General features: G+C 70.1%; 98 protein-coding genes, 2 tRNA genes and 3 pseudogenes (1 of these 103 running past the window's edge). 62 read left to right on the top strand and 41 right to left on the bottom strand.

Translation table 11 applies throughout. The features are described from left to right. Positions 1 to 446: 446 nt before the first annotated feature. On the bottom strand, positions 447 to 3899 hold the full coding sequence (locus tag AB0M73_RS20130) for a BTAD domain-containing putative transcriptional regulator (RefSeq protein WP_363892416.1): 3453 nt from the start codon (positions 3897 to 3899) through the stop codon (positions 447 to 449). Between the two features lie 152 nt (positions 3900 to 4051). Here AB0M73_RS20130 and AB0M73_RS20135 point away from each other — a divergent pair, with 152 nt between their 5' ends. Continuing rightward, positions 4052 to 4747: a hypothetical protein gene (locus tag AB0M73_RS20135; protein WP_363892418.1), complete on the top strand. Its 696-nt coding sequence runs from the start codon at positions 4052 to 4054 to the stop codon at positions 4745 to 4747. Here AB0M73_RS20135 and AB0M73_RS20140 read toward each other — a convergent pair. Continuing rightward, entirely contained in the window at positions 4738 to 6396 is a 1659-nt protein-coding gene (locus tag AB0M73_RS20140) for a methyltransferase (protein WP_363892420.1), read from the bottom strand. The genes AB0M73_RS20135 and AB0M73_RS20140 overlap by 10 nt on opposite strands. Before the next feature lie 54 nt (positions 6397 to 6450). After that, positions 6451 to 7605, bottom strand: a complete 1155-nt coding sequence (locus AB0M73_RS20145; RefSeq protein WP_363892422.1) for a 4-hydroxybenzoate 3-monooxygenase — start codon at positions 7603 to 7605, stop codon at positions 6451 to 6453. 269 nt (positions 7606 to 7874) lie between these two features. On the opposite strand from AB0M73_RS20145, the gene AB0M73_RS20150 reads away from it, so the two are divergent. Both AB0M73_RS20150 and AB0M73_RS20155 read left to right on the top strand, forming a co-directional pair. Beyond that, entirely contained in the window at positions 7875 to 9236 is a 1362-nt protein-coding gene (locus AB0M73_RS20150) for an NAD-dependent succinate-semialdehyde dehydrogenase (protein ID WP_363892424.1), read from the top strand. Between the two features lie 96 nt (positions 9237 to 9332). Next, positions 9333 to 9881: a hemerythrin domain-containing protein gene (locus tag AB0M73_RS20155; protein ID WP_363892426.1), complete on the top strand. Its 549-nt coding sequence runs from the start codon at positions 9333 to 9335 to the stop codon at positions 9879 to 9881. 85 nt (positions 9882 to 9966) lie between these two features. Here AB0M73_RS20155 and AB0M73_RS20160 read toward each other — a convergent pair whose 3' ends face one another. Continuing rightward, positions 9967 to 10539: an HAD family acid phosphatase gene (locus AB0M73_RS20160; RefSeq protein WP_363892428.1), complete on the bottom strand. Its 573-nt coding sequence runs from the start codon at positions 10537 to 10539 to the stop codon at positions 9967 to 9969. Positions 10540 to 10683: 144 nt separating this feature from the next. After that, positions 10684 to 11316 carry an envelope integrity protein Cei gene (gene cei / locus AB0M73_RS20165; protein ID WP_363892430.1) on the bottom strand — a complete coding sequence of 211 codons (633 nt, stop codon included), beginning with the start codon at positions 11314 to 11316 and terminating at the stop codon, positions 10684 to 10686. Between the two features lie 317 nt (positions 11317 to 11633). Here cei and AB0M73_RS20170 point away from each other — a divergent pair, with 317 nt between their 5' ends. Then, positions 11634 to 12362, top strand: coding sequence for a G1 family glutamic endopeptidase (locus tag AB0M73_RS20170; protein ID WP_363892432.1), 729 nt, complete (start codon positions 11634 to 11636; stop codon positions 12360 to 12362). Between the two features lie 159 nt (positions 12363 to 12521). Next, complete coding sequence (locus AB0M73_RS20175; protein WP_363892434.1) at positions 12522 to 13574, top strand: glycosyl hydrolase family 18 protein; 1053 nt, start codon at positions 12522 to 12524, stop codon at positions 13572 to 13574. Positions 13575 to 13713: 139 nt separating this feature from the next. Here the strand turns inward: AB0M73_RS20175 and AB0M73_RS20180 are convergent, their stop codons facing one another. Continuing rightward, a complete protein-coding gene (locus AB0M73_RS20180) occupies positions 13714 to 14265 on the bottom strand; it encodes a GNAT family N-acetyltransferase (protein ID WP_363892436.1) in 552 nt (183 codons plus the stop codon). Positions 14266 to 14397: 132 nt separating this feature from the next. On the opposite strand from AB0M73_RS20180, the gene AB0M73_RS20185 reads away from it, so the two are divergent. Next, positions 14398 to 16851 carry a tetratricopeptide repeat protein gene (locus AB0M73_RS20185; RefSeq protein ID WP_363892438.1) on the top strand — a complete coding sequence of 818 codons (2454 nt, stop codon included), beginning with the start codon at positions 14398 to 14400 and terminating at the stop codon, positions 16849 to 16851. A gap of 60 nt (positions 16852 to 16911) precedes the next feature. After that, positions 16912 to 17373: a MarR family transcriptional regulator gene (locus tag AB0M73_RS20190; RefSeq protein WP_363892440.1), complete on the top strand. Its 462-nt coding sequence runs from the start codon at positions 16912 to 16914 to the stop codon at positions 17371 to 17373. 98 nt (positions 17374 to 17471) lie between these two features. Here the strand turns inward: AB0M73_RS20190 and AB0M73_RS20195 are convergent, their stop codons facing one another. After that, positions 17472 to 18113 carry a helix-turn-helix transcriptional regulator gene (locus tag AB0M73_RS20195; RefSeq protein WP_363892442.1) on the bottom strand — a complete coding sequence of 214 codons (642 nt, stop codon included), beginning with the start codon at positions 18111 to 18113 and terminating at the stop codon, positions 17472 to 17474. 142 nt (positions 18114 to 18255) lie between these two features. Between AB0M73_RS20195 and AB0M73_RS20200 the strand changes: the two genes are divergently transcribed. From AB0M73_RS20200 to AB0M73_RS20210, 3 genes are read left to right on the top strand one after another with little or no spacing between them, the layout of a single operon-like run. Then, the gene (locus AB0M73_RS20200; protein WP_363892444.1) at positions 18256 to 18666 is read left to right on the top strand and encodes a PaaI family thioesterase; all 411 of its coding nucleotides are present in this window, start codon (positions 18256 to 18258) and stop codon (positions 18664 to 18666) included. Then, a complete protein-coding gene (locus tag AB0M73_RS20205) occupies positions 18663 to 19748 on the top strand; it encodes a cytochrome P450 (RefSeq protein WP_363892446.1) in 1086 nt (361 codons plus the stop codon). Before AB0M73_RS20200 ends, AB0M73_RS20205 begins: the two co-directional genes overlap by 4 nt. Before the next feature lie 54 nt (positions 19749 to 19802). After that, on the top strand, positions 19803 to 22127 hold the full coding sequence (locus AB0M73_RS20210; RefSeq protein ID WP_363892448.1) for a BTAD domain-containing putative transcriptional regulator: 2325 nt from the start codon (positions 19803 to 19805) through the stop codon (positions 22125 to 22127). Positions 22128 to 22139: 12 nt separating this feature from the next. On the opposite strand, the gene AB0M73_RS20215 is transcribed toward AB0M73_RS20210, so the two are convergent. Then, positions 22140 to 22793, bottom strand: a complete 654-nt coding sequence (locus tag AB0M73_RS20215; protein WP_363892450.1) for a response regulator transcription factor — start codon at positions 22791 to 22793, stop codon at positions 22140 to 22142. Positions 22794 to 22943: 150 nt separating this feature from the next. Between AB0M73_RS20215 and AB0M73_RS20220 the strand changes: the two genes are divergently transcribed. Next, the gene (locus AB0M73_RS20220) at positions 22944 to 23447 is read left to right on the top strand and encodes a M15 family metallopeptidase (RefSeq protein ID WP_363892452.1); all 504 of its coding nucleotides are present in this window, start codon (positions 22944 to 22946) and stop codon (positions 23445 to 23447) included. Between the two features lie 26 nt (positions 23448 to 23473). Here the strand turns inward: AB0M73_RS20220 and AB0M73_RS20225 are convergent, their stop codons facing one another. Then, the gene (locus AB0M73_RS20225) at positions 23474 to 23755 is read right to left on the bottom strand and encodes a DUF3040 domain-containing protein (protein WP_363892454.1); all 282 of its coding nucleotides are present in this window, start codon (positions 23753 to 23755) and stop codon (positions 23474 to 23476) included. 228 nt (positions 23756 to 23983) lie between these two features. On the opposite strand from AB0M73_RS20225, the gene AB0M73_RS20230 reads away from it, so the two are divergent. Then, a complete protein-coding gene (locus AB0M73_RS20230; RefSeq protein WP_363892456.1) occupies positions 23984 to 24502 on the top strand; it encodes a lytic polysaccharide monooxygenase auxiliary activity family 9 protein in 519 nt (172 codons plus the stop codon). An 85-nt stretch (positions 24503 to 24587) separates the two neighbouring features. Here the strand turns inward: AB0M73_RS20230 and AB0M73_RS20235 are convergent, their stop codons facing one another. After that, the gene (locus AB0M73_RS20235) at positions 24588 to 25268 is read right to left on the bottom strand and encodes a TetR/AcrR family transcriptional regulator (RefSeq protein WP_363892458.1); all 681 of its coding nucleotides are present in this window, start codon (positions 25266 to 25268) and stop codon (positions 24588 to 24590) included. A 138-nt stretch (positions 25269 to 25406) separates the two neighbouring features. Between AB0M73_RS20235 and AB0M73_RS20240 the strand changes: the two genes are divergently transcribed. Together AB0M73_RS20240 and AB0M73_RS20245 are read left to right on the top strand one after the other, a co-directional pair. Further along, a complete protein-coding gene (locus AB0M73_RS20240; protein WP_363892460.1) occupies positions 25407 to 26573 on the top strand; it encodes an FAD-dependent monooxygenase in 1167 nt (388 codons plus the stop codon). Positions 26574 to 27032: 459 nt separating this feature from the next. Then, positions 27033 to 27737, top strand: coding sequence for a glycoside hydrolase family 75 protein (locus tag AB0M73_RS20245; RefSeq protein WP_363892462.1), 705 nt, complete (start codon positions 27033 to 27035; stop codon positions 27735 to 27737). A gap of 73 nt (positions 27738 to 27810) precedes the next feature. Here the strand turns inward: AB0M73_RS20245 and AB0M73_RS20250 are convergent, their stop codons facing one another. Next, complete coding sequence (locus AB0M73_RS20250) at positions 27811 to 28398, bottom strand: TetR/AcrR family transcriptional regulator (RefSeq protein WP_363892464.1); 588 nt, start codon at positions 28396 to 28398, stop codon at positions 27811 to 27813. Between the two features lie 58 nt (positions 28399 to 28456). Between AB0M73_RS20250 and AB0M73_RS20255 the strand changes: the two genes are divergently transcribed. The 3 genes from AB0M73_RS20255 (at position 28457) to ppdK (ending at position 33257) form a co-directional block, all read left to right on the top strand. After that, on the top strand, positions 28457 to 29089 hold the full coding sequence (locus tag AB0M73_RS20255) for a class I SAM-dependent methyltransferase (RefSeq protein ID WP_363892466.1): 633 nt from the start codon (positions 28457 to 28459) through the stop codon (positions 29087 to 29089). Positions 29090 to 29115: 26 nt separating this feature from the next. After that, positions 29116 to 30369: an MFS transporter gene (locus AB0M73_RS20260; RefSeq protein ID WP_363892468.1), complete on the top strand. Its 1254-nt coding sequence runs from the start codon at positions 29116 to 29118 to the stop codon at positions 30367 to 30369. Positions 30370 to 30575: 206 nt separating this feature from the next. Then, positions 30576 to 33257 (top strand): pyruvate, phosphate dikinase, encoded by a 2682-nt coding sequence (gene ppdK / locus AB0M73_RS20265; protein ID WP_363892470.1) that lies wholly within the window; start codon positions 30576 to 30578, stop codon positions 33255 to 33257. Positions 33258 to 33398: 141 nt separating this feature from the next. Here ppdK and AB0M73_RS20270 read toward each other — a convergent pair. Both AB0M73_RS20270 and AB0M73_RS20275 read right to left on the bottom strand, forming a co-directional pair. Then, a pseudogene (locus AB0M73_RS20270) lies at positions 33399 to 34412 on the bottom strand (YbfB/YjiJ family MFS transporter); the annotation flags it as partial. A gap of 65 nt (positions 34413 to 34477) precedes the next feature. Continuing rightward, a complete protein-coding gene (locus AB0M73_RS20275) occupies positions 34478 to 34774 on the bottom strand; it encodes a muconolactone Delta-isomerase family protein (RefSeq protein ID WP_363892472.1) in 297 nt (98 codons plus the stop codon). Positions 34775 to 34925: 151 nt separating this feature from the next. Here AB0M73_RS20275 and AB0M73_RS20280 point away from each other — a divergent pair, with 151 nt between their 5' ends. After that, entirely contained in the window at positions 34926 to 36470 is a 1545-nt protein-coding gene (locus tag AB0M73_RS20280; protein ID WP_363892474.1) for a recombinase family protein, read from the top strand. Positions 36471 to 36794: 324 nt separating this feature from the next. On the opposite strand, the gene AB0M73_RS20285 is transcribed toward AB0M73_RS20280, so the two are convergent. From AB0M73_RS20285 to AB0M73_RS20310, 6 genes are all read right to left on the bottom strand, one after another. Continuing rightward, positions 36795 to 37838 (bottom strand): hypothetical protein, encoded by a 1044-nt coding sequence (locus AB0M73_RS20285; RefSeq protein ID WP_363892476.1) that lies wholly within the window; start codon positions 37836 to 37838, stop codon positions 36795 to 36797. 660 nt (positions 37839 to 38498) lie between these two features. Beyond that, the gene (locus AB0M73_RS20290; protein ID WP_363892478.1) at positions 38499 to 40919 is read right to left on the bottom strand and encodes an FtsK/SpoIIIE domain-containing protein; all 2421 of its coding nucleotides are present in this window, start codon (positions 40917 to 40919) and stop codon (positions 38499 to 38501) included. Continuing rightward, positions 40916 to 41659 carry a hypothetical protein gene (locus tag AB0M73_RS20295; protein WP_363892480.1) on the bottom strand — a complete coding sequence of 248 codons (744 nt, stop codon included), beginning with the start codon at positions 41657 to 41659 and terminating at the stop codon, positions 40916 to 40918. The genes AB0M73_RS20290 and AB0M73_RS20295 overlap by 4 nt, the downstream gene beginning before the upstream one ends. Next, a complete protein-coding gene (locus AB0M73_RS20300; RefSeq protein WP_363892482.1) occupies positions 41656 to 41991 on the bottom strand; it encodes a hypothetical protein in 336 nt (111 codons plus the stop codon). The genes AB0M73_RS20295 and AB0M73_RS20300 overlap by 4 nt, the downstream gene beginning before the upstream one ends. Next, entirely contained in the window at positions 41991 to 42332 is a 342-nt protein-coding gene (locus AB0M73_RS20305) for a WhiB family transcriptional regulator (RefSeq protein WP_363892484.1), read from the bottom strand. Before AB0M73_RS20305 ends, AB0M73_RS20300 begins: the two co-directional genes overlap by 1 nt. Positions 42333 to 42780: 448 nt before the next feature. Continuing rightward, positions 42781 to 44259, bottom strand: a complete 1479-nt coding sequence (locus AB0M73_RS20310; RefSeq protein WP_363892486.1) for a helix-turn-helix transcriptional regulator — start codon at positions 44257 to 44259, stop codon at positions 42781 to 42783. Positions 44260 to 44616: 357 nt separating this feature from the next. Here AB0M73_RS20310 and AB0M73_RS20315 point away from each other — a divergent pair, with 357 nt between their 5' ends. The 5 genes and pseudogenes from AB0M73_RS20315 to AB0M73_RS20335 all read left to right on the top strand — a co-directional run bounded on the left by AB0M73_RS20315 (position 44617) and on the right by AB0M73_RS20335 (position 48453). Continuing rightward, positions 44617 to 44985 (top strand): Imm1 family immunity protein, encoded by a 369-nt coding sequence (locus AB0M73_RS20315; protein WP_363892713.1) that lies wholly within the window; start codon positions 44617 to 44619, stop codon positions 44983 to 44985. Positions 44986 to 45134: 149 nt separating this feature from the next. Next, a pseudogene (locus AB0M73_RS20320) lies at positions 45135 to 45221 on the top strand (hypothetical protein); the annotation flags it as partial. A 23-nt stretch (positions 45222 to 45244) separates the two neighbouring features. Then, the gene (locus AB0M73_RS20325) at positions 45245 to 46279 is read left to right on the top strand and encodes an SAM-dependent methyltransferase (protein WP_363892488.1); all 1035 of its coding nucleotides are present in this window, start codon (positions 45245 to 45247) and stop codon (positions 46277 to 46279) included. A 26-nt stretch (positions 46280 to 46305) separates the two neighbouring features. Continuing rightward, positions 46306 to 47376 carry a hypothetical protein gene (locus AB0M73_RS20330; RefSeq protein WP_363892490.1) on the top strand — a complete coding sequence of 357 codons (1071 nt, stop codon included), beginning with the start codon at positions 46306 to 46308 and terminating at the stop codon, positions 47374 to 47376. 138 nt (positions 47377 to 47514) lie between these two features. Next, positions 47515 to 48453, top strand: a complete 939-nt coding sequence (locus AB0M73_RS20335; RefSeq protein WP_363892492.1) for a LysR family transcriptional regulator — start codon at positions 47515 to 47517, stop codon at positions 48451 to 48453. Positions 48454 to 48519: 66 nt separating this feature from the next. Here the strand turns inward: AB0M73_RS20335 and AB0M73_RS20340 are convergent, their stop codons facing one another. After that, positions 48520 to 49188 carry a GntR family transcriptional regulator gene (locus AB0M73_RS20340; protein WP_363892494.1) on the bottom strand — a complete coding sequence of 223 codons (669 nt, stop codon included), beginning with the start codon at positions 49186 to 49188 and terminating at the stop codon, positions 48520 to 48522. A 44-nt stretch (positions 49189 to 49232) separates the two neighbouring features. On the opposite strand from AB0M73_RS20340, the gene AB0M73_RS20345 reads away from it, so the two are divergent. Beyond that, positions 49233 to 49655 carry a VOC family protein gene (locus tag AB0M73_RS20345; RefSeq protein WP_363892496.1) on the top strand — a complete coding sequence of 141 codons (423 nt, stop codon included), beginning with the start codon at positions 49233 to 49235 and terminating at the stop codon, positions 49653 to 49655. 27 nt (positions 49656 to 49682) lie between these two features. Here AB0M73_RS20345 and AB0M73_RS20350 read toward each other — a convergent pair whose 3' ends face one another. Continuing rightward, complete coding sequence (locus tag AB0M73_RS20350; RefSeq protein WP_363892498.1) at positions 49683 to 50231, bottom strand: Lrp/AsnC family transcriptional regulator; 549 nt, start codon at positions 50229 to 50231, stop codon at positions 49683 to 49685. 111 nt (positions 50232 to 50342) lie between these two features. On the opposite strand from AB0M73_RS20350, the gene AB0M73_RS20355 reads away from it, so the two are divergent. The 6 genes from AB0M73_RS20355 to AB0M73_RS20380 are packed head-to-tail and all read left to right on the top strand — an operon-like array spanning position 50343 to position 54054. After that, complete coding sequence (locus AB0M73_RS20355) at positions 50343 to 51539, top strand: PLP-dependent aminotransferase family protein (RefSeq protein ID WP_363892500.1); 1197 nt, start codon at positions 50343 to 50345, stop codon at positions 51537 to 51539. After that, positions 51536 to 51958, top strand: coding sequence for a cupin domain-containing protein (locus tag AB0M73_RS20360; RefSeq protein WP_363892502.1), 423 nt, complete (start codon positions 51536 to 51538; stop codon positions 51956 to 51958). The genes AB0M73_RS20355 and AB0M73_RS20360 overlap by 4 nt, the downstream gene beginning before the upstream one ends. Before the next feature lie 2 nt (positions 51959 to 51960). Beyond that, positions 51961 to 52734, top strand: coding sequence for an SDR family oxidoreductase (locus tag AB0M73_RS20365; protein WP_363892504.1), 774 nt, complete (start codon positions 51961 to 51963; stop codon positions 52732 to 52734). An 11-nt stretch (positions 52735 to 52745) separates the two neighbouring features. Further along, complete coding sequence (locus AB0M73_RS20370) at positions 52746 to 53090, top strand: hypothetical protein (protein ID WP_363892506.1); 345 nt, start codon at positions 52746 to 52748, stop codon at positions 53088 to 53090. Beyond that, the gene (locus AB0M73_RS20375; RefSeq protein ID WP_363892508.1) at positions 53066 to 53197 is read left to right on the top strand and encodes a hypothetical protein; all 132 of its coding nucleotides are present in this window, start codon (positions 53066 to 53068) and stop codon (positions 53195 to 53197) included. The genes AB0M73_RS20370 and AB0M73_RS20375 overlap by 25 nt, the downstream gene beginning before the upstream one ends. A 56-nt stretch (positions 53198 to 53253) precedes the next feature. After that, positions 53254 to 54054, top strand: coding sequence for an SAM-dependent methyltransferase (locus AB0M73_RS20380; protein ID WP_363892510.1), 801 nt, complete (start codon positions 53254 to 53256; stop codon positions 54052 to 54054). A 7-nt stretch (positions 54055 to 54061) separates the two neighbouring features. Here AB0M73_RS20380 and AB0M73_RS20385 read toward each other — a convergent pair whose 3' ends face one another. Further along, complete coding sequence (locus AB0M73_RS20385; protein ID WP_363892512.1) at positions 54062 to 54952, bottom strand: alpha/beta hydrolase; 891 nt, start codon at positions 54950 to 54952, stop codon at positions 54062 to 54064. A gap of 137 nt (positions 54953 to 55089) precedes the next feature. Between AB0M73_RS20385 and AB0M73_RS20390 the strand changes: the two genes are divergently transcribed. Then, positions 55090 to 56649, top strand: coding sequence for a beta-N-acetylhexosaminidase (locus tag AB0M73_RS20390; protein WP_363892514.1), 1560 nt, complete (start codon positions 55090 to 55092; stop codon positions 56647 to 56649). Positions 56650 to 56692: 43 nt separating this feature from the next. Here AB0M73_RS20390 and AB0M73_RS20395 read toward each other — a convergent pair whose 3' ends face one another. Next, the gene (locus AB0M73_RS20395; RefSeq protein WP_363892516.1) at positions 56693 to 57466 is read right to left on the bottom strand and encodes a BTAD domain-containing putative transcriptional regulator; all 774 of its coding nucleotides are present in this window, start codon (positions 57464 to 57466) and stop codon (positions 56693 to 56695) included. A gap of 164 nt (positions 57467 to 57630) precedes the next feature. On the opposite strand from AB0M73_RS20395, the gene AB0M73_RS20400 reads away from it, so the two are divergent. The 5 genes from AB0M73_RS20400 to AB0M73_RS20420 are packed head-to-tail and all read left to right on the top strand — an operon-like array spanning position 57631 to position 62212. Further along, complete coding sequence (locus tag AB0M73_RS20400) at positions 57631 to 58545, top strand: NADP-dependent oxidoreductase (RefSeq protein WP_363892518.1); 915 nt, start codon at positions 57631 to 57633, stop codon at positions 58543 to 58545. A 37-nt stretch (positions 58546 to 58582) separates the two neighbouring features. Then, positions 58583 to 59494, top strand: a complete 912-nt coding sequence (locus tag AB0M73_RS20405; RefSeq protein ID WP_363892520.1) for a LysR family transcriptional regulator — start codon at positions 58583 to 58585, stop codon at positions 59492 to 59494. A gap of 56 nt (positions 59495 to 59550) precedes the next feature. After that, entirely contained in the window at positions 59551 to 60444 is an 894-nt protein-coding gene (locus tag AB0M73_RS20410) for an alpha/beta fold hydrolase (RefSeq protein ID WP_363892522.1), read from the top strand. Then, positions 60441 to 61424, top strand: coding sequence for an NADPH:quinone reductase (locus tag AB0M73_RS20415; protein WP_363892524.1), 984 nt, complete (start codon positions 60441 to 60443; stop codon positions 61422 to 61424). Before AB0M73_RS20410 ends, AB0M73_RS20415 begins: the two co-directional genes overlap by 4 nt. 47 nt (positions 61425 to 61471) lie before the next feature. Beyond that, positions 61472 to 62212, top strand: a complete 741-nt coding sequence (locus AB0M73_RS20420; RefSeq protein WP_363892526.1) for a dienelactone hydrolase family protein — start codon at positions 61472 to 61474, stop codon at positions 62210 to 62212. Positions 62213 to 62217: 5 nt separating this feature from the next. On the opposite strand, the gene AB0M73_RS20425 is transcribed toward AB0M73_RS20420, so the two are convergent. Next, entirely contained in the window at positions 62218 to 68394 is a 6177-nt protein-coding gene (locus AB0M73_RS20425; RefSeq protein WP_363892528.1) for a type I polyketide synthase, read from the bottom strand. Between the two features lie 248 nt (positions 68395 to 68642). Here AB0M73_RS20425 and AB0M73_RS20430 point away from each other — a divergent pair, with 248 nt between their 5' ends. Further along, positions 68643 to 69047: a hypothetical protein gene (locus tag AB0M73_RS20430; RefSeq protein ID WP_363892530.1), complete on the top strand. Its 405-nt coding sequence runs from the start codon at positions 68643 to 68645 to the stop codon at positions 69045 to 69047. Here the strand turns inward: AB0M73_RS20430 and AB0M73_RS20435 are convergent. Further along, on the bottom strand, positions 69027 to 69890 hold the full coding sequence (locus AB0M73_RS20435) for a LysR family transcriptional regulator (RefSeq protein ID WP_363892532.1): 864 nt from the start codon (positions 69888 to 69890) through the stop codon (positions 69027 to 69029). The two genes, AB0M73_RS20430 and AB0M73_RS20435, sit on opposite strands and share 21 nt — an antisense overlap. Before the next feature lie 68 nt (positions 69891 to 69958). On the opposite strand from AB0M73_RS20435, the gene AB0M73_RS20440 reads away from it, so the two are divergent. Then, positions 69959 to 70831 carry an EamA family transporter gene (locus tag AB0M73_RS20440; RefSeq protein ID WP_363892534.1) on the top strand — a complete coding sequence of 291 codons (873 nt, stop codon included), beginning with the start codon at positions 69959 to 69961 and terminating at the stop codon, positions 70829 to 70831. Beyond that, a complete protein-coding gene (locus tag AB0M73_RS20445) occupies positions 70786 to 71283 on the top strand; it encodes a methylated-DNA--[protein]-cysteine S-methyltransferase (RefSeq protein WP_363892536.1) in 498 nt (165 codons plus the stop codon). Before AB0M73_RS20440 ends, AB0M73_RS20445 begins: the two co-directional genes overlap by 46 nt. Here the strand turns inward: AB0M73_RS20445 and def are convergent. Next, positions 71280 to 71822, bottom strand: a complete 543-nt coding sequence (gene def / locus AB0M73_RS20450) for a peptide deformylase (protein WP_363892538.1) — start codon at positions 71820 to 71822, stop codon at positions 71280 to 71282. The two genes, AB0M73_RS20445 and def, sit on opposite strands and share 4 nt — an antisense overlap. 56 nt (positions 71823 to 71878) lie before the next feature. Here def and AB0M73_RS20455 point away from each other — a divergent pair, with 56 nt between their 5' ends. Then, complete coding sequence (locus tag AB0M73_RS20455) at positions 71879 to 72364, top strand: helix-turn-helix domain-containing protein (protein ID WP_363892540.1); 486 nt, start codon at positions 71879 to 71881, stop codon at positions 72362 to 72364. Between the two features lie 7 nt (positions 72365 to 72371). Here AB0M73_RS20455 and AB0M73_RS20460 read toward each other — a convergent pair whose 3' ends face one another. Then, positions 72372 to 72503, bottom strand: a complete 132-nt coding sequence (locus AB0M73_RS20460; RefSeq protein WP_363892542.1) for a hypothetical protein — start codon at positions 72501 to 72503, stop codon at positions 72372 to 72374. A 269-nt stretch (positions 72504 to 72772) separates the two neighbouring features. Here AB0M73_RS20460 and AB0M73_RS20465 point away from each other — a divergent pair, with 269 nt between their 5' ends. Next, entirely contained in the window at positions 72773 to 74167 is a 1395-nt protein-coding gene (locus AB0M73_RS20465) for a chloride channel protein (RefSeq protein ID WP_363892544.1), read from the top strand. On the opposite strand, the gene AB0M73_RS20470 is transcribed toward AB0M73_RS20465, so the two are convergent. Beyond that, entirely contained in the window at positions 74164 to 74790 is a 627-nt protein-coding gene (locus AB0M73_RS20470) for a DUF4142 domain-containing protein (RefSeq protein WP_363892546.1), read from the bottom strand. The two genes, AB0M73_RS20465 and AB0M73_RS20470, sit on opposite strands and share 4 nt — an antisense overlap. Positions 74791 to 74873: 83 nt before the next feature. Next, positions 74874 to 75986 carry a chromate transporter gene (locus AB0M73_RS20475; protein ID WP_363892548.1) on the bottom strand — a complete coding sequence of 371 codons (1113 nt, stop codon included), beginning with the start codon at positions 75984 to 75986 and terminating at the stop codon, positions 74874 to 74876. A gap of 163 nt (positions 75987 to 76149) precedes the next feature. On the opposite strand from AB0M73_RS20475, the gene AB0M73_RS20480 reads away from it, so the two are divergent. Genes AB0M73_RS20480 through AB0M73_RS20490 form a run of 3 tightly spaced genes read left to right on the top strand, consistent with a single transcriptional unit; the run spans position 76150 to position 79308 of the window. Beyond that, positions 76150 to 76410: a hypothetical protein gene (locus AB0M73_RS20480; RefSeq protein WP_363892550.1), complete on the top strand. Its 261-nt coding sequence runs from the start codon at positions 76150 to 76152 to the stop codon at positions 76408 to 76410. Between the two features lie 55 nt (positions 76411 to 76465). Then, positions 76466 to 77377 (top strand): DUF3048 domain-containing protein, encoded by a 912-nt coding sequence (locus tag AB0M73_RS20485; RefSeq protein WP_363892552.1) that lies wholly within the window; start codon positions 76466 to 76468, stop codon positions 77375 to 77377. A gap of 2 nt (positions 77378 to 77379) precedes the next feature. Beyond that, entirely contained in the window at positions 77380 to 79308 is a 1929-nt protein-coding gene (locus AB0M73_RS20490; protein ID WP_363892554.1) for a HEAT repeat domain-containing protein, read from the top strand. 37 nt (positions 79309 to 79345) lie between these two features. On the opposite strand, the gene AB0M73_RS20495 is transcribed toward AB0M73_RS20490, so the two are convergent. Genes AB0M73_RS20495 through AB0M73_RS20505 form a run of 3 tightly spaced genes read right to left on the bottom strand, consistent with a single transcriptional unit; the run spans position 79346 to position 82710 of the window. Beyond that, positions 79346 to 80620: a glycosyltransferase gene (locus AB0M73_RS20495; protein ID WP_363892556.1), complete on the bottom strand. Its 1275-nt coding sequence runs from the start codon at positions 80618 to 80620 to the stop codon at positions 79346 to 79348. Positions 80621 to 80623: 3 nt separating this feature from the next. Beyond that, entirely contained in the window at positions 80624 to 81244 is a 621-nt protein-coding gene (locus AB0M73_RS20500; protein WP_363892558.1) for a TetR/AcrR family transcriptional regulator, read from the bottom strand. Positions 81245 to 81276: 32 nt separating this feature from the next. Further along, positions 81277 to 82710: an FAD-dependent monooxygenase gene (locus AB0M73_RS20505; RefSeq protein WP_363892560.1), complete on the bottom strand. Its 1434-nt coding sequence runs from the start codon at positions 82708 to 82710 to the stop codon at positions 81277 to 81279. A gap of 114 nt (positions 82711 to 82824) precedes the next feature. Here AB0M73_RS20505 and AB0M73_RS20510 point away from each other — a divergent pair, with 114 nt between their 5' ends. After that, positions 82825 to 83814 (top strand): zinc-binding alcohol dehydrogenase family protein, encoded by a 990-nt coding sequence (locus tag AB0M73_RS20510; protein WP_363892562.1) that lies wholly within the window; start codon positions 82825 to 82827, stop codon positions 83812 to 83814. Between the two features lie 120 nt (positions 83815 to 83934). After that, a complete protein-coding gene (locus AB0M73_RS20515; RefSeq protein ID WP_363892715.1) occupies positions 83935 to 84732 on the top strand; it encodes a lysozyme in 798 nt (265 codons plus the stop codon). 32 nt (positions 84733 to 84764) lie between these two features. On the opposite strand, the gene AB0M73_RS20520 is transcribed toward AB0M73_RS20515, so the two are convergent. Next, positions 84765 to 85055: a hypothetical protein gene (locus AB0M73_RS20520; RefSeq protein WP_363892564.1), complete on the bottom strand. Its 291-nt coding sequence runs from the start codon at positions 85053 to 85055 to the stop codon at positions 84765 to 84767. A 125-nt stretch (positions 85056 to 85180) separates the two neighbouring features. Here AB0M73_RS20520 and AB0M73_RS20525 point away from each other — a divergent pair, with 125 nt between their 5' ends. Next, positions 85181 to 87511: a penicillin-binding protein gene (locus tag AB0M73_RS20525; protein WP_363892566.1), complete on the top strand. Its 2331-nt coding sequence runs from the start codon at positions 85181 to 85183 to the stop codon at positions 87509 to 87511. A 67-nt stretch (positions 87512 to 87578) separates the two neighbouring features. Continuing rightward, positions 87579 to 88223 (top strand): hypothetical protein, encoded by a 645-nt coding sequence (locus AB0M73_RS20530; RefSeq protein WP_363892568.1) that lies wholly within the window; start codon positions 87579 to 87581, stop codon positions 88221 to 88223. A gap of 72 nt (positions 88224 to 88295) precedes the next feature. Here AB0M73_RS20530 and AB0M73_RS20535 read toward each other — a convergent pair whose 3' ends face one another. Beyond that, complete coding sequence (locus AB0M73_RS20535; RefSeq protein ID WP_363892570.1) at positions 88296 to 89336, bottom strand: saccharopine dehydrogenase NADP-binding domain-containing protein; 1041 nt, start codon at positions 89334 to 89336, stop codon at positions 88296 to 88298. Positions 89337 to 89422: 86 nt separating this feature from the next. Between AB0M73_RS20535 and AB0M73_RS20540 the strand changes: the two genes are divergently transcribed. From AB0M73_RS20540 to AB0M73_RS20550, 3 genes are all read left to right on the top strand, one after another. Further along, positions 89423 to 90370, top strand: a complete 948-nt coding sequence (locus tag AB0M73_RS20540; protein WP_363892572.1) for a helix-turn-helix domain-containing protein — start codon at positions 89423 to 89425, stop codon at positions 90368 to 90370. A gap of 243 nt (positions 90371 to 90613) precedes the next feature. After that, positions 90614 to 91861, top strand: coding sequence for an MFS transporter (locus AB0M73_RS20545; RefSeq protein ID WP_363892574.1), 1248 nt, complete (start codon positions 90614 to 90616; stop codon positions 91859 to 91861). A gap of 59 nt (positions 91862 to 91920) precedes the next feature. Then, positions 91921 to 92472 carry a TetR/AcrR family transcriptional regulator gene (locus AB0M73_RS20550; protein WP_363892576.1) on the top strand — a complete coding sequence of 184 codons (552 nt, stop codon included), beginning with the start codon at positions 91921 to 91923 and terminating at the stop codon, positions 92470 to 92472. Positions 92473 to 92496: 24 nt separating this feature from the next. Here AB0M73_RS20550 and AB0M73_RS20555 read toward each other — a convergent pair whose 3' ends face one another. Beyond that, complete coding sequence (locus AB0M73_RS20555; protein WP_363892578.1) at positions 92497 to 93015, bottom strand: carbohydrate-binding protein; 519 nt, start codon at positions 93013 to 93015, stop codon at positions 92497 to 92499. A gap of 210 nt (positions 93016 to 93225) precedes the next feature. On the opposite strand from AB0M73_RS20555, the gene AB0M73_RS20560 reads away from it, so the two are divergent. Further along, on the top strand, positions 93226 to 94050 hold the full coding sequence (locus tag AB0M73_RS20560; protein ID WP_363892580.1) for a GNAT family N-acetyltransferase: 825 nt from the start codon (positions 93226 to 93228) through the stop codon (positions 94048 to 94050). 49 nt (positions 94051 to 94099) lie between these two features. Here the strand turns inward: AB0M73_RS20560 and AB0M73_RS20565 are convergent, their stop codons facing one another. Then, positions 94100 to 94681 carry a hypothetical protein gene (locus AB0M73_RS20565; protein ID WP_363892582.1) on the bottom strand — a complete coding sequence of 194 codons (582 nt, stop codon included), beginning with the start codon at positions 94679 to 94681 and terminating at the stop codon, positions 94100 to 94102. A 156-nt stretch (positions 94682 to 94837) separates the two neighbouring features. On the opposite strand from AB0M73_RS20565, the gene AB0M73_RS20570 reads away from it, so the two are divergent. Continuing rightward, entirely contained in the window at positions 94838 to 97675 is a 2838-nt protein-coding gene (locus AB0M73_RS20570) for an AAA family ATPase (RefSeq protein ID WP_363892585.1), read from the top strand. On the opposite strand, the gene AB0M73_RS20575 is transcribed toward AB0M73_RS20570, so the two are convergent. Further along, positions 97672 to 98244 (bottom strand): helix-turn-helix domain-containing protein, encoded by a 573-nt coding sequence (locus tag AB0M73_RS20575; protein ID WP_363892587.1) that lies wholly within the window; start codon positions 98242 to 98244, stop codon positions 97672 to 97674. The genes AB0M73_RS20570 and AB0M73_RS20575 overlap by 4 nt on opposite strands. A 106-nt stretch (positions 98245 to 98350) precedes the next feature. Here AB0M73_RS20575 and AB0M73_RS20580 point away from each other — a divergent pair, with 106 nt between their 5' ends. From AB0M73_RS20580 to AB0M73_RS20595, 4 genes are all read left to right on the top strand, one after another. After that, positions 98351 to 99382, top strand: coding sequence for an FtsX-like permease family protein (locus AB0M73_RS20580; protein WP_363892589.1), 1032 nt, complete (start codon positions 98351 to 98353; stop codon positions 99380 to 99382). Then, a complete protein-coding gene (locus tag AB0M73_RS20585; RefSeq protein ID WP_363892591.1) occupies positions 99382 to 100041 on the top strand; it encodes an ATP-binding cassette domain-containing protein in 660 nt (219 codons plus the stop codon). Before AB0M73_RS20580 ends, AB0M73_RS20585 begins: the two co-directional genes overlap by 1 nt. A gap of 89 nt (positions 100042 to 100130) precedes the next feature. Continuing rightward, entirely contained in the window at positions 100131 to 103130 is a 3000-nt protein-coding gene (locus tag AB0M73_RS20590; protein ID WP_363892593.1) for a hypothetical protein, read from the top strand. A gap of 94 nt (positions 103131 to 103224) precedes the next feature. Next, on the top strand, positions 103225 to 104085 hold the full coding sequence (locus AB0M73_RS20595; protein ID WP_363892595.1) for an oxidoreductase: 861 nt from the start codon (positions 103225 to 103227) through the stop codon (positions 104083 to 104085). A gap of 187 nt (positions 104086 to 104272) precedes the next feature. On the opposite strand, the gene AB0M73_RS20600 is transcribed toward AB0M73_RS20595, so the two are convergent. Then, positions 104273 to 105841, bottom strand: coding sequence for a metallophosphoesterase family protein (locus tag AB0M73_RS20600; protein WP_363892597.1), 1569 nt, complete (start codon positions 105839 to 105841; stop codon positions 104273 to 104275). Between the two features lie 265 nt (positions 105842 to 106106). Here AB0M73_RS20600 and AB0M73_RS20605 point away from each other — a divergent pair. From AB0M73_RS20605 to AB0M73_RS20615, 3 genes are all read left to right on the top strand, one after another. After that, positions 106107 to 106180, top strand: a tRNA-Ser gene (locus AB0M73_RS20605). Positions 106181 to 106268: 88 nt separating this feature from the next. Beyond that, positions 106269 to 107588 carry an SDR family NAD(P)-dependent oxidoreductase gene (locus tag AB0M73_RS20610; RefSeq protein WP_363892599.1) on the top strand — a complete coding sequence of 440 codons (1320 nt, stop codon included), beginning with the start codon at positions 106269 to 106271 and terminating at the stop codon, positions 107586 to 107588. After that, positions 107585 to 108694 (top strand): ribonuclease inhibitor, encoded by a 1110-nt coding sequence (locus tag AB0M73_RS20615; protein WP_363892601.1) that lies wholly within the window; start codon positions 107585 to 107587, stop codon positions 108692 to 108694. The genes AB0M73_RS20610 and AB0M73_RS20615 overlap by 4 nt, the downstream gene beginning before the upstream one ends. On the opposite strand, the gene AB0M73_RS20620 is transcribed toward AB0M73_RS20615, so the two are convergent. Continuing rightward, the gene (locus AB0M73_RS20620) at positions 108691 to 110490 is read right to left on the bottom strand and encodes an AAA family ATPase (protein ID WP_363892603.1); all 1800 of its coding nucleotides are present in this window, start codon (positions 110488 to 110490) and stop codon (positions 108691 to 108693) included. The genes AB0M73_RS20615 and AB0M73_RS20620 overlap by 4 nt on opposite strands. After that, complete coding sequence (locus tag AB0M73_RS20625) at positions 110487 to 111872, bottom strand: hypothetical protein (RefSeq protein WP_363892605.1); 1386 nt, start codon at positions 111870 to 111872, stop codon at positions 110487 to 110489. The genes AB0M73_RS20620 and AB0M73_RS20625 overlap by 4 nt, the downstream gene beginning before the upstream one ends. A 25-nt stretch (positions 111873 to 111897) precedes the next feature. Between AB0M73_RS20625 and AB0M73_RS20630 the strand changes: the two genes are divergently transcribed. Next, positions 111898 to 111970 (top strand) — tRNA-OTHER (locus AB0M73_RS20630). 19 nt (positions 111971 to 111989) lie between these two features. Here the strand turns inward: AB0M73_RS20630 and AB0M73_RS20635 are convergent. Then, positions 111990 to 112829: a hypothetical protein gene (locus AB0M73_RS20635; protein WP_363892607.1), complete on the bottom strand. Its 840-nt coding sequence runs from the start codon at positions 112827 to 112829 to the stop codon at positions 111990 to 111992. Positions 112830 to 112914: 85 nt separating this feature from the next. On the opposite strand from AB0M73_RS20635, the pseudogene AB0M73_RS20640 reads away from it, so the two are divergent. Beyond that, a pseudogene (locus tag AB0M73_RS20640) lies at positions 112915 to 113069 on the top strand (hypothetical protein) (its annotated part continues 43 nt past the right edge of the window); the annotation flags it as partial.

Consider the following 113069-nt stretch of genomic DNA (forward strand, 5'->3'; position numbering starts at 1 on the left):
GGAGGGGGCGGGAGGGTGGGAGGAGGGAGAAGGTGGGATAGCAGAGAAATGGAGCTGGGAGCTGGGAGGTGAGAGTGAGAGGTGGTAGGTGGGAGCTGGGAGGTGAGAGTGAGAGGTGGGAGGTGGGAGGTGGGAGCTGGGAGGTGAGAGTGGGAGGTGGTAGGTGGGAGCTGAGAGGTGAGAGGTGAGAGGTGAGAGAAAAGCTTTTCCGTCAACCTTCCACCTCCAACCATCCAGAAAAGCGTGGATTTTGCGTGGAGGGGATCGATGTCATACAATTGGCTATGCGAGGGGCAGGCCTGCCTGCCCCTATTTGCCCCTCGCGTCATCGATCAGAGGCTCCACGCCAAATCCACGCGACCCAACGCAACCAAACCACGAAAAGCCACCCCAATGAACCACGAAAATCCACCCCCGCGAACCACGAAAAGCCAGCCCCCGAACCCCTAAACTCCCCGAACCGCAGCCTCAGCCCGCCGAATGTCCCACTCCGCCCCGAACCCCCGATACAGCTCCACGCTCTCCGCCAGCACCCTGGCCGCCTCGTCTCCCCGCCCGCTCCCCGCCAACAGCACCGCCCGCTCCTCCAACGTCTGGGCCAGCTCGAACACCCGCCCCACGGCCCGGTAGTGCGTCGCGACAGCCACCAAGGCGTCGGCGTCTCGCTCGATCACGGCCCGACACCGCTGCGCGGCGGCGGCGGCACGAGCGGCGGTGGTCTCCCGATGGGCCTCGGCTTCGCAGGCGGCGACGGCTTCCCGCGCGGTGGCCATGTCCCCGTTGTCGATGGCCATGCGCACGAGCTCGGGCAGCCACTGGTGCCGGAGCATCATGCCCTCGTTCTGGGGATCGAGGATCACGCCCAGCTCGGACACCGCATCATCCAACCGGCCCTCGCGCGCGGCGGCCATGGCCTTGGCGGCGATCAAAAAATCGTTGTTCTCCCGCTCCGCCTCGCTCACCACGGGCAGGTTCATCCCGATCGACAAATGCCGCTGAACCCGCTCGGCCTCATCCCGGTGCGCGGCGATCAACGCCCCGCAGCCGTGCAACAACAACACGGGACCGCCCTCACGCAGGCCGTAGCCGGTGAAGTCGGGGGAGTCGTCCAACGCGGCGGCGAGGTCGTGCTGGGCCTGGTCCCATTCCCCCAGCCAGTACCGGTGCACGGCGCCGGCGACGTGCAGCCCGGCCAGGGGAGCGCCGTGGCCGGCGATCTCGAAGGCCATACGCAGGTCCTCGCCGGCCTCCTGCAGACGGTCCAGGCACTGCAAGGTGAACATGCGGTTGTCCAACAGAACCAGCCGCAGGTCGGTGAGGCTGATCTCGGTGCCGACGATGTCCATGGCCCGGTTGAGGTATTCGACGCCACGCGCGTAGTCGCGGCGCACGGCCTCGACCTGCCACAGCACTTCAAGCGACTGCCCGACGGAGAAGGCGTCGCCGACCTCCTCGCCGACCTCGACGGCCCGCTGCGCGGTCTCGGCGGACAGGTCCAGCTCACCCGCGCCGGCCCGCTGCACCAAGGCCAGCAACGACATGAGCCGCGCGCGCCACAGCTGGGGCAGCGACGGGTCGGCGAGGGCTTCGTCCAGCATCGCCACGGCGCGCTCGGCCTGCGACGCGCGGTACGGCACGTACGCCAGCACCCAGCGCACCTCGGCCGCGAGATCGGCGTCCTTCAAGTTGGGCAACGCCTTGCGGCCCCACTGCTCGGCCTCAGCGTCACGGCCGATGCGGAACAGCACGCTGGTCAGGTGCGCCATCAGCACGGCCCGCCGCGTCTCCGCGATGTGCACGGTCTCCAGCACGCGTTGCAGCAGCTCCACCACGACCAGCGGCGCGCGATGGTGCAGCACGGGGGCGGCCTCCACCAGCCACTGCGCGGCCCACGGCCCCATGCCGGCCTCGGCGGCCAACAGCTGCTCGGCGACGTGCTCCTCGGGCACGCCGGCATCGGCCAGCGCCTGCGCGGCCTGGTAGTGCAGGGCCACCCGCAGCGCCGACGGGGTGCCCTCGTACAGGGACTGGCGGATCAGCGGGTGCCGGAACGCCAGCCGCAGACCGGCGTCGCGCAGCACGCCGGCCGCGATGGCCTCCTCGAACGGCTGCACCAGCGCCGACACCGACTTACCGACCACCACCGACAGGTCGACGACGCCGAACTCGCCGCCGAGCAGCGCCGCCCACCGCAGCACCTCGCGCGTGGCCTCGGACAGGAAACCGAGACGGCCGGTGACGGCCTGCACCAGCGACGCCGGCACGCGCTCGAACGCCTCGCGCGCGACCTCGGCGGTGTCCGTGACGTGGACGATGCGCTCACGCACCAGGGCGTCGGCCATCTCCCGCAGGTACAGGGGGTTGCCGCCGGAGCGCCGCGCGATCTCCCGCAGCCGCGGCCCCGGGGGCGCGCCGACGAGGGTGCCGACCATGCCGGCGACGGCGTCGACCGTCAGCGGCGCCAGCCGCATCACCGCGCCGCCGAGGCTCTCCGTGTCACGGCGCAGCTGGTCCACCTCAGGGCGCTGGTGCGCGGGGCGCGTGGCGCCGACGAGCAGCAGCGGCAGCTTGGCGGTGAGCAGGCACAGCCGGTGCCACACCTCCAGGCTGGACTCGTCAGCCCACTGCACGTCGTCGAGGCCTACGGCCAGCGGCCCGTCCGCGCACAGCTCCTCGACCAACGCCACCAGCCGGTCGATGGTGCTGAAGATGCTGTTGCCGCCGCCGACGATGGACTGGTTGGCCTCGCTGTCGCGCAGCGCGTGCGCCAACGCCACGCGGCGCGGGTCGGTGGACTGCGGCGTCACGTCGAGGCAGTCGAGCATCGCTCGCAGCGGGAAGCGCTGCCCCAGCGTGTCCGCCACGGCGTGGGACACGGTGCAGCCGGCCCACTCGGCGTACGCGAGACCGGCCGCGAGCAGCGCGGACTTGCCGATGCCGAGCTCGCCCTCGATCCACACGGTCTGCCCGCGCCCGGCGCTGACCTCCGTGACCGCCGCACGCAGCGTGTCCATCTCGGGGTCACGTCCCACCAACGTCGCCGTGGGCGGCGGGGTGGTGGGCGTGGGCATCCGAGGCGCGACGGCCTGCACGGGGATGGTCGGCGCGGCCTCCAGCAGCAGGGCCGGGTCGTTGGCGAGGATGCGTTCGTGCAGCTCCTGGAGCTGCGGCCCCGGCTCCACGCCCAGCTCGTCGATCAGCACCTGTCTGGCCTCGCGGAACGCCGTCAGCGCCTCCGCCTGCCGCCCGCACCGGTACAGCGCCAGCATCAGAAGCGACCGCGGCCGCTCCCGGATGGGGTACTCGTGCACTAGACCCGCGATGTCGGCCACGGCCGTGGTGTGCTGGCCGTTGGCCAGCGCGGCCTCGGACCGCAGCTCACGCGCGACCACCCGCAGCTCGCCGAGCCGGTTGCGCTGCGACTGCGCGTACGGGCCGGTCACTCCCGAGAACGCCTCTCCCTGCCACAGGGACAGCCCCTCGTCGATCGACCGCAGCGCCCCGGCGGCGTCGCCGGCCGCGAGCTGGTGCTCGGCGTGGTCACGCAGCCGGTTGAACTCGACGACGTCCAGGTCGGCCGGCGCCAGCAGCAGCCGGTAGCCCGCGCCCGCCGACACCAGCAGCCCCGACGACTCGCGCCGGCCCCGGTCCGGCTCCAACGCCTTCCGCAGCGACGAGATGTACGTGTAGAGGCTGCCTTCCACGGTCGCGGGCGGGTTCTCGCCCCACACGCCGTCGATGAGCTCCTCTCGGGAAACGACCGTGGACGTGCGCATGGCCAGCATGGCGATGACGGCCCGCGGCAGCGGCGAGCCCAGGGTGACTTCCCGGTCCCCGGCCCACAGGCGCACCGGCCCGAGCAGCTTGGCCCGCAGCCCGGGGGTCGGTTGGCTCGTCATCTGGAATCACTCCGCCGGTCGCTCGTCACGATCACCGCACAGTGTCACGTATCGGGCAGCGCCTGTGCCACAGCGGCCGCTCTGAAGACGACGTCGAGAGCGTTTGGAGATCGGCCGGCAACCCTGTGGCGGTGGGTGGATGTGGATTGTGCGTGGAGGTGGGCGGTGCGGTGGAGGGCGCGGTCGGCGGCCGGCAGGACGGGCATGCTTTTCTGACCGCCCGGACGACGCTCGGGGACGTCGTCGGCTTCTCCACCGCCTGCTTCACGCCGCCGGAATTCCCGGTGGCGGCGCTGGCGTGCCAGACGCACGGCGCCAACGCGGTGGAGATCGCCTGCGGCGAATCCACCCGTTTGGATGCCCTCGTGCACGCCCGTGACCAGCTCAGACTGCACGGGCTGCGGCCGTCGCTGCACGCCGTCGGCCAGGTGGACCGCCTCGTCGGCCTGGGCATGCCGGTGGTGGTGCCGGCCGATCTGGCCGTCGGCCCGCTGACCAGAACTGTGCTGCTGCGCAACACCGGCGACCCCGATCGGCTGGACGAGGCGATGGAGGTCAATCCCGACGCCTCCTTCGGCATGGACGCGTCGCTGGCCTTCGCGGTGGGCGGCTTCACCCAGGTCAAGTCGTTCGCCTCCCGCCACGGCGATCGGCTGGCCCAGGTCAACGTGGGCGGCGTCGAGGTCGAGGCGGACGTCGTGGAGCTGGTGCGGGCTTGTTTCGACGCGGCCGGCCGGGCCGTCCCGGTGATCGTGGAACGGCCCGGCTCGGTCTGGTCCGAGGGCCTGAGCGGCGACATCGAGCGCCTCAGGGCCCTGGCCCGCCGCTTCCTGACCCCCTACCGCTGAGCGCGGCGGGCGCGCAGCACGTAGGTGTCCAGCGGCAGGGCGATGGCCGCGGTGAGCTCGAAGCCGGCGTGGGCCAGCAGCTCGTGGTAGTGGGACTCGGTGCGCTCCCGGCCGCCCACGTTGCACAGCATGTGGATGTCCCACGCCATGGCGAGGGACTCGATGTCGGCGTCGGCCGGCAGCAGGCGCTCGATCACCAGCAGCTCGGCGTGCGGGGGCATGGCCGCGGCCAGCGTGGCGAGGATGCCGCGGCACTGGTTGTCGTCCCAGTCGTGCAGCACGCGCGAGAGCAGGTAGACGTCGCCGCCCGCCGGCACGCTCTCGGTGAAGTCGCCGGCGACCAGGCGGCACCGGTCGGCCACGCCGGCCAGCGTGACCGCCGCCGAGGCCAGGGCGTGCGGTCGCTCGACCAGCACGCCGTGCGCGGCGGGGTTGGCGGCGAGGACCCGGGACAGCAGCTCGCCGTTGCCGCCGGCGATGTCGACGACCTCCCGCACGTCGCTGAGGTCGACGACCCGGACCAGGTCGGCGAACACGGCGTTGCTGGCGGCCATCGACTCGTGGAACAGCTCGGCCAGCTCGGGATCGGCGGCCATGTGCTGGAAGTGGTGCGCGCCGAAGACCTTCGCGTACGACTCCTCGCCCGTGCGGACGGCATCGGCCAGCGCGCCGAACGACCGGTAGAACGGGCCGCCGTACATCAGGGCCAGCGGCCGCAGCGAGCCCTCGACGTCGGCCCGCAGCAGGGAGCCCATGTCGGTCAGCAGGTAGCGGTCGCCGACCTCGCGGACCAGGCCGAGGGAGGCCAGGTAGCGGAGCAGGCGGCCGAGGCTGTCCGCGTCGGCGCCGGTCGCGGCGGCCAGGCCCGGCAGGTCGGAGATGGTGACGAGGTGGTCCGGCAGCCGCAGCGTCGCCGCGGCGGCGATGGCCTGCGTCGCCCACGCCCCGGTCATCTGCCCCAGCAGACGCGTGCCGGCGGCGGATTCCCGCAGGTGGGCGGTCAGAACCCGGGGGAAACGGCCGGCGCTGACCAGCTCAAGGCGACGGTAGGACGGCACCGTGTGGTGGGCGTCGCGGAAGTAGAGGACGGTGTTGTCCTCGTGCTCGTTGTAGCCGCCGCCGTCGGGCAGCATCCGGGTGGCCACGGCCGCCCGCAGCCCGCCCAGCAGCACCGGGTCGGCGTGCGGCACAGCCAGCGCGAAGTGGTTCTCGCGGCCGTGCAGGCGCTCGTCGTCGGCGATGTGCTCGAACTCCGGCGGTGTGACCATGGCGAAGATCTCCAGCTCACAGCGGTTGCCGAGCCGGTCGGCCAGGCGGGCCCGCAGGATGCCGACGGTCAGGCTCTCCATCGGCACGCCGTACCGGATGCTCAGCCGGGCCCGCACGACCACGCTCGGGGTCATCGGGCCGACCCGCACGCCCAGGCGTGTCAGGTCCTCCCGAAGGCCCTTGAATGTCCGGGGAAAGACCAGCACCGCCGCGTGGGTGAAGCGGGTGTACCGGGCCAGGGCCGCGCGTTCGGCCGCGCCCAGCGACGGCATGGCCGCCGCGAGCACGGACTCGGTGTCGGCGGCGCCGATCAGCGCGGCCGCCGAGGTCAGGCGGTCGAGGTCCTCCGGGGCGAGCGCGGGGGCGATCGTCGCGGTCATGGCGCACTCCAAAACTGGGCAGATCGACAACGGGGCAGATCCGACTAGAGGGGTTCAGATGCCGACGTAGTTCTCGGCGAAGAAGTGCTGGTGGGCACGGGAGTCGCGGAGGCTGTCCAGCCGGGCCCGGCGCAGCACGCGCTGGAAGCCCGCGTCCGGCGCGGCGGCGGCCGGCCCGTGCAGGAGCGTGATCATCCAGTGGGAGAACTCCTGCGCGCGCCAGATACGCGGCAGGCAGGTGGGGGAGTACGCGTCCAGCCCGCGCTCGTCGCCCTTGACGGCGTCGGTCAGGGCCTTGGCCAGCACCTCCGCCTGCATGATCGCGAGATTGGCGCCCTTGGCCGCGGACGGGCTGATCAGGCTGGCGGCGTCGCCGGCCAGGAACATCCGGCCGTGCCGCAGCGGGTCGACGACGTCCGAGCGCAGCCGCACGATCCGGCGCTCCGTGATCGGGCCCTGCCGCAGCGAGCCGAACTGCTCGACCTGCATACGAAGGCCCAGCTCGGCCCAGATCCCCTCGTCGGACCAGGCCTCGGCGCTGTCGTCGGCGTCGACCTGGAGGTAGTAGCGGGTGACCTCCGGGCCGCGGGCCATGTGGCCGGCGAACCCGTTGTCGTGCATGGCATACGTGACCGCCGACATGCTCTGCGGGGCTTGGGCCAGCACGGCCAGCCAGGCGATGCCGTGGTCGCGGGTGTGACGGGCGGCCGAGGCCGGCATGGCCCGGCGGGTGACGCCGTTGCTGCCGTCGCAGCCGACCAGGAACCGGCCCTGGATCTCGCCGTCGCGGTGACGGACAGTGCCCGTCGTGGGGTCGACGTCGGTGACGGTCACGTCGAATCGCAGCCGGCCGCCGCGGTCGAGGTACTCGGCGATGAGGTCGGTGACCAGCGCCTGCTGCGGGTAGACGGTGTGCACCTCGCCGCGTCCCAGTTCGGCGTAGTTCAGCTCGAACTCCCCGTCACCGTACCGAAAAGCGCACGTGTCGTGCGAGTGTCCACATCGGAGCATGCCGGCCCCGAGGCCGTGCTCGGTGAGCACGCGGGCGCTGTTGGCGCCCAGAAACCCCGCCCTGGCCCTGGTCTGCACGTGCTCGCGGCGGCCGCGCTCCAGGATGAGCGTGTCGACGCCGTTGGCGCGCAAGAGATTGCCCAGGACCAGTCCCGCGGGCCCGGCGCCCACGATGAGCACGGTCACCTGATCGGCCATGATCGCCCTTGTCTGCGAATGCATTCCGGTCGGCACGGACCGTGTTTGCTGTGACAACTATCGGTGACCCTTGTTGATCATCCGGGGCGGAGCTAACAGGGCCCCGGGCCGGCCGGTCCAGCCGCGCCACCCGGTGGCGCGGACTTGATCACCTGACCGGGTAGGGCCTGGTGTGCCGCTGTCGTCATGGGTCGGACGTCACTGCCGAGCGACGTGCATACGGTATACAGTAGGCGGCACGGTGTGAGTGAACGGAGGCGCGCGTCCCCATGTACACAGTCACCAACCCCGCCACCGGCGAGCTGGTCGAGCAGATCCCCAACGCGACGGACGAGGAGGTCGGCGCGGCGATCACCCGGGTGCACAACGCGTTCCCGGCCTGGCGGCGGCGACCGGCGACGGACCGCGCCAAGATCGTCCTGCGGGCAGCGGAGCTGTTCGCGGAGCGGGCCGACGAGCTCGCGCGGATCATGACCCTGGAGATGGGCAAGCGGATCAACGAGGGCCGCGGCGAGGTCGGCGTGGTCGTCGAGATCTTCAACTACTACGGCCAGCACGGCCCGGACCTCGTGGCCGACCAGCCGATGAGCATCCGCGGCGGCGAGGCCGTCATCCAGAAGACGCCGCTGGGCGCGCTGCTGGGCGTGATGCCGTGGAACTTCCCCTGCTACCAGGTGGCCCGCTTCGTCGCGCCCAACCTGGTGCTGGGCAACACGATCCTGCTCAAGCACGCCTCGATCTGCCCGCGGTCGGCACTGGCCATCGAGCAGATCCTGCACGACGCCGGCGTGCCGGAGGACGTGTACGTCAACACCTTCGCCTCCAGCCGCCAGGTGCCCGGCATCCTGGCCGACCCGCGGATCCAGGGCGTGTCGCTGACCGGTTCGGAGGCGGCGGGCATCTCCGTGGCGGCCGAGGCCGGTCGGAATCTGAAGAAGGCCGTGCTGGAACTGGGCGGCTCGGATCCGTTGATCGTGCTGGACTCCGACGACATGGACGAGACGGTCGCCAGGACCGCCACCGCCCGGATGCGCAACTGCGGCCAGTCCTGCAACGCGCCGAAGCGGATGATCGTGCTCGCCGACATCTACGACGAGTTCGTCGACAAGCTCGCCGCGCGGGTGGCCGACTACTTCAAGCCCGGCGATCCCCTCGACCCCGACACCAAGCTGCCGCCGCTGGCCTCGACCGCGGCCCGTGACGAGGTGGCGGGCCAGGTCGCGCAGGCCGTGGAGCAGGGCGCGACGCTGCTGGCCGGCGGCCACGCGGTCGAGGGTCCCGGCGCGTACCTCGAGGCCACGGTGCTCGCCAACGTCACCCCGGAGATGAACGCCTACTACGAGGAGATCTTCGGGCCGGTGGTCCTGGTCTTCAGGGCCGAGACCGAGGAGCAGGCCATCGAGATCGCCAACGACTCGCCCTTCGGCCTCGGGGCCAGCGTCTGGGGCACCGATCCCGAGCGCATGCGGCGGGTCGCCGAGCAGATCGAGTCCGGCATGGTCTACCTCAACAGCGCCGGCGGCTCCCAGGCCGACCTGCCGTTCGGCGGCATCAAGCGGTCCGGCATGGGACGCGAGCTCGGGCCGGCCGGCATTGAGGAGTTCATGAATCAGAAAAGCATTCGCCTTTAGTCCGTTCGGGTAACAACCGAGGGCCCTTCGCTCCGGAGCACATCCGCTGACGGCGGTTCACGCGTGTGTCAAGACATCCGAAAGAGGGAGGGTGTCATGACCGCCGCTACTGAGCGTCGCAGCTTCGACAGTCGCCGGGTGTTCCACCTGCACGCCGTCTTCCGCCGTGAAGTCGGTCGCGGGGCCGGCTTGGTGCGCGCCGTCGCGGCCGGAGACCGTGACGGCGCGCAGCTCGTCGCCGCGCGGGTCCGGATGGTCGACAACGCCGTCTACCGGCACAACTGCGCCGAGGACGCGCTGCTGTGGCCGAAGCTGGTGGGGGACAAGCCCAGCGAGGCCGACATCATGGTCGACGTCATGCACCGCCAGCACCGGGCCCTGGACGCCATGTCCCTCGGTGTGCAGGCCGCGATCCTGGCCTGGGAGGACGAGCCGACCGAGCATCGCCGCGACATGCTCGCCGACGCCCTCGACCGCATTTCCGACGCCGTCGGCGAGCACATCTGCGCCACCGAGCTGTTCCTCGTGCCGCTGCTGGAGCGGTTCCTGTGCGCCGCCGACTGGAGCGACGTGATCCGCCTCGGCGTGGCCGACTGCGACCCGGAGACGGTGTCCGCCCTGGCCGGCCTCATCCGGGTGCCATGAGCTCGCGCCGGCTGCCTGTGCCGGCGTGATTCGCCGGCCGGTCGGGACACCACCCCCCAGCCCGACCGGCCGGCCCCTACTTCTGTCAGCTCAGTGCGCCGTCGTAGTCCGGCAGTTTGAACGTGCGCTCCGCGTGGCCGCCGTCCAGGTCCGTGGTGTTGTTGCCGATGTTGGCGACGATCGTGTAGCCCTGCGCCTCGATCGCCGCGCGGGCCTTGGTCTTGTTGACCTGCGCCGGGTCGAAGTTGAACAGCGGGCGCATGGACAGGCCGTCCACCGGAAAGCCGACGCCGGACAGGTTGTCCTGGGTGAGCGAGCGGATCAGCTCGGTGCGGTCGGTGACGAAGAAGACCGCCGCGCCGTCGGCCTTGGCCAGCTTGGCCAGCGTCAGCACCGGCGGGACCGCCGGGGTGGTCCAGACCGGGTGGTAGTAGCTCTCCAGCGAGGTGTTGTCGATGTCCAGCACGATGGCGTTGCGTCCGGGGGAGGACAGCCGCTGCTGGAGATAGGTGGTCGCCTGGCTCGTCACGGTCGTGACGTCGGCGATCCACGTCGCCTCGCTCGGCGCGGCGGCGGGGGCGGCCTGCGCCGACCCGGCGCCCAGGACCAGCAGCCCGGCCGTCAGGCCGGCGGCGGCGAATCGGAGGGTGATCGTCATGCCCGGCAGTCCAGCATCTCGCCGCGGCCGCCACGAGTGCCGATTAGGTGAATTTTCTTCATATTGTTGCCGGGCCGAGTGCGGCAACGGTCAACGAGCTCGCGGTGTGACCGGATTCGCCCGATGACCGGACCGGATTCGGGTTCAGCAGTGGCCGGGGCGGGCGGCCGTCAACAGCGGAGTGTCCAGTTTGGGCATGGCCTGGTCCTGGGTCAGCAGGCCGCCGGGCGGGATGGGGTGCTGGCGGCCCCAGATGGAGAGCTGGCCGAGCACCTTACGGGCAGCCGTGTTGACGATGAGGCCGTTGAAGTTCGTGCCGACGGCGAAGTCGACCGTCGCATCGGGGCGGTTGTCCCGCACGAGCTGGGCGCACGGCACGAGCAGGCTCAGGGTCCGAGCCCCGGCGGCGCCCTGGGCGCCGAAGCGGATCTGGCCGACACAGCTCATGTTGCCCAGCGGATGGGCCGGGTCGTCGGCGGCCTCGGCGGCCTGGGGGAAGCCCAGGTCGGCCAGCTCCAACGACATCAGGCCGGCGGCGCCGCGCTGGGAGCTGGCGTTGAACATCCGCACGGGCACCCGGCCGGGCGGGGCGGGGGCGACGCCGTCGAGGTCGTGAAAGCCGACGGCGGTGACACCCGGCGTCGGCGGGGTGCAGCCGACGGACTGGTCGATCGTGGGCACACCACGGAAAACCTGCACCCACACCACCATCGCGGTGATCAGCAACAGGCTGAGCAGGACCAGCGAACGAGTTCGCCGCCAGCGTTTCGACCGCACGTCACCACCCTCGCAACCGCGCCCGGTCAACACCGCGGATCCTAGTGACTGTTGATCACTATCTGGTGACGATCCTGTGGAGAACCCCGGAACTGCCGGCCGATCGCCGACGCTGTCACGTCAGTGCGCGTCGAAATCGACCAAACCTCGCCAACGTGACATCCCGACCTGCGGACTCTCCCAACAGGACGGGCTACCCCGGGCTCATAACCGAGAAACCCTCCGAATGCAGGGTGTTTGGTGAACGGACGTTCGGTCAGAGTCGGTGCACCGGCGGGGCCATCCGGCCCCAACCCTGCATCCGGAGGTCCACAACCATGCGAGCACGTCTCCTCGCGTTCGCCGCGGCCGGCGCCGCCACCCTGCTGGCCGGCGCCGCCCCCGCACTCGCCACCACGTCGGCCGGGTTCGCCCCGCAGCACGCGAGCCACACGCACCACGCCAACGCGGTCGGCGGCACGTTCAACCAGGACGGCGGCAACTGGTCGGGCTGGGTGTCCACCGGCAGCGGCTTCAGCTCGGTGAGCGCGAGCTGGACCGAGCCGGCGGTCACCTGCAACTCCTCCAACGACCTGTACGCGCCGTGGGTCGGCATCGACGGCTACGGCAGCCAGTCGGTGGAGCAGACCGGCGTGGCCACCGACTGCTCGTCGGGGTCGCCCAACTACCAGGCCTGGTACGAGATGTACCCGGACTCGCCGGTCTACTACGACAATCCCGTCCAGGCCGGCGACAACTTCAGCGCCAGCGTGCAGCGCAGCGGCACCAGCTACACGCTCACCATCACCGACAACACGGCGGGCTGGACCCAGCACGTCACCAAGTCCTACAACGGCCAGAACGCCTCGGCCGAGTTCATCCTGGAGTCGCCCACCGGCGCCTACCCGAACTTCGGCACGGTGACCTTCACCGACGCGAAGGTCGACGGCGCCACCTACACCGGGCAGAACGGCGTCGCGCTGGACGCCAGCAACAACTCCGGATCCGAGGACCGCACCGGCGCGCTGTCGGGCGGCTCCTTCGACGTGAGCTACGTCCAGGAGTGATCGATCCGGCGGGCGGCCCGTTTCCCGACACCCGATATCCTGACAGGGCTGTCGGGAACGGGCCGCTCGTCGGCAATTCGGACAGGAAACCGGTTCCGTAGCCGACCATTCCGTTCGGCGCATGCTGTCTGCGGGCCCGCGCCCCGTAACCCTTCTCCGGTGCGAAACCTGATCACACTCCGCCGGTTCGGCGCGATCGCGGCCGCCATCACGGTCGCGACGACCGCGCTGGCCGGCGCCGCGGCCGCGACCACCCCCTACGGCCAGCCGCAGCCGGTGCCGGCGCACGTCTTCGCGCCGTACTTCCAGGCCTACCTGCCCGGCGACCCGGCCGAGTTCGCCGGCGAGTCCGGCGCGCTGTTCCAGAACCTGGCCTTCCTGGAGACCGACAAGCCCGGCTCCTGCCAGGTCTACCCGAACGGCGTGGCCACCGGCCCCGACTACGCGGACGCCGCCGCCAAGCTGCGGGCCCGCGGCGGCCAGCTGATCCCGTCCTTCGGCGGCGCCTACGCCGGCGACAACGGCATCGAGATCGCCGACAGCTGCGCCGACGTGCACGCCATCGCCACCGCCTACGAGCAGGCCCTGGTCTCCTACGGCGCGACCCAGCTGGACATGGACATCGAGGACGCGTCCCTGACCAACGCCGAGGGCATCGACCGCCGCAACAAGGCGCTGTTGGAGACCGAGAAGTGGGCCGCCGCGCAGGGCCGCCCGCTCAAGGTCGTCTACACCATGGGCACCGGCCCGACCGCGCCCAACGGCGACGCGGTGAAGATGCTGCAGAACGCGGTGGCCAACGGCACCCGGGTCGACACCGTCAACATCATGACGTTCGACTACTACGACAACAAGCAGCACGAGATGGCCACCGACGCCAAGTCGGCCGCCGCCGCGCTGGTCACCACCCTGCACGGCCTGTGGCCGGACAAGACGCCGTCGCAGCTGTGGTCCATGGTCGGCATCACGGCCATGATCGGGCTCGACGACTACGGCTCGGGCGGCGAGACCGGCCCGGTCGAGGAGTTCACTCCCGCCGACGCCGTCGACCTCACCGTCTGGGCCTGGCAGCACGGCATCGCGCTGCTGTCGTTCTGGGGCCTGCACCGGGACAACGGCAGCTGCCCGGGCCAGCACCAGGAGGCGTGCTCCGGCGTCCAGCAGCTGCCGTGGGAGTACTCGACCATCATGGGGACCTTCACCCATCGGTGACTGTCACGATCGTTGACAGTCCTGATCGGTGACCGAAGCCGGTCGCGGGGCCCACAGGGCGGGTCCCGGGGCCGAAACGGGTCGTCCGGCGGCCGCACGTGGACGGTGGCCGCCGGGCGACCTTTCTCGTTCTCCGGGTCTAGTCACCGAGGGCGAAGGCGAAGACCACGTAGTCGCGCCCGCCCACCTCGAACGAGCCGACCTCGCGCATGCCGAGGTGTCGGTGCACGGCCAGCGACTTCTCGTTCGCCGTCTCGACGAACAGGACGGCCGCCGAATAGTCGGGGGAAAGGCTTTTCTGCACGGCGTCGATCAACAATCGCACGACGCCCCGTCCCTGGAACCGCGGATCGACCGCGACCGGGCCGTAGAGAGCGAAGTCGGTCAGGCCGGAAGTCGTTGCGGTGGCAATCGTTCTGGCCGGCGGCCCGTCGCCGCCGGCCATCGCGGCGGGATCGGACGTGAGCGCCGTGCCGGCAACTTTCCGCTCGCCGTGTTCATCAGTGTGAACGGCGACAAAAACTCCTGTTCCGCCGATGAAGTTGAGCAATATCCGGTCGGAAAGATGCCCCTGAATGAAGCCCCGCGCTGCCCGCTCCTCAGGGGCCAGTCCGTCGCCGCGGGCCTGGGCCAGCAGCGCGGCAATCGCCGGCATGTCCTCATACGTGGCCTTCCTGACCGCGAAACCCATCTGGTCCCTCCCGCTTCGGGTCTTCCGTGTCACCGTTGCTCGACAATCGGACGGACCGATGAGAATTTTGAACTCAATCGTATAGTTTGGCCCATCAAAGGATCGTGTTCACGCGGGTCGATAGGCAGGGCCGTGGAGTCGTCGTTCTGGTGGACTGTGCTGGGGCCGGTGCGCGGCCGGCGGGCGGGCCGCGAGGCCAGGCTCGGCTCGCCGCAGCGCCGGGCCCTGATGGCGCTGCTGCTGGCCAGGGCCGGTCAACCGCTCACCATGGCCGAGATCACCCGCGCCCTGTGGCGCGGCGATCCCCCCGGCCTCGCCGCCAACGTGGTGCAGGGCCACGTCGGCGCGATCCGGCGCATGCTGGAGCCCGACCTGCCGCGCCGGGCGACCGGCCGCTGGCTGCTGCCCGCCCCGGGCGGCTACCGGCTGGCCATGACCGCCGACACGCTGGACCTGTTGCGGTTCCGGGCGTTGACGTCCGGTGAACCTCCGCTGAGCGACCTCGTGGAGGCGCTGTCCCTGGCCACCGGGGAAATCGCCGAGGACGTGCCGGCCGAGGTTCGCTCACATCCGCTGTTCACCGCCCTCGCCGACGAGTACGACGCCGTGCTGCGGGCCACCGCCGAGCGCGCGCTGGCCGACGGCATGGCCGCCGTGGTGCTGCCGATGATCCGCACCGCCGCCGGCCGTCGTCCGCTCGACGAGGAGCTGCAAGCAAGTCTGATGATGCTTCTGCACGCCGACGGCCAGCAGGCCGCCGCGCTGGAGCTGTTCGGCGAGGTGCGGGACCGGCTGCGGCACGACCTTGGTGTGCATCCCGGCCGGCGGCTGCGCGAGGCGTACCGGCAGGTGTTGGCCGACCATCCGGTCGGGACGACGCGGTTCGTCGGACGGGAGGCGGAGCTGGCGGCGCTGCTGACGCGGCTGCCGGAGCCCTTCGAGCCGGCGGCGGTGGTCGCCGTGACCGGCATGGCCGGCGTCGGCAAGACCAGCCTGGCCATGCACGTCGCGGAGTTGGCCGCCGACCGGTTCCCGGACGGCGTGCTGTACGTCGACCTGCACGGCTTCGACCGCGACCGGCCGCCGCTGACCACCTGCGAGGCGGTGCGGTCGCTGCTGGGCGTGCAGGACGTGTGCGATCCGGCGTCGCTGTATCGGAGTTCGTTGTCCGGGCGGCGGATGCTGGTGGTGCTGGACAACGCCCACGACGCCGAGCAGGCCCGCGAGCTGCTGCCGGGCTCGGACGGCTGCGCGGCCATCGTCACCAGCCGTGACGACCTGACCGGGCTGGTGGCGTTCAACGACGCGTACCCGATCCGGCTGGGGCTCCGGGCTCGGGTCACCACGGCCCCGATGACCGAGGACGTGCGGGCCTCCTTCGACCGCTCCTACGAGAGCCTGTCGCCGGATGCCGAGGTCCTGTTCCACGCCCTCGCCCTGCACCCGACCAAGGAGATCGGCCCGGGGGCGGCGGCCAGCATGATCGGCGACGAGCCGCAGCACGCCCGGACGTTGCTGGACGAGCTGGCCTCCGCGCACCTGATCGACGAGTACCGGCCCGGCCGGTACAGCTGGCACGGCCTCGTGCACGACTACGGCGTCGAGATGGCGGCCTCGCGGCTGGCCGACGACGAGCGGGACCGGCTGCGCCGCCGCATGTTCGACCACTACCTGTTCAACAACCGGCAGGCCGGCGCGATCGCCCGGATGAAGCTGGCGCTGGTGCCGCCGGAGGAGCCGGTCACGCCGGCCTGCGGCGGCTACGAGGCCGAGCGCCGGATGCTGCGGTCGCTGATGACCCAGGCGCTGGTCGAGGGCTACGGCGAATACGTGTGGCGGTTCGCCGGCATCATCGGCGACCACCTGGACAAGACCGGGCTGTGGCCCGAGCTGCGGGCCGCCGGCGCCGCCGCGCTGGTGTGCGCCGAGCGGACCGGGGACCCGCGCCGCACGGCCGAGGCGCTGCGCGGTCTGGCCCGTGTGCACGCCGGGCTACGCGACTACGGCACGGCGATCGAGCTGATGGCCGCCGCGATGCCGTTGTTCGTCGAAGTGGACGATCAGCAGTCGTTGGCCCGGCAGCATCTCGGGTCGGCCTGGCTGCGGGCCACCGCCGGTCGCCCGGCCGCCGCCGCCCTGCACGCGGACCGGACGCTGTCGATCAGCCGCCGGGACGCGCGGCCGGACGACGTGGCGGCGGCGCTCAACGGCGTCGGCTGGTTCGAGGCGCGCCAGGGAAGGTTCGAGGCGGCGATCGGGCACTGCCGTGAAGCGCTGGGAATCCTGTCCGGACTGGGCATGCGGCGGGCACAGGCCGACACGTGGGACACCCTCGGTTTTGTCAACCGGCGGCTCGGCCGCTACCGCGAGGCCCTGGCCAGCTACCGGCGGGCCCTGGCCCTGCACCGGGAGTTCGGCAACCGGGCCGCCGAGGCGGCGACACTGCGCAGCATCGCGTCGGTGACGCGTTCTCACGACGTGCCCACCGCGCGCAAGGCCCTGGACGAGGCCGTGGAGATACTGCAGGAGCTGGGGCACCCAGCCGCCGGCCGAATGGTGGCCGTCGCTGACAGTCAGCGTCCTTGACCGTCACCCGTCCGACCGTTGTGCGATGATCACCCCATCGGCGGCGGGACGGGAGGCACGGTGGGCACGAGGGCGGAGCGCAACAGGACCAATCCCGACCTGGGTGTGCTCGCGGGACGGCTGCTGTTCGCGATCCAGCAGGAGCTGTTCACCACGCTGGCCGCGCAGGGCTTCGAGGACCTGCTGCCGCGGCACGGCGCCGTGCTGGCCTACCTGGACTCCGACGGGGTGCGGGCCACCGACCTGTCCCGGCTGTCGGGCCAGCACAAGCAGGTCATCGGCACCATGGTCGACGAGCTGGAGGGGCTGGGCTACGTCGAGCGCCGGCCCGACCCGGCCGACCGCCGGGCCAAGCTGGTCTGCCCCACCGAGCGCGGCCTGGCCCAGATGCGGGCGGCCGACAAGATCATGAACTCCATCCAGGACCGGCACGCCCGCCGCCTCGGCCGCGAGGCCTACACCCAGTTCAAGGCGGCCTTCCTCGACGTCACCGACCACCAACGCCGCCGCCACCTCCCCTGACACCCCCGCGAGTCACGCTCTGGGGCACACCGAAATACAGTTTCGGGCAGCTGCCCGAAACCTACATTCGGTGGTTCTGAGAGCGTGACTCGCGGGGGTCAGATGAGGTTGGACTGGAGGGCGTGGGCGACTATGTGGGCGCGGTTGCGGGCGTGGTAGCGCTGCAACAGATCCCGCACCAGGCGCTTCACGGTGTGGTGGGAGCAGTGCAGATCCCGGGCGATGGCCGCGGTGTCCGCCCCGTCCGCCAACAGGTTCAGCAGCCGTGCCTCGCGCTCGTCCAGCCCGCGCGGCCGCAGCGACCGGCGCCGTAGCTCGCCCAGCAGACGGTCCAGGTGCACGGCCGCCGGCTCGCCGCGATCGGCGGCAACGGCGTGCAGCATCGCGGCAATGCCCTGCGTCGAGGCGTCGCGGCGGGGCACCAGGCGGACCGGCCCCGAGGTCATCTCCTCGGCGAGCGGCTGGCCCAGAACCGTCTCCGTGACAACAAGAACAGCGGGCCGGCGTCGGGAATCGGCCGCGAACACGAGGTTCGAGGCGATCTCCTCGGTCAGGTCCATAGTCACCGCCAACAACGCGTCGGCCTGCTCCGGCGCGGTCGCCGCGTAACGCAGCCGTGCGCCGGCGGCGGCAATGCCTTCCGCGGCGAGAACATCGTCGCCGAACATCGAGAAACACACCGCGGGTTCGCCCTTCAGCCCGACTTCCCGCAACGCGATTTCCCTCAGGGCCGTGTCCATGGCGCCGACGCTAGCCACCGGAACTGACGATCGAGTGACCGTGGTGCGCCGGGCGGATCGGATCGCGTACCCGTTGGTCGTCGGACCTGTCCCGGTTCCCCGCCGCTGTGGCCTGATCGGCACCAGGACACGGGAGGAGCCGATGGAGGCGGTCGAACAGCCGTCCGGTCTGGACGTGCTGCGGACGACGTCGAGCCCGCCGTTGCCGGCGGGCGGCGAGCCGCGCTGGGTGTGTGTGGAGGAGGGCGACGTGGTCATCGCCACCGAGCTGCGACACGTGCCGGCGATGGCCGGGCTGTTGGAGGCGGTGCTGGGCTTCGCGGTTCGCAGCACGCTCCGTCCCGGCGGCGACTACGTGATGCTCGACCTCCGGGTCAGCTACGTGCGCCCGGTCGACCGGGCCGTCGGCGAGGTCTACGCCCGCGGCTGGGTCCGGGAGTCCCGTCACCAGGTCCAGTTCGCCGAGGCCGACGTCTGCGACGCGGCCGGCGACGTGCTGGCCACCGCGGCAACCACCTGCCTCGTGGTGTCCCCTGAGGAGAGGACCCGATGAACACAATGCCGTTGCGCCGGCCGGCGCACTGCCCGTTCGACCCACCGACCGAGTTCGCCCGGCTGCGCCGGGACGAGCCCGTCTCGCTGGTGGTGACGCCGGCCGGCGCGCCGGCCTGGCTGGTCACCCGGCACGAGGATGCCCGCCTCGTGCTCTCCGACAAGCGGTTCACCGCGCGGGGCCCGGTCGAGTCACGCGGCGTGATCGACATCGACGGCCCCGAGCACAAGCGGTTGCGCCAGCTGTTGATCCCGGAGCTGACCATCCGCCGCGCCGAGGGCTGGCGGCTGCGCGTCCGCAAGGCCGCCGAGGAACGCGTGGCGATCCTGGAGTCGCCGGCCGACCTCGTCACCGACTTCGCCCGGCCGGTGACGGGCCGCGTGCTCGGCGAGCTGGTCGGTCTGCCGGAGGGCTTCCCGGTCGGGCTGGAGGCCGCGCTGCTGCGGCCGATGCTCACCGACGTCGTCGACCAGCGCCGCCGCGAGCCCACCACCGATCTGATCTCGGGTCTGCTGCGGCAGGCGGCCGTGATGGCCGAGCCGCCGTCGACCGCGGAGATGGTCGGCCTCGCGATGACCGTGTTGCACGCCGGCTGCGAGACCTCGATCGGCATGCTCACGCTGAGCGCGCTGGTGCTGATGGAGGACCCGCGCCGGGTGGAGTCGCTGACCGAGGGCGAGGTCGCGGTGTCGGTGGCCGTCGAGGAGCTGCTGCGCTACCTGACGGTGGTCCAGCAGGGCCTGCCCCGGTACGCCACCGAGGACGTGCGGATCGGCGAGCGGGTGGTGCGCAAGGGCGAGTGCGTGGTCGTGTCGATCAGCTCGGCCAACCGCGACCCGGCCGTCTTCCACCATCCGGACGAGTTGCGCCTGGTGCGGCCGACTTCGCGAGCACACCTCGCGTTCGGCTACGGGGCGCACCAGTGCCTCGGCAGCCAGCTGGCCCGCGTGCTGGTGCAGGAGGGCCTGACCGCCCTGTTCAGCCTGCATCCGCAGCTGCGGCTGGCCAAGCCGCGCACCGAGCTGGTGTTCACGGACCGGTCGCCGGTGCACGGCCTGCGCTCGCTGCCGGTGATGTGGTGAGGACCGTCAGCGCGGCTGATGGTTCGTTCGCCTGACTGCCGTAGAATCCCGGAGGTGTTGACGTTCACGGTGCTCGGCCCGGTGACGGCCGCCCGGGACGGCCACGCGGTCGAGCTGGGCCCGCCACAGCAGCGCGCGGTGCTGGCGCTGCTGCTGGCCAAGGCGGGCAAGCCGGCCGGCCAGTCCGAGCTGATCGACCTGGTGTGGGGGGAGCGCGCCCCGACCAGCGCGGCCAACCTCGTGCACCGGTACGTAGGCGCGCTGCGGCGGGCGCTCGAACCCGGGCTGACGGCACGCAGTCAGGGTGAGCTGCTGACCCGGCAGGCCGGCGGCTACGAGCTGCACATCGAACCCGAGGCGTGTGACCTGTCCCGGTTCCGCGCACTCGTCGCGCGTGCCCACATGTCCTGCGGGCTGGGGGAGTACGCCGAGGCGCTGGGTCTGGTCCAGGGCCGTTGCGCCGCCGAGGTCAACCGGTCGCACCCGGCGTTCGCGGAAATCGACCACGAGGTCGCCGACGCCGCGCGGGCCGCCGCCGACCGCGCGCTCGCCCTGGGAACCCCCGATGCCGTGCACGATGTCGTGCGGCGGATCGCGCGCTGGCTGCCGCTGGACGAAGCACTGCACGTGCGGCTGATGAAGCTGCTGGTGGCGATGGGGCGCCCGGGCGTGGCCGAGGACGTCTACCGGGACATCGCGCTGCGCCTGGTCGAGCAGCTCGGCATCGATCCCGGCAAGGAGTTGCGAGCCGCGTTGCGGATGGCCGACGTGCGCGCCGCCGTGCTGCGGCCCGCGCAGCTGCCGGCCGACGTGCGGTCCTTCGCCGGCCGCGACCGCGAGCTGGCCGAACTCGACCGGCTGGCCGCGGAGCCGGTGCAGATCCTGTCGCTGGACGGAATGCCCGGCGCCGGCAAGTCCACACTGGCCGTCCACTGGGCCCATCGGCGCAAGCTCCGGTTCCGCGACGGGCAGCTGTACGTGAACCTGCACCACGCGGGGCCCCACACCGGTGTGCCGATGCTGCGGTCGTTCCTGCGCGCCCTCGGCCTGCCGGCGGAGGAGGTGCCGGAGACCCTCGACGAACTGGCCGCGGAGTACCGTCGGATGACCGCCGGCAAGGAGCTGCTGGTGGTCGTCGACGGGGCCTGCACCGTCGAGCAGGTCCGTGGACTCGTGCCCGCGCAGGCGGGTTCGCTGCTGTTGTTGACACTCAAGCGCCGGCTGCCCCAGCTGTCCGACGTCGGCAAAGTAGGGGTGGTATCCGTCGGAATGCTGGACCCCGGCCAATCCCGGGACCTGCTCGTGCACCGCCTCGGCGGGGACCGGGTCGACGCGGAACCCGCCGCCGCCGATCGGATCGTGCAGGCCTGTGGCGGTCTGCCGCTGGCGCTGTCGCTGGTCGCCGCGCGGCTGCTGATGAATCCCGGCTTCACCCTGGCCGCGGTGGTCGACGACCTGACCAGCGTGCTCGGCGCCGGCCCCGGCCTGCGCACGGTGTTCTCGTGGTCGTACGACCGGCTCGGGCCCACGGCGGCCCGGCTCTTCCGGCTGCTCAGCCTGCATCCCGTGGACGGCTTCTCCGCGCCCGTCACGGCTCGGCTGCTCGACGTCGACGCGCCGACGGCCGAGGCCGCACTGGCCGAACTCCTCGACTCGTGGCTGGTCGACCAGCCACGGCCGGGCCGGTACCAGGCGCATGAGCTCGTGATGGCCTATGCCCTCGACCTCAGCCAGGAGATCGACTCCGACGCGGATCGAGCCGGCGCGCGGGCCCGGATGGTCGAGCACTACGTGCAAGGCGCGCAGTGGGCGCACGACAGCCTGGCCGCGGAACGGAACGAGCGCGAGGCCGTCGGCTGGTACACCCGCGAGTACGAGGTCGTCGAGACGCTCATCCGGCAGATCGACGAGCCGTGGCGGCTCACCATTCCCATGCAGCGCTTCTACCTGCGCCGGGGGCTGTTGCAGGACTGGGAGGACAGCGTCCGCTACAGCCTGGCCAAGGCCGTCGAGCCGGCGCCGCGGGCGCGGCTGCTGATGGGCCTGGCCGGCGTCGCCCAGTGCACGGGCCGGTTCGACGAAGCCGTGACCCTGTACCGGGAATCGCTGATCGTCGGTAAGGAGGTCGACGACCCGCGGCGGGTGGTGATCACCCTGATCGGGCTGGCCGGCGTCGAGGAGTCGCGCGGCGACCGCAAGACCGCCGGCATCGTCATCGCGGAAGCGTTGCAGGTCATGGACACCCGACTCGGCGTCAGCGGCGGCCCGGTGTCCGACGACACCAAGACGCTGCTGCGCTACCTGCTCAACGCCGGCGCGGAGCTCGGCCTGTTCGAGAACGAGGTCGTCCGCGCGCGGCTGTCCGCCGTTCTCGACTAGATCCGGGCTTGGTCAGATCGCGCCGATCCGCAGCGCATAAGCGACGGCATGCGCGCGGTTCTGCAGATTGTGGCGGCTCAGCAGATCCTTCAGGATGCGCTTGATCGTGTGCTCGGAATACTTGAGCTCACGGGCGATATCCGCGTTTTCGGCGCCCTGCGCCACCAGTCTGAGCACTTCCACCTCGCGCGCGTCCAGGCCCGCGACGCCGTAACCGGTCGTCGTGATCAGCACGCGGTCGATGCGCCGCAGGTGGTCCACCAGCAGTCGGGCCACCGACGGCGGCAGCACCGACCGGCCCTCCGCCGTCGTCACCAGCGCCTTGGTGATCGTCGTCAGGTCGGTCGAGCGGCGGGGCAGGAAGCTCACCACGCCGGCGTGCAGGCTGCGCAGCAACTGCCGGCCGCCAAGGCGATCCGCCACCAGGAGCACCGGGGGAGCGGTGTCGCCGGTGATGCTGGCCAGCAGCTCGTCGGTGACCTCGGTGGCGATCGCCAGCAGCACCTCGCCCGACGCGGCGGCGTCGGTCAGGCGCAGCCGGGGGTGGCCCGCGATCGCCTGCGCCACCGCGTCCCTCGTCAGCGCGTCGTCGACGGCCAGGCGGACCGGGAAGATCTGCTCGGTGCGCGGGCCGATCGTGGAGACGGTGGCGAGTGCGGTGCTCATGGTGAAAACGGTAGGCGGCACAACTGATGATTCAGTGACCGTCGCGGTGTTGTCGGCCCGTGCGCGCAGAACTGTCACAAAAGGTGGGGAGTGTGTCTGCTACGGATTGCTGCCGTTGGTGAGTAGGGGTGCTCGTTGTCCATTCGTCCGGTGTTCGCTGCCTTGGCGGCTGTGCTGCTCGTGTCCGCGTGCGGGACCAGCGCCGCCGCCCCGCTCGGGGACGCCGACGGCGTCATTCCGGACAACAACAACATCAGCCCCTTCGACACCGCCAAGGCGGCGATCCACAACCTGGACCCGGCGCTGCTGGCCGCCGTGCAGCAGGCCGCTCGGGATGCCCAGGGGCACGACATCACCGTGCGGATCACCTCCGGCTGGCGCAGCAAGGCCTACCAGCAGCAGTTGCTCGACGACGCCGTCCGCAAGTACGGCACGCTGGCCGCGGCACGGCAGTACGTCAACACGCCGGACAAGTCCACCCACGTCACGGGCAAGGCCGTCGACATCGGGCCGACCGACGCCGACGACTGGGTGAACCGGCATGGCGCCGACTACGGGTTGTGTCAGGCCTACTCCAACGAGATGTGGCACTTCGAACTGTTGACGACGCCGGGCGGCCAGTGCCCGCCGCAGCGGCCGGACGCCGCAGGCTGATCTTTCCATCCTTTGTGGACTCCGGCTCAGCGGCGGCGCCACCACAGGTGCCACACCGCCAGCGCCGGGAAGCCGACCACCAGGAACAGGCCGATCGCGACCGTGGCCGGCGAGTCGATCCCGTTGCCGGCCACCGCGATCACGATGCCGCTGGCGTGCATGGCCAGGCAGCCGGCGATCAGCGCCGCCGCCGAGCCCGGCGTGAGCGGCCGCAGCTCCGCCATCTTGCGGGCCAGGTTGGGATCGGTCGTCGTCAACGATCGTTCGATCTCCGCGAGCGATCGCAGCTCGTCGTCACGCAGCGTCATGGCTCCCCCTGCCGGTTGACCGACTGACGCCTCATATTGTTCCAGCCCGAGGCTGCTCTGTCGAACATATTTTCGAGTCTGCTCCGTCGTATCTGTGAACGAGCGTGTCTTGACGGTGATCGGCAGCCGTCGCTATGGTCTGAACCACATTTCGTCTCTTTCGTCCCGCTCCCGCCCCCTCGTGGCGCTCGCGACGCCCGTTGTGGGGCAACCCTGCAAGGAGTCGGCATGAATCTGAACAAAAGGCTGGTCGCTGCCCTCGCGGGCGCGGTCGCGGCGCCCCTGATCGTCGTGGCCGGTCCCGCTGCCCTCGCCAGCGCGCACGGTTACGTCAACTCACCCGCCAGCCGTCAGGCCCAGTGCGCCTCGCACACGGTGTCCTGCGGCGCGATCCAGTACGAGCCCCAGAGTGTGGAGGGGCCCAAGGGTTTGCGCAGCTGCAACGGCGGCGTGGCCCGGTTCGCCGAGCTCAACGACAACTCCAAGCCGTGGCAGGCCGCGTCCGTCGGCAAGACGGTGACCTTCAACTGGACCTTCACCGCGCGCCACCGCACCACCAACTACGAGTACTACGTCGGTGGCACCAAGGTCGGCGACTTCAGTGGCAACAACCAGGTTCCGCCCGCAACCGTCTCCCACTCCGTCAATCTCGGCAGCCGCTCCGGCCGCATCACCGTGCTGGCCATCTGGAACATCGCCGACACGTCCAACGCCTTCTACAGCTGCATCGACCTGAACGTGAGGTAGCTTTAGGCCTTTCGGCGGCCCGTCCGTCCGTTGTGGATGGACGGGCCGCCTCGGCCATGGTCATCGCCCATGGTCACTGCCGGGGTCATTGCCGGCTCAAATAGAGCTCCACGCCGTCCAGGATGCGTTCCAGGCCGAACTCCAGGCCCTGGTCGCGGGATTTGTGCTGCTCCGACTCCGCCAGCGCCTTCACCACGTGCGGAAACCGTTCGGCCCGGGTCGCCAGCACCTTGGCCCAGCCCTCGGCGATGTCCTCCTCCGAGGTGTCCGCCGCCTGCTCGATGATCGCGCGGATCTGCCCCGTCAGCGCGACGACGACGTCCATCTTCTGGCCGCCGTCCATCCGGACCTCGGCCAGCGCCCCCAGCGCTTTCTCCACCCACCCCAGCTCGTTCGGGCCCGTCACCCGCCGTCCCACCGTTGCCCGCAGCGCCCACGGGTGGGCTCGCATGAGGTTGAACATCGCCATCGTCCAGGCCTTCAGCTGCGGCCGCCAGCCACCGTCGATGTGGCTCAGCTCCGGCGGTTCCCCCATGGCGGTGTCCACCATCAGCGCGATCAGCTCGTCCTTGCCCGGGACGTAGCGGTAGGTCGCCATCTTGGTCACGCCCAGCGCCTCCGCCACCCGCTGCATCGTCACCGCCCCCAGGCCCTCCCGGTCGGCCAGGTCGATCCCCGCCTTCGCCAGCTCGCCCACCGTCAGCGTCGGCCTCGGCCCCCTCCTCGGCGCGCCCCGCTCGCCCCACAGCACCTCGAACGCGTCCATCGCCACTCCCGGATCCGCCGACTCTCCGCCGCTCACTGTGCAGTGCCCAGCGGCCCGACGCCGACCGCCCCTTGCCAACCGCTGAAACTGTGTCTATCGTACACTGTGTCTTACGGACACGGTTTACGGGAGGCGATCATGCGGGTGTTGGTTTCGGGTGCGGGCGTGGCGGGGCCGGCGCTGGCGACGGCGCTGGGGCGGCACGGCATCGAGGCGACGGTGGTCGAGGCGGCGTCGAAGCTGCGGACCAGCGGGTTCGCGGTGGACTTCCGCGGCGAGACGCACATGCGGGTGCTGAAGACGCTGGGCGTGCTGGACGAGCTGAAGGCGGTCCAGACGCACGGCGGGGCGATGGAGGCGGTGAACGAGCGGGGCGAGCGCATCTTCCGCTTACCGGAGGAGTTCGCGGGCGGCGAGGTGGAGGTCCGGCGCAACGACCTGTCGAGAATCCTGTACGAGCGGAGCCTGGACCACGCGGAGTACCTGTTCGGGGACACCGTCACCGGCCTGACGGAGACGGCGGACGGGGTGCGGGTCGACTTCGCCAGGGCGGAGTCTCGGACGTTCGATCTGGTGATCGGCACGGACGGGATGCACTCGGCGGTGCGGCGGCTGGCCTTTGGGCCGGAACGGGATTACGTCAAGCATCTCGGCTACTACATCGCGGGCTGGAACCTGCCGAACGACCGCGGGTACGGCACGACGTCGACCCAGTACAACGTGCCGGGCCGGATGGCGGCGGTGAGCGCGGACTTCCGTGAGCCGAGCAAGGCCGGCGCGCTGTTCGTGTTCGCCAGCCCGCAGGTCGACGTCGACTGGCGCGACGTGGACCGCCAGAAGGCGATGATCCGGGACGCCTTCGGCGGAATGCGTTGGCACGTCCCGCATCTGCTCGACACGCTGGGCGATGTCGACGAGATGTACTTCGACTCGATCAGCCGGGTGCAGGCGACGCGGTGGACGAAGGGGCGCTTCGCGCTGCTCGGCGACGCCGCGTGGGGAGTCACACTCGGCGGCATGGGCGTCGGCACCGGCGTCGTCGGCGCCTACGTGCTGGCGGGCGAGTTGTCCCAGGCGCGGGGTGATCACCGGAAGGCCTTCGCCGCGTACGAACAGCGCATGCGCGGCTACGCCGGCCGTTGGCAGAAGGGCGCCAGCCCCGGTCAGTTCCTCGCCCCCTCCAACGCCGCCCTGCTGTGGCTGCGCAACGCCATGTTCAGCACCAAGGCCGTGCAGAAGCTGATGGTCGCCGGCACCACCAAGCTGGCCAGCGACGTTGTCCTGCCGGACTACCCGGTGTCCTGAGCCGTTGTGGCTGCGTGGGCGTCGGGCCGGCCGGCGTTGTTGTCCGGTTCGGACAGGCCCGATTGCCCTGAGCCCGTCTCGGATTCGTGTCCTTGACGGTCCCGGCGGGTGCGGCTACTCTCCCCGCATTAGGAAGGTAGGTTTCCTAACTGCCGATGTGAGGCGGCCTCGGCCGTCGAACCGGAAATCACTGCCGCCACAGGGATTTCTACTCAAGCGAAGCGACTTCGCGGAGGGAATCCTGATGGGTGCTCGGTGCACGGCGCGGTTCGCGCCACACGGGAATCCCTTGTCGCGGAACACAGTCTCCAGACCCGGCTGAACGGCCGTGACCGCCGCCGATCCCTGTCCGGCGGCGCCCCCTTGCCGCGCCGTGAACTTTTGCCACGACACCGCGCTGTCCGTTGCGCCCCTTGACTCCGCCGCGATATCCCCTGCCATTCCCTGTGGAGGAAGTTCATGATCAGAAAAGTGCTGGTCGCCGTGTTCGCGGTGGTCCTCGGCACGTCGCTCGCGGCCGCCGGCCAGGCGGCCGCGGCGCCGCAGGCGAGTCACCAGGCCGCCGCCGCGCCCCGGTCCGACGACGGCAACCCCACCGCCGCCCAGCTGCTGGCCAAGACCACCCACTGCAACCAGGTCTCCCACGGCACCTACTCGGACAAGAACGGCGGCCAGACCCCGATCTGCGGCGCCACCGGCGCCTACTTCTGGACCTCGGGCATGGCCATCGACTGCGACGGCCAGCGCACGACCCAGTGCAACGAGAACACCGACTGCTGCTTCTACGACGACACGTCGTTCCACCAGTCCGACGGCAAGCCGTTCAACGCCGCCCAGGTGCCCTACGTCGTCATCCCGCTGCCCAGTTCCCGTTGGAACTACGGCAGTGCCGGCATCAAGGGCGGTGACGTGCTCGCGGTGATCTACCACGGTCACGTCGAGTACGCGGTCTTCGGCGACGAGGGTCCGGACGACTCCATCGGCGAGGCCTCGTACGCCACGGCCAAGGCCCTCGGCATCGACCCCGACCCGTCCAACGGCGGCACCTCGGACAAGGTCACCTACATCGTGTTCAAGAACTCCAAGGTTTCGCCCATCGAGAACCACGGCAACGCGGTGACCCAGGGCCGCAAGTTCGCCCAGCAGTTCCTCAGCAGCAACTGACTCCACCCCATGCAGGGAAGGACGCCTTACCCGCGTTCAACGAGGGTAAGGCGTCCTTCCCTGCGTAAGGGGGCTACAGCGGCAGCGTCGGTAGGAAGGAATCGACCAGGGGGTCGGTGAACTCACGGGAGACGGGTTCGCCGGTGACCAGGACGCGGTAGTGGACGACGGCCATGAGGCGCTGGACGGCGAGGTCGAGGTCGAGGGTCGGGGGGAGTTCGCCACGGGCGAGGGCGCGGTCGAAGGGCAGGCGGTCGCGCAGCTGCTGGGCGGCGAGGTGGGTGTCGCGCAGGCGGGTGGCGAGGGCGGGGTCGTGCTGGGCCTGGCCGACCAGGGCGCGGTAGACGGCGCCGGCGTCGTTGGTGGTCAGGAAGTCGGCGACGGCGGCGAGGTGCTCGCGGAGGTCGGCGGCCAGTGAGCCGTGGTCGGCGGGGGTGAGGGCCTTGGCCATGTCGTCGCCGAAGGCGTCCAGCAGGATGTCCACTTTGGACGGCCACCAGCGGTAGATGGTCTGTTTGGCCACGCCGGCCCGGGCGGCGATCTTCTCGATGGTGAGTCCGGCGAAACCGTGCTCGACGAGCAGGTCGTCGGCGGCCTCGAGGACGGCCTGCCGGGCCGCCTCGCTGCGGCCGTAGCGATTGCCGTGATGATCAGCGCCCATGGGGGCACAGCCTAGTCGGCTGTAGACAAGACGCAACGTTGCGTCTACTGTACGGGTCATGACATCGACACTGCTCGAACCGAAGACGCGCGGGGTGCTGGCGACGCTGTTCGCCGAGGCGGAGAAGGACGACCGACGGGTGTACGGCGAGATTCCCGCGGACGTGCAAGGCAAGGCGGACGCGCTGGCGGACGTGTACATGCCGATCTCGCCCGAGGGCGGCCGGCTGCTGTATTCACTCGTGCGGGCGATCCGGCCGGAAGTAGTGGTGGAGTTCGGCACCTCGTACGGCATCTCCACGCTGCACCTGGCCGCCGCGGTGCACGACAACGGCATCGGTCACGTGTACGGCAGCGAGCTGAGTGCGACCAAGGTCACCGCGGCCAGGGCCAATCTGGACGCGGCCGACCTGTCCCATCATGTGACGATCCTTGCGGGCGACGCCCTCGACACGCTCGCGGACGTCCCCGGCCCGATCGGCCTGGTCCTGGTGGACGGCTGGAAGGAGCTGAGCGTGCCCGTGCTGCGACTGCTGGAGCCCCGCCTCGCGCCCGGCGCCCTGGTGGTGGCCGACGACATCACCATGCCCTCCATGCACCCGTACCTCGACCACGTCCGCGACCCGCGCAACGGCTACCTGGGCGTGGAGTTCCCGGTGGCCGACGGCATGGAGATCAGCTGCCGCGTCTGAACGACCGAACAGAGGGGAGTAACGACATGTGCGCCACCTGCGGCGTGCCGACGCACGTTCCGGCGCCGCCCCGCAAGTTCGCGGCCCTGCGCAACGCGGACTGCCGCACCTACCTGGTCGGCGCGGCGCTGGCCATGATGGCCGACAACATCGAGCACGTCATCACGTACTGGGTGCTGTGGGAGAAGTTCCACTCGCCGGCGCTGACCGGCTTCGAGGTGATCAGCCACTGGGTGCCGTTCCTGCTGGGCTCGGTGTACTTCGGCGGCCTGGCCGACCGGCACGACTGCCGCCGGGTGATCCAGGCGGCGCAGGTGCTGTTCATGGCGGTGTCGGTGGCCTGGGGCGTCCTGTTCCTCACCGGCTCGCTGGAGGTGTGGGAGGCGTGCCTCCTGCTCGTGCTGCACGGCTGCGCCGGCGCCATCTGGGGACCGGGCGAACAGCTGATGCTGCACGACTTCGTCGGCGACGCGGACCTGCCCAGCGCGGTCCGGCTCAACGCCACGTTCCGCAGCCTCGGCATCCTGTTCGGGCCGGTGGTCGGCTCGGCGCTGCTGCTGGGGCTGGGCCCGGAGGCCGGCATCTTCGTCAACGTGCTGTTCTATCTGCCGCTGACGCTGTTCCTGTTCCGCACCAAGGTGACCGGGCACAGCCGGGACGGCGGCGTGCCGCGCACCCAGCTGGGCCTGGTGGACTCGATCCGGGTGTTCAAGGAGGTGCGCTCGGACCGCACCATCGTCAGCATGATCATCCTGGGCGGCCTCGGGGCGTTTTTCGTCGGCGCGTCACTGCAGACGTCGATGCCGATCTACGCCCAGGACCTCGGCGCCGGCGCGGCCGGCACGGCCTACGGGGTGCTGCTGTTCGCCAACGGCGTCGGCGGCGTGATCGGCGGCATCCTGCTCGAAGCCACCGGCCGCATCAAACCGAGCGTGACAGCAGCTGTCGTCAGCACCGGAATCTACGGCCTGACCAGCCTGTTCTTCGCCGTCACGGGCAGCTACGCGCTGGCCGTCGTCGCTCTTGTCATCGGTGGCGTGGCCAACCTGGCCTCCATGTCCATCGGGCAGACGGTGGTGCAGCTGCGGGCCAATCCGGCCGATCGGGGCAAGGTGATCGGCGTGTACGGCGTCGCCGCCAACGGTTTGCGCGCCGGCAGCGGCTTCACGGTGGGCCTGCTCGGCTCCGCGGTCGGCGTGCACCTGTCGCTGGGCATGTCGGCGGCGGCGCTCACCCTCGGCACGGGCGTGGCCGGCTGGCACGCGCTGCGCAAGCGCTGACACGGCAATTCCGGATTTCGGTGGGCGCATTTCCGAAAGTGGGGGATATCCCGTGATGACCTCCGCTACACCCGTTCGCCCAGCTGTATCGAGAACTGAACCGATGCGGTTCGCGAACGGGTGTTAGCGCGGCCACGACCGATTGCGGGGCGTCGGATCCGGCCCAACACTGGACGATCTGTCGCCCATGCCGAGGAGGCCCTGTTATGCCCAAGTTCGTCTACGCCTTCGCCGAGGCCAACAAGGACATGAAGGACCTGCTGGGCGGCAAGGGGGCGAACCTGGGCGAGATGACCCGGCTGGGCCTGCCGGTGCCGCCCGGATTCACCATCACCACCGAGGCCTGCCTGGCCTACCTGGCCGACCGGGACTTCCCGGACGGGCTGGCCGACGAGATCTCCAAGCAGCTCGACGCGCTGGAACAATCGATGGGCAAGAAGCTCGGCGACGCGGCCGATCCGCTGCTCGTATCCGTACGCAGCGGCGCCAAGTTCTCGATGCCCGGCATGATGGAAACCGTCCTCAACGTCGGTCTGAACGACGACTCGGTGCACGGTCTCGCGCAGCAGGCCGGCGATGAGCGGTTCGCATTCGACTCCTACCGCCGCCTCATCCAGATGTTCGGCAAGACGGTGCTCGACATCGACGGCGAGCACTTCGAGGACGCGATCGAGGAGGCCAAGCACGCCAAGGGCGTCACGGGCGACCTCGATCTCGACGCCGACGACCTGCGCCAGCTGGTCGAGGTGTTCAAGAAGGTCGTGCAGGAGCACGCCGGCCGGGCGTTCCCGCAGCACCCGCGCGAGCAGATGGACCTGGCCGTGCGGGCGGTGTTCGACTCCTGGAACACGCCGCGCGCGGTGATCTACCGCCGCCAGGAGCGCATCCCGTCCGACCTGGGCACGGCGGTCAACATCGTGGCCATGGTGTTCGGCAACCTGGGCATGGACTCCGGCACGGGCGTCGCCTTCACCCGCGACCCGGCCAGCGGCGCGCAGGGCATCTACGGCGACTACCTGCAGAACGCCCAGGGCGAGGACGTCGTCGCCGGCATCCGCAACACGGTGCCGCTGCGCGACCTGGAGAAGATCGACAAGCGGGTCTACGACGAGCTGCTGCGAATCATGCAGACCCTGGAGGAGCACTACCGGGACCTGTGCGACATCGAGTTCACGGTCGAGCGCGGCAAGCTCTGGATGCTCCAGACCCGCGTCGGCAAGCGCACCGCGGCCGCGGCCTTCCGCATCGCCACCCAGCTGGTCGACCAGGGCCTGATCGACATGAACGAGGCGCTCACCCGGGTCACCGGCGCGCAGCTGGCGCAGCTGATGTTCCCGCGCTTCGACGAGAAGGCCGAGCGCCGCAAGATCGCGCAGGGCATGAACGCCTCGCCGGGCGCGGCGACCGGCAAGGTCGTGTTCGACTCGTACACGGCGGTGAAGTGGTCGCGTTCCGGCGAGAAGGTCATCCTCGTCCGCCGCGAGACCAACCCGGACGACCTGAACGGCATGATCGCGGCGTCGGGCATCCTGACCAGCCGCGGCGGCAAGACCTCCCACGCGGCCGTGGTCGCCCGCGGCATGGGCAAGACCTGCGTGTGCGGCGCGGAGGAGCTGGACGTCAACACCAAGGGCCGCGTCTTCCGTGCGCCGCACGGCGTCACCGTGCACGAGGGTGACGTGATCTCCATCGACGGCGCGACCGGCGAGGTGTTCCTCGGCGAGGTGCCGGTGGTGGATTCCCCGGTGGTGCGGTACTTCGAGGGCGAGATCGACATGGCGGAGGCCGACGACCTGGTCAAGGCCGTGCACCGCGTGATCAGTCACGCCGACGGCGTGCGGCGGATGGCCGTGCGCACCAACGCGGACACGCCGGAGGACGCGGCGCGGGCCCGGCGGTTCGGGGCCCAGGGCATCGGCCTGTGCCGCACCGAGCACATGTTCCTCGGCGAGCGACGGTCCCTTGTGGAGCGACTGATCCTGGCCGACACCGACGAGGAGCGCGAGCGTCAGCTGGGCGAGCTGCTTCCGTTGCAGCGCCAGGACTTCATCGAGCTGCTGGAGTCGATGGACGGCCTGCCGGTGACGATCCGCCTGCTCGACCCGCCGCTGCACGAGTTCCTGCCCGACATCACCGAGCTCTCGGTGCGGGTCGCCGTGGCCGAATCCCGGGGTGAGCAAAGGGAGAACGACCTGCGGCTGCTGCAGGCCGTGCACCGGCTGCACGAGCAGAACCCGATGCTGGGCCTGCGTGGCGTGCGGCTCGGCGTGGTCATTCCCGGCCTGTTCCAGATGCAGTCCCGCGCCATCCTGGAGGCCGCCGCCCAGCGGATCAAGGCCGGCGCCGTGCCGCGGGTGGAGATCATGGTGCCGCTGGTGGCCAACGTGCAGGAGTTCGAGACCGTCAAGCAGGACATCATCCAGGTGGCCCGCGAGGTGCGGGAGTCGGAGTCGACGCACCTGGAGTTCCTCATCGGCACCATGATCGAGCTGCCCCGGGCCGCGCTGACCGCCGACCAGATCGCCGAGGCCGCCGAGTTCTTCTCCTTCGGCACCAACGACCTCACCCAGACCACCTGGGGCTTCTCCCGCGACGACGTCGAGGCCGCGTTCTTCTCCGCCTACCTGGAGCGCGGCATCTTCGGCATCAGCCCGTTCGAGTCGATCGACCGGGACGGCGTCGGCGAACTGGTCCGCATCGCCTCGGAGAAGGGCCGCGCCCAGCGGTCGGGCCTGAAGCTCGGCGTCTGCGGCGAGCACGGCGGCGACCCCGACAGCGTGCACTTCTTCAACGAGGTGGGCCTGGACTACGTGTCCTGCTCGCCGTTCCGCGTGCCGGTCGCCCGCTTGGAGGCGGGCCGCGCCACGCTGGCCGGACGCGCACGCTGATCTGCCCTTCTGTGTGCACGGCTATCAGGCGCTGGAGGGCACGTTCCTCGGCGGCTGCGTCTTCACCGGGCGCACCGCCGGGCGGTCCATCACGGCCGCCCTGGGGTAGCGCCTGGCCAGCACGCCGGCGGCGGCCGCGGCGAGCACGAGCGTCGCGGCCGCCAGCAGCAGTGCGGGCCGATATCCGTTGTGCAGCAACGGCGCTGACGCCAACGGGCCGAGGATCTGGCCGACGGAGTAGCCGGCGGTGAGCAGCGCGACCGAGCGTGGGAACCGCAGCTCGGCGCCGGTGGCGAGGGTCAGCGTGGCGATACCGATGAAGGTGCCGCCGAACAGCGCGGCGGCGGTCAGCGCACTTGCCGTGTCGTCGAGAAGTGCCGGCAGGGCAACGCCTACCGCCTGCACCAGCAGCGCCACGACCAGCAGCCACGGCCGGGACCGGCGGCGACCCAGCCATGCCCACAGGGCGGCCGACGGCGTGGCGGCAAGGCCGACGATCACCCACGCGCCGCTGCCGAGCCAGCCGGGGGAGTTCTGGTCGATGGCCGCGACCAGGAACGTGCCGGCGATGATGTAGCCGACACCTTCCAGGCTGTAGCTGGTGAACAGCGCTGCAAATGCGCGGGTGCTCTTTCGTGTTGAGTCCATTGTGGACTTCTGATCGGGCTCCGGGCGCATGTTCCATGCCCCGGCGGCGATCACCGCGGCCAGTGCGGCCGAGCACCACCAGGCCGTCCGCCAGTCGCCGATCGTGCCGAGGATCAGCACCAGCACGCCGGAGATCGCGATGCCGCCGCCGATGCCGCCGAAGGCCCAGCCCGGCAGGTGTGCGGGATGTTCGCGGAGGTGGTGCAGCACGGAGCCCACAGCGGCGACAAACGTGACGGCGCTGGCGATCCCCGCGATCAGGCGCAGCGCAAGCCAGAGGATCACGTTGTGGGTCAACGGCATCGCGGCCAGCGTGAGCACGATGACCACTAGCGACGCCCGGGCCACGGCCGGCCGGCGGAATACCGGCAACGCCCCGGCCAGCGCACCAGCCAGGTAGCCGACGTAGTTGGCCGTCGCCAGCGCCGCCCCGCCCTGGGCCGTGAGGCCGGCCTGGGCGGTCATCAGCGGCAGGATCGGCGTGTAGACGAACCGTCCGATGCCCATGCTGGCCGCCAACGCCGCGGCCGACCGTCCCACGTGCCGCCAGGGCGGCCCGGATTCGGCGACGGTCACCACTGGTTCAGCACCGGGTCGTTCGGGTGCGCCTCCAGCTCGACGATCTCGGCGTGCATCCACGGCCACAGCGGCAGCGTGCCGAGCACGTTCTCGCGCAGGTCCCGCTCGTCCTCGCCGCGCCAGATGCCGATGCTCCGCTTCTCCCCGGCCGGCCGCCAGATCCGGTACAGGTGCCCGCTGGCCGCCAGCTCCTTGGCCCGCTCGTGCTCGGCCGCCCGGTGGCGGTCCACCTCCGCCGGGTCCGTGCCGTCCGGAATGGTGGTCGTGATCGTGACGACGAAGTCCTTCATGCCTCCATCCTGGGCCCCTGGCCTGCGTCGACGCCACGACCGGCCGGCTCGCCTGTGATAGGCGCAGCCTCCTAGGATCGGGCTGTGGAGCTACGCCAGCTGAAGTACTTCGTCGCCGTAGCTACGCATCTTCTAGTGCACACTCGGTGGCATGGGAGCTTCGCAGCCGCGCCGTGAGCGGGGTCGGACGCTGATCCAGCACGACCCTGACCAGCTAGTTTGGATCCTGTCGGCCCGTGAGTCGAGGGTGACGCCCGGACAGGACGCGCCGGGTGAGGGCCAGGTTGACTACCAACTGAGTGACCTTCGGAAGTTCGTCGCCGGGATCGGCGGGCGGGTCGCTCGCGAGGTTCCGGAGCCCAACGTGTCGTCGTTCAAGCGGCGGCGTGTGCTGCTGCCGGACGGCACCTACGGGTACCGCGTGGTGCGGCCGGACTGGGAAGCGATCCTGACCGGGTTGCGACGGCGTGAGGCCAACGCGCTGGCGGTGGTGGACATCGACCGCGCCACGCGTGACCCGCGCATCCTGGAAGACCTCATCGACGCTGTCGAGTTGTACGGCGTGTACGTGGTCAGCATGACCGGCAACATCGACCTGTCCACTGACGCCGGTATCTCGGCCGCCCGAAATCTGGTCAACCAGCGCAACAACGAGTCGCGTAACACGTCGCGTCGTGTTATTGACGGCAAGCGGAGGGCGGCGGGTGCCGGCAAGAACCACGGCGGCCCGAATCGGCCGTTCGGTTGGCGCAAGGACCGGACGACGCTGAACAAGCGCGAATCGGCGCACATTCGCAAGGCGTTGGAACGCATCCGGGGCGGCGTGAGTCCACTGACGCTCGCCCGGGAGTGGAACGACCGGAAGATCCCGACCGTCACGGGCGTGGAATGGCGCGCGGCGACCGTGCGAAACATGTTCACGCGGCCACGCATGTGCGGCATTGTCGTGTATCGCGGTGACGTCCTGAGGGACGAGTCCGGAACCCCTGTGCGGGGCAAGTGGGAGGCGATCCTCACGGACGACGAGTACGCGGAAGTGGTGCGTGCGTGGGGACCGGCCAAGGACAGCGAACACTCACGGATTACCGGCAAGGGCACCGGCCACCGGACCAAGCACCTGCTCTCCCCGTTCGTGCGGTGTGGCAAGTGCAACGCGCGCATGGTCGGGTCGACTCGCCGTGACACGAAGACCGGGGAACTGGTCCCCGTCTACCGGTGTCCGTCAAAGGGGCAGGGTGGGTGTGCCGGTATCAGGCGGGACGCTCGGCCGATCGACAAATACATCACAGCACTGGTCATCGCGGACCATCAGCGTATCGAATCGCTGAAAGTGGAAGACTTGCCACCGTGGCCGAAAGAGAAAGAGCTTGCCGGCCTTCAAGCGCGTATCGACGAGTCGATACGAAGGTATGAGGCGGGCGGGTACTCGGCGGAGCATCATTTCCCGAGTCTGGCCCGGATGGAAACGACACAGGCCAGCCTGCGGCGCGAACAGCGTAAGTACACCTCGCGTCAGGACGCGCGCAAGAAAGTCATTGCCAACCTGGCGGAGGAGTGGAAGAAGCCGAGTTTCAGTATGGAACAGCGGCAAGCGGCGGTCGCGCGGACGTTGACGGCCGTGGTGATCGGCGTGGCCGGCAAGGGTGTGCGGTTCCATCCTGATCAGCTCACGCCGATTTTCCGGGACAATCCGTGACGCGTTTCGTGACATCGCGCGGCAGCCTCGCCCGGTCGTCACGCACCTGTCACGAAACGAAGGGGGTGCGCCATGACGTGCGCCGGGTGCGGACCGCCCCTTCCCGCCGGTGCTGGCCGTGGTCGACCGGCCCGCTACCACAACGCGGCCTGCCGGCAGCGCGCCCGGCGGGCCCGTCCCGGCCCGCCAGCCCCGAACGTGGTGAAGGCTGACCACATTCAGGGCGGTCCAGTCGACAGTCCGATGGCGGCGCGGGCGACTCATCGGGCAACTCCAAATTGTAGATAGCTGCTGACTCGGCAACGCTGGCGCGGGTCGACTCAGTTAGGGTGTCTCTGCCTCGTTAAGCGAAACGTGATGTTGGGGAACCCAGTGGTTGACCTCGAAGTAGACATCAGCCGTGGGGGGAGGTTCAGAGCTCGCAGCTTTGGGTGTCTGCCGCAATTCGCCGTGAATTACCACTGGTTGTGTGACCTGGTCAACTCCAAGCTTAATTGTAAATTCTGCTGTTTTGCTGTCCCGAAGCTGTCCGACTGTGGCCTTTAGATCCTCGTCAAGGTCGTTGCTCAAGGTTAGCCACCCGTTGATGGATACCCGGGTGGCCTGGGTGACGATTGCGACCCCCGGATTGTGGATTATCGCGGTGGATGATCGACGGTGGTCGAAAGTTACCCCGCAGTCGAACTCCAGCTCTCCAAGCTTTATCGTGCCGGACCGGCGGTGTTCTGGGAAATTGACGGGTCCGTGTACATTGAAATACGTTTCTACGCTCAGTTCAACACTCACCTTTGGCGGAGATGGAGGTCTTTGCAGGGTATTTGACGGTATCGTCGGCTTGCGCGTGGCGCGAATTTCGTAGTTGAGTACTTCGATTTCCGGAAGACTGACGGCGGGGATGAGGATCTGCAAAAGTTCTCGCCGCTTGGCTGATCTCGTTCTAGTTGCCGCGCGCCATGGAACTTCAAAGTCTGTAGGATCCCCGCCTGCTTGCTTGATGACATACGGCGCACGGTCAGTTGTGAAGAATAGTCCAATAACGGCTTGGCCGTCAGCTACGTATACAATAATATCCCTCATTTCGGGAGTCACCTCATCGAAAAAGCCCTCGATCTTTGGCCACCATGCTTGGAGGTCGGTCGATTCCAATCCCTGCACGGTGCCGTCTTTGCCGTCGATGCCAATAATCCAGACCACTTCGTCTCCGCGTGCCGCGTTGCAAAGCGCCGCAATGCGTCTTGCGGTCTTTCTGTCAGCATCTGGAAGTTCTGACTTTAGCTCGACAAATAGGTCTTCGTCGCCTCTATTCTTTTTTCTTGATTGTTCCACTTCGAATGTGATTCTTGCTTCCATCTGCTGTTTGGTTCGCACTCGTTGATGCTAATGCGACGCCTATCCGCCTGCCTGGATGGCGCGCCGGGCCGAAGGTGCGTTTCATACCGGGCCACTTCGGCGACCGCTCAAACACGCCAGGTCGTCCGGCAGGGAGAGCAACGACGACGTGACAGCAGCATGAGGGGGCGGTCGGCACGTAACGCTGACCGCCCCTCACTGCGCTGCGGCTACTCCTCGGGAAGTTCCAGCCCATACAGTGCCGCGACTGACCGCGCCCACGCACGGGACCGTAGAGGAGCATGGGCCAATTGCTGCCGCGCCCACTGCTGTGGCGTCGGGATCGGCACGCTCAGATCGCTTGTGCCGGGTTTGGGCTCCCCAGTGGCACGGTCACCCGCCCTGCGGCGTGCTGCCGCCCGTGTGGGCGGCTGAGAGTGTCGGGCGGTGCCCGGTCGAGGCTGGGGCACTGACGCGGCGTCCGGCGGTGTTTCCGGGTCGTCGGGGCCGACGTGCCGCGCGCTGGTCGGGTTGTTCCCCGGGATGCCGTGATCGGCGTCGGCGGGTGCGGTGTGCCTGCTGTCCTCGGTCGTGTCGTGCCGGTCGCCGTTGTGGTGGTGGTAGTCATGGTCGCTGCCTTTGCGTAGGGGTGGTGTGCTCGGTTTCGGATGACGTGTGGGGTGGTCGGTCACTGGTGTGTCACCTCCCCTCGGCCGGTGGCGGGCCGTCAGAGAGGGAGTCGGGAAACTTCCCCCGCGCACCCCGATTTCGGGGGGTTTCGCTGCCTCGCGCGGTGCGGCCTCCCTGCCTCCCTGACGGGCGTTTGCGCAGGTCAGGGCAGGGAGTTTCGGCCAGGGAGTCATCAGGGAGAACTCCCTGACTCCCTGACGACTCCCCGCCCGCTTCCCTGTCCGATGCGTCCGTCTCGCGGACGGACAGCGCGGCGTCCACGTCCTCGGCGCGCACGACCATGAAGCCATCGGACTTACGCGGCACGATGCCCATCTCCGCGAGCGCGGCGGTCAAGTCACCGGCCGACCATCCCTCGTACTCGCCCGGGTTGTGTTGGGCCAGCCGCGACAGCACGACCTGTGTGCGCACCCGGCGTCCGCGCCGCATCACCTCCACGAGATCGGCGAGAAGGTCCACCTCTGCCGAGGCCGGTCCGATCGCCGGTCGCGCGCTGGACTCGATCGCGCGGCCGACTTCCTCGACCAACGCCATCGCGCGGGCGATGACCGGCGACACGTCGTCGGCCCCGTCTTCCAACGGCACGTAGAACGTGCGCACCAACTCGAAGGTCTCGTCAGTGATGCCGACCGCCACGCAGGTTCCCCGGTCGGTGTTGATGCGCAGCTCGGTCGCGCGGATGCCGGCCGCGTACTTGCCCGACCCCAACAGGCCGTCGTTGGCGACCTGATCGGCCACCGAGAACGCCACCCCACAGGACACGTTGCGGGTGACCTCACGCGGGATGCTGTCCTTGGTGGGCGATTGGGTCGCCAGCAACAACACGATGCCGTACTTGCGGCCCCGCTTGATTAACCGAACCGCCAACTCGGCCGCCTTCTTGCCGAACCGGGGGTGTTGGAACAACTCGTGACACTCATCGATCCCGCACACCAACGGATGCAGCCCGAGCGCCCGCTTGTCGGCCAACTTGCGGGACACCTTGGGCGGCCGGCCAGGCTGCTCACCCAACAACTTCCCGCGACGCTCCATCTCGGACAGCAGATCCTCAAACGCTTGGGTCGCGGCCTCGGCCACGCTGTCGTCGATTCCCATGTGGTAGCGGGCAAGACGCGGCGCGAACGGGTCGAAGTCGGGTGACTGGCCCATCACGAACACCCACAACTCGGCCGTGGGATCCAACGCCGCACCGAGCAACAGAGTCCGCAGCGCGGACGACTTGCCTTGTCCGGGCCGGCCGCCGATCAGCCAGTTGACGCCGATCAACGGAGCGTTGATGAGCAGGCCGCGTTGCGACAGGCCGAACGGGACACCCTCGAACAGGTCGACCTGCCCATCACCGACCAACGGCCATTCGCCGGCACCGCCCCGCAACACGCCCTTGTCCGCGACCCACAGGTCCAGGATTCCGTCCTCATCTCCCTTGGTGGGCCACGTTTCCAGCGACGCGCGCCCCAAATTGGCGGCCAGCTTCGAGCGCCGCGCGGCGACCATGTCCGCCGTTACACCCATCGGTAGCCTGATCTGAGCGAACGTTCCGTCACCGTCCTTGCGGGCCGCGACCGGGTAGACCAGCTCGCCACCGTCCTTATAGAACCGATCTAACGGAGTGATTCCCAAGTGCGCCAACGCCTTCGAGATCATCCGCTCATCGACCCACGAGTCAGCATCTGTCCGATCAGGACGGACAAGCCACCCGGCGCCAGGCACCTTGTCGCGGCCCTCGAACGCCGAAGCGACCACCCACACCATCGGCGCCGCGGCCGCCAAAATCGGTTCCACCAAAAGGAAAGCCGCCCACACGGCATCCATGAACGAGTACAGGCCGGCCAACCACGGCCACATCGACGAACGGTTCACAAAGGAATCCACCATCCATAGGACCACGGCCACCGGGCCGACCAACCGTGCCGCGATCACCGCGCGCCGCACCGCGATACCGACCTTCGCCCACCGCGCGGTGGCGTCCGAGCGGATCAACTCCTGAGCGTCGCGGCGCGCGGCGGAGTCCCCGGCCAACCGAGCGCGCCGCGCGTCGGCCCGAAGATCGGCGTAGGTGGCCCAACTCCAGAACTTGACCAGCCACCGCCAGTGACCCCGCACCACGAACCACACCAGCCGCGCCGCATCGGCCGGTGCCTTCCGGACCCGGTAGGCCACCACCGCCCGCACACGCCGCCCCGAAGACGATTCCCACACCCGCCGCGCCCGCGTGGCCAGAACTCGCCACACCAGACCAGCCAACCGCGTCATGGCCGCCCCGGCGTTACCCGCGCGGCCCCTCTCGGGTAGACGAGCCAACGCAGCGGCGGAGCGGGTGTCCTCGGCGAAATCCGCGTCAAACACTTTCCGTTCCACGGCGCTGCCGTGATGATCGGCGGCACCGTTCACCGCGCCGTTCACGTCGTGGTCGTCTCGATCGGAGGTCATCGGCCAGCACCCCCGTTCGGTTCGGCCATTGAGGCGGCCAGCGTTCGCGCCAGCCGGGAGGACAGACCCCGTGAACACCCCGTTGCCTCGCGCACCCACGCGGGTGTGATCACCACGTCCGGCGTCCACGCGGCCTGAGCAACAGCCAGGTACTGAGCGAACGACGTCCGCCCGCCCGACCGCGCTGAGGTGTCGACCGCCGGATCGGGCACCGCAGGTGCCGGCACGGCCGTGTCCGCCGGCACCGCCGTGTCCGCAGTGTTCATGAACGCCGCCGTGATCGCCTGGCCCAACTTGTCTCGCAGATCGGTGACCGCCTCGGCTGCGACGAACACCACCAGCGGCGGCACCGAGTGCAGCACCACCAACGCCGGGGAGCAGGCCGTGAACGCCTGCCAGGTGTTCATGACGTAGGTGGCCGCGAGCGTGAACCACTTCGCCGCCCGCACCCATCCACCGGTCCGCACCCGGTACCGGGCGGTGACCTGCTCGGCCCGCAGGATCGCCAACAACACCAGTGACACCATCGGGTCCAACAGCCACGCCGACCACCACGGCAGCGACCACACCACGGCACCGTTCGCGGCGAACTGCTGAACGTTGGCCATCGTGAACGCCAGCCCCAACAGAATCCCCGTCCAGCACAGCCGGTCCACCTCGGCGGCGACGTGTTCGACCGGTTCGGCCCCAGCAGGACGAACCGGCCGCCGAACCTGCTCCTCCGTCTCGGATGCGGTCATCGGCGACCACCGCCCCGGCGGCGCGGCATGTCGTGCGTGGTGACGGTCAACGCGCGGGTGATGGTGTAGGAGGCGAATAGCGCCGGCACCCCGAGCACGACCAGGGTCAGCCACAGTTCCGGGCTGTGGGCGAGTACGACCCATTGCACGCCGGCTACCAGGCCGGCGGTGAATGACACCCGCCCGAAAAGCGACACCAATCGCGCCGCCGACCGCGTCGCCTCGGCGGCAGCCTTCGCCCGACGCGCACCGGCCCGCCACACCCACAGCAACACCAGCAGCGCGCCGACCCCGGCCATGATGTCCACTGGGCTCAAGTTGAGCGTGGTCATCACCGACCACCCGCCCGTCCGGTGTCCCGCCGGTCCCGCCAATGCAGATAGACCGCCCGCCGGTCAGCCGGGCTCAGCGGCCCCCACACGCTGCCGATGGCGTAGCCGTGAGTCCGGAACTCCCACTCCAGGCACTCCCGTTGCACCGGGCACCCGGCGCAGATCGGCTCGGCCAGTGCACGATCGGCGTCATCGTCGCCGGTCCACTCGGGTGTCTCGCCGCTGGTGTCCACCCAGCCACACGACCCCTGATAGCGCACAGCGTGCGCCAACTCCTCCTCTGACGCCGACACGTAGTCGTCCAGTTCAGCGGCGACCGCTGCGAAGTGCTGATGGTTCACAGGGACGCACCCCCAACGGGGCCGTCCGTAAGGTGCGCCACAACACAGGCGGGAATCATCAACTGGCCACGCCGTCGGACCGCCGGCAACAGACCGATCCGGACAGCACGGCATACGCTGGCCTGGCTGCATCCAGTCAGCCATGCGACTTTACCGACAGAAATCAGATCAGAACGAGAATACTTCATGATGGTTGGTCCTTACTTGATGGTTTCGCCCCGCCGGTTTGCGGGCCGCTGCAATCAAGTAAGCCGTCAGGAGGCGGCAACCACTATGTTGAGATGGGAATACCGGAATGTCGGGTCGAGAATATCCCAGGTGGCGGACGTGTTTAAGGGCGGCAACATTCCGAAAAGGAATATTGCCGCCCATATATGCATGGCGAGAATGTTGATCTTTGCCGTACGATGAGTGCTAGCTTCATACGCAGCTCACGGCCGTTGTTGATCTAGTGTTGAGCGATAACTTCACGCAGCAGCGCACGGAAGTCCGCCCCAGCGCCCGGGCCGTAGGTTTCCAGCTCATGCGCAAGTTCGCTGCCGACCATGACCAGGGAAGGCAGGCTCTGACGGCCGCTCTGCAACGCCTCGATGCCCAGCGCGTTGGCGGCTTCGATGTCGCCTCTCCGTGCAGCAATGACGGCGAGCGTCAGTTGCGCCTCCTGACTTCTCATAGGGGAGACGACGACCCCCTCGGGGGTGATGCTACGTCGGATTACCTCTTGCGCGTTGCGCTCCGCCAGCTGATCTTCACCAACAATCCGATAGGTGTCCATCGCATAGAAGTCCCACTTATCCGGATCCACCACGAAATGGTTCTCCGGCCTTTCGGGGTAAGGAAGCATATCGAGCCGTTCGCGACCGTTCTCTAGCGCCGCGTGCACATCTTTCGGCATACCCATACGGGCGTAAGCCTTAGCCTGCTGACCAAAGAGTTGGACGGCCACAGAATGTGACGGTGCCAGCGCGATGCCAGTCTCGGCCGCCGAAATGGCCGCACGGTAGTTTCCTGCGGTCAGGTGAAACCAGGCCAGCATTTCGTAGCCCCATCCCATAATCGCTGGCTCGCCCGAGTCTCTGCCCAGTTCTAGCGCCATCCGTCGAGTCGCTTCAGCTGAACGGGCGTCGCCCACGTCATACTCAAGGCAACCGACAAGAAGGGAGAGCATGCCCGCATTGTTGAGTATTTCACGATGTTGGGCCAGTGTGAGGCGGTTGTCGAGCAATTCTGTCACCTTGCCCAGCCAATCCCGCCCCGTGTTCATTAGGTCGTAAGCATCCCTGTGTGCATAGTCGCAACACAATTGTTCAACGGTGATATTGAGGGCATCGAGCGTCGCCGGGTTAATCGAGGATGACCGCAGGCGTTGAATCAGCTCAAGCGTGTCCATGCCCGTGTTTGCAACAAGGATTTCGTCTCGATTTTGCGCAACCACAACGCCACTGTTGGCACCATTGGGATGTTGGCGTCCGACGACTTGTAGTCTACTCTGGCCTGGAAAGTCAAACCAAAGCATGTGTTGTGGGAGGTGCAGCGCCCGGGCGTAGCTGCGGAGCGTTTCAAGGTTCTGCTCAGCCTTCCCGTTTTCAAGCTTGCTTACTTGAGCCTGCGTCAGACCGAGCCATCGGCCAAGTAGCTCCTGGTTTAGAGCCTTGCCGAACAGCTGTAGGTGTCGAGGATGGTTACGGTACGCCCTGAAAATCCTGCCGATGTGCTGACTCTCGAATGCCGCACGAAATTCGTCAGTCTCGAAAAACTCGTCCCTAAGCTGTGTGGGCGGGGTGCGAAGCTGATCACGCTGTTCCCTGTGGCACCGGCCGCACAGACGTGCGGTGTTGTCGGCTGCGAGCTGCGTCCCGCAGCCCTGGCAGCCACGTCCGCCCGATGCGGCGGCCTCCTGATTCCCCTGGTGGCCGAGTGAACTCATGTGATCTCCGAGTCTCCGCGCCTACATCCCCACTGGCCAGCGTACATAGCAGCACAGGTACCCACCAGTGGGGTGAAACTTAGGGCGCCGACCGGCGCCGGGCCTGCGGTTATTCCTTCGCCGGCATAGCCCATGCGCGGATCGATATAGACCGCAAGCAGAGGCGTCGCGATTATTGAGATCGCTAATTTACTTGACGTCTAGAGAATGCCGACCCGTTGGGGACATGGAGAAAGAAGCTGAAATGAACACAACAGACGCTGAAGCGGCTGCCAATCCGTGCGCATGATAGTCACGGCATTGCTTTCAACTGGTGTGGCCCAAGTGTCCCACGGTATGACCGAGTCGCTTGCCCTCATGGACGAGATTTTAAGCATCGAGCACTCCGATTGGGAGTCCGTCCTGTCCGTAGGTGACATCGAATTTCGCACCAGCAGGGACGGTCCGTTCCCCAACCATCAGATGCGAGTCAGTGCTTCACCGTCCGCAGGCTACGCGGCATTGAACTATATGGATCACGACGATCCGGAACACCCCGTAGTTAACTCGTTCAACCCGAGACGTCCACTTCCGGACGTATTTCTAATTTTCAATGGAGCCATTGGCTCAATATTTCCACGTACAGCGGCTGTGCCCATCGCGGACGCGCGAAGGGCTTTGGCTGAGTGGCTAAAGACGCGAACTCGGCCGACTTGTATTGAGTGGCGACCTTACGACATTTACTGACCTTTGCTTTTCTTGTGCCACGAAATTGATTCCTTGTGGCTCGCTGCCTATGTCCGCACTTGGGGTTCGGTAGGGCCAAATTACCGGGGAGGTGAGACGGAATGACTGGACCTGTGGTCAGAACTTTTCGATGGTTGCCTGCCAACGGTATGCGACACGCCGTGCCCGGTGGCCCAGTGACGCCGGGCACGGAAGTCATAACGCTGATCGGCGAGCGTGTGACAGTGCCAGCGCAACGGCTCAGCTCAACGTCACCCGAGTGGACGTGGTTGACATGCCGCGGCTGTTGGGACGAAGCCAAGAAGTGCACCCACGTTTCCCTTGCAGGGCTTGGAATTTGCCAAGCAGTCGCAACTCAATCGGCACCGCCTGCATCATGCCGGAGCAAGCACAGGTCTTCGTGACGCGCCACACGATTCGGGCAATAGTTCCGCCATCACGGGAGATCAGCATGAGCACCTCTGACGATCACAATCCGCCCGAGTGGACCCGCAACGCTTCGTGGAAACCACCCGATGTGGACATGGAGAACGCAAGTGCCGCACGCATGTACGACTGGTACCTCGGCGGGTCGCACAACACCGAGGTTGACCGCATCAAGGCCGAAGAGGTCTTGCGAGCGCAGCCCGAGGCGCGCAAGGCTGCGCGACACAACCGCAGTTTCCTACGCCGTGCCGTCGAATACGGCCTCACGCGAGGGATCCAACAGTTTCTCGATCTGGGTTCCGGTCTGCCCACGGCCGGGAACGTGCACGAGATCGCCCAACGCGCCGTGCCGGACGCTCGCGTGGTCTACGTCGACAACGAACCCGTCGCCGTCGCCCACAGTCTGGACCTGCTGCGCGACAACCAGCACGCCACCTGTGTCCGTGAGGACATCAGGCGGCCCAACAGCGTCCTTCACCACCCGGAGACCAAACGACTGATCGACTTCTCGCAACCGCTGATGGTGCTGATGTGTGCCGTGCTGCACTTCGTCCCCGACGAGCACCGCCCTGAAGAGATCGTGCGTGCCTACTCGGACGCCTTGGCCTCGGGCAGCTATCTCGCTCTCTCACACGCCACAGCCTCCGACTACCCCGACCGGCTCGCCGACGTGGTGCAGATCTACCAGCAGACGCAGAACACCTTGCACCTACGGTCCCGGTCACAGATCACCGCGATGCTCGCTCCGTTCGATCACCTGGTGTTCCCCGGTGTCGTCTACACGCCGCAGTGGCGACCGGAGCACTGGGCCGACATCGGCGACCCCGCCGAGTCGCTGGCGTTCGCGGCGCTGGCCTACATGTCCTGATACGTAACGCTTGGAGCCTCTTTTCCATGCCTCCGCACCGCCTCTCTCTCGTCAACCGGGTCGCCTTGCTGCGCCGGTCCTACACCGGGGAAACCGACTCCTCTTTGTTGCCTGCTGTCGAATCCGGTCTCCGCTCGTTGACCGGACACGACCGCGTGGCGATCTTGGAGACCCTGAACGGCGGCTTCGAGACCCGTCTGCTTGGCGAGAACTCCCTTGTGCCGCTGGACAATCACATCCGGCGCGCGTTGCTGGCCGACGCAACCGAGCCCACCCAACAGCAGTTGGAAGCCGGGATCCTGTTCGCGCTAGGCAACATCGCGCCGTACCAGTGGCCCGAAACCACCGTGGAAGCGCCTATGCCGGTGTGCATGATGGTCCGTCCGGACAGCGACGGCACACAGACCGTGCTCCACCTACGTGCGTCCGCCCCACTGATGATCGCGACCCTCCTGCCCCGCGTTGTGGACGGCACGGTGCACGGACTCGCCGGGCTACGCGCACGGATGTGCCGCCGGAATGTGCTGCTCCATCTTGCCGACAGCAGTTCGCCGGGGTCCGTCTCGCTGTCGAGCACCACCTATAACCGCTGGGCCGGCATGCTCGGCTTCGCCCGCGTGGTGACCGGCCACGAGTGGCCGGTGCCGTTCGACACGCCAGTCACACAATTGGAACGCGCGGCGATCGCGGCCGGTCGCGTCCCCGGGCCGGTGCCAGTAGCCAGCGCGCTCCTGCGTCGCCTCCGGATTCTGGGCACCACCGTGTGGTTGACCATCCAACCCGACGGCTCCACCGGTCTCCGCGTGAGCTGGTCCGGAGGACGCACGGCGGCCCAGGTCGCCACCGCGCTTGTCCACCCATTGACCGGCCTGCCAGGCGACCAGTTCATCGTGACGCCCACGGGCGACGAAACCATCACGATCACGGCTCAGGGCACGGGCGGGGCGGCAACGGTGCGTGTCGTTCTTCACCGGGCACCACTGACCGCGCCGCCACCGTTCACACGGATCGACACAAAAGCCGCATGGGCGGAGTTGGACCGCGTGATGGACTCACCCCACCCGAGGCCAGCCAAACCGGCGGCGTTCGCCAGTTGAGAACCGCCTACCAGCAGAGGCTGACCGCTGATCGCATCCGGTCCACGCTGCACGGCAAGATGGGAGGGAACAGCACAGCGGCCCGCCGCATGATCGTTTCAGTCGTGTCGGTGCCCCGCCCTGGGCCTAGGAGGAGCTGTGACGGATTACAGCAGGTCAACGCTCGACCTAGAGCGCATTAGAAAATTCGTGGTTGTGGCCGAGGAGCTGCACTTCGGGCGGGCGGCCGAGCGCCTGCTGATCGCCGGGCCGTCGCTGTCGCAGCAGATCAAGGCCCTGGAGCGGGACCTCGGCGTCGTGCTGTTCGAGCGCAACCGCCGTGGCGTCGCCCTCACCCAGGCCGGTGCCACCCTGCTGCCCCACACCAAGGCCCTGTTGGACCAGGCCGCGGACCTCCAACGCCGGGCCGGACGCCTGGCCGGCACCGAGCAGGTGCGCCTCGGCTACGTCAACTGGCGACCCGCCGACCTCCGTGCGCGGGCCGCCCCCGCCGCCGAGCTGATCATCGACACCTGGGTCGTGCCCTCCCACGCCCAGGCCGCCCGCGTCGCCGAAGGCAGCCTCGACCTGGCCATCTGCTGGATCCGCAAGCCCGACCTCGAACGCCTGGCACTGGCCTCCCGGCTGCTCGGCGTCGACCGCCTCCACGCGGTGACCGTCGGCGAGGACGAGCGTCCCGTTCGTGCCTCGGACGTGCTCGTGCCCGTCGACGACGACCAGACTTCCTGGTCCTCGTGGAACGCCTACGCCGAGGAGTTCGCCCGGCACACGGGCGCGCAGATCGTGCGCATCTCCGACGGCGGCATCACCGGCGAAGCCTTCGTCGACCACGTCCGGCGTCTGCGCCGGCCGGTTTTGAACTCCCCCAAGGGGCAGGAAGTGCTGCTGCCACCGGATCTCGTGCGGCGGCCCATTGTGCAGCCGACGCCGCTGTGGACGTGGTCGCTGGTGTGGCGGCGGGAGGAGGTGCGGCGGGCGGTGTTCGACACGGTGGAGGCCGTGATGCGTGGGGCTGAGGCTTGGGGCGACGGTGAGCTGGACGGGTGGTTGCCGGTGGATGATCCGTATTTGGTGTGAGTGGGGTAGGGCTGCGCTGCGCGTCGGTGATGCCCGCGTCGCGGTCTTGCGGCTGTCCACTGTGGACTAATGGTTCTCCCCGGCCAGATGGGCCAGCAGGGCGCGACGGGCGGAATGCACGTGTTCCTCGGCTGTCCGCGCGAGAAGTTCGGGCTCCTCACCCCGGATCAGCGCGGCCAACTCCCGGTGTTCGGCCACCAGTCGTGCGAGGTAGTCCTCCGGGGCGGCGGCGATTCGCCGCAGCTGGAACAGGCACACCTGGGACCGGACGGCCTGCCAGGCCTGGACCAGCCGACTGTTGCCGCTGGCGGCGTACACGGCGTCGTGGAAAGCGATGTCGAGCGCCAACAGGTGCGGGCCGCCGCGGTCGATGTCGGCGGCCATCGCCGTGACGATGTCGTCCAGCGCGGCCAGGTCGTCGGGGGAGGCCGTGGTCAGGGCGGTCAGCGCGGCGAGGCGGTCGAGCGCGGCCCGGACCGTGTAGACCTCCTCGACGTCGCGCGGGGTCACGTCGATCACGGTCGTGCCGCGGTGCCAGGCGCTGTGCACCAGGCCCTCGCGCTCCAGCAGCGCCAGCCCCTCACGCACCGATCCGCGGCTCACGTCCAGGTCGCGGGCCAGGTCCACCTCGCGCAGCGGGGTGCCGGGCGGGAAGGTGCCGTCGAAGATCGCGTCCCGGATCCGGTCGGCCGACTCCTCGGCGAGACCGCGGCGGGCGGCCCTGGGCAGGCTCATGTCCTAATGTTGACATTCGAACATGGAGCCCGCAAGGTGGGGACATGACCTCGCGCCCCGCCTTCCACCTCGCCATTCCCGTCGACGACCTGGCCCGCGCCCGCGCCTTCTACGGCGGCGTGCTCGGCCTGTCCGAGGGCCGCTCGGCCGACCACTGGGTGGACTGGGACTTCCACGGCCACCAGGTCGTCACCCACGTCGTCGCCGGCGCCCGCGCCGAGGCCGGCCACAACCCGGTCGACGGCCACGACGTTCCCGTGCCGCACTTCGGTCTCGTGCTCACGGTCGAGGACTTCCAGGTGCTGGCCGACAAGCTGCGCGCCGTCGACACGAAGTTCGTGATCGAGCCCTACCAGCGCTTCGCCGGCGAGCCGGGGGAGCAGTGGACCATGTTCCTGCACGACCCCGCCGGGAACGCCCTGGAGTTCAAGGCGTTCCGCGACGAGGCCCAGCTGTTCGCCAAGTGACCCAACTCGCCCGAGAAGGCGGGGTTGTCAGCCCTGTTCGGTGCGGCGGATCATGTCGGCCAGCAGCTCGCTGGCGGTGTTCTTCGGCTTGTTCTCGGCCACCGACAGGGAGGTCTCGGTGCGCTGGACGCCCTCGATCTGCCACACGCCGTCGATCAGCAGCTCGCGCAGGTGCGTGTGGTCGCGCACGCGCACCCGGACCAGCATGTCCACGCCGCCGGTGACGATCATGACCTCTTCCACCTCGGGCAGCTCGGCCAGCTTGGTCATGATCGTGCCCTGCTCGAAGCCCTGGCCGGCGGTGACGGTCAGATAGGCGATGGTCGGGTAGCCGAGCGCGCTCCAGTTGAGCCGCACGCCGTAGCCCTCGATGACGCCCTGCCGGTGCAGGCGGGCGATCCGGTCGGCCACGGCCGGCGCGGACATGCCGAGCTCACGGGCGAGGCTGCGCTGCGAGATCCGCGCGTCCTGGCTGAGCAGCAGCAACAGCCGCAGGTCGATGGCGTCCAGCTGGGCCGGCTCGACGGCCGCCGCCGCGTGTTCGCCGATGCCGCCGAGCGGCTTGACCCACTCCATGGTAACTCTCCGTCACTTGATTGGTGTCTGGACGCCTTGATGGCCGATATGTAAGGTCAGTTGCGGAGCTCTCCTGGCAATCGTAAGGACATGTCAAGGCGGGGTGGTTACGTGATCGACTGGACCACACGGCTGGCGCGGCGCACCAGCACCACGCCGGACCTCATCGGCGGCATTCTCGCGCTGGCCGGCGCGCGGGACCTGATCAACTTCACCGGCGGCTTCCCGGATCCGTCGCTGTTCCCCACGGACGTGGTCGGCGACATCGCCCACAAGCTGATCGACAACGACGCCGCGGTGGCGCTGCAGTACGCGGCCAGCGAGGGCATCGCCAGCGTCCGCGCGGCGGTCGCCGACCGGGTGGCCGTGACCGACGGGCGGCGGCCGGGCGAGGCCGAGTTGATGATCACCAGCGGCGGCATCGACGCGATCTCCTTGATAGCCAAGAGCTTGCTCGACCCCGGTGACGTGGTGGTCGTCGAGGAACCCAGCTACCTCGGGGCCCTCTCCGGCTTCATGGCCTTCGATCCGACGCTTCGCGGCGTCCCGCTGGACGCGGACGGCCTCGACGTGGACGCGCTGGCCGTGCTGCTGCGCGAGCTGCCGACGCCGCCGAAGGTCGTCTACACCATTCCCGACTTCCAGAACCCCAGCGGCCGCACCATGTCCGTCGAGCGGCGGACGGCGCTGGTCGAGCTGTGCCGGCGGCACGGGGTTCTGATCATCGAGGACGTGGCCTACAGCCAGCTCGGCTTCGACGACGAGCCACGGCCCAGCCTGTGGTCGCTCGGGCCGGACGTGGTCGTGCAGATCGGCACCTTCTCCAAGGTGTTCTTCCCCGGCGTGCGGCTGGGCTGGGCGGCCGGGCCGGCGGCGATCATCGCGCAGCTGTGCGTTGCCAAGCAGAACTCGGACCAGTGCGCCGGGGCGTTGGGGCAGCGGATGGTGGAGGAGTACCTGCGCGGCGGGCACCTCGACGAGCACCTGCCGCTCGCCCGCGCGCTCTATCAGCGGCGGGCCGATGTGCTGATCGGTGCCCTGGCACAGCATTTCGACGGCCTGGGCACGTGGACCGTGCCGCAGGGCGGCTTCTTCAGCTGGCTGCGCGTGCCCGGCGTCGACACCATGGCGCTGGCCGACACGGCCCGGGAGAGCAAGGTCGCCTTCGTGCCGGGCGCGGGCTTCTTCCCCGCGGGGCGCGACAACGAGCACCTTCGGTTGTCCTACAGCAGGGTCAGCGAATCCGACATCGAGGAGGGCGTCGTCCGGCTGGCCGCCGCCGTCCGATCCATCCGGGAGAGGCCATGACCACCAGCTCAGAGCATTTCAGCACCGAGGGCGGCGGCACCCCGACCGCGCCCGGGCGGTTCGTGGACGTGAACGCCATCAAGGCGATGACCCTGGTGCCGGGCCTGGACTTCCAGCCCGTGCTCGGCGAGAGCCTGCTGCTCAACTTCGCCTCGTACGAGCCGAACACCGAGGCGCCGATGCACAGCCACGCCGAGGAGCAGATCGTCATCGTCACCGAGGGCGAGTTCGAGTTCACCATCGACGGCGACACCCGGACCATGCGGGCCGGCGATGTCGCGGTCGTGCCGCCGTGGGTGCCGCACGGCGCGAGGACGCTGGACACCACCTGCAAGGAGATCGACGTGTTCACGCCGCCGCGGTCGACCCTGGTCGACTACGCCGCCACGCAGGTCGAGGGTTCGAAGGTCGAGGACTGAGCGTGGATCTGGGTCTTTCCGGCCGCCGGGCGATCGTCACCGGCGGCTCCAAGGGCATCGGGCTGGCCGTCGCCGCCGAGCTGATCGCCGAGGGCTCCGCCGTGGCCATCTGCTCCCGCAACGCCGAGGAACTGGCCTCGGCCGCCGCCTCCTTGGGCGGCAACGTCTTCCATCAGGTCTGCGACGTCACGGACGCCGACGCCGTACAGTCCTTTGTGGATGCAGCCGCCGATTCCCTTGGCGGCGTGGACATCCTGGTGAACAACGCCGGCCGGGCCCATCCCGGCAACTTCGAGACGCTGCGTGACGAGGACTGGCGGGCCGACCTCGACGTCAAGCTCTTCTCGCAGATCCGCTGCTTCCGGGCCGCCCTGCCGCACCTGCGGGCCAACTCGTCGCCGCGCGTGATCAACGTCAACTCCGTCTACGCCAAGCAGCCCGATCCCGCGTTCTTCTCCACCACCGTCGTCCGCGCCGCCTGCGTCAACCTGAACAAGGTGCTCGCCCAGGAGTTCGGCGCCGACGGCATCCTGGTCAACAGCGTCAACATCGGCTTCGTCGACACCCCGCAGTGGGGCAACATCCACGCCCGCCGCGCCCCCGCCCAGGACCGCGCCGAGTTCCTTGACGGCCTCGCCGCCGCCGAGGTCCCCCTTGCTCGCTTCGGCCGCGTGGACGAGGTCTCCGGCCTGGTCGCCTTCCTCGCCGGCTCTCGCGCCGGTTACATCACCGGCGCCGTCATCGACGTGGCCGGCGGCATGGGCAAGTATGTGTAGGTGCCCGGCCCGTGTCCGCACTGTCGTGCGAACTCGTCTGGGCTACCACATGGCTGTCCGACGCCAATGATCTGATCGCGCCCCTGCTCGGCCTGCCGCCACTGCCGGTTGTCGAGTGGCCCGACGACGATCCTGCCGAATTCCCCGGCGTGCACTGGAAGACGCCGTTTCTCGTGGCGTACGCGGCCGGCCATCCCTTCGCCTGGGTGGACGACGAGCTTGGATCGGCCGACCGTGCCTGGGTTTCCGCACGTCATGGCGGAGACGCGCTCCTGCACAGGGTTGATCCGCGCGTCGGCCTCACTCTCGACGATTACGCGACCCTCGCCGAGTGGCGGACCCGGTTGGCGGATTGACCGGCGGCAACGGTACCAGCGCCGACGCCGTGGCCAACGGCGTGCGCGCGGCCCTGGACGGCCTGAGCCGGACGACCGTCCCGCACGACAAGTCCGCCACCAACTGAAACGGTCACCGGGGCGCGTCTGGTCGGGCGCGCCCCGGTGATCCAGAATGGTGTTCATGCCCGATTTCGACGAGTCCGTGGACGTCAGCCGCCCCAATCCGGCCCGCATGTACGACTACTACCTGGGCGGCGCCCACAACTTCGCCGTGGACCGGGAGGCCGCCGACCGCGTGCTGGCGATCCTGCCCGAGACCCGCGAGTTCGCCATCCGCAACCGCGAGTTCCTCCAGCGGGTCGTCCGCTTCCTGGCCGCCGACGCCGGCATCACCCAGTTCCTCGATCTGGGTTCGGGCATTCCCACCGTCGGCAACGTGCACGAGGTGGCCCAGGCCGTCGATCCCGGCAACCGCGTCGTCTACGTCGACCACGAGCCCGTCGCCGTCGCCCAGTCGCAGCGCCTGCTGGCCGGAAACCCTTACGCCGCCGTGATCCACGCCGACGTCCGTGACCATGACTCCATCTTGAGTCACCCGGAAACCCTGCGGCTGTTGGACTTCTCCCAGCCCCTCGCCGTGCTGATGCTCCAGGTGCTGCCTTTCATCCGCGACTCCGACGATCCCGGCCGGGTGGTCGCCTCGTACCGCGACGCTTGCGTGTCCGGCAGTTACCTTGCCCTGGCGCACAGTTTGTCCTTCGACTACTGGCCCGGAGCCGTCGCCGAGGCCGTCGACATGTACACCAGGAGCACCCATCCCCTGAACCTGCGCAGCCCCGACCAGGTCGCCGCGTTCTTCGCCGGCTACGACGTGGTCGATCCCGGCGTGGTCTTCACCGCCGTGTGGCGCCCCGAGAAGCCCGTCTCCGACGACGAGGCCGTCGGCAGCCGCGCCGTCGCGGGCCTGGGCCTACTGCACTGAGGCCAGATCACCCGACCCAGTTGTGAATCCGTGACGCCACACGATCCGGCGCCTCGATCTGCGGCAGGTGTCCCAACCCGGGCAGCACGTCGACCGTCCACTGTGGAAGCCGTCGTGCCGCCTCACGCGCGGATCCCACCGACACGAGGCGGTCCTGCTCGCCGTGGATCAACAGCACGGGGGCGACGATGTCGCCGAGGGCGGCCCACGCGGCCCGGCGGGCGTTGTTGATGTCCAGGAGGGTGCGGGCCGAGGCGAGGAAGGCGTCGTCGATGCCGGGGAGGCTTTCGCGGTGCTCGATGAGCTCGACCAAGGCGACGATGAGGCTCTCCGGCACGCGTGAAGGGTCGACGCAACAACGGTCGTAAGCCTCGCGGACCTGCTGCCGAGCGGTGCGGGTGCGGCGGCGGAGGGCGAGGATGGGGCGGCCCAGGGGCAGCGCGAGGCGGCCGAAGATCATGGCGGCGGCGACGTCCGGGCGGGAGCGCGGGACAAGGGGCAGCGCGGGGTCGACGAGGACGAGCCGGGCCACGGTCTCGGGGTGCTGGGCGGCCTGGCGGGCGGCGATCAGACCGCCCATGGAGTTGCCGACGAGCACCACGGGACGGTCGGCGAGGGTGCGGATGAAGCGGTCGATCAGGTCGGTGTTGGCGGCGATGGTGGACCTGCGGTGGTCCGGGGCCGTCAGGCCGTGACCGAGCAGATCCGGCGCCAGGACGCGAAAGCGGCCGGTCATTCTGGGCGCGAGCAGGCTGAAATCCAGGTGCGAGCCGCCCAGCCCGTGCACCATCACCATTGGCACACCGTCGGCCGGCCCGCCGAAGTCCACATAGTGGACGGGGCCGTCGATGTCCGCGTACCGGCCCGTCCCGCCCCATCTGGCCAGCGACGACGTCATGAGCCCAGGATACGGCCGGTCGCGGGGTGGTCGAGGGAGAGCGCTCCCACATTCCGTCGGTCGGCGGGTTCCGGTGAATCGATCACGCCGATAGCCTGCGACCGTTCGGCGAATCCTTGCGAGATCGGTGGTCGGAGATGACCCGAAAACTCCTGTGCCTGACGGTGTCCTGCCTGGCCGCGCTGCTGTTCGCGCCGGTGGCCACGGCAACACCGCAGGCGGCGGCGGTGCGGCTGGTGCCTGAGCCCTCCTCGGTGGTGACGCTGCCGGGCCAGGTGTTCACGCTGAAGTCGACGGCCCACATCGTGGCCCCGGCGGGCGCGGCGGCGACGGGGCAGTACCTGGCCGGCCTGCTGCGGCCGGCGACGGGATTCCGGCTGCCGGTGACGACCATCAGTTTGCCGGGAGACATCGGCCTGCCGGGCGACATCCGGCTGACTCTGGGCGGCCCGTCGAGCCTCGGCAGCGAGGGCTACCGGCTCACGGTGACGCCGGTGGGCGTCGAGGTGTCGGCCAACGCGAGCGCGGGCCTGTTCTACGGCGTGCAGACGCTGAGGCAGCTGCTGCCGGCCAAGGTGGAGGCCAAGACCGTCCAGAGTGGACCGTGGACGGTCGCCGGGGTGACGGTCAGGGACACGCCCCGGTACGCCTGGCGCGGCGCGATGCTCGACGTGGCAAGGCACTTCTTCCCGGTGCCGCAGGTCGAGCAGTACATCGACCTGATGTCCCTGTACAAGATGAACACGCTGCACCTGCACCTGAGCGACAACGACGGCTGGCGCATCGACATCAAGTCCTGGCCGCGGCTGGCCCGCTACGGCGGCAGCACGGACGCCTCGCGCGGACCGGGGGGCTTCTACACGCAGGACGACTACAGCGAGATCGTCCGCTACGCGGCCAGCCGACACGTCACCATCGTGCCGGAGATCGACACGCCGGGGCACGTGACGGCGGCGCTGGCCTCGTACGCGCCGCTGAACTGCGACGGCGTCGCGCCGCCGCTGCTCAACCCCGGCTGGAGCTCGCTGTGCGTGCCGCTGGAGATCACCTACAAGTGGCTCGACGACGTGATCGGCGAACTGGCGGCGATCACGCCCGGCGACTACATCGACATCGGCGGCGACGAGGCCGTGAACACCAGCGCGGCCGACTACAAGCACTTCGTGAACCGGCTGCAGGCGATCGTCACCGCGCACGGCAAGAAGCTGATGGGTTGGCACCAGGTCGAGGCGGGCGACCTCGCCGGATCCGCGCTCGCCGACTACTGGGGGACGGCCGGATCGACCGACGACGAGGCGCTGGCCAAGGTCGCGCAGGCGCGGGGCAACAAGCTGGTGCTCTCGCCGGCCGACAAGGTCTACCTGGACATGAAGTACGACGCCAACACGCCCATCGGCCAGGACTGGGCCGGCTACAGCAGCGTGCAGGACTCCTACGACTGGGATCCGGCGACCTTCGTGCCCGGCGTCGCCGACGACGTCGCCGGCGTGGAGGCGCCGCTGTGGACCGACGTGTTCCCGACCTGGGACGACGTGCAGTTCATGGCCTTCCCGCGGCTGCCCGGCGTGGCGGAGATCGGGTGGTCGGCCCAGCGGACGCACTCCTGGGACGCCTACCGCACCAGGCTGGCGGCGCAAGGGCCGCGGTGGGACGTCATGGGCGTCAAGTACTTCCGGTCACCCGACGTCCCCTGGTGACGTCGAGCGGTGGGGCGGCTCGGTCGCCCCACCGCCCCGGTGGTCAGGCGCTGAACGGCGCCCAGTGCTGCAGCCGGGCGTCGACCTCGGTGTGTCGTCCGATCCGGCGACCGAGGTCGGCATACTCCATGGCCACGCTCACGCGCTGGTTCGCGAGCGCCACGGCCGCCGGGTGATGGCGCAGCCGCGTGTGGAAGCCGAGCAGCGGCGTGCCGCGCCAGCAGTCGAGGCTCGCCTTGTACAGCTCGTACGCCCGCGCCAAGTCGCCCATGCCGCGGGTGGCCCGGGCGTGGGCGGCGAGGGCCTTGAACTCCAACACGTCGAGCTGGTCGCGAGCGACCGTGAGCAGGTAGCCGTCGCCCTTGCCGACTGACGACAGCCACGGCGTCTGGCCGAGCATGCGCCGCACGGCGTCGGCGTGCCCGCGCAGCAGCCGGAGGTACGAGGCCGGTGGCGCGTCACCCCACAGCGTGTGGACCACCTCGTCCCGGCCGACTTGCTGGTTGGGCTGGAGCGCCATGACCGCCAGCAGCGCCGCGGCCTTGGGCCGGAGCAGGCCCAGTTCGCGGTGGCGGCCCCGCACGGTCAGCGCGCCGAGCACGCCGATCCGCACGGTCTCGGTGGCCGGCGCCGGGGCGCCGTCCAGCACCTGTTGGATCTGCTGCCGCGACGCCATGCGCGGCGTGTCGATCTTGCCGTTCTCCCAGTAACGCAGCGCCCGCACGCTGACCCCCGCCCGCACCGCGAGCTCCCGCTGCGTCAATCCGGCCGTCTGTCGACGCCGCCGCAGCGATCTGCCGAACTGCCCATCGTCCACGATCCGCTCCCCACCTCGGTCCGACGAGGCAAGGAGTAGTCGCCGGCGGCAAGTTCGGTGTCGGCGACGACACGCTGAACGACAAACGCCGAACACTCGCGGAACAAGCCCGACACCGGCAGGGTTGGCCTGAGCAGGTCGGTTGTCGGAAGGGACGAACGTCGATGTCGAACACTTATCGGGCCGTCGAGTACCGCGAGCACGGCGATTCCTCGGTTCTCACGCTGGGGGAGCGCCCGGTTCCGGAGCCGGGCCGAGGGCAGGTTCGGCTGGCGGTGCGGGCCGCCGGGGTTAACCCGTTCGACTGGAAAGTGCGGCGGGGCCTGTTCGGGCCGTCGATGCCGGGCTCGTTCCCGGCCGTCCCGGGATCAGACGTCGCGGGCGTGGTCGAGGCGGTCGGGCCCGGGGTGACGGCGTTCGCAGTGGGCGACGAGGTGCTGGGCGCCGCGTCCGGCTCGTACGCGGAGGTGGCGCTGGCCTCGGCCGACAACCTGGTGGCCAAGCCGGCCGGGCTGTCCTGGGCCGAGGCGGCCGCGCTGAACACCGGCGTGACCACCGCCTACCGGGCGTTGGCGCTGCTCAAGCTGGAGCCGGGGGAGACGCTGTTGATCGACGGCGCGGCCGGCACCGTCGGCACCGTCGCCGCCCAGATCGCCGTGGCCCGTGGCGTGACGGTGATCGGGACCGCGAGCGAGCGCAACCACCAGTACCTGCGGTCGCTGGGCGTCAAGCCCGTGCTCTACGGGGACGGGCTGATGGACCGGGTGGACGCCCTCGGCCAGGTCGACGCCGCGCTCGACGCGTCGGGGCGGGGCGGGCTGCCGGCGCTGATCGAGCTGACCGGCGGCCCCGAGCGGGTGATCACCATCGCCGACAACAACGCCGGCGACTTCGGCGTGCACTTCACCACGGGCAGCCCGGACGAGCAGGTGCCGGGCGCGCTGGCCGAGGGCGTGGCCCTGGCCGCGGAGGGCAAGCTGAAGCTGTCGGTGGCGACGTATCCGCTGGAGGAGGCGGCCGAGGCGCAGGACGAGAGCGAAGAGGGACACGTCCGCGGCAAGCTCGTGCTGCTGGTCTGAACTGTCTGACCGAGCCGAGTGGTGAGACACTCGGCTTATGATCAGTTCGCGTCAGCTGGAGTACTTCCAGGCGGTGGCCCGGGAACTGCACTTCACCCGGGCCGCCGAGGCGCTGCGGATCGCCCAGCCGGCGCTGTCGCAGCAGATCCGCAAGCTGGAGCGGCAGCTGGGCCTGGAGCTGTTCGACCGCAACAACCACAAGGTCGCGCTGACGCCGGCCGGCGAGGCGCTGCTGGCGCACACCGAGCGCGTGCTGTCCGACCTGGTCGCAGTCGAGCAGGAGATGCTGGGCTGGGCCGGCGGCGTGCGGGGACGCATCCGCCTGGGCATGGCCCGCGGGCTGACGGCCCGGCTGGCCCGGGTGTTCGCGGCGTTCTCGGCCACGTACCCGGCGGTGGAGATCGAGCTCCAGGAGCAGAACACCAACGAGATGCTGGCCGGGCTGCACGCCGGCCGGCTGGACGTGGTGACGCTGGCGGCCCCGCCGCCGCCCGGCGACCGGACCCTGATGTCGCATCCGCTCGGCGCGGAGCCGCTGGTGTTGATCACCGGCGTGATGACGCCGCTGGCCCGGCGGCAGCGGATGAAGGTCGGCGAGCTCGACGGCGTCGACCTGATCAAGTATCCGCCGGGCTCGGCGGTCGGGGAGATCATCGCCGGCGCGCTGGCCGCGGCCGGGGCGGAGCCTCGTGTGCGGTTCGAGACCCGCGACTACACCACGGCCCGTGCCCTGGTGAACGTCGGGCTGGCGGCGGCGATCATGCCGGATTCGGTGGCCCGGACCATCGGGCCGCCGGTGCAGGTGGTGGAGCTGACCCCGGAGCCGGTGTGGACGCCGTCGCTGGCCTGGTCGGGCGCGCGCCGTCCGGCGCCGGCGCTGGCCACGTTGATCGACTTCATGGTCGGGCACCCCGACCTGACGCTCGACGGTGATATCTACGACGACTGACCATCAGCTTTTTCAGGTCTTGGACATATGACGATCAACGGACGATCGTTGCCGTCATGACCGTCACCTCGCTGGCCGACGCACGTGTGCTCGGCCTGGCCAAACGGATGTCGCTCGACACCGGCTTCCCCCGCCAGCTCGAGACCGTGACGATGGTCGACGCCCATCCGCCGGCCCAGCTGCACCGCGTTCGACTGGCCGACCACGAGTCCGTGGTGGCGCAGCGCGGCGACACCGGGCCGGCCGTCCTGCTCGTGCACGCGCTCGGCCTCGACCGGCAGATGTGGGAGCCGGTCATGGACGCCCTCGCCGTCGGCCGTCGCGTGTTCGCCTACGACGTGCGGGGACACGGCTCGGCCACGGGGTCGCCGAGTCCCTACACGATGGCCGACACCGCCCGGGATCTGATCGGCGTGCTGGACGCGATCGGCGTCGAGCGGGCCCACGTCGTCGGCCTCTCCTTCGGCGGCGGCATCGCCCAGACGGCGGCGGTGCTCGCGCCGGAGCGGTTCGCGTCGCTGGCGCTGCTGGCGACCACGGACTTCCCGTTCGACGCCTTCGAGGGGCGGGCGTCGTCCGGCGAGAACGACGGCATGGCGGCCCAGGTCGCGCCGTCGCTCACGCGGTGGTTCACCGCGGATGCCCTCGCCGTCAACGGCGAGAGCGTGCAGTACGCCCGGGAACGCGTGCTCGGCGGCAACACCACCGACTGGGCGGCCGCCTGGCGCGCGTTCAAAAGCCTTGACGTGCAAGGGAAGTTGGCGTCCCTGGGGGTGCCGACGCTCGTGCTCGCCGGCGAGGCCGACGTCTCGACGACCCCGGAGATCATGCGGGGCATCGCGGAGCGGATCCCCGGCTCGCACTTCCGGGTCCTGCCCGGCACGCCGCACATGCAGCCGCTGGAGCAGCCCGGCCTGGTCGCCGCGGCCCTCGCGGAGTTCTGGAGATGAGGGCGGCCTGGTATGACCGCGTCGGCGCCGCCGATGACGTGCTCGTCGTGGGAGAACTTCCCGATCCCGAGCCGGGGATCGGCGAGGTGCGGGTCCGGCTGCACGCCACCGGCGTCAACCCGGTCGACGTGAAGCGGAGAGCCGGGTCAGGCGGCCGGGCTATGACCAGCGCCCGGGTGATACCCGGGGACGATGGCGCCGGCGTGATCGACCGGATCGGGCCGCGGGTCCCGTATTCACGGCTCGGGGCCCGGGTCTGGCTGCACTGCGCCGGCCAGGGCCGTCCGTTCGGGACGTCGGCCGAGTACGTGGTCGTGCCGTCGGACCGGGCGGTCGCCCTGCCCGACTCGACCTCGTTCGAGGACGGGGCCTGCCTGGGCGTGCCGGCTTTGACGGCGCATCGCGCAGTCTTCGTCGACGGGCCGGTGGCGGGCAAGACCATGCTCATCACCGGCGGGGCCGGCGCGGTCGCCCACTACGCGATCGAGCTGGCAAAGCACGGCGGTGCAACGGTGTTGGCCACCGCCAGCACCCCGGAGAAGCAGAAGGCGGCGCTGGCCGCCGGCGCCGACCACGTCGTCGACTACCGGTCCGAGGACGCCGCGGCCGAGATCCTGGCCCTGTCCGGCGGGGGCGTGCAGCGGGTGGTGGATGTCGCGTTCGGGGCCAATCTCCCGTTGACGTCGGCGGTGATCGCGACGAACGGGACGATCGTCGCCTACGGATCCGACGCGGTGACCGAGCCGGCGCTCCCGTTCTACCCGTTGATGCGCCGAAACGTCACAATTCGCGCCGTGCAGGTCTTCACCATGCCCGCGCCGGCCTTGTCGGCCGCCGCCGAGCACGTGAACCGGATGCTGACCGACGCCGTGCTCACGCATCCGATCGCCGCCCGGTTCCCGCTCACCGGGATCGCCGCCGCGCACCGGTTGGTGGAAAGCGGGGAAGCGGTCGGCAAGGTCCTCCTCTGCCAGCGGTAGGTTGAACGCACAACGTTTTCGCCGATCCGCGAGTGGAGTGACAGCACATGCGCAAGGGCATGGTGGACGTGCCGACCGAGGACGGCGTCGCCGATTCCTACCTGGTGGTGCCGGACGGCGGCGGCCCCGGGGTCCTGCTGTTCATGGACGCCTTCGGGCTGCGGCCCCGGATCGAGGAGATGGCCGACGCCATCGCCGCCCGTGGATACGCCGTGCTCGCCCCCAACCTGCTGCACCGCGGCGGCCGGGCGCCCCTGTTCGACCTGTCGGACCTGGCCGACCCCGACAAGCGCGGCGCCCTGTTCGGCCAGATCATGCCGCTGATCGCCGCCCTCACGCCGGACGTGATCAGCAGCGACGCCACCAGGTACCTCGACTTCCTGGCCGCGCAGGACGGCGTCGAGGCCGGTCCCGTCGTGATCACCGGCTACTGCATGGGCGGCACCAACGCCCTGCGAGTGATCGAGGCCCTGCCCGACCGGGTCAAGGCCATCGCCTCCTTCCACGGCGGCCGCTTGGCCACCGACCAACCCGACAGCCCGCACCTGGCCGTCGGCAACATCACCGGCGAGGTCTACTTCGGACACGCCGACCACGACCACTCCATGGACGCCGACCAGATCAAGGTGCTGGAGGCCGCCCTCGACGAGGCCGGCGTCACCTACACGTCCGAGGTCTACGAGGGCGCCGAGCACGGCTTCACCATGACCGACACCGCCGCCTACAACGCGGCCGGCGAGCAGCGCCACTGGGAGAACCTGTTCGCGCTGCTGGAGCGCACCCGTTGAGCTGATCAGCGGTGGATCTCGCCGTGCAGGTGCGCGGCGAGATCCACCACGGTCGGCCGGTCGAACAGCAGGGTGGCGGGCAGGTCGAGACCGGTCAGCGCGGCCAGGCGGCCGCGGATCTCGACCACGGTGAGGGAGTCGAAGCCGAGGTCGGGAAAGGGCTTGTCGTCGGGGATCCGGTCGGGGTCGGGGTGGCCGAGGACGGCGGCGAGTTCCTGGCGTAGCAAGGCTTTGAGCTCGTCCTCGGACGGGCGTCGCGGCCAGCGAGCGGCGGTCGTGGGGCGGCGTCCGGCGAGGGCGGGAAGATCGGCGGCGCCGTCGAAGCGGACGGGGACGAGCACGGGCTCGTCGGAGCCGAGGGCGGCGTCGAAGAGGGCGAGCCCCTGTTCGGCGGTGAGCCCGGCGATGCCGGCGGCGGCGATGCGGCGGCGGGCGAGGTCGGAGATCTGGTTGCCGAGGCCGGCGTCCCAGAGGCCCCAGGCCAGGGAGATCGCGGGCAGGCCGAGGGCATGGCGGTGGTGGGCGAGCGCGTCGAGGTAGCGATTGGCGGCGGCGTAGTTGGCCTGCCCGGCCTTGCCGAAGACGCCGGCGACCGAGGAGAACAGCACGAAGGCGGAGAGCGGCAGGTGCTTGGTGGCCTCGTGTAGAACCCATGCGCCGTCCGCTTTCGGGCGCAGGACAGTGTCCATTCGGGACGGTGTCTGGGCGGCGAGGACGCCGTCGTCGAGCACGGCGGCGGAGTGGATCACGGCGGTCAGCGGGGGATCGCACTGCCGGATCAGGTCGTCGACGAAGGCACCGTCGGCGATGTCGCCGGCGACGATCTTGGCGTCGAGGTCGACGGGGCCGGGGTTTCGGCTGGTCAGCACCAGATGCTTGACGCCGTGCTCGGCCACGAGATGCCGTGCGATGAGGATGCCGATCGCGCCGGCTCCGCCGGTGATCAGGACCGTGCCGGCGGGGTCGATGGGGCGTTTCGTCGAGGGGACCGCTCGGGTGACGCGAAGGGCGTGGGGGACGCCGTCGCGCACGGACAGTTGTGGTTCGAGGCTGCCGCCGACGAGGCCGGGGACGCGGTCGAGCGGGAAGTCCGGGTCCAGGTCGACGACGATGATCCGCTCGGGGTGCTCGGCCGCGGCGGAGACTCCGACTCCGTAGGCCGCCGCGGCGGCGAGATCGGGATCGGAACCAGTGGCGTTTCTCGTGACGAGCACGAGCTTCTCGCCGGTGTGCTGCCAGTCGTGCAGCTCTGCCAACGCCTTCGTGGTAGTCGATCTCAGGTCGCCGGCAGGAATCTCGACCACCTTGGCGTCGCCGGGTGTCCGCGGCACCTCGGTCCAGTGTGGACGGTAGAGCATGGACTGAGGTGCGGGGAGCGGCCGCGTGAGCATGGACGCCACGGCCGCGATCGGCTCACCGGCTTCGTCGTGGAGCTCCGCACGGATGCTGTCGGGACCGGATCTCACCAGGCTGACCCGGGCCCGACTGCTGGTCGCATAACGGTCTATGCCGGTCCAGAGGAACGGAACCCTGGGCGCGGCCGGGCCTTCGGCGAGGGCCATCGCGTGCACGGCGGCGTCGAGCACGACGGGGAAGGCGTCGGCCTCGACCTCGGCGAAGATCTCGTCGCCGCGTCGCCAGAGTCTTGTCACCGCTTGAAAGGCCGGGCCGTAGCCGAGCAGGTCGTAGGCGATGTCGATCTCGGCGGCGCCGACGGGCGGCCATTCGTGCTGCCGGGAGGCCGGTTCCGGGCGTTTGAGGCGGCCCGAGGCGTGGCGGATCCACTCGGTGTCGGCCAGGGCGTAGATGTCGATGCGCCGTTCGTCGATGACCACCTGGAGCTGGATCTCGTCCCGCACGGGCAGCGGCCGCTCGATGGCGAGCTCCTCGACGGCTTGGCCGGCCTGGAGCGCGATCTCGACGAACATCGTGGCTGGGACGATGTTTTCGCCGCCGACGACGTGATCGGCGAGCCAGGGGTGAGTGCGCAGGCCGATCGCGCCGCCGTGCACGATTCGCGGCGAGTCCGGGGCCTTCATGGCGGGGCCGAGCAGGGCCGTGGTTGTGGCGGGCGGTCGTGGGTCCAGCCAGTAGCGGGTGCGCTGGAACGGATAGGTGGGCAGGTCCGTGAGACGCGCACCGCTGCCGCGGAAGACCGCGCGCCAGTCGACGGCGATGCCGGCGGTGTGCAGTGCGCCGAGGGCGTTGAGGAGGCCGGCACCGGAGTGGGTGGTCGAGATCGCCGGGGTGGTGGCGCGGCTGAGCACGGCGTCCGGGCCGACTTCGAGGAAGATGGAGGTATCAGGGCTCAGGGTGGCCAGGGCGTCGGCGAAACGGACGGTGTGACGGGCGTGGCGTACCCAGTGATCGGCGTCGATGATCTCCATCGCACGGCCGGTGAGAGTGGAGATCAGCCGGATCTCCGGCCGGTTGTAGGTCAGTTTCTCCGCTACAGCACGGAATTCCTCCAACATCGGTTCGATGAGTCGGGAGTGGAAGGCATGGCTGACCGGGAGCCGGGTGCTGCGCCGGCAGGTGTCGGCGACGGCCCGCACCGCCGCTTCGCCACCGGACAGCACCAACGACCTCGGGCCGTTGATCGCGGCGATGGACACCTGGCCGTCCAGCAGCGGGGCGATGTCCGCCTCGGTCGCGTCGACGGCGATCATCACGCCGCCCGGCGGCAGCGCCGCCATCAACCGGCCGCGGGCCGTCACCAACGTCATCGCGTCGTCGAGCGAGAGCACGCCCGCTATGTGAGCCGCGGCGATCTCGCCGATGGAATGACCGACGAGGAAGTCCGGGCGCACGCCCCAGGACTCCAGCAGCCGCGCCATCGCCACCTCGAACGCGAACAGCGCGGCCTGTGCGTTGTCGGTGCGGTCCAGCAGATCCCCGCTGAACGCCGCCTCGCGCACCTCGGGGGCACACGTCTCGTCGAAGGACTTCTGGAAAACCGGGAACAGCCGCGACAGTTCTCGGCCCATGCCCGCCCGTTGAGCGCCCTGGCCGCTGAACATGAAGGCAACCTTCGCCCCGGCGCGCACGGTCTGCCCGCCGGTTCGACCCGCGGCTACGGCCCTCAGCGCCGCGATGTCGGCGGCCATCGCCCGATGCGGCAACGCGGTGCGGGTGGCGAGCGTGTAGGCGGTGTCGATGTCATCGGGGGCGTCGAGAAGGCCGGCCGCGACGGCTGGCAACGCGTTCTCGTCGGCCGAGCTGAGCAGCCAGGGAGCCGGCGGGAACTCGGTGCGGGGCGGGATCTCGGCCGCCGGCGCCTCTTCGATGATCACGTGGGCGTTGGTGCCGCCGATGCCGAACGAGGACACGCCGGCCCTCCGGATCCGACGGCCGGCGGGCCACGGCTGCGGCTCGGCCAACAGGGACACCTGGCCGGCGGACCAATCGACCCGTGGGCTCGGGTCGTCGGCGAACAGCGACGGCGGAAGCTGCTGGTGGCGCAGGGCCTCCACCATCTTGATCACGCCGGCGACACCGGCCGCGGCCTGGGTGTGGCCGAGGTTGGACTTCACGGAGCCGAGCCACAGCGGGCGGTCCCGGCGCTGTCCGTAGGTGGCGATCAGTGCCTCGGCCTCGATCGGATCACCCAGCGGCGTGGCGGTGCCGTGGCCGTCCACGGCATCGATGTCCACGGTGGACAGTCCGCCGTCGGCGAGGGCCGAGTGGATCACGGCACGCTGGGCCCGGCCGCTCGGCGCCGTCAGGCCGTTCGATGCCCCGTCGGAGTTCACGGCCGAACCTCGCAGCAGCGCCAGCACCGGGTGACCGTTGCGCCGGGCGTCCGAAAGGCGTTCAAGCAGAACGATTCCGACGCCCTCGGACCATGCGGTGCCGTCGGCGCCCGCCGCATAGGAGCGGCAGCGACCATCGGGGGACAGACCACGTTGGCGGCTGAACGCCAGGAACGTGCGGGGCGTCGCCATCACCGTCGCGCCGCCGGCAACCGCGAGCGAGCACTCGCCGGAACGCAGCGCCCGGGCCGCCCAGTGCAGTGCCACCAGCGAAGACGAGCATGCGGTGTCGACGGTGACCGCCGGCCCGTGGAAGTCGAAAGTGTAGGAGATCCGACCCGAGGCGACCGCGTGCGACGAGCCGATGCCCAGCCGCGCTTCGAGTTCGTGCGACTCGAACCGGCTCGCGTAGTCCTCGTTCATCACGCCGACGAACACACCCGTGTCGCTGCCGCGCAGCTGCGTGGTGTCGATGCCGGCGCGCTCGAACAGCTCCCACGACGTCTCCAACAGCAGCCGCTGCTGGGGATCGGTGGCGAGCGCCTCGCGTGGCGAGATCCGGAACATGTCGGCGTCGAAATCGGCGGCGTCGTGGAGGAAACCGCCGCGCTGGGTGGTGGAACCGCCGATGTGGTCCGGATCCGGGTCGTAGAGGGCGGTGAGATCCCAGCCGCGGTCGGTGGGGAAGTCGCCGGTGGCGTCGACACCGTCGGCCACCAGCCGCCACAGATCCCCCGGCGACCGGACGCCGCCCGGATAGCGGCATGCCATCGCCACGATGGCGATCGGCTCGTCGTCGACCGGTTGTGTTCGGACGGGTTCCGGCGTCACCCGGCCCGCCCGGAGCCGTTCGACCTCGGCGATCACCCCGCCCGGCGTCGGAAAGTCGTACACGAGCGAATGGGGCAGCGTGACCCCGGTGATCGCGGCGACCCGGTGTCGCAATTGGACACTGGCGATCGACGTCAGCCCGAGATCGGTGAACGTCCGGTCGCGCCACCGGTCGCCGCCGTCGTGGCCGCACAGCGCCACGACCTCGGCCCGCACCGCCGCGACCAGGTCCGATGTCGTTGCGGTGGAGGAGGATCTGGCGGTGAACTTGCGGCGCAAAGGTTTGCCCGAGGCCGTGCGGGGAATCTCGTCGGCGAGCTCGAACGCTACCGGCACCTTGTGCAGCGACAGTCGACGCAGGCAGAACTGCCGCAGCTCCTCGGCGTCGAAGGCGCCGTGGGCCGGCACGATGTGCGCGACCGGAACCTGGCCGACCATGTCGTCGGCCCGGCCGACCACCAGCGCGTCCAGCACCGACGGCGACTCCAGCAGCACCGCCTCGATCTCCAGCGGGTGCACGTTCTGCCCACCGTTGATGATCACGTCGTCGATCCGGCCCTCGACCGTCAGCTTCCCGTCTTCCGACCGGCCGGCGTCGCCGGTGCGATACCAACCGTCTACAATGGAGTCCGTCGGGCGGCCGTGGTAGCCGAGCATCAGGCCGGGGCTGCGCACCTGGATCTCGCCGCCGACGATCCGGACGTCCACGCCGGGCAACGGAGACAGCGCGTCCTCGCCCGGACGCTGCACGGCGATCTTGCCGCCGGTCTCCGTGCTGCCGTAGCCGTCCAGCAGCGGCGCGCCGAACAACTCTTGTGCGGCAGCGCGTGCGGCCGGCGTGCAGGATGCCCCGGTGGTCAGGCACAGCCGCGGCGACCCGGCGCCCCGGAACTGGAGATATGTCGTGGGCACGCCGGCCAGCACGCAGCCGGGGTGGTGAGCGAGAACCTGTTCCAGGTCGCCGTCGACGATCCTGGTGTGGGCGCCGACCGTGATCGAACCGACGACGGCGAGCGAGAGCCCGTAGGCGTGATGCAGTGGCAGCGGCCAGACGATGGTGTCCTGTTCGGACAGACCGAACGTCGGGGCGTAGCAGGCCGCGGTCGACCACAACATCGCTCGCTGCGTGGTCAGCACGCCTTTGGGACGACCGGTCGTGCCGGACGTGTAGAGCAGCCACGACGGGTCGTCCAGGGCCGGCTCCTCGCGTGGCTCGCGCCAGGCCGGGCCGTCCTCGACGATCACCGTGCGCAAGTCCAGGCCCCGCACCAGATGTGCGTTCCGGGCCTCGGTGACGATCAACGTCGCCCCGGAATCCCGTGCTATGTGTGCGAGTTCGTCTTCCGTCGCGCGCACGCTCACCGGGACCGCGATCGCCGCCGCCCGCAGCGTCGCCAGCAGGTGTTCGACGAATTCGACGCGGTTCCCGATGTGGATCAGGACCCGGTCGCCGCGGTCGACATCGAGGCACCCGGTGCCACGCAGTTGGCCGTAGGTGACGGTGCGGCGGCCGTCGCTGTACGCCGGCCGATCGGCATCATGGCTGCTCAGAGACGTCAACAGCGGCCTGAGCAGGTCTTCCCGAATCTCGCTCCCCACCACACAGGTCTACCCGATGACCGCCGCCAAGTCGCGGCGTTTCAAGGGATTCCCCGCGCACTGGTGTGCTGGGGACGAACGGATTGCCCGCGTGCGCCTATCTTTTGCCGGTCCGACCAAACCCAGCACCCGTGGAGTGCTCAAGTGGAGTCCCGGTCGCGCTCCCGCGCGGCGTTCGACGATCACGCCCCTCGCGCGCATCCTCGACCAACGCGGTAGCCCAAACCTGCTCGTAGGGAGAGGCAGTCATGACCGCTCTGGCCAACACCGGTTCCGAGGCACAACTGTTCGCCGGCGACCACATCGTCGTCGGCGAGAGCGCCGACGCGTTGATCATGCGCGCCGGCTTCGCGGCCGAGGTGAACGGCATTCTGACCCGCTGCCTGCTGCGGGCCCCGATCATCCTGTCGATCGGGCGGCAGCGTGAGTGGATCTTCATCACGCAGGCGAGGACCCAGCTGCGCACGGCCACCTGGGCCGACCTGGTGCGGATCCAGGTCGGCTACCTGCCCGTCGGCACCGTGGTGCCGCTGCCCGGCGACTCGGCGGAGCGCCGATGGTTGCAGCGGCCCGTGTTCGGGGAGTGCGCGCCGCCGTGGAGCGCCGTCGTCTCCGCCGCCCGGTCGGCCTCGTCAGTGTGCGGTTCGTGGTGAGTACAGCTCCGTGAGCAGGGCGATCGCCGCGTGCGTGGCGGGATGCGGGTCGTGGCGGCGCCAGATCAGGTGCACCGGGACCGGCGGCGCGTCACGCACGCGGCGGTAGACGATCCCGTCCCGGCGGTACTGGGTGACCGTGGCCTGCGGCGTGATGCCGACGCAGCGCCCGGCCGCGATAGCCGCCAGCCAGTCGTCCACGTCGTTGGTCGGCACCAGCTTCGGCTGCTTGTCCGGCGGCCACAGGTCGGCGGTGGTGGTGCCGGTGCGGCGGTCGATCATCAGCACGCGTTCGGCGATCTCGGCCAGGGTGATCGACCGCCGCTTGGCCCACGGGTCGTCGGCGGCCATCACGCAGTAGCGGGGTTCGCTGCCGACCTGCACGTGCGAATAGCGCTGGGTGTCGATCGGCGTGCGGACGACGGCCAGGTCGCACAGGCCCTCGGCCAGGCCGCCGGTCGTCGTGTTCGTGCGGACGAACAGCAGCTCCACGCCGGGATGGCGGACCGCCCAGCGGCGTTGGAACTCGGCGGTGTGCCGGCCGATCGCCGACCAGGCGTGGCCGATGCGCAGCCGGGTGTGGCCGGTCGTGGCCTCGCGGACCAGGTTGTCGGCCTCGGCCAGCAGCTGCCGGGCGCGGGCCAGCACCTGCACGCCCGCGGTCGTCGGCGTGATGGAGCGGCTGGTGCGGTGCAGCAGGCGCGCGCCGAGCACGTGTTCCAGCGCGGACAGCGTGCGGGACACCGCCGCCTGGGACACGCCCAGCTCGATCGCGGCGTCGGTGAACGTGCCGGTGTCCACGATCGCGACCAGGCAGCGGAGCTGACGCAGTTCGAGATCCATGCGTTTATCGTATAGATGGCGTGTCAGATGCATTTTGCGTATGCGTCGGCGCGGCGCAGGCTCCAGCCATGGCGACTGAACGGGTCGGGGGCATGGCGATGATGCTGGGCGGCGCGCTGTCCAGCCAGGTCGGGGCCGCGACGGCGGCGCTGGCGTTTCCCGTGATCGGGCCGGCCGGCGTGGTCGCGGTGCGGCAGTGGGTGGCCGGTGCCGTGCTGCTGGCCGCCGGCCGTCCGCGATTACGGTCCTTCACCGCCTATGAGTGGCGGCCCGTGCTGGCGTTGGCGCTCGTGTTCGCCACGATGAACCTCTCCCTGTACACCGCGATCGACCGCATCGGCCTCGGTCTCGCGGTGACGCTGGAGTTCCTCGGTCCAGTGGCCATCGCGCTGGCCGGCTCGCGTCGTCTGGTCGACGTGGGGTGCGCCTTGGTGGCGGCCCCCGCGGCCGTGGTGCTCGCTCGCCCCCAGGCCAGCACCGACTACCTCGGCATCGGGCTGGCGTTGCTCGCCGCCGCCTGCTGGGCGTGCTACATCCTGTTGAACCGCACCGTCGGCCAGCGCCTGCCCGGCGCCCAGGGATCCGCCGCCGCGGCCCTCGTGTCGGCCATCGTGTACGTGCCCATCGGCGTGGTGGTTCTCTTTCTGCACCCGCCGACCGCCTACTCGGTGGGCGAGGCCCTGACCGCCGGCGTGCTGTCGTCGGCCATTCCCTTCCTGGTCGACCTGTTCGCCCTGCGCCGCGTGCCCACCCAGTTCTTTGGCCTGTTCATGAGCGTCAATCCCGTGCTGGCCGCCCTCGTCGGCTTCGTCGTGCTCGGGCAGCGGCTCGCGTGGCTCGACTGGACGGCCATCGCCGTCATCGCCGGGGCCATGGTCGTCGCTAGTCTGGGGCCATGGGCGTTCGGCACACGATCACGGACTCGCCCGTCGGACCTCTGACCCTCGTCGCCGACGGCGCCGCCCTCATCGGCCTCTACTTCGACGGCCACAGCCGCACTCCCCGGATCCCTTTGGGACCCTCGGACTCCAGCGGCTTCTCCGGGGCGATCACCCAGCTCCGCGAGTACTTCGCCGGCGCCCGCACCACCTTCGACCTAGAGCTCGCCCCCCGCGGCTCCGCCTTCGAACTCGCCGTCTGGGACCAGCTCGTCAAGATCCCCCACGGCGAGACCCGCACCTACGGCCAACTCGCCCTCGCCCTCGGCGACCCCGCCGGCGCCCAGGCCGTCGGCAACGCCAACGGCTGGAACCCCATCAGCATCATCGTCCCCTGCCACCGCGTCGTCGGCTCCGGCGGCCGCCTCACCGGCTACGCCGGCGGCCTGTCCCGCAAGCGATTCCTGCTCTCCCTGGAGGAACCGCCCGCCGAGGACCTCGGCCGCCTGTTCTAACGCTGCCAGAAAGCGCCGGTGTGGGGGGAGACCTTGACCTTCGGCGGGGTGTTCCAGTCGGCGGCGAGGATCTCGCGGAGGGCGGCGCGGCGGCGTCGGGGGTCCATGCGGTCGAGGAACAGGACGCCGTCGAGGTGGTCGGTCTCGTGCTGGAGGCAGCGGGCGAGGTCGCCGGCACCGACTATTTGCAAAGGGTCGCCGTGCATGGTGTAGCCCTTGGCGACGACGTTGAGGCGGCGGACGGTGTCGAAGTAGAGGCCGGGGATGGACAGGCAGCCCTCGGGGCCGTCCTGCTCCTGCTCGTCGGGGAAGGCCAGGGTGGGGTTGACGAGGTGGCCGCGCGTGTCGCCCATGTCGAAGACGAAGACCCGGCGGCCGATGCCCAGCTGGGGAGCGGCGAGGCCGGTGCCGTGCTGGGCGTCGAGGGTGTGGTGGAGGTCCCGGACGAGCTTGCGGAGCTCGGCGTCGAAGTCGGTGACGGGGGCGGCGGGCTGGGTGAGCACGGGGTCGCCGAACAGGCGTACGGGCAGCACGGTCATAGCGGCGAGAGTAGGGCGGCGGCCCTGGGTTTGCAAAGGGTGTAGTGTTTGCAAATATGGAGAACCATCCGGTGCGGGAAGCGCTGCTGGAGCTGCTGCGCGAGCGAGCGGAGCTGACGTCGACGGACGCGGCGAGGGAGCTGGGCGGCAACACCGGGCTGTACTCGTTCCATCTGCGCAAGCTGGCCGAGCAGGGGTTGGTGGAGGACGTGCCGGGGACGACGGGGCGGGCCCGGCCGTGGCGGCTGGCCACCGGCCCGAAGCCGTCGCCGGAGCTGGGGGAGCTGAATCGGCGGCTGGAGGACGAGAGCTACCAGCGCTGGCGCGACAACCGGGCCCAGGCCCCGGCGGAGTGGCGCGACGACGAGGCCTTCAGCGAGGTCGTCTACCTGACGCCGGAGGAGATGGCGGCCATGGGGGACGCCATCCGCTCGGTGATCACCCTCTTCCGCCACCGCGAGACCCAACCGGCGGCCCGGCCCTCCGACGCGGCCCCGGTGGCCGTCGTCGCCCGCCTCTTCCCGATGCTCGACCTGGACTGACCGGACCTCACCCGTCAACCGTGCGGCCGTCGCGGCGAAGCATCATGGTGAGCACGCCGTGGTTGAGCTCGGTCACGGCCCGGACGGCCGGCTCACGGGCGATGGCCGGGTCCAGCTCCACCCAGGCGAATTCGGGCATGCGTGGACGGCAGGGGGCGGCCCGTGAGCTCCGCCACCAGGAATTGACGCAATCTGTTGCACTAGGCAATGGTTACTGTATGCAACATTCGGTGGCCAGGCTCGGGGACTTCCACGTCCGACCGTGGGTGCTGGTGATCACGGGGATCGCGCTGGTGGTGGGGGCTGCGGCGGCGGGGGCGGCGTACGTGCTGCTGAAGCTGATCGGCCTGATCACCAACGCGGTGTTCTACCAACGCCTGGCCACGGACCTGGTGGCGCCGGGGGGCGGTGCATCACCCCTGGTGGCTGGTGCTGACGGCGCCGGTGGCGGGCGGCCTGGTGATCGGGCTGATGGCCCGGTACGGCTCGGAGAAGATCCGCGGCCACGGCATGCCGGAGGCGATCGAGGCGATCCTGACCGGCGGCAGCCGGGTGGCGCCGCGGGTGGCGGTGCTCAAGCCGGTGTCGGCGGCGATCAGCATCGGCACGGGCGGGCCGTTCGGCGCGGAGGGCCCGATCATCATGACCGGCGGGGCGGTGGGCTCGATCCTGGCCCAGATGCTGAAACTGTCGGCGGACGAACGAAAGACGCTGCTGGTGGCGGGCGCGGCGGGCGGCATGGCGGCGACGTTCAACGCGCCGCTGGCCTCGATCCTGCTGGCGGTGGAGCTGCTGCTGTTCGAGTGGCGGCCCCGCAGCCTGATCCCGGTCGGCGCGGCGGTGGTGGTGAGCACGATCTGCCGAGGTGTCATGCTGGGCGCGGACCCGGTGTTCGCAGTGCCTGCGCCGTCGTCTGCACCGGGACCGGCGTTCGACGCGTTGGCGCTGGTCCCGGGCCTGACCGGCGGCCTGCTGGCGATCGGCGCGACGGCGCTGGTGTACTTCGCGGAGGACCTGTTCGCCCGCCTGCCGGTGCACTGGATGTGGTGGCCGGCCCTGGGCGGCCTGGTCATCGGCCTCGGCGGCCTGGTCGAGCCGAGGGCGCTGGGCGTCGGCTACGACGTGATCGACCAGCTGCTGACCGGCCACGCCACGCAGTCGCTGATCATCGGCATCCTGGTGGTGAAGACGGCGATCTGGTCGCTGTCGCTGGGCTCGGGCACCTCGGGCGGCGTGCTCGCGCCGGTGTTCATGATCGGCGCCTCGCTCGGCGCGGCGGAAAGCGGCCTGCTGCCCCAGTTCTCGCCGGGATTCTGGGCCACGTGCGGCCTGGCGGCGGTGGTCGGCGGCGTGATGCGTTCGCCGCTGACCGGCATCGTGTTCACGCTGGAGCTGACCCACGCCTGGAGCTACCTGCTGCCGCTGGTGGTCGCGTCGGTGTCGGCCTACGCGCTGTCGGTGTTGCTGCTCAAGCGATCCGTGCTGACGGAGAAGATCGCCCGTCGCCGGCTGCACCTCACCCGTGAGTACACCACCGATCCGCTGGAGACGTTCTTCGCGCACGAGGTGATGACGCCCGAGGCGCAGCCGGACCTCACGACGCCGGACCGCGTGACCGTGCACCCGGACGAGACGCTGCGCGAGGTGGCCAACAAGCTGGCCGAGGGCTACGTGACCAGCGCCCCGGTGGTCGACCGACACGATCCGACGACCCGCCTGGGCGTGATCACGCTGGCCCAGCTGCTGCACGCTCGGCGTCGTGACCTGCACGAAGAGCACCACCGGGAGCGGCTGCTGCCCTAGGAGGCGTCGGGCACGGGCAGCTGGCCCCAGTCCACCTCGCCGGTCGTCTCCAGCACCTGCATGTGCATCTTGATGAAGTTGTTGGCCGAGTCGGCCAGCGGCCGGACCACGGAGTTGCGGGTGTCGGCACGCACCTGGGCGATGAGGATGAACGCCTCGCCGTGGGCCTGCCGCAGGGTGTTGGTGTAGTCGACGTCGAAGGTCTTGCCGTTCTCCTGCTGCATGCGGTCGATGCCGACCTGCATGTCGGGGGCGGGCCGGTCGGGCAGGGTGAGGCCGAGCTTGGCCGCGGCGGCGAGGTCCTCCTTCTGTAGTTCCACGTGCTGCGTGACGATCATCTGCGCGGACGCCCTGACCTGCTGGTTCGTCGAACGCTGCAGGGCCCACTGGGACAGCTCGATCTCACGGATGCTGGTCTCCTGGACCAGGTTCATCAGCTTCATGTCGGCCGCGCTGAGCGGCCCGTACTTGGTGTCGGTCAGCTGCGCCGCCGGCGGCTGTTGTTGCTGTTGTTGCTGCTGGGGCGCGGTTGCGGCCGTCACGCCCAGCTGCGTGCTGCCGCAGCCCGCCGTCGTCAGCACGGCCACCGCACCGCACACCCCCAGGAACGTCCGTGCCCTCATCGTCCACGCTCCACTATGGATCGTTGCATGATCACACTGTTGTGCGCTGCCACTGTTCGGTACGCGGGGGAGTGCCGAGCGGTTCACATCAGGGCGAAACCGGCCAGTGCGGCGCCGACCCCGAGCAGGCCAGCACCGAGCAGGGCGGTGACCACGCCGCGGCGCAGCAGCAGGAGCCAGATCGCGGCCAGGGCGAGCACGATCGCCTGCCACGGATGGTGCAGCGTCAGCCCGAGCGGCACGGCGGAGCCGGCGATCGCGCCGATCGCCGCCGGTCCGGCACCGTCCAGAAAGGACTGAACGGTCGCGCTGGCCCGCAGGCGGTCGAACCTGGGGCCGCCGATCACCACGAACAGAAATGACGGTGCGAACGCCAACAGCGACGCGAGCAGGCCGCCGGCCAGCCCGCCGGCGGCGTAACCGACGACGGCCACGGTCTGCACGACCGGGCCGGGCGTGATCTGGCCGAGGGCGACCGCGTTGAGGAACTGCGCGCCGGTCATCCAGTGGTAGCGGTCGACGGCGTCGGCCTGCATCAGCGGGATGATCACGAACCCGCCGCCGTAGGACAGCGCGCCGACCTTCAGCGCCACCCAGGGCAGCCCGCCGGCGATCCCGCCGATCAACGGCAGCGCGAACGACCGCACGGTGCGGCTCCGCCACGTGACCTCGACGAACCCGCAGCCGACCAGCGCGAGCACCACCCACGGCCCGAACAGCACCGTGGACGCCGCCCCGAGGAGCAAGTAGGCGATCCAACGGCCGTGGTGACGGGCCCGCCGCCAACTGGCCGGGATCAGACCGGACGCCGCGTGTGCGGCCACCGCCGCGACGGCCGAGCCGGCGCCGGCCGCCGCGCCGGTGACCCAGAGTGGCGGGTTGCCGCTCAGGAACAGCGCCGCCAGCGCCAGGATCACGACGAGCCCCGGGCAGATGAAGCCGACCGCCCCGACCAGCGCGCCCGGCACGCCCCGCAGCCGCCACGCGCAGAAGATCGCCAGCTGGGTGGAGGCGGGGCCGGGCAGCAGGGTGGTGGCGGCGATGCCGTCCTCGAACTCCTCGGCGGTCAGCCAGCCCCGCTCGGTCACGCACAGCCGCCGCAGGAGCAGGATGTGCGTGGGCGGGCCGCCGAAGCCGATGCACCCGATCCGCCCCCACTGCGCGAGGATGACGCCCAGGCCGACGCGTGTCTGCACGAGCCAACACTATGGCTTCAGTGCCGATCGAAGACAACCCGTTGGCTCAAACCTTGCTCAAGTGCGTGGAATTCGGGCCACGACAGGGAGAACACTCCGATGTCACAGGTCGCGGACCCGGGGTCAGGGGGACACCGCCGACGCGGCCGCAGGAGGTGACGTCATGGCGTTCAGCCTGCTCATCCTGGTCGGTATCACCCTGCTCATCGTCGGCATCGTCCAGTCCGCCACGTCCGGACGGCGCCGGCGCAACCTCGGCGGGGGCGACAGCTACACCGGCTCCGACGACGGCGGCAGCCAGCATCACCACCACCACGGCCCGTTCGGCGGCCACAGCGGCCACCACCACGACGGCGGCGGTTGGGGCGGCGGCCACCACGGCGGCGGCTTCGGCGACGGAGGGGGCGGCGGCCACCACGGGTGACCTGATCGTGTGATCAGCCCGGCCGCGGCGGGCTCGAATGGCGTTAGATGACGTTATGGCGCGATTCTGGCTGGTTCCCGCCGCGGCGGTGCTGCTCCTGATCCCGGCCTGCGCCGGCCAGGCGCCCGCGCCCGCGCCGACCACCACTGCGACAACGGCCGTGCCGGCCGGGTCGGCCCTCGTCGTGAAGATCGACAACGTCGCCGCGGCCCGGCCGCAGACCGGCCTGGCCGCGGCCAACGTGGTCTACGTGGAGCCGGTCGAGGGCGGCCTGACCCGCATCGCGGCGGTTTTCCTCGGCCAGCTGCCGCCGGTCATCGGGCCGGTGCGCAGCGCCCGCGAGACGGACATCGACCTGCTCGGGCAGTACGGCCGGCCGACGCTGGCCTGCTCCGGCTCGGCGCCGCAACTGGTGCCGCTGCTGCGCGACGCGGGCCTGGAGACCGGGTGCCAGAGCGCGGTTCCCGGCGCGTACTTCCGGGACAACAGCCGGGTGGCGCCGCACGATCTGTTCGTGCACCCGGACAAGCTGCCCAAGGGCACCGGCACGGTCACGCCGCAGGCCACCGGGCCCGCGCCGGCCGGCGGCACGTCGACCACCAAGCAGCACGAGCAGGTGGCGACCGTGGGCTTCGACTTCGAGTGGGCGGACCAGAAGTGGCTGGTCTCCATGGACGGCACGCCGCTGACCACCACCGACGGCGGCCGGGTCGGCGCGGCCACGGTGATCGTGCAGAAGGTCACCACCCGCGCGGGCACGGTTCCCGGTGACGTGGCGGGCAATCCGTCGCCGGTCGGGGTGACGGTCGGCAGCGGGTCGGCGACCGTGCTTCGGGACGGGAAGCTGTTCGCGGCCACGTGGTCGCGGACGAGCCGCACCGCCGCGACGATCTACGCCGACGCCGCGGGCAACGCCGTGCCGGCCGCTGACGGTCCACTATGGATCCTGCTTGCCCCGGTGTCCTGACGGTGGCGAGCGAGCAGTACACGCCCCTTGACGGGCTCGACGACATCCCGTGGGCGCAGCTGCGGCACGCCAACGGCAAGGCCTCGGACATCCCGCGCCGGCTGCGCGCGTTGGCCAGCAACTGGAACATGCGCGACCAGTTCGAGGGCATCGAGCTCGCGCTTTTCCCGCCGGACGGCGGAATCTGCTCGGCGAGCGCGCCGACCGTGCAGTATCTGGTGGAGCTTGTCGGCACGCCCAAGGTCCGGATCCGGCCCGACATCGTGGACCTGCTGGCTCGGCTGGTGATGCGGCTGAACGACCCGGGCCAGCAGTCGGATCCCCACGCCGTCGCGTGCCGTGAGACGTTGCTTTCCCTGCACGACAGGGTGATCATGCTGGTGAAGGACCGCAACGCCAACGTGCGCCGCGAGGCCGTCACGCTGCTCTGGCAGTACGCCGCGATGTCGCCTCGCGCCAAGGAGATAGAGAAGGCGTTGGTGGCGCGCGACGTCCGGGAGAAGGAGCTGGCGATCCGGGTCAAGTCCCGGCTGGAGGGCGCGGCCGCCGGTCGCAAGGCGGTGCTCCGCCTGGCCGAGGCGGCGGATGAGCGGCTGCGGCTGGCCAACCTGATGGCCCGCCGTTGCCTCGACCGGGAATCGGTGTCCGCGCAAGAACTGGTGGACGCCGCCCTCGCGCCGACGCTGCCTCGCGGGGCTTACAGCGCCTGGGGCAACGACGGGCATCACCTGATCGAAGCGCTGTGCCCGGACGAGAACGTCGTGGCACGGATGGAGATCATCCGCCTGCTGATCGCGCGCGGCACCGGCGGCGTGCTGTCGGGCGCGCTCCGGGCGGCCGGTGCCGTGATGACGAAATCCCGCTCCGCCACCCGTTCGCTGCTGCCGCTGCTCGGACAGGTCCTGTTCGACGACGACGCCCAGATCCGGACCAGGGCCGCCGATCTCCTCGCGTCCGTCGGCGAGGCCGGCACGCCCCATGCCAGCAGGCTGGCCAGCCTGCTGGCCGACGGCGACCCCGTCGTCGAGATGGCCGCGGCCTGGGCGCTGGCGCGGCAGGGCGACGAGCGCGCCGTGACGACGGTTCTCCGTGCTGTCAAGGAGAACAGCGACAAGCTCGCCTACCATCACCTGTCCGGCTTCGAGCCGGAACTCGGCGACATGGTGAAGGAGTGCGCGCCGCGCTACCCGGAGCGGGTGGTTCCGGTGCTGCATGCCGTGCTCGAAAAGTGTGGCCCCGAGCCGACTTCCGTGCAGTACCAGCTGTGGCGGGCCCTCGCCGCGTGCGGGCCGGCCGGGTACGGGGCCGAGGACGCGTTGACGCTGATGCTGGCGTCCAAGCGGCCCGAGCCCGCGCTGATGGCGTTCGAGGGCTTCGGTTCCGCCGCCGCGCACCTGGGGCCGTGGATCGAGGCGCTGGTCCGGGTGGTTCAGGATCGGTGGCTGGAACTGTGGGCCGCGCGGGTGCACTGCATTGTGACTGGTGACAAGGAGATCCTGCGCGAGGTGCTCGACAGCCTCGGCCCGCCCGAGGACTGGCGGTTCGCGCATGCCTTCGTGCGCTCGGCCGTGCTGCTCGATCCGGCCGACCGTGCGGCCGTTCTCGCGCGGGCCGAGAAGTGGGTGCGGGACAACCCGGACCGCTGGGGCATGTTCGGCGTGCCGGAGACCGTGGTGGCCTGCGGCGACACCGAGCTCGCCGTGACCGTGCTGACCCGCGCCCTGGACGCCCCCGAGTACGAGCCGGTGATCCTGGAGGCCCTGCGCGCCGTCGCGAAGGTCGGACCGCCGGCGAAGGTGTTGCGGTCGCGCGTGTTGGCGGTGTTGGAGCGGGATGACCGCCTCACCGAGCCGACCGGCCTGCGCTCGATCGTGCTCGACGACCGGATCCACGCCGCCGCCCTCGACGCGCTCAGCGCCCTCGGGTCCTGAAACTGCATTTCGGTTGCTGGAGAGCGGGACTCGCGGTTTAGGTGGTGAGGCGTTCTACGGTCTGGAGGACGGCGGCGGGGCCGTCTTCGGTGGCTAGGTGGGCGGCGACGGCCTTGGCGTTGGCGCGGAGGTCGGGGTCGGTGACCGCGGTGGTGATGGCGCCGGCCAAGGAGTCGGCGGTGAGTTTCTTCAGCGGCACCGTGCCGGCGCTGACACCGAGCTTGTCCAGGCGACGAGCCCAGAACGACTGATCACCGGCGTTCGGCAGGGCGACGGCGGGAACCCCGGCCCGCAGCCCGGCGCCGGTGGTGCCGGCGCCGCAGGCGTGCGCGACGGCGGCGACCCGGTCGAACAACCAGTCGTGCGGGATCTCGCCCACCGTCAGCACGTCGTCGGAGGAGACAGCGAGCTGGGCCCAGCCGGACTGCACGATGCCACGTACGCCCGCCTTGCGCAGGGCCTGGCCGATGAGGTCGGACACCTGGGCGGCCTTGGCCTTGGGCATCGGCAGGCTGCCGAAGCCGATGTACACCGGCGGCTGCCCGGATTCCAGGAACCGCACGACGTCGGCCGGCGGCTCCCAGCCGAGGGGACGCGGCGGCCACCAGTAGCCGACCACCTCCAGGCCACGCCGCCAGTCCCGCGGGCGCGGCACGACCGTGGACGAAAACCCATGCAGGATGGGCCATTCCGCCTCGGTGCGCCGACGCCGCAGTGCCCGTGCCGACACCTTCGGCAGGCCGAGCTGGGAGCGGAGGGCGGCGATGGGCTTGGCGCAGTACCGTTCGACCCAGCCGGCCCCGAACCGTCCGGCGGCTCGGTTGAGCATCGGCCCGGCCGACCACCCGCCGAGGATCGACGGCGGGAAGTCGGCGGTGGTGGACATGGCCTGGAGCCGGATCCCGATGCTGGGCACGCCCCGGGCCTCGGCCAGCGGATGCCCGGCCAGTTCGGCGAAAGGCGACAGCAGCAGGATGTCCGCCGGCTCGTCCCGCAGCGTCCGGAGCAGGCCCTCGCCGGTCGCCTGCATGCCCTTGGGCGACATGAAGCGCATGACCGCCTTGGCCGGGTTCTCGATGTCGCTCATCTCGGGCACCCCGGGCGCGACCATGCCGGGCGCGGCCGTGTCGAGCCCGGGCAGGCTCAGGTCGTGCGGCCGGAACCGCAGCCCGCAGCTGGTGACCAGGTCCTCGAAGATGCTCTGCGCGGACATCGTGACCTCGTGCCCCGCTTGTTGCAGCCGGGTTCCGATCGCGATCAGCGGCGCGGTGTCACCCCGCGAGCCGACGGCCGCGATCACCACCTTGGCCATGGTCTACCCCCTTCTTGTCGCCAGGTCGAACGACGTCACCAGCTCTCCGGTGTAGCCGTTCAGGTCGAAGTTCGGATTCATGGCGTAGTCCAGCAGCGGGCCGTTGCGCACGGCGCCGTTGACGGCCGTTGCCATGTGGTTCACGTCGAAGTCGCGGAACTCGCCGGATTCCTGGCCCTGGCGCAGGATCGTGGCCAGGTCGAGCTTCACGACGTCGGCCATCAGGTCCGGGTCCAGCGCGATGGCGTCCATGCGGGCGCCGTCGGCCGTGCGGTAGCTCATGCCGATGTCCAGGACCGCCGAGTACTGCGTGCGGTGCGACTGCAGGAAGTCCACGTTGGCGGCGATGTACGCGCGCAGCTTGCCGGCCGCCGTGGTCTCCCTCTCCAGCGCCGGCAGGATCGCGTCCAGCGCCGTGCGGAACGAGTGGTGCACGATCTCCCGGACCAGGTCGTCCTTGTTGCCGAAGTGGTACAGCACCACGCTCATCGCCACCCCCACCCGCTCGGCGATCTTGCGGATGGAGGCCTGGGCGTAGCCGATCTCGGCGATGACCTCGATCGCGGCCAGCGTGATCTGGGTCCGCCGGGCGGTGTCGGCGAAGGTCCGGCCGTTCGATCGCACGATCCAAGATTAGATCGATCGATCGAACAGTGTCAAGAGAGCCAGGCGCCGGGCGTCGTCAGGCGGGCGGCGACGTAGCCGTCGGGCCGGACGAGCACCGCGCCCTGAGCGCCGAGATCCCAGGGCTCGGACGACATTTCCTCCACGCGGACGGGCCAGGGAGCGGTGTGCTGCCGCCAGGCGGCCGGGTCGGGCGTGAAGACGGTGAACCACTCGCCGAGGGCATCGAGGCTGGATCGTCCGGAGGGCAGCAGCACATGGGGCAGGCGATGGCCGGGCGCGGTGCTGGGCACGTACTCGGTGCCGGGTTCCGGCGAGGAGTCGTAGGCGACGCCGAGGACGAGCCCGAGCTGGGCGAAGTACTGCTCGGACCACGGCAGGGAGACGGCATCGGCGGGAACTCCGGCCCGGATCTGGGCGCGGCGGTGGTCGACGGCTTCCTGCATGAGCCGGGTGTTGGCGACGGCCTGGCGAAGGGTGAGCTGGGCGACGGGGCGGCGTTCGGTCTCGTAGGTGGACACCAGGTCCGGCGCCGCCCAGCCCTGGAGGGCCCCGGCGAGCTTCCAGCACAGGTTGTGCACGCCGGCGAGACCGGTGTTCATGCCGAGGCCGCCGGCACCGGGCACGGTGTGGGCGGCGTCGCCGGCCAGGAACACCCGGCCGTGGCGGAAGGACGAGGCGACGAACGCGGTCACGGTCCACTGCTGAACCCGCAGCACCTTCACTGCCACATCGGCACCTATGGCCTGCGAGACCAGGGTTTCCCAGTCGGTGTCGGCGGTGGTGGGGGAGATCCAGGCCCAGCCGCCCTCGGGGTGGATGGGCATGAACATGCCGTGGGCCGTGAAATAGACACCGGCGGGCTGCTCGGCCGACCACGCCGACAGATCGGCGTCGAACACGACGGTGGTCATGTCCCGCAGCTGGCCGGGGCCGTCGATCCCGATGCCCATCAGGTCCCGCACGGTGGAATTGGCGCCGTCGGCGGCGATCATGTGCCGGGCGCGAACGGTGTCGCCGCCGGCCAAGGTCGCGACCACGCCATCGTCCTGTTCGGACAGGCCGGTCAGCGGGGAGCCGAATCGCAGCGGCTCGTCGGCCGCTCCCATGAGGATCGGCTCCAAGCGGTCCTGTGACGTGACAACGCCGAACTCCGGACTGTCCGGAATGGACTCGTGCACGCCGATCATGGCGGCCGTGGCGAAGTCGGGGTCGAACAGCCGGTCACGGAAGCGGACGCGGCCGAAGCGGGGCTCGAAGGCGCGGTCGCGGATCGTGGCGGAGACGCCGAGTTGACGGAAGATCTCCATCGAACGCACGTTGACCAGCCGCGAGCGCGGGAACGGCGACAGCTGCCGGCGCTTCTCCACCAGCAACGTCCGCACGCCCCACCGGGCCAGCAGTGCGCGGGCGGAGAGCCCGACGGGGCCGCCGCCGACGATCAAGACGTCGGTCTCGTCGGTCATGTGACCAACCTCGCGCAGTCGACGGCCCGGGGCAACGACCGTTCGTGCACCTCATCGGGCCAATGTAAGGAGTGAAAGTGCTACGGTTATTTCACCACGACCTAGGAGCCCGACATGCGTGCCATCCAGTACCACCGCTTCGGCGGCTACGACGTCCTCGGTTCGGCCACCGCCCCGGAGCCGGCCACCCCCGACGGCTGGGCGATCGTGCGGGTCGCCCTGGCCGGCGTGAGCCCCCTCGACAACACCGCCCGGCTGGGCAAACTCCCCGCCGGCGTGATCAAGCCGTTCCCGGTGGTCCCCGGCAGCAGCGGGGTCGGTGTGCTGGTCGAGCCCGGCACCTCGGGCCTGGCGGTCGGGGCCCGCGTGGCGATGGGCGGCGGCGGGTACGGCCTCGGTGTCGACGGCGTGTGGGCGGAGCTGGTGGCCGTCAACCCCGCGCACCTCGTGCCCATCCCGGACGCCGTCGACGACACCGCGGCCGCCACGCTGACCACCGGCGCCGGCCACCTGACCGCGCTGTTCGCCCTCACCGAGGTGGTCCGGTTCCGGCCGGGCCAGGCGGTGCTGGCGCCCGGCGTCGGGGGAGCTGTCGGCCAGGGCGGCGTCGAGATCGCCCGCGTCCTTGGTGCCTCCCACGCCATCACCACCGCGACCTCCAGCGCCAAGGCCGCGAAGGGGCGTGAGGCGGGCTTCGAAGTCATCGACCTGACCCAGGAATCGCTGCGCGACGGCGTGGCCCGCATCACCGAGGGCAAGGGCGTCGACGTCGTGCTGGACGGAGTCGGCGGCGCGCTCACCGGCGAAGCCCTTGGGGCCCTTGCGGTCGACGGCTCGCTGGTCAGCATCGGCTACTCCGCCGGCATGACCGGCACGATCAACGTCACCGACCTGATCTGGCGCAATGCCCACATCCACGGCTTCCGCTTCGCCCTGTTCACCGACGAACAGGTCGCCGCGGCCAACGCGCGGCTGCTGGACCTGGTGGCACGCAAAGAGATCAGCCCCATCACCGACAGTGTCTTCCCACTCGCGGAGGCGGCCGACGCGCAGCGGCACCTGATCGAGGGCGGACCGTTCGGCCGTGTCCTGCTTGCCGTGTAACGGTGACGCAGCGTCCACAGTGCACACGAAAGGCTTAACCTGACGGCCGATACGTGCAGTTCGCCCGTGTCCGGGTAGGCCTCGGTGAACAACAGAAGCTCTCGCTTCCTGGAGGTCACCATGTCCAACCCCGGTCGGCCGGTCGTCCTGCTCTCGGCCCTGCTGCTGGTGGTGGCCGCGCAGGCCACCGCCAATGCCGCGCCCGACGACGGCGATCACGAGATGGGTTCGCAGATCGCACTGGTGGAGGGCCGGGCGATGCCGGCATCCCAACCGCTGACCGCGCAGGTCGCGCAGACGCCCGGCATGGACGTCAGCAGCCACCAGGGCAACATCGACTGGAAGGCGGTGGCCGGCAAGGGCGGCAAGTTCGTCTATGTCAAGGCGACCGAGGCGACGACGTACACCAACCCGAGCTTCGCCCAGCAGTACACGGGCGCGTTCGGCGCGGGCCTCCTGCACGGGGCCTACCACTTCGCGGTGCCCAACCAGTCCAGCGGCCAGGCGCAGGCCGACTACTTCGTCGACCACGGCGGCGCCTGGTCGCGTGACGGCATGACGCTGCCGCCGGCGCTGGACATCGAGTACAACCCCTACGGCGCCAACTGTTACGGCCTGAGCCAGGCGGCGATGGTGGCATGGGTGCACGCGTTCAGCGACCGGGTGGTGGCCAGGACCAAGCGGTACCCGACGATCTACACCAGCACCAAGTGGTGGACCCAGTGCACCGGCAACAACGGCGGGTTCGGCGCGAACAATCCGCTGTGGACGCCGTTCTACGGCAGCTCGGTCGGCGCGCTGCCGGCCGGCTGGGGCTTCCTGACCATCTGGCAGTACGCGGACAAGGGCACCTTCCCCGGCGACCAGGACCGATTCAACGGCGCCTACGACCGGCTGAAGGCGCTGGCCAACGGCTGACCGGCACGAATGACGGCGAGGCCCGCTCGGCATCACTGCGAGCGGGCCTCGTGTTCTATCTGCTGGGCGTAGCGCAGGGCTTCCAGTCGGATGCGGTTGGCCTCGTCGCACACCAGACGCAGCAGCCGACTCGGCACGTCCGGGCCGCCGGCGCCGGCGGCGAGGCGTTGGTAGGCGCCGATCAGCTGGCTGCGCAGTTCGGACACCTCCTCGGCGAGCTCGTCCCGCTCGGCCTCCAGCGCCCGGACCTGTTGGCGCAGCTCCCAAACTCGTCGCGCCGGCACGCGGCCGGGGACGGCGTCGAACGCCTCGCTGACGGACATGCTGCAGCGTGCCCCAACCGCGGCCGACTACTCCGCGCGACCCGCAAACCACCCGATCGAGGAGTGCTCGGTTGTTTCCGCACGCAACCGCCGGGGGATTTCACAAGGGAGGAAAGGGGGCTGCCATGCGGCGTCTGTGGTTGGTGACCAAGCTGATCGTGGCCTGTGTGGCGGCCGGCGTCTGCCTGGCCGGACTGGCGTTTCCGGCCGCGGCGGGCCTCGGGCTGCTGTCCAATGCGACCGGGGACGCGGTGCATTCGCTGGCGCTCGCGCTGGAGAGAGGCAGACCGCCCTACGCCTCGATCCTGGAGGCGACCGACGGCACGCCGATCGCCTATCTGTACGACCAGTACCGGCTGGACACGCCGTCCGAGCGCATCTCGCCGAACATGAAGGTCGCCATGGTGGCCATCGAGGACAAGCGCTTCTACAGCCATCACGGCATCGACCCGGCCGGCACGATGCGGGCGCTGATCAGCAACGGCGCCGCGGGCGAGACCACCCAGGGCGCCTCGACGCTGACCCAGCAGTACGTGAAGAACTACCAGATCCTGGTCACGGCCAGGAACGACAAGAAGGCGCAGGAACAGGCCCGAGCGGTGACCGCCGTGCGCAAGGTGCGCGAGGCGAGGGTGGCCGTCGAGCTGGACAGCCAGCTGACCAAGGACGAGATCCTCACCCGCTACCTGAATCTCGTGACCTTCGTGGGCAATGTGGACGGCATCGCCGCCGGCGCGCAGGTGTTCTTCGAGACCACCCCGGACAAGTTGACCGTCACGCAGGCGGCCCTGCTGGCCGGCGTGGTGAACAATCCCGTCGCCTACAACCCGTGGGACCACCCACAGGCGGCGACCGTGCGCCGCAATGCCGTGCTGGACGCCGAGGTGTCGATCGGCAAGCTCGACCAGGACGTCGCCGACCGAGCCAAGAAGCAGCCGCTCGGCATCGTCGCCGAGCCGCGGATCCCGGCCAGCGACTGCGTCGGCGTCCAGCCGGGCTACGGCTTCTTCTGCGACTACGTGCGGGATTACCTGCTGTCCAACGGGTTCACCCGGGATCAGCTGCAGACCGGCGGCTACCGGATCCGCACCACGGTCGACGCCGGACTGACCGGACTGGCCAAGCGGGCCGTCGACGAGAACGTGCCGCCGCGCACGCCGGGCATCGCCAACACCATGGTCGTCATCCGGCCCGGCAGCCAGGCGCACGAGGTGGCGGCGATGGTGGCCAATCGCGAGTACGGCGTGGACGCCGGCCAGTCCATGACCAACCTTCCGGTCGAGGTCAGCGACCCCTTCGGCGCGGGTTCCATCTTCAAGCTGTTCACCACGGCCGCGGCGATGGAACAGGGCAAGGTCGGGCTGAACACGCAGCTGTCCAATCCGAACAGCCAGTGCTTCATGCCGCCGATCGTCAAGGACTACACCGTCTGCCACACCGTGCAGAACGACTACGTCGGCTACCCCGACCCGATCACCCTGGAGAACGCCCTGGCCACCTCGCCCAACGTGGCGTTCACCGGCCTGGAGCTGCGGGCCGGGCTGCCGCAGGTGCTGACCATGGCCTACCGGCTGGGACTTCGCCGCACGCTGGCCGCCTCCGAGGCGGGCAGCCCGCCGACCACCGACCCGTCGGACGAGCGGGCCACGAAAGCCGAGTACAACTCGCCTCAGCGGGAGTACTTCAACAACAACCCGTCCTTCACGCTGGGAGTCAGCGCGGTGAGCCCGCTGGAGCTGGCCAACGTGATGGCCACCCTGGACGACGGCGGCAAGTGGTGCCCGCCGACGCCGGTGCGGCAGCTGTTGGATCACGACGGGCACCCGGTCGCGCTGCCCCACCAGCAGTGCGAGCAGGTCGTCGCGCCGGCGCTGGCCGACACGATGATGCGGGGTCTGGCCAAGGACACCGTCTCCGGCACCTCGGCCACCTCGGCGCTGAAGGCCCACTGGAAGCGCGAGCTCGCCGGCAAGACCGGGACCACCGAGTACAACGAGTCCGTCGGCTTCGTGGCCGGCCTGCGGAACTACGCGGTGTCCTCGCTGGTGTTCGCGGACGGGTCCGCTCCGGCGCCGATCTGCGCTTCGAAGCCGCCCCGACTCGACTCCGACGACAGCGGGTGCGCCGGCGCGTTCGGCGGTTCGCTGGCCTCGCCGCCGTTCTTCGCGGCGTTCACGAAGCTGCTCGGCACTGCGCCGGACCAGGGACTGCCGGCCGCGGATCCCGGCTACCTCGACGCGAGGCCGCACGGGCCGACCGTGCCGTGGGTCGTCGGCAGCGGCATGACGGCCGCGCGGGACACCCTGCGGCAGGCCGGTTACACGCGAGTGGATGTGACCGCGCAGGAGTCGAACAGTCCGAACGGGACGGTGCTCGGTCAGTCGCACGCCGGGGCGTTCCCCACCGACACGGGGATCACCCTGATCGTCAGCGCCGGCCACGACGTGCCTCGTTGACCACCCACATGGGTGGCATGCGCGCGGGTTTGACGGGGAAACCACCTGGTGGACGAAGGAGCCCAAGATGCTGATCGACGAGGTATCGAAGCGACAGCCGCGTGTTTTCCGGGTCCGGTTCCGGGGTTACGCCCGCAACCAGGTCGACGACGAGATGACCGCGGTGGACGACGAGCTGCGCACCGTGCGGGCCGACCTGGAGGCGACCACCCGCCGCTGCGAGCACCTGACCGAGACGCTGGAGCAGACCCGGTCCGACCGCGACGCCGTGCTGCGGCAGTACCAGGAGCTGGCCCAGCGGGCCGAGCAGATGCAGTCCGAACTGGACCGGCTGCGTCCCGACCCGGACAAGCGGCGGGCCCAGACGCCGGCCGCGCAGCACATGCAGGTGATGCTGGAGAACGCCGAGCAGGAGGCCAACCTCATTCGCAAGGCGGCCATCGAGCAGTCCGAGCAGCTGCGCGACCGGGCCGAGCAGCTGCTGCGGCAGCGGGTCGAGCTGGTCGAGCAGACCGAGCAGGAGACCCAGCGCTGCCTGGCCAAGGCGGCCGAGCAGGCCGGCCAGATCGTGCAGCAGGCGGTCGAGCAGTCGCAGCTGCTGCTCAAGGAGATCCAGGACCGGCAGCACGCGTTCGACGCCGGCTACTCGACCTTCGAGGCGCCCGAGGTGCCGGCGCAGCGGCAGGACCAGGAGTTGCCGGTCGACGCGTGACATCGCGGTGACGGGCCGACGCGGGCCGCGGGTCCGGCCGCCTCTGGCGTGGGGCGTGCCGGACCCGGCCGGTCACCGCCGGTTCGGTTCGACCGTGATGTGCGCGGACAGCGCCTGGAGGAAATCGGGCGCGTCGAAGATCTCACCGGCGGAGGCGACACCGGTCGCCTTGGTCTGCCCGTTGAGGATGCGCTGGACCGCTTCCACCGCGAGCGGCGCGGTGACGGCGTAGATGTCCTGGCCGCTGGCGACAACGCGTCGTTCCGCGTCGCCGGATCGCACGACGACCTCGACGAGGAAGGTCTGCGCGGACCGGCCGCGTTCGTCGATCGCGGTCGGGGCCGAGGCGTCCGGAGCTGACAGGTCCGTGGCCGCCTCGGCCGTCATGTACGTGCGCACCTCGGGGATGGACAGGTGGCTGGGGATGGTGACGACGTCGCTCATCGTGAACTCGCCGATGACGGTCCGGGTGCCCAGCGGGGCGGGGAACGTCCACTCCAGGGTCGGCGGGGCGTCGTCGCGGTACTCCAGCTGTCCGTTGGTGTAGCGGATGCGCCGGCCGTTGCGCCGCTCCCGGGAGACCTTGCCGGCCAGGCGCGTTCCGGCCGTGGGATGCCAGCTGCTCAGCCCGTACGCGATGTGCGCCTCGTCGGCCGTCGTCCAGTCGCCCATCGACGCGGTGACCAGCAGGTCGCCGAGGCCGCCGTAGAAGGCCATCGCGGGGACCACCACCGCGCCGGCGGCGTGGGCCCGGTCCGCGAAGTTGGCGAACGTGTCGATGTTGGCCTCGATCTCGGCCGCCACATCCACGTACGGGATGGCGGCGCGCAGTGCCGCCTCGATCACCGGGGCGGCGGTTGCGGCGAAGGGCCCGGCGCAGTTGATCACGGCCGCCGCGCCGTCCAGCGCGCGGTCGAGGGCGGCCGGATCGTCGACCGGCGCCGGCCGGATGTCGAGACCCGGGTAGCACGCCGCCAGCTTGGCGGCGTCGCGACCGGACGGAACCGGCACGAGCCCACGCTCGCGCAGCTCGGCCACCACGAACCGCCCGGTGTGCCCGTAAGCGCCGTACACCACCACCTTCTGGCCCGATCCGCTCGGTTGCACCGCCATGCTCAAGTGATCCACAGTGGACATCCTGACGACGGCGGCCGCCCGGCGCGAGTGTCCGGAACGCCAAGATGCGTACAATTCCGGACATGAGCACTGTCGCGCTGGCCGCCGCCGACGGGATGCGGCACCTGGAGCTGGCCGTGGCGTGCGAAGTCTTCGGCGCCGACCTGTCCGGGGTGGTCGCGCCCTGGTACGAGGTGGTCATCTGCGCTTCGGGCGCCGTGCGGATCGGCCGGTTCCGACTGGAGCCCGACCACGGGCTCGACCGGCTGGCCCACGCCGACACGGTGATCGTTCCCGCGTTGGCCGACGTCGACGCCGACCCGCCCGCCGACCTGGTCGAAGCGGTGCGGGCGGCCCACGAGGCGGGCGCGCGGGTGGTCTCCCTGTGCACCGGCGCGTTCGTGTTGGCCGCCGCCGGCCTGCTGGACGGGCGACGGGCGACCACGCACTGGGCTCACACCGGGGCACTGGCCGCCCGTCATCCCCGAGTGGAGGTCGACCCGGACGTGCTCTACGTCGACAGCGGCAGCGTCCTCACCTCCGCCGGCAAGGCCGCCGCGATGGACCTGTGCCTGCACCTGGTCCGCTCCGACCACGGCTCGGCAATCGCCAACACGATCGCCCGCAGCCTGGTCGTGCCGCCGCACCGGGCCGGTGGCCAGGCGCAGTTCGTCACCGCCCCGGTGCCCGCCCAGGACCACCACCCCTTGGCCGAGCTGTTGCCGTGGGCGACGCAACGGCTGGACCAGCCGATGACCGTCGAGGACCTGGCCCGCCGGGCCAACATGAGCTCGCGGAACCTGGGGCGCCACTTCAGGTCCGTGACCGGGTCCACCCCGCTGCAATGGCTGCTGACCCAGCGGATTCGCCACGCCCAGGAACTGCTGGAGACCACCGACGACAGTGTCGACGCCATCGCGGCGGCAGTGGGCATGGGCACGGCCGCGACGCTGCGCCGGCACTTCAACCGCACCGTCGGCGTGCCCCCGGACGCCTACCGCCGCACCTTCCGCAGCTCGTCACCATCCTGAAGCTTGATCGGCAGCGCGGGCGGAATTCTCGGCCCACGCGTGCCAACATCCAGATCCGCGGCCAGGGGTTTCTGGCGCAGGATGGCCGGCCCGCCTGGTCACGGATTCCTGCTGGGAGTCAGCATCAGGGCCACCGCGGCTGACGATGTGTGCCAGGGCTCACTTGACCGAGTGAACAGGTCTGTCTAGCCTCAGTTCCAGTCGATTGAACAGACCTGTCTACTCATTCACGGAGTGTGTGCCATGACCCAGGCCATCACGCGGACCCGCGCCGATCGCCGAACGGTCGACGCCGCGGCCCGATCGGGGACACGGGGCCGCCGCTCCGGCACGGCGACGCTGCTGCTGCTCGCCTCGCTGGTCGTGTCGCTGCTGGCCGCATCCAGCGCGCCGACCCCGATCTACGCCATCTACCAGGCCGAATGGGGCTTCTCGCCGATCACCACGACCATCGTGTTCGGGGTGTACGCGGTCTCGGTGCTGGTCTCGCTGCTGATCTTCGGCAAGCTGTCCGACCACGTCGGCCGCAAGCCGGTCCTGCTGGTCACGCTGGTCGTCGAGGCGGCCACGATGATCGTGCTGGCCACCGCGGGCGGCGTCCCGGCGCTGCTGGTCGCCCGCATCGTGCAGGGCCTCGCGACCGGCGCCGCGGTGGGCGCGATCGGGGCGATGATGCTGGACATCGACGCCAAGCGCGGTCAGCTCGCCAACGCCCTCACCCCGGGCATCGGCACCGGGTCCGGCGCGCTGCTCTCGGCGCTGCTGGTCAGCTTCCTGCCGGCGCCGACCCACCTGGTCTACTACGTGCTGGTCGCCCTGTTCCTGCTCCAGGCGCTGGGCGTCACCTTCATTCGTGAGACGGTCACCCGCGCCCCCGGCGCGCTGGCCAGCCTGCGGCCGGAGATCGCGCTGCCCCGTTCGGTCCGGGCCCACCTGATCGCCGCGGCCCCGGTGCTGTTCGCCGCGTGGGCGCTGGCCGGCCTGTACGGCGCGCTCGGCCCGGCCCTGTTGGGCAAGCTGCTCGGCGGCAACAACACCATCCTGGCCGGTGTGCTGCTGGTCGCCTTCGCCGGCGTTGCCAGCGCCATGGTGCTGGTACTGCGTTCGATCAGCGCGACAGCGGTGATGCTGACCGGTTCGATCACCTTGTTCGCAGGCGTCGCCGTCACGCTGGCCTCGCTCGGACTCGGCTCCGTGGCACTGTTCTTCGTCGGCACCGCGATCTCCGGCGCGGGCTTCGGCGCCGGCTTCCAGGGCGGCATCCGGATCGTGGTCCCGCAGGTCGCGCCGCACGAGCGGGCCGGCACGCTGTCCCTGCTGTACGTGGTGTCCTACCTCGGCTTCGGGGTGCCCGCGGTGGTCGCCGGCGTGCTGACCGTGGACGGCCCCGGCCTGTTCGGCGCGGCGACCGCCTACGGTGTCGCCGTGATGGTGCTCGCCCTGCTGGCGGTGGCCGCCCTGGTGCGGGCGCGGCGGACCAGCGTGGCGTAAACTGAACAGATCTGTCTGGTATGAGGGAGTGGATGTCAATGCCGACGACCACGGGGCGTGTGTCAGCGCGTGAGCGTCTGTTGGCGGCGGCCGACGAGCTGTTCTACAACGAGGGCGTGCACACGGTCGGCATCGACCGGATCATCGAGCACGCCGGTGTCGCCAAGGCCTCGCTGTACAACACGTTCGGCAGCAAGGACGAGCTGATCCACGCCTACCTCAAGGGCCGCCAGCACCAGGTCGCCGAGCGGATCCAGGTCGCGGTCGACGCCGCCGACACGCCGCGGGAGAAGGTGCTGGCGGTGTTCGAGGGCCAGATCGCCGTGTACGCCGAGTCCGGCTACCAGGGCTGCGCCTTCCACCGGGCCAGCGCCGAGTCCCGCCCCGGCGACCGGATCGACCTGACGACGCGGGAGTACCGGGCCTGGGTGCGCAGCCTGTTCACCGAGCTGGCCGAGCTGGCCGGCGCCCCCGACCCGGTCATGCTGGCCACTCAGCTGCACATGGTCTTCGACGGCAACGGCATGGCCACCCGCAACGACCGCGGCCCGGACAGCATGCCCATCGCCCGGGCCGCCGCGACCATCCTGCTCGACGCCGCCCTGAACTGAGTCGCCGCGCCGGAGAAGATCCCGTCAGCAGTCGCGGGCGAACTGCCACACGCCTTCCTGGTTCGCGCCGGGAACGGCGTTGTAGTTCCACCACTTCGCCACCCAGAGATGGCCGTTGTAGGCCACGATCGAGCCGCCCTCGTACGCCGTGTCACGCCGCCATTCGGTCGTGACGCACCGGTGGGTCGTCGTCGGCCGGGGCGTGGTTGTTGTTGTCGTGACGGCGTGTGTCGTCGTCGTGGTGCGGGTGGTCGTGGTGATGTGCCGCGGCGTCGTTGACATTGGTGTTGCCGTCGTCGTTGTTGTCGTTGTCGGCGGGGGAGTGGTGGTCGTTGTCGTCGTGGTGGTGATCGTCGACGAGGCGGCCAGCGGCAGCGCCGTGGTGGGCGCCGGCTCCGCGACGGGATCGGCGTCGAAGAACGAGTTCGTCGCCAGGAAGATCAGCGCCGAGCAGCCCAGCGCGCCGACGGTCGCGGCCCAGACCAGTAGCCGGTCGTGCCGGTGGGAGTCGCCGCCCGGGGGTTCGGGATCCAACGGGTCCATCGGGGCGGGAGCATACGCTCGGGGTCGCGGCGTCCCACGGCCGACTCGCCGGTGACGATCCGGCCGACCGCGCCCGGAGTTGCGGTAACGGCCGTCACGTCTCCGTCCAAAGGGGTAGTCGAGACAACCTCACGCGTACCTGACGCCTAGGTTGTCGTGATTGCCGCCATTAGCGTCGGGCTCGGAGTTTCCCCGTGAAGGAGTCCGAAAATGAAGCGCAGACTTGCTGGCCTCGTCGCCGGCCTCACGCTGTTGACGACAGCCCAGACCGCTTATGCGGCACCCGGTTCCGACCTTGCGGATCAGGCCAATGCCGGCTGGTTCGCCGCCACCGCCCAATTGATTTCCGCGCAGCCGCACGCCGTGGTGAAGACCGCGGGAGGCAGTGCGCTCATGGTCAGCGGATTCGCCCAGCCTCGGGCCAATGGCGTGTTCGGCATCGCCAGTAATCCCGATCCGGCGCAGTTGGCCCGTTTCGCCGACGAATTGCCGTCCTTCAACCAGCCATGGGTCGTTCGCGTGCGCGGCGACGTCTCCGCCAACCCGGTCGCCGCCGCGCACGGGCTGAACACCGTCGACCACCGTTCCCTCACGGCGCTGCCGGCCACCGAATACCGCCCGCTCATCGGCTCTCCGGCCGGCGTCACCGTGCGCCGCGTCGACGGCTCGGCCGCCTCGACCTTCCTCGACATCGCCGTCGCCGCCAGCGGTGTCCCCGCCGACAGCGTGCGCAACCAGTTCATTCCCGCCGTCTTCGACTCGCCGGCCGCCAGCCCGTACCTGGTCTACGTCGACGGCAAGCCTGTCGCCTCGGCCCTCGCCGTCCGCGGTGGCAATGCCGTCATCACCAGCTACCTGTTCACGCTGCCCGCCTACGCCGGCCACGGCTACACCGTGCTGGCCGCCTCGGCCGCCCTCCGTGACGCCTTCATCCACGGCGCGAAGCTCGCCGTCGCCCCCAGCGACCCCAACGTCCAGCCCGTCCTCGACGCACTGCACTTCCGCGCCGTCGACACCTGGACCACGTTCTCCTGAGCCAGGAGTGGGGAAGCGCCGGCGGTCCTCCGCCGGCGCCTCACTCGACTCAGTGCTCGACGAACATCTCGAAATCGTTGTGCCCGTCGCAGAGGACCCGCCGTTCCGGCTGGTTCACCAGTTCGTGCCAGTAGTTGTTGGTGTCCAGCGCCCAGATGCCCTCCCGGTTGATGGCGACGCACTTCTGCCGCCCCGGCGGGGTGTTGGGCGTGGTGACCGTCAACGTGAGGCTGGTGAGCTGGTCCCAGTGGATGTGCTGGCCCGGCTTGGGGCCGCCCAGCAGGTTGACCCTGGTGTAGGTGTTCTGGAAGTCGCCCCAGGCCTGCAGGTGCGTCTGGTCGGCCTCGCAGCCGTTGTTGTTGGTCCTGACCAGCTGCGTCCAGGTGTCGCTGCCCGAGTTCGGGTCCCGGTACCGCGCGGTCACCCAGGACGGGATGCACGCGTTGGTGTTGGACAACTCCCCGATGTCGAACCACATGGTGAACTCTTTGAAGTCCTCGCTGCCCGATAGCGCGGTCTTCGCATTGCCGGCCCCGGCCGGCTGCGCCGACGCCGACGCGGCGCTCGCGATGCCGGTGAACAACAGCGCCATCGCCATGACCACCGATGCCGCCCGCTTGCTGCCCCTCATGATCTCCTCCGTCCACGCACCTGATCGATGCGCGTGATCGAGAATTCGTGTTCCTCGACGGTAGGAACGGGGCCGATAGGACGGCATCGGGCGTGCTACCTTATTTTTCCGCGGCGGGTGCCTTAGGGGGCCGCCAACCTGGGGGCAGGTGGGGTCGTGGTCAGCCACGTCAGGGTCGGCAGCCCGCGTTTCATCGGGCGTCGCGAAGAACTCGACGCGGCGCGGGAATTCACCGAACACGTGCGGCGCAGCGGCCGCGGCGGCGTGCTGTTGATCAGCGGCGCCGCCGGCGTCGGCAAGTCCCGTCTGCTGGCCGAGATCTGCGACGGGCACGTGGCGTCCGGCGGCGTGGCCCTGCGCGGGGCGTGCCCGCCGGTGGGCGACTACCCGATCCCGTACGCGCCCATTGTCGAGGCGCTGCACGGACATGTGGCGGAACTGCTGTCGCCGCCCGGCCGCGAGCTGCGCCTGGATCCGCAGGCCCGGTCCGAGCTGTTCGAACACGTCGCCAGCGTGTTGGTCGATGCCGCCCCGGTGCTGTTGGGTCTGGACGACCTGCACTGGGCCGATCCGTCCACCGTGAGCCTGCTGGGCTTCCTTTCCGTGCGGCTGCGGGCCACGCCCGTGGTGCTGGTGTGCGTGTACCGCGACGACGAGTTGGACGCCGGCCATCCGACCCGCCGGCTGCTGGCCGAACTGGTCCGTCACGACCAGGCCGCCACGGTCGCGCTGCACGGCCTCACCCTCCGCGAGACCGGGGAACAGGTGCTCGACCTGCTCGGCCGCACCCCGGGGCCGGTCGTTGTGCGCCGGATTTTCGAGCGCTCCCAAGGGAACCCGTTCCTGACCGAGGTGCTGGCTGGCATGGACCCGCCCGGTCACGGCGACGTGCCGCCCTCGGTGGCCGACCTGGTTCTCCGGCACGCGCACCAACTCTCGGAATCGGCGTTGTCCGCGTTGCGCATCGCCGCCGTGGCCGGGCCCACGATCAGCGACGACCTGTTCGCCGCCCTGTGGGAGGACCACGCGGCGGTGCGGGAATGCGTGCGGTGCCACCTACTTGTGCGAACCGACGGCGGATATCGGTTCCGGCACGGGTTGATCGCCGAGGCGATGTACGCGGACCTGCTGCCGGCCGAACGCCGGCGGATCCACGCCACCCTGGCCGAATTGCTGAGCTCGAATCCGCAGTGGGCCGACGATGCTCCCGCCGGGGCCGCGGCCCAGATCGCCCGGCACTGGCATGCCGCCGGCGACCGTCCGCGGGCTCTGACCGCCGCCGTCCACGCCGCCTTCGCCGCGGCCGAGGTGCACGCGCATGAGGAGACGCTGCGTCATCTGGAGCACGCCGTCGCCCTGTGGCCGGAGGTCCCGGATGCCGACCAGCTCGTGGGTCTGGACTGCGGGCATCTGTTGCAGCAGGCCGCTTTGTACGCCGATCGGCTGGGCGACGGGAAACGGGCCATCGAGCTGATGCGGACCGCCATCGCCCACGTGCCCAGTGTCCGTGAACCCGAACGCATCCTGCGCATGTGCCTGTTGCTGAGCGACTATCACCTGTGCGAGAGCCAGGAATCGGAGGCCGTGGCCACGCTCGACCTGGCCGAGCAGCTCCTGCCGAGCGATCCTCCCGCCGCGTGGCTGGCCGAGCTCGCCGCCAGCCGGGCCTGGTTGGCGGTCCGCCGTGACCAGCCGGCCGACGCCCGTCGCCTCGGCGCGGAAGCGATCACCCTCGGCCGGGCCGGCGGCGTCTGGCAGGCCGAGCAGATGGGGCATCTGGCGCTGGGGCACGGTTTGGCCGAGGACGACCGTCATGAGGAGGGGATCGCCTCGCTGCGGACCGCCGTGCGGATGGCCACCGAGCTGGCCGCGTCGCCCGACGCCTACGGCGAGCACCTGTACCTGACTTCCGCGCTGCGCCATGCCAATCGGCTCGACGAGGCCGTTGCGGCGGCCCTGGCCGGGCGCTTGGAGCTCGACGCCGTCGGGGCCGGCGCCACCGGCGGCGCCAGTCTCCTCAGCAGCGCCGCCGACATCGAGATTCTACGTGGCAACTGGGATTGCGCCGACCGTCTGCTGGTTGAGGCCGATGCGTGCGATCCAGGTTCGTACGTCGCGGCCGCGCTCGATCTGGTCCGTGTCCGCTTGGCCGTCCTGCGCGGCGATCTGAGTGGCGGCCGAGCGTTGCTCTCACGCCTCGATGCCGTGATCAGCCTCGACACCGCACGTCCCTCCACCGTCGCCCGTGTGTTGGGTCTCCAGGCCGAACTCGCCGGCTGGGAAGGAAAGTTCACCGTTGTGCGAGGGCTGGTCGACACCGCCCTGACCCGGCTGGCCGGCACCTCCGCCGAGCGTCGGCTCGGCGGTCTTCTCGTCCTTGGCCTGTGGGCCGAGGCCGAGTTGTCCGTCGTTGCCGGCCGCTGTGAGCCGGGCCATGCCGACCGCATCGTCGCCGCCGTGTCCAAGCTCTGCGCCGAGCCCGAGCAGCAGGCCCACGCTGCCCTCTGCCACGCCTTGGCCGCCGACGTCCGCCGCTCTCCCGACCCCGACTCCTGGTCCGCCGCTGTGAGCCGCTGGCAGGGAGTCGGTCAGCCCTTTGTTGTTGCTTTCGCCCGGTGGCGCTCCGCCGAGTCCTTGCTCGGGCAGTCGTCGAGTGATCGCAGCGCCCTCCTCCTCCGCGACGCCCACCGCTCCGCTCAGGCCCTTGGCGCTTCTGCCCTGCAGGCGGCGATTGTGCGCACCGCCGGCCGGTATCGGATTCCCCTCGCCGAGGTGCTGCCCCCTCCCGCTGCCTCCCGCGCCGGCTTGACCGCCCGGGAACTGGAGATCCTGAGCCACCTCCGCGCCGGCCGCTCGAACGGCGAGATCGCCGCCGTCCTGGTCATCAGCCCCAAGACGGTCAGCGTCCACGTCACCAACATCCTCCGGAAGCTCAACGTCTCCCGCCGTGCCGACGCGGCCAAGGCCCTCGATCTGCTGGAAGCCGATCGTTAGAGGCCGTGCACGGCCTGGTGCGTGGCGGCGTCGATGACACGGCGGTTGGCCAGCTCGTCGGCGCCGAGCATGGGGGTGGCGGCGGTGACGATGCCCTGGATGAGGCGGGCGCGTAGGTCGGGGTGGTCGATGCCGAGGTCTGTGAGGGCGGAGACGAGGGGGGCGAACAGGCGGGCGTGCTCGGCCATGATGCGGTCCTGGGCGGCGGGGCCGAGGGCGTGGCCGGCGAGCACGACCAGCGCGGTGTGGCGGCCGTCGGAGAGCATGCGGAGCTGGGTGTGGACGAAGGCGGCGACGCGGTCGGCGGGCGCGGGGTGCCGGTGGACCTCGGCGTCGAGCTCGGTGATCCAGCGGGGGAGCTCGTCCTCGACCATGGCGGCGACCAGGTCGTCACGAGAGCGGAAGTACTCGTAGAGGCTGGGCCGGGAGAGACCGACCTGGGTGGCGAGGGCGGACAGGGTGAGCGCCTCGGGGCCCTGCTCGGCGACCAGGACGCGGGCGGCCTCCAGCAGCGCGCGCAGCCGCTGAGCACGGTGTTCGGCGACGGTGGGGGCGTTGATCTTAGGCACGGGGCCGAGTCTACCGGGTGTTGCCTACGTCACGTCGGAAAAGCGGGCACGGGTTCCCGACGCCGTGTTGGAATGGTTGCCGACAAGGTGTCGGAAAGAGGTGTTCATGCGGTTTCTCGCCTGGCGGGAGGTGCGCCACGCGCCGGTCAGGTTCGGCCTGATCGCGGGCCTGGTCGCGCTGACGGCCTTCCTGGTTTTTGTCCTGACGGGACTGACGGTCGGTCTGGGAGCGGCGGACGTGTCGGGCCTGCAAAAGCTGCCGGTCGACGGTGTCGTGTACGCCAAGGGTGCGGACGGGGACCTGTCCCGCAGCAGCCTCCCGACCAGCGACAAGGCGCTGATCGAAGGCGTCGACGGCGTGACGGACGTGCAGCCGCTCGGGTTCACGATGGCCTCGCTGACCGCGGGGCAGCGCAGCGTGCCGGTGGCGCTGCTCGCCACGGACAACGCCGAAAGCGGTGTGGTGCTGGACAATCAGGCCCGCGACAAGGGCCTGAGCCCCGGCGACGAGGTCCGGGTGCAGCCGGGCAACGTGCCGCTGAAGATCACCGGCTTCGCCGACCTGGGCAGCATCCAGCACGCGGCGGTGGCCTCGCTGCCGCTCAGGGACTGGCAGCGCCTGCGCGACGCGGCCGGAGTCAGCGCCTACACGGTGTCCACAAAGGACGACAAGACCCTGGCGGCGATCGCGAAGGCGTTGCCGGACACGGAACCGCTGACCAAGGCGGCGGCGATCGACGCGGTCCCCGGCTACCAGACGGAAACGGGCACGATCGGCATGATCAGGACCTTCCTGTACGCCGGGGCGGCGCTGCTGATCGGCGTCGTGTTCTGGATCCTGACCCTGCAGAAGGAAGGCCCGCTCGCGGTGCTTAGGGCCACGGGGGCGTCCCGGCGGCTGCTGATCGGCGCGTACGTCACCCAGGTGCTGGCCACGGCCCTGACCGGCGTGCTCCTCGGCGCGGCGGCCGGCGTGGCCATGGGTGCCGTGATGCCGTCGAACGTCTTCGTGCTGCCGCCGGGCGAAGCGGCCGCCGCCGGCGCGCTGCTGCTGGTCGTGGCGCTGGTCGGCGCGGCGGCCTCGGTACGACGGCTGTTCACCGTGGATCCGCTGCTCAGCCTGGGAAGGACCGCCTGATGGGCGCCAACGCCGCCGTCCTGCACGACATCCACCACGGCTACGGCGACGTCGAGGTGCTGCACGGCATCGATCTCGACCTGCCGGCCGGCCAACTGGTCGCCCTGCTGGGCCCGAGCGGCTCCGGAAAGACGACGCTGCTGGCCATTGCGGGCGGATTGCTCACCCCGGCCGCCGGCGTCGTGCAGATCAGGGAATCGCCGCTCTACGTGAACGGCAAGGTGAATCGAAAGGCGGCCGGTGACACCGCCTATGTGCTCCAGGCGTCGGCCATGATCGGTTTCCTGACGGTGATGGACAATCTGCTGGTACGAGACATCACCGCCGGCAGAAGAACGACCGACGCCGATCGTGAACGGGCCGAAGAGTTACTCGAAGCCGTGGACCTCGAAGCGAAAGCGCATCGCTATCCGGGGCAGTTGTCCGGTGGTGAACGGCAGCGGGCGGCGGTCGCGGCGGCGCTCTACACGCGGGCGCCGGTGATTCTCGCGGACGAGCCGACGGCGGCGCTGGATCGTGAACGCGGCCGTGCGGTGATGTCGCTGCTGGCCGCCCACGCCCACGACGGCGGGGCCGCGGTGCTGGTCGTGACCCACGACGAACGGGCCCTCGACCTGGCCGATCGGGTCGTGCGCATCGAGGACGGCAAGCTGAACTGACCAAGCTTTGTTCGGCTTCGTTCGAGATTTGCCTGACAAGCGCCCGCTGCTCGACGATCGAGGCAACGAACATCGGGGGGTGTCTGGCCATGCCACGAAGCGAGCGGCCGCTCGACCCGGGCGACACGCCGCTGCTGCGGTTCGCCGCGGATCTCCGCAGGCTGCGGGAATCGGCCGGCAGTCCGGTCTATCGGGAACTGAGCGTCAAAGCGCATTACTCGGTGGCCGTGCTGTCGGAAGCGGCGGGCGGCCGGAAACTGCCCTCGCTCTCCGTGACTCTGGCCTATGTCGACGCCTGTGCCGGCGATCTGGCCGAATGGGAGCGGAAATGGCGTGACGTGGCGGAGGCGCAGGAGACTCCCGCCGATCCGGACGGCGGGCAACCGCCCTATCTCGGCCTGTCGGCGTTCCAGATCGAGGACGCGACGAGATTTCACGGCCGGGGCGCGTTGCTGGCCCATTTGTCGAACCAGATCCTCAATCGCCGGCTGGTGGTGGTGTTCGGCGCCTCCGGCGCCGGCAAGTCGTCGCTGCTGCGGGCGGGGCTCGCCGCGGCCGGCCTGCGGGACGGCGTGGACGGCCTCGGCCCGCAGCCGACCGTCGTCTTCACGCCCGGCGCGCACCCGATCGACGAGTGCGCGCTGGGCCTGGCCGGGCCGATCGGCGCACCGGCCACCGAGCTGCGGGCGGAGCTGCGGGCCGATCCGACCGCGCTGCACCTGAGGCTGCGGCAGGCCGTGGCCGAGGAACCCGCCGGCCGGGACGCGCTGGTCATCGTCGATCAGTTCGAGGAGGTCTTCACCCTCTGCGTCGACGAGGAGGAGCGGCTGGCCTTCATCACCGCCCTCATGCACGTGGCCGCCGCGCCGTCCAGCCGCGCCCGGCTGGTGCTGGGCGTCCGCGCCGACTTCTTCGGCCACTGCCTGCAGTACCCGCAGCTGCGCCAGGTTCTCGGCGAGGGACCGGTGCTGGTCGGCGCGATGACCGCCGACGAGCTGCGTCTGGCCATCACCAAGCCGGCCATCGACCTCGGCTACACCGTCGAGACGGCGCTGGTCACGCGCTTGGTCTCCGAGGCCACCAACCAGCCCGGTGTGCTGCCGTTGATGTCGCACGCCCTGCTGGAGACCTGGCGCCGCCGCCAGGGCATCACGCTCACCGCCGCCGGTTATCACGCGGCCGGCGGCATCAGCCACGCCCTCAGCCGTACCGCCGAATCCGTCCATAGTGGACTTAATGCGACACGGCAAGCCGTTGCCCGTCAGGTGTTCCTCCGTCTGACCGCCCTCGGCGACGGCACCGAGGACACGCGCCGCCGCGTCGATCGGGCCGAGCTCGACCACGTCCAGGGTCTCGACGAGGTGCTCGACGCCCTGGTCATGGCTCGGTTGATCACCGTGGACCGGGACAGCGTCGACATCGCCCACGAGGCCCTGATCAGTCACTGGCCCCGGTTGCGCGAGTGGCTCACCGAGGACCGCGACAGCCTGCGCGCCCACCGCGCGCTCACCGAGGCCGCCGAGATCTGGGACTCCCTCAACCATGACGACGGGGCCCTCTACCGCGGCGCCCGCCTCCAACTCGCCCGCGACTGGGTCCGTTCCTGCACACCGTCGCTCTCCCACCGAGAGCAGGCCTTCTACGACCGCAGCGTCGACGTCCGCGAGCAGGAGCTGCTGGCCGCCCAGCGCCAGACCCGTCGGCAGCGCCGGTTCATCGCCCTGCTGGTGGTGCTCCTGGTCGCCTTGTCCGGCACGACCGCGTACTCGCTGATCAGCCAGCAAACCGTGGCCAGGCAACGCGACGAGGCCGTCGTCCGAAACGTCATCGACCAGATCTCGACCACCGCGCTCAGCGACCCGCGTGGCGCCGCCAAGCTCGCGTTGGCCGCTTACCGCAGCGAGCCGTCGCCCCGCACCCGCGGCCTCGTGCTGAGCTCGTTCACCAACAGCATCCAGTACGCCTCGGCCCGGCAGTCCGATTTCGCCGAATCCCTGGACGCCGCGCTCAAGCGCCATGCCTACGCGCAAGGGGACGCGGTCGAAGTGGAGGAGCTGAGGCCGGTCGGCGGGAGTTCGGAGTGGGCGAAACTGCCCAGGCCGCCGGAGGCCACCGGGAAGATCACGTTCTGCGTGCTCTCGCCCGACGGCCGCCGCGTCGCCGTGGCGTATGCGGCCGGCGAGTCCGCCAGCACGGTGGCGCTGTGGGACGTCGCCACCATGGCCCACCCTCAGATGCTTCGGATCTATCGGACGGACGCGGCGGTCGGGGTCGCCTTCAGCCCGGACGGCCGCCTGCTGGCGATCGGCAGCCTCGGCGCGACCGAGGCCGACCACCAGGACGGCGGCAAGACGGGGCACGGACCGGACGACCAGCGCTCGTTCCTGTGGGACACCACGGACGTCGCCGCCGCCGAACCGCGGGCGGTGCTGCCGATCTCGCCGGCAGCCATGCAGTTCTCCGCCGACGGCCGCACCCTGGTCACCGCTCCCGTCGCCGTTCCCGCACCGGCCGACCACAAGTCCTGGGAGCCCGACATCATCGCGGCCCCGGCCAAGGTCTGGGACGTGCCGCAGATCCTGAGCGGCAAGCCGGCCAAGCCGATCGATCTCGACGGTGTCGGCCTGCAAGACGCCGCGGCGGTGTCGCCGGACGGCCGGCTGATCGCCGTGGCCCACCGCGAGGGACAGGACGGATACGTCACGCTGTGGCGGCACACGCCGGAAGGCGCGATCACGAAGATCCGCGACGTGGCCACCGCCATCGCGCCCGCGCTGCCGGTGTTCAGCGCTGACGGCCGTTACCTGGCCACGGCGGAAGGCGACAACACGGTGGTGTTGCGGGACGTCAGCGATCCCACGCGGCCAGTGGACTATGCCGTGCTGCCCGGGCCGGAAACGGGTGCCCATGTGCTCGCTTTCGGCACCGAGAACCGCATCGCCGCCGCTGCCGGCACGGTCCTGGTCCGCGGCCTCGACGTCGACCTCGCGGCCAAGGCGATCTGCACCCCGCCGCGGGTGATGGGTCCGGGGGAGCACGGCGGGTTTCCGTCACCCGATCTGCCCGATCCCTGCCCGTCCGGAGGCTAGCCCTGCCACTCCCAGGAAACGCGGGGTGCATCCACCGCGCTCGTCGTCGCGGCAAGCTGGAGAAGCAAGAGCGAGACGACGAAAGGGAAGAGCGATGAGTCTGGGCGGTGGCACTTTCACGCCGGCGGAGGGCCTGACGCTGACCCGCATGGGGTACGGCGCGATGCAGCTGGCGGGGCCGGGGGTGTTCGGCCCGCCGAAGGATCGCGGCTCGGCGGTCGAGGTGCTGCGCGCGGTGGTGGCGGCGGGCATCAACCACATCGACACGGCCGACTTCTACGGGCCGGTGGTGACCAACGAGCTGATCAAGGCGGCGCTGCACCCGTACCGGGAGGGCCTGCACATCGTGACGAAGGTCGGCGCCCGCCGCGCGGCCGACGGCGGCTGGGTGCCGATCCTGCACCCGGCGGACCTGAAGGCGCAGGTGCACGACAACCTGCGCAACCTGGGCCTGGACGCGCTGGACGTGGTCAACCTGCGGGTGGCCGGCCACGACGAGTCGGACGACGAGCCGATCAGCGACCAGTTCGGGGCGCTGGCCGAGCTGCGCGAGCAGGGCCTGATCGGGCACCTGGGGCTGAGCGGCGTCAACGCCCGCCAGCTCAAGGAAGCGCAGGCGATCGCGCCGGTGGTGACGGTGCAGAACCTGTACAACATCGCCGACCGCCGGCACGAGGCGCTGCTCAACCAGTGCGAGCAGGAGAACATCCTGTTCGTGCCGTTCTTCCCGCTGGGCGGCTTCTCCCCGTTGCAGTCGGACGCGCTGACGGCCGTGGCCGAGCGGCTCGGGGCGTCGCGGCAGCAGGTGGCGCTGGCCTGGCTGTTGCAGCGGTCGCCGGCCGTCGGCGTCATCCCGGGCACGTCCTCGGTGGCGCACCTGCGAGAGAACATCGCCGCCGCCGACCTGCGCCTGGACGCCGAGGTCGTGGCCGAGCTCAACGCGATCGGGGCGTGACGTGACCGCGGTGGGCTTTGTCGGCCTCGGCGACCAGGGCGCGTCGACCGCGCGGGCCATCGCGGAACGCTTCGAGCTGCACATGTGGGCCCGCCATGATCGTCGGCGGCGCGGTGGAGTCGTTGGTGTGGTCCGGCAGGCCGTGGACGGCGCTGGAGGGCCTGCCGGAGCTCACCAGGGTGATCGGCTAACGCTGCACGGTGAACTGGTCGACGGCGGTGCCGTCCTCGGTCAGCGACCGGACGGTCATCTTCGCCGGTGTGGTCGCCGTCGCCGGCACGACGTCGACGGCGACCAGGCAGTAGCCGGTGTAGCGGACCCGGGACCAGGACACCTTGATCGTCTTGTCGTGACCGTCCTCATCGGACACCTTCATCGGCTGTGTGCCGTCGTTGGCGGTCTCGTGGCCCAGGTAGGTGTCCGAGCCGGGGAACTTGTAGATGCCGCCGCCCCCGCCGCCGGCCACCACGTAGGTGGTGCCGTCCTTGGCGGGGGTGACGGTGTCCCCGGAGGCCAGCTTGCGGGTCGGCTTGCCGGCGCGGATGGGGTCGGTGCGCTCGTAGATATGGTTGTGCCCGTTCAGCACCACGTCCACTGTGTACTGATCGAACAGCGGCGCCCACTGCTGCTGCGCGCCGAGTTCGGCCCCGTTGTCCTGGCACGTGGAGTACAGGCACTGGTGGAAGTACACCACGATGAAGTCGATGGAGGCGTCGGCCCGCATCGCCTTGAGCGTGGCCTTCAGCCAGGCAAGCTGCTTGCCCTTGGTGTAGTTGAGGTTCGTCGGCGTGTTGTAGCAGATGTCGTTGCCGTCCAGGCTGATCAGGCCGACGTTCTGGTACCGCCACGAGTAGATGCCGGTCGAGCCGCTCCAGGCGTTGTCCGGCATGGTGAACCGGGCCCGCACGCCGCCGTAGCCGTCGGCCGCGTACCACGGCTCCATCTCGTGGTTGCCGATCGCCATCATCCACGGGATCTGCGCCGCCGCCGGCTCGTTCTGGTTGAAGAAGGTGTCCCAGATCCGGGCGTCGTAGGAGTCGGTGGTGTCCCCGCCGCCGCTGGAGTTGGCGTAGCTGAGATCGCCCATGTGCAGGTGGAAGGCGGGCGAGAGGCCGGCGATCAGGCCGGTCGTGGCCGTCGCGTTGTAGCCGACGCCCTGGTCGCCGAACGCCGTGAAGCCGAAGCCGGCGCCCTTGCCGACCGCCGGCGCCGTGCGGAAGGTGGCGACGCCGTCCAGCCGGCCCGCCGGGTCGTATCCCTGGTGGCCCACCACGTAGTAGTAGGCGGTGTCCGGGACGAGGTGGTCCAGCCGGGCGTGCAGGTAGTACTGCACCACGGTCTTCGGCTTGACCAGCGGCTCGTCCTCGGTCGGCTTCTGCCAGGACAGCTGGCTCGTCAGCGTGCGCACCTCGACCGGCAGGGCCGCGCCGAGGTCGGTCGGGCTGGTGCCGATCCGGATGAACGGCGCCGTCACCGCGGCCGGCACCTGCCAGGACACGACCACCTGTTGCGACGGGTCCGCGCCGAAGGCGATGTGCCGCCCGAAGGGCCGCACCGCCGAGCCCGAGACCTTGTCCGTGGCCTTGGTCATCGGCACGTTCGTGGCGGCCGAGGCGGTCGCGGGCAGCACGCCGCCCACCGCCAGCGCCGCCCCGCCCACCGCCCCGGCACGGAACAGCGCGCGCCGTGAGTACCGAGCCGTGTACTGCTCATGTTGCTCGGCCAACGTGAGCCGGCGTCCAGTTGTCTCCCGCATGGTGAAAAAGTTAGGAAAGTTTCCTATTTAGTGTCAAGGGTCACATCGGCCGGCCCGATCGGCCGTTGGCCGCCCGGAGCTGCCCGGAACCGGTGCCGAAAATTCCTGACGATGGTCACGCTTGATCGAGTCCGCGCTGACCTGGGCCGATGCCGGGTTGGCGGCCGTTGTGGGATCGGCTTTTCTTTCCGTGGTAGCGATTGTCGGCCGACCGGCGACGGCCGCGGGCCGACGACGCCGGCAAAGCTACGATGTCCGGCAATGCCAGGGCCGTAGCGCAGAGGCAGGCGCATTGGACTGCTGATCCGAAGCACACCGGTTCGAATCCGGCCGCCCTGGCAGCTAGCGGTCTCATGATGCAGGGAAGGACGCCTTACCCGCGTTCAACGAGGGTAAGGCGTCCTTCCCTGCATGAAGAGGGGGGAGCATGGTCGGCGAGGGGGAGTTGAAGGCGTTTCACGACACCGTGGCGCGGCTGCGGGAGCTGCCGGCGGACGATCCGGTGCGGCTGAAGGCGGAGCGGGTGGCGGAGTCGTTCGCCCGTGACGGCAAGCAGCGGCGCAAGAAGGTGCGTTCGGCCGAACGGGCGCAGGCGGATGCGGCGATCGACGCCACGACGGCGACGGGTGGGACGGACCGGCGTGAGGACGCGCCGCTGAGGCACGACCCGGAGGCGGCGGCCATGCCGCTGGCCCGAACCCGCCGCTGCTACATCTGCAAGGAGACCTACCAACTCGCGGATGCCTTCTATCACCGGCTTTGTCCGGATTGCGCGCGGGAGAACGCCTCACGGCGCAGCGCTCGGGCCGATCTGGCCGGGCGGCGGGCGCTGCTGACCGGCGGCCGGGTGAAGATCGGGTTCCAGCTGGCGCTGATGCTGTTACGGGACGGGGCGGAGCTGCTGGTCACGACCCGTTTCCCGCGTGATGCGCGGCGGCGCTTCGAGGAGGCGCCGGGCAGCGCGGACTGGCTGGACCGGCTCACGTTGGTCGGCATCGACCTGCGTGATCCACGGCAGGTGCTGGGGCTGGCGGAGTCGCTGCGCGAGGACGGCCGGCCGCTGGACATCCTCGTCAACAACGCGGCCCAGACCGTGCGCCGGCCGCCCGAGTCCTACGCGGCGCTGATCGGCGGCGAGGTCGGTGCGCTGCCGTCGAACGTCATGGTGGCGCCGGGATTCAGCCCCATGCTCGCGCTGGGTCAGAGCCACGGCGCATTGGCGCTGGCCGAGATCGACGAGGCGGGGCTGCTGCCGGACACCGCGCCTGTGAACTCCTGGTCGGCCCGCGTCGGCGAGCTCGACGCGGCCGAGGTGCTGGAGACGCAGCTGGTCAACGCGTTGGCGCCGACCCTGCTGTGCGACCGGCTGCTGCCATTGCTGCTGGCTTCGCCGCGGCCACGCCGCTACGTCGTCAACGTGACGGCGGTCGAGGGGCGATTCACCGTGCGGAACAAGACTTCCGGGCATCCGCACACCAACATGGCCAAGGCCGCGCTGAACATGCTCACCCGCACCAGCGGGCCCGAGCTCGCGGAGCGGGGCGTGTACATGTGCTCGGTCGACACCGGCTGGATCACCGACGAGAACCCCGCCCCGAAGAAGGCCCACCTGGCCGACAACGGCTTCCGCACGCCACTGGACATTGTGGACGGTGCGGCCCGGGTGTACGACCCGATCGTGCGGGGCGAGCGGGGCGCCCCGGTGGCCGGCGTTTTCCTCAAGGACTATCGGGAGGCGGCGTGGTGAGCGAGCTCGAACCTCTGCTGGCCTGGCTGCGCACCGGCACGGCGACCACGGAGCGGCTGGACTTCCCGACCGGCACCGCGCTGCCCGACGGTCGGCTCGATCTGTGCAAGCAGGCGCTCGGGCCGGACGGCGCTTCGCTGGTGGCGGAAGCGTTGCACCCCGGCGTGGTCCGGCACCTGTTGCTGGGCACCGACGGCCTGGGGGACGGGGCGGCCGAAGTGGCGGCGCAGGCCGTCCAGCACGAGGTCGAGACCCTGTATTTTGGCTGCAACGGCATCACCGCCGGCGGCGCGTGCCGCATTGCCGACCAGCTGAGGATGTCACCGCAGGCCAGCGCCGTCACCGGCATCTGGCTCAAGCGCAACCCCATCGGCGACGGCGACGCGGCGGCCGCGATCATCGAGTCCGCCCGGTCGCTGCGCACCATCGACCTGGTGCAGACCAACCTCGATGCCGACGCCGTGGCCCGTGTGGTCGACGCCATCCTGGCCGCCACCACCAGCGGCCGTCGGATCGAGCGTCTTTATGTCGGAGGCAATCCGCTCGGCCCGGCCGGTGCCGGACACCTGGCCGCGTTGGTGGCCGCCGATGCCGTGAGCGAGCTGTACGTCTCGGCCGCCCGGCTCTGCGACGAAGGTGCCTACGCCATCGCCGGCGCGTTGCGGCGCGGCCGGCTGCGCAGGATCTCCTTGGCCAGTAACGGCATCGGCCCGCGTGCGGCCGCGGCGCTGGTCGTCGCGGCCGCTCAGGCCGGTGTCGAGACGTGCGATCTCGGACGCGTGAAGGCCGCCGGGGTCCTTGGGACTCAAGGAAACCGCCTCGACGAGGCCGCGACGACCGCCATCGCCAATGCGCTTTCTTCGAGCCCACATCGCCTGCGGCACCTCGTGTTGAACAACACCGGCCTCGACAGCCGTGCCGCCCACCGCCTCCTGGACGGTGCCCGGCGCGCCACCACGCCCACCCGTTTCGTGCTCGGCAAAGGCATCGCCACCAGCGTCCGCCGCCGGCTCGACGCCTTCAGCGCCGCCATCCCCGCGCGGCCGCCGGTGTCCGCCGATGTGGCGGCCGTGCGGAGCGTGCACCGCCAGCCTCCGCCGGCCTAGCGCGGCATGTTCCCGAACACCTCGATCCAGAACCGCTGCCGGTCCTCGGCCACGCCGACCAGGTAGGTGGCCCGGAGTTTGGGCGGCAGCAGGGCGACCAGCCGCGGGACGACCTTGCGGTGCCGGCGCAGCTGGGACAGTTCGGCGTTGGCCAGCACCTGGTGCACGACGTCGCCGGCGTCGCCGCCTTCGGGCGACGCCGACTCGGCCCGCAGCCGGGCCTCCCAGCCGTTCACGTCGGCGGCCAGCTCGCCGAGGCCGGTGACCTTGCGGTTGGCCAGCCGTTCGATCAGGGCGGTCAGCGGAACCGGCGCGTACTCGCCGTCGCCGAGGTAGATCGTGCCAAGCTCCAGCGGCAGGCCGCGCTGGTGCAGCTTGACGAACCGCTCCAGGGTCCGCTTGGTGATCCACTCCCGGCCCTCGTCGTCGATGTCGTTCTTCCACCACTCCAGCACGGTCTCGGCCACGCCGCCGTACCGCTTGATCAGCCACTCGTTGGCCGGGATGTCGGCCGGCTCGACCTGGAGCGACACGGTGAAGCGGGTGGCCTGGGCGATGTTGTTGCGAGACACCAGAAGCTTACGCCCGAGGTGGTACGGCGGGTTCTGGATCGCGACCTGGGCCCGCAGGTTGCGGATCGGCTGCCCGGCCAGCGTCCACTCCTGGGTGACCTCCATCAGCCGGGCGAAGGCGGCCTTGTCCTTGGGCCGGTTGTACTCGTCCCACACGATCGCCTTGGGCTCGCCGCCGGTGAACGGCCGCGACAACAGGTTCTCCAGCGTGCCGTCCGCGGTCGGCAGCGGCACGCAGAGATCCTCGACATTGGTCACCGGCAACGAGAAGTACAGCGGCTCGCGGCCGAGCTCGGCCCGGATCGTCTCGCGCACCAGCTCCGTCTTGCCGCAGCCGGGCGGCCCCTGCAACAGCACACACCAGCGGTTGCGCACTGCGGCCCGCAGCACCTGCCGGACAGGATCCGGTATGGTGTCAGGGTTTCGTACGCCGAGCGCGGTGGCCATCCGGTCGAGGATCTCGGCGGTGAGGTTGACGATCCGTTGGCTGTGCGTGTCCTCCAGCCGCAGCCGCTCGCCATTGACGAGTGGAAGCGCCCAGCGCAACGGGAATCCCTCGCGCGCGTTGGCCAGGATGTGCTCCATCGTCCGCGGCGACAACAACTCCCGTAGCTCCGGGCCGAGCGAGTTCCACACGGCGAAGAACGGGCCCAGGTCCCAGTCATGGTGGCGGGCGGCCAGGTTGGTGCGCCATGCCGTGTCGTTCGCGGTCATCCGCACGGTCACCATGCGGTCGAGGATCGCAAGGTCACCGCGCCGTGCGGAGGTTTCGGCCAGAGACTCGTTGTCGGTCAGGAACACGCCTATACAGCCGAGTTCACGCAGATCGTGCTCGCCCAGCGTCCAGTTGCAGGCGATCTGCATGAGCTGCGACTGGATCGTCTCGCCGGCCTGCGACGAGTCGTCGATCAGCAGCACGAACGGCTTGCCCGGCCGCAGCTGGCTCATCACCAGCTGCCGCAGCACGAGCTCGCCGTCCTCCCGCACCGGGGCGTTGATCAGCAGGTCGTCCGGCGTGAGATTGGCCGCCGGCACGAACACCAGAGCCGCGTCCGGATGGGCCTCGGCGACGTGCGAGAAGAAGGTCGCGGTCTTGCCGATGCCGTGCGGGCCGAAGATCTGACCGGTCTGCCCGATGTCGATCATCGCGTCGATGAACGCGGCCAGCCGGGAAGGGTCCTCGGGCGGGGTCCGGTAGGTGGCGTTCGGCCGGGTGGTCGTCATCGGTCTCTTCCGTTCACGGGCCGCACTCGGTGGCAGGCCATGGCTGGGGTGTGCGCGTCGGGCCAGTCGTCGCCGCCCTCGGTGATCAGCCAGATCCACTTGTCCGGCTCGACCGGCGTCACGTGCCCGCCATGGCCGTCGGTGAGCACGATGACGGCGTCGGGTCGCTCCTCGAAGTGCTTGCCATCCACTGTGGACCGCCCCTCGACGTACTCCATCACGGCGTAGAAGCTCGTGCCGCCACCGCCGCGCACCTGATCACCGGGCTTGAACGGCATCACGACCCAGTCGAACGACAGCCAGTGCGCCTGCACGCCGTCGATCCCGCCGACCAGCTCGACCATCCAGTCCACCACGCTCTGCGGCATCGACCCGGACGTGTCGAGGGCGATGACCAACACCTTGTCCCGCACCGGTCCGCTGCGCGACAGCATCGGCTCATGGCCGAGCATGGCCAGCACCGCGCCACGCTTCTTCGGATACACCAACCGTTCGCCGGCACGCAGCTTGGAACCCAGCACGTCGATCAGCCACCGTTGCCACCAGTCGACCTTGCCGGTGCGGGCCGTCTCGCCGCGCAGCATGCCGGCGCCGAGCTTGCCCCAGATCTTGCTGGCGGCGTCCTCGGTGCGTCCCATCAGGTCGAGCATCTCCGACTCGGCCCTGCTGTTGCCGCGACGGGCCGCCAGCAGCGAGTTCAGCAGCACCGACTGGACGACCCCGTCCACCGTCTGCTGATCCTGCTGGAGGTCGTGTGTGACGTGGACGCACGGCGTGTCCGGCATCGGTGGTTGTCTCATGCGCTTGAGTTCGGCATAGACGGTCATGTCGGTGCGGATGAAGTCCTCATAGGACAGGGGATCCAGGTGCTGCGCGGTCAGATCCGCTTCGTACATCGCATGGATGCCGTTCGGGTCGATGCCGGTGGGTCTCCGGTTCACCGTCGGCAGGCCGCGGCCCAGCCGGGTCTTCACGACGTGGTTGATCGACACCTCGGCCGCGAGCGTGAAGACAGGGTCGTCCCGCAGTTCCCCGTCCGTGAACAGGTGGCGGTGCACGAGGTGTCGCGCCTCGTGGAAGAGCACGAACTTGACGCCGCCCAGTCCGATGTCGACGAAGAAGTCGGGGTTGAACAGGAGCAGACAGGCGCCGTCGCCGGAGGCGACGACCGCGGCGGTGTCGATCGCCGTGGTGGCGATCTGGTGCCGGCACTTGGCGAACAGCCACGAGCCGACCACCGACTCGGCCAGCCCGAAATCGAGCAGCGCGGCCTCCTTGAGCCGCTCGGCCTCGGCGATCACCTCGGGCGCGGCCGGCTGCCAGTCGGCCAGTGCCCGTCGGTCGCGCAGGTCGACGACCGGCAACCGCTTGCGGTGCTCCATTTTCCCCTCTGTAAGATCGGTGTCGACGGGTCGTAGCGCAGAGGCAGTCGCACCACTACGGCATGGTGGCCACGCTGGTTCGAATCCAGCCGCCCGTCCCTCACAGCTACATATCCCTTATCGGCTCGCCACGGCGCCGCTCGTGCTGATCAGCTCCGGCGCCGTGCCGGCGAACGTCGGCAACAACTGGGCCAGCACCGCCCACGCGTCCAGGTTCGTCCCGATCTCGGCCCGCACCAACGGGGCCAGCAGCGCGGCGGCCTCGGCCGCCCGCTGCGGGAACAGTTGGGTGCCGCAGTGCAGCACGCCCAACACCTGGCGCGGCGGTCGGCCGCGTTCGACGTAATCCCGCAGCTCGACGATGCCGGCCTGACGCAGCCGGTGGACGAACTTGGGGTGCTGGCCGAACTGCGCACGCAGCTCCGGCGGGCAGTCGATCCGCACGGCCAGCGCCCAGCGGGCGTAGCCGGGGAGCGGCTGCTCCCGGTCCGCCTCCGCGACCTGAGCCCAGAGGCTCCAGTCGACCGCGCGCGCCGCCACCCGGCCCGCCCCCATCGTGCTCGCCTCGCGCAGTTCACCGATAACTCCGCGCCGGCCGACCGGGATCACCGGTTCCTCGTGCAGGCAGCCTCGTTGCCCGCAGTGTGGCAGTCGCCGCCGCAGCAGCCGCGGCTTCGTGCCGCCGAACGGCTGTCCACGCAGGATGTCCCGTTTGAGCACGTCGGGAATGTCGTGCCGGTGGAACACCAGCTGGTTGACGGCCGGATCGTTCTGCTCCATCATCCACAGCCACGCCGACCGAGGTGCGTTCAGCCGTTCGAGCTGCCACAGTGCCATCTCGCCGCTCTGGTTCCTCGACACGCCCGACCCGAGCCGCCGCCGCACCGCCGCCGCGTCCTCCGGCTCGATCAGCGAAAGCAGGAAGTGAACCCCCGCCTGGTCGTCCCCTCTGTTCACGGCGGTGATTATCGCAGAGCGCCCGCCGCCGCCACGCCGGATTTCCGCCACCGGCGGCGTTTGAGCAGCGTTGACGGGGTACCCGATGGGCATGACGAGCCCACCTGACCCGGACCTGACCACCAGCGAGCAGCTCGACGAGGACGAGCTGGGCAAGGATCCGCTGGAGGAGGGCGTCGAGCCGCCCGAGGACTGGGCGGCCGCGGACCGGTTCGGCATGACGCCCCGCGAGGAGCGCGA

The organism is Kutzneria sp. NPDC051319 (assembly GCF_040682195.1).
GTDB lineage: Bacteria > Actinomycetota > Actinomycetes > Mycobacteriales > Pseudonocardiaceae > Kutzneria.

What these genes read in the sequence shown, in the direction of transcription:
- AB0M73_RS20555 (WP_363892578.1), bottom strand. Translation starts at nt 93,015, where the DNA reads ATGGACCCGTTGGATCCCGAACCCCCGGGCGGCGACTCCCACCGGCAC.
- AB0M73_RS20360 (WP_363892502.1), top strand. Translation starts at nt 51,536, where the DNA reads ATGACCACCAGCTCAGAGCATTTCAGCACCGAGGGCGGCGGCACCCCG.
- AB0M73_RS20215 (WP_363892450.1), bottom strand. Translation starts at nt 22,793, where the DNA reads ATGAGCACCGCACTCGCCACCGTCTCCACGATCGGCCCGCGCACCGAG.
- AB0M73_RS20195 (WP_363892442.1), bottom strand. Translation starts at nt 18,113, where the DNA reads ATGGACACGGCCCTGAGGGAAATCGCGTTGCGGGAAGTCGGGCTGAAG.
- AB0M73_RS20340 (WP_363892494.1), bottom strand. Translation starts at nt 49,188, where the DNA reads ATGAGCCTGCCCAGGGCCGCCCGCCGCGGTCTCGCCGAGGAGTCGGCC.
- AB0M73_RS20180 (WP_363892436.1), bottom strand. Translation starts at nt 14,265, where the DNA reads ATGGGTTTCGCGGTCAGGAAGGCCACGTATGAGGACATGCCGGCGATT.
- AB0M73_RS20410 (WP_363892522.1), top strand. Translation starts at nt 59,551, where the DNA reads ATGACCGTCACCTCGCTGGCCGACGCACGTGTGCTCGGCCTGGCCAAA.
- AB0M73_RS20420 (WP_363892526.1), top strand. Translation starts at nt 61,472, where the DNA reads ATGCGCAAGGGCATGGTGGACGTGCCGACCGAGGACGGCGTCGCCGAT.
- AB0M73_RS20400 (WP_363892518.1), top strand. Translation starts at nt 57,631, where the DNA reads ATGTCGAACACTTATCGGGCCGTCGAGTACCGCGAGCACGGCGATTCC.
- AB0M73_RS20300 (WP_363892482.1), bottom strand. Translation starts at nt 41,991, where the DNA reads ATGACCACGCTCAACTTGAGCCCAGTGGACATCATGGCCGGGGTCGGC.
- AB0M73_RS20295 (WP_363892480.1), bottom strand. Translation starts at nt 41,659, where the DNA reads ATGACCGCATCCGAGACGGAGGAGCAGGTTCGGCGGCCGGTTCGTCCT.
- AB0M73_RS20485 (WP_363892552.1), top strand. Translation starts at nt 76,466, where the DNA reads ATGGCGCGATTCTGGCTGGTTCCCGCCGCGGCGGTGCTGCTCCTGATC.
- AB0M73_RS20405 (WP_363892520.1), top strand. Translation starts at nt 58,583, where the DNA reads ATGATCAGTTCGCGTCAGCTGGAGTACTTCCAGGCGGTGGCCCGGGAA.
- AB0M73_RS20205 (WP_363892446.1), top strand. Translation starts at nt 18,663, where the DNA reads ATGAACACAATGCCGTTGCGCCGGCCGGCGCACTGCCCGTTCGACCCA.
- AB0M73_RS20590 (WP_363892593.1), top strand. Translation starts at nt 100,131, where the DNA reads ATGCCACGAAGCGAGCGGCCGCTCGACCCGGGCGACACGCCGCTGCTG.
- AB0M73_RS20515 (WP_363892715.1), top strand. Translation starts at nt 83,935, where the DNA reads ATGTCCAACCCCGGTCGGCCGGTCGTCCTGCTCTCGGCCCTGCTGCTG.
- AB0M73_RS20230 (WP_363892456.1), top strand. Translation starts at nt 23,984, where the DNA reads ATGAATCTGAACAAAAGGCTGGTCGCTGCCCTCGCGGGCGCGGTCGCG.
- AB0M73_RS20545 (WP_363892574.1), top strand. Translation starts at nt 90,614, where the DNA reads ATGACCCAGGCCATCACGCGGACCCGCGCCGATCGCCGAACGGTCGAC.
- AB0M73_RS20495 (WP_363892556.1), bottom strand. Translation starts at nt 80,620, where the DNA reads ATGGCCAAGGTGGTGATCGCGGCCGTCGGCTCGCGGGGTGACACCGCG.
- AB0M73_RS20350 (WP_363892498.1), bottom strand. Translation starts at nt 50,231, where the DNA reads ATGGAGTGGGTCAAGCCGCTCGGCGGCATCGGCGAACACGCGGCGGCG.
- AB0M73_RS20620 (WP_363892603.1), bottom strand. Translation starts at nt 110,490, where the DNA reads ATGACGACCACCCGGCCGAACGCCACCTACCGGACCCCGCCCGAGGAC.
- AB0M73_RS20520 (WP_363892564.1), bottom strand. Translation starts at nt 85,055, where the DNA reads ATGTCCGTCAGCGAGGCGTTCGACGCCGTCCCCGGCCGCGTGCCGGCG.
- AB0M73_RS20240 (WP_363892460.1), top strand. Translation starts at nt 25,407, where the DNA reads ATGCGGGTGTTGGTTTCGGGTGCGGGCGTGGCGGGGCCGGCGCTGGCG.
- AB0M73_RS20130 (WP_363892416.1), bottom strand. Translation starts at nt 3,899, where the DNA reads ATGACGAGCCAACCGACCCCCGGGCTGCGGGCCAAGCTGCTCGGGCCG.
- AB0M73_RS20310 (WP_363892486.1), bottom strand. Translation starts at nt 44,259, where the DNA reads ATGAGTTCACTCGGCCACCAGGGGAATCAGGAGGCCGCCGCATCGGGC.
- AB0M73_RS20435 (WP_363892532.1), bottom strand. Translation starts at nt 69,890, where the DNA reads ATGGATCTCGAACTGCGTCAGCTCCGCTGCCTGGTCGCGATCGTGGAC.
- AB0M73_RS20525 (WP_363892566.1), top strand. Translation starts at nt 85,181, where the DNA reads ATGCGGCGTCTGTGGTTGGTGACCAAGCTGATCGTGGCCTGTGTGGCG.
- AB0M73_RS20510 (WP_363892562.1), top strand. Translation starts at nt 82,825, where the DNA reads ATGCGTGCCATCCAGTACCACCGCTTCGGCGGCTACGACGTCCTCGGT.
- AB0M73_RS20455 (WP_363892540.1), top strand. Translation starts at nt 71,879, where the DNA reads ATGGAGAACCATCCGGTGCGGGAAGCGCTGCTGGAGCTGCTGCGCGAG.
- AB0M73_RS20440 (WP_363892534.1), top strand. Translation starts at nt 69,959, where the DNA reads ATGGCGACTGAACGGGTCGGGGGCATGGCGATGATGCTGGGCGGCGCG.
- AB0M73_RS20470 (WP_363892546.1), bottom strand. Translation starts at nt 74,790, where the DNA reads ATGAGGGCACGGACGTTCCTGGGGGTGTGCGGTGCGGTGGCCGTGCTG.
- def (WP_363892538.1), bottom strand. Translation starts at nt 71,822, where the DNA reads ATGACCGTGCTGCCCGTACGCCTGTTCGGCGACCCCGTGCTCACCCAG.
- AB0M73_RS20315 (WP_363892713.1), top strand. Translation starts at nt 44,617, where the DNA reads ATGGACGAGATTTTAAGCATCGAGCACTCCGATTGGGAGTCCGTCCTG.
- AB0M73_RS20245 (WP_363892462.1), top strand. Translation starts at nt 27,033, where the DNA reads ATGATCAGAAAAGTGCTGGTCGCCGTGTTCGCGGTGGTCCTCGGCACG.
- AB0M73_RS20150 (WP_363892424.1), top strand. Translation starts at nt 7,875, where the DNA reads ATGTACACAGTCACCAACCCCGCCACCGGCGAGCTGGTCGAGCAGATC.
- AB0M73_RS20610 (WP_363892599.1), top strand. Translation starts at nt 106,269, where the DNA reads ATGGTCGGCGAGGGGGAGTTGAAGGCGTTTCACGACACCGTGGCGCGG.
- AB0M73_RS20380 (WP_363892510.1), top strand. Translation starts at nt 53,254, where the DNA reads ATGCCCGATTTCGACGAGTCCGTGGACGTCAGCCGCCCCAATCCGGCC.
- AB0M73_RS20460 (WP_363892542.1), bottom strand. Translation starts at nt 72,503, where the DNA reads ATGCCCGAATTCGCCTGGGTGGAGCTGGACCCGGCCATCGCCCGTGAG.
- AB0M73_RS20530 (WP_363892568.1), top strand. Translation starts at nt 87,579, where the DNA reads ATGCTGATCGACGAGGTATCGAAGCGACAGCCGCGTGTTTTCCGGGTC.
- AB0M73_RS20580 (WP_363892589.1), top strand. Translation starts at nt 98,351, where the DNA reads ATGCGGTTTCTCGCCTGGCGGGAGGTGCGCCACGCGCCGGTCAGGTTC.
- AB0M73_RS20430 (WP_363892530.1), top strand. Translation starts at nt 68,643, where the DNA reads ATGACCGCTCTGGCCAACACCGGTTCCGAGGCACAACTGTTCGCCGGC.
- ppdK (WP_363892470.1), top strand. Translation starts at nt 30,576, where the DNA reads ATGCCCAAGTTCGTCTACGCCTTCGCCGAGGCCAACAAGGACATGAAG.
- AB0M73_RS20385 (WP_363892512.1), bottom strand. Translation starts at nt 54,952, where the DNA reads ATGACGTCGTCGCTGGCCAGATGGGGCGGGACGGGCCGGTACGCGGAC.
- AB0M73_RS20345 (WP_363892496.1), top strand. Translation starts at nt 49,233, where the DNA reads ATGACCTCGCGCCCCGCCTTCCACCTCGCCATTCCCGTCGACGACCTG.
- AB0M73_RS20560 (WP_363892580.1), top strand. Translation starts at nt 93,226, where the DNA reads ATGAAGCGCAGACTTGCTGGCCTCGTCGCCGGCCTCACGCTGTTGACG.
- AB0M73_RS20585 (WP_363892591.1), top strand. Translation starts at nt 99,382, where the DNA reads ATGGGCGCCAACGCCGCCGTCCTGCACGACATCCACCACGGCTACGGC.
- AB0M73_RS20170 (WP_363892432.1), top strand. Translation starts at nt 11,634, where the DNA reads ATGCGAGCACGTCTCCTCGCGTTCGCCGCGGCCGGCGCCGCCACCCTG.
- AB0M73_RS20225 (WP_363892454.1), bottom strand. Translation starts at nt 23,755, where the DNA reads ATGACGCTGCGTGACGACGAGCTGCGATCGCTCGCGGAGATCGAACGA.
- AB0M73_RS20415 (WP_363892524.1), top strand. Translation starts at nt 60,441, where the DNA reads ATGAGGGCGGCCTGGTATGACCGCGTCGGCGCCGCCGATGACGTGCTC.
- AB0M73_RS20565 (WP_363892582.1), bottom strand. Translation starts at nt 94,681, where the DNA reads ATGAGGGGCAGCAAGCGGGCGGCATCGGTGGTCATGGCGATGGCGCTG.
- AB0M73_RS20275 (WP_363892472.1), bottom strand. Translation starts at nt 34,774, where the DNA reads ATGAAGGACTTCGTCGTCACGATCACGACCACCATTCCGGACGGCACG.
- AB0M73_RS20535 (WP_363892570.1), bottom strand. Translation starts at nt 89,336, where the DNA reads ATGGCGGTGCAACCGAGCGGATCGGGCCAGAAGGTGGTGGTGTACGGC.
- AB0M73_RS20145 (WP_363892422.1), bottom strand. Translation starts at nt 7,605, where the DNA reads ATGGCCGATCAGGTGACCGTGCTCATCGTGGGCGCCGGGCCCGCGGGA.
- AB0M73_RS20595 (WP_363892595.1), top strand. Translation starts at nt 103,225, where the DNA reads ATGAGTCTGGGCGGTGGCACTTTCACGCCGGCGGAGGGCCTGACGCTG.
- AB0M73_RS20505 (WP_363892560.1), bottom strand. Translation starts at nt 82,710, where the DNA reads ATGACCGACGAGACCGACGTCTTGATCGTCGGCGGCGGCCCCGTCGGG.
- AB0M73_RS20480 (WP_363892550.1), top strand. Translation starts at nt 76,150, where the DNA reads ATGGCGTTCAGCCTGCTCATCCTGGTCGGTATCACCCTGCTCATCGTC.
- AB0M73_RS20280 (WP_363892474.1), top strand. Translation starts at nt 34,926, where the DNA reads ATGGGAGCTTCGCAGCCGCGCCGTGAGCGGGGTCGGACGCTGATCCAG.
- AB0M73_RS20250 (WP_363892464.1), bottom strand. Translation starts at nt 28,398, where the DNA reads ATGGGCGCTGATCATCACGGCAATCGCTACGGCCGCAGCGAGGCGGCC.
- AB0M73_RS20155 (WP_363892426.1), top strand. Translation starts at nt 9,333, where the DNA reads ATGACCGCCGCTACTGAGCGTCGCAGCTTCGACAGTCGCCGGGTGTTC.
- AB0M73_RS20290 (WP_363892478.1), bottom strand. Translation starts at nt 40,919, where the DNA reads ATGACCTCCGATCGAGACGACCACGACGTGAACGGCGCGGTGAACGGT.
- AB0M73_RS20140 (WP_363892420.1), bottom strand. Translation starts at nt 6,396, where the DNA reads ATGACCGCGACGATCGCCCCCGCGCTCGCCCCGGAGGACCTCGACCGC.
- AB0M73_RS20625 (WP_363892605.1), bottom strand. Translation starts at nt 111,872, where the DNA reads ATGGAGCACCGCAAGCGGTTGCCGGTCGTCGACCTGCGCGACCGACGG.
- AB0M73_RS20540 (WP_363892572.1), top strand. Translation starts at nt 89,423, where the DNA reads ATGAGCACTGTCGCGCTGGCCGCCGCCGACGGGATGCGGCACCTGGAG.
- AB0M73_RS20160 (WP_363892428.1), bottom strand. Translation starts at nt 10,539, where the DNA reads ATGACGATCACCCTCCGATTCGCCGCCGCCGGCCTGACGGCCGGGCTG.
- AB0M73_RS20200 (WP_363892444.1), top strand. Translation starts at nt 18,256, where the DNA reads ATGGAGGCGGTCGAACAGCCGTCCGGTCTGGACGTGCTGCGGACGACG.
- AB0M73_RS20445 (WP_363892536.1), top strand. Translation starts at nt 70,786, where the DNA reads ATGGGCGTTCGGCACACGATCACGGACTCGCCCGTCGGACCTCTGACC.
- AB0M73_RS20600 (WP_363892597.1), bottom strand. Translation starts at nt 105,841, where the DNA reads ATGCGGGAGACAACTGGACGCCGGCTCACGTTGGCCGAGCAACATGAG.
- AB0M73_RS20330 (WP_363892490.1), top strand. Translation starts at nt 46,306, where the DNA reads ATGCCTCCGCACCGCCTCTCTCTCGTCAACCGGGTCGCCTTGCTGCGC.
- AB0M73_RS20260 (WP_363892468.1), top strand. Translation starts at nt 29,116, where the DNA reads ATGTGCGCCACCTGCGGCGTGCCGACGCACGTTCCGGCGCCGCCCCGC.
- AB0M73_RS20235 (WP_363892458.1), bottom strand. Translation starts at nt 25,268, where the DNA reads ATGGACGCGTTCGAGGTGCTGTGGGGCGAGCGGGGCGCGCCGAGGAGG.
- AB0M73_RS20255 (WP_363892466.1), top strand. Translation starts at nt 28,457, where the DNA reads ATGACATCGACACTGCTCGAACCGAAGACGCGCGGGGTGCTGGCGACG.
- AB0M73_RS20390 (WP_363892514.1), top strand. Translation starts at nt 55,090, where the DNA reads ATGACCCGAAAACTCCTGTGCCTGACGGTGTCCTGCCTGGCCGCGCTG.